Genomic DNA, 115343 nt, shown 5'->3' with positions numbered 1-115343 from the left:
TTGCGTAGCCGCTTTCAAATACCATTCAATCGCTTTTGCCTCATCTTCTTCAACCCCTTCGCCTACATCATATAGGGTGGCAATTTGGTATTGTGCTTGCGCATCTCCACTTTTAGCGTTCAGCATTAATTCATTTAACGGTAGCAAGTCCGCTGAGGTAACACCCAAGAACCTCTGTAATTTTTTGAATAGGCTCGTCATTACGTTACTCAAATAACCCAAAGGTATTTTTACCTGTTTTCACTTCAAGTATGGTGGACGGTTGATAGGATTTGGGTAGATCGTTAGGCTTCATACAATAGAATGGCAAAATATCTTTTGTACCTTCACGCAACGTTTCACACGCAGCATTGCTGGAGATGGTTAAATCTAACTGCCCATTTTCATTTAAAGGAATAAACACCGTTGGTTCATACGGCATTCTCACTTTACCAATCGTATCGCCAATACGGTAAATAACATCATAGCCGACTATAATTTGTTCCAAACTTTTGGTGATGACGCAAGTTCTCGGTTCATGACTGGAAAATGGGGGGAATGATTTACCTTGTAAGGATTGAATCATTAAGATGGTTCTACATTCTCGCTGAGCTGGGTGCCAACGGGATAACGACTCTTGCGTAAATGAACCCAAAATCCCCGTCACTGAACAATTTTCATGTTCAATCATTCGCGTCGCACGAATAGGCTCAGTAGATAATACCGTCGCAATTTTCAGTTCATCACTGCGAACAAAAGAGAAATAACCGACAACAATTAAGCAAACGGCAACAAATGCGGCTAGTAACAACTTAATTTTTAGCTTCATTCTTTGCCCTTTGATTGAAAAGTGAATGTGATAGCTATTGTAGCCTATCTATTATCAACTACATTAATAACATACAATAAATATGGTTTTTTAGATTTGTCTGAATAGAAGACTTACATCTTATTTACTTGCGCGTAATAAGTTTACCGTGAATAAGCGTAAATAATTAACCAAATCAGTTTCAATATATTACATAATTAGGGGGAAATTACCTACCCATTTGTTTTTAATAAATAAAATTAATTTTATCTATGAATGAGTACAGTGACATTATCCTAATTAATAATATGCTGTTTTTTTGTATTAAATCACACTTAACTCAAACTCATTGAGTTAATTAGCGACGTTTATAGTGTGTGTTTAATGGATAGTAATTAAAATATATGTGTCGTTTTTGATAAACCGCAATAACATATTTTAATATATGTTCATTCAGATTAGATAATGCACACAATTATTCACCAATAATCGTGTGCATTCTTATGATGACGGTACTGAAAATAATCAATAATCGCCGATTAATGTAATTTCAGTTTTGGTCGAATAATGCGGTTAATACTACCGACAAGCATCATTAGGCCTGTTTTGATATAGCCATGCAGTGCGATCTGGTGCATACGATACAGTGAAATGTAGACAAAACGCGCAATACGCCCTTCTACCATCATATCGCCACGCATTAAGTTCCCCATCAAGCTACCCACGGTACTGAAACGAGATAATGAAACTAATGAACCGTGGTCTTTATAGATATAATTTTTTAATGGCTTATCTTTCATTAATGCCACGATATTGTCATAGCATAGGCTCGCCATTTGATGAGCAGATTGTGCTCTCGGTGGAACAAATCCGCCTTCCGGTTTTGCACAAGATGCGCAATCACCAATCGCAAAAATGTGCTCATCCAGCGTAGTTTGTAGTGTCGGTTTAACCACTAATTGGTTAATGCGGTTAGTTTCTAACCCAGCAATATCTTTCATAAAGTCTGGCGCTTTGATCCCAGCTGCCCATACCATTAAGTCCGCATAAATTTTGCCATCTTCTTTGGTATTTAAACCATCCGCATCGGCACTGGTTACCATGGTTTTTGTTAATACTTTCACGCCAAGTTTGTTCAGTTCTTGATGGGCTGCACTGGAAATACGTGGAGGCAATGCGGGCAAAATACGCTCCCCTGCTTCTACTAAAGTCACATTCAACGCATCTGTATCTAACCCTTTGAAACCATAGCTGGTGAGTTGCTCTACAGCGTTATATAACTCGGCAGAGAGCTCTACACCTGTTGCCCCGGCGCCTACAATCGCGATATTCACTTTCTCTTCAGCATTATCGCGTACTGAATAACGCAAGAACAGGTTCAACATTTCATCATGGAAACGATGTGCTTGGGTTGGGCTATCAAGGAAAATACAGTTGTCTTTGACGCCCGGCGTACCAAAATCATTGGAGGCACTACCCAACGCCATCACTAAAATATCGTAATCAATTTCACGTAGCGGGACTAATAGTTCTCCGTCTTTATCACGCAATTCACCGAGAACGACTTTTTTATTTTCTCTGTCAATATTCGTGAGAGAACCTAATTGAAAATGAAATGCATTATGTCTTGCATGCGCTAAATAGCTAATAGCATCAACACCATCATCGAGCGAACCCGTTGCGACTTCATGTAGCAGTGGTTTCCATAAATGGCTTGGATTACGGTCAATTAGCGTGATATCCGCACGTTTTTTGCGTCCTAATTTACGCCCCAAACGAGTTGCCAGTTCTAAGCCACCAGCACCACCGCCAACAACAACGATTTTAGGTTGAGTTAAGGTCATATGCCCCTCATATAAAATATATTAATGTTATTTAAGGTTTCTAATAACAAAAAACTTAAATAACGCTAATTCACCCTTTTTTATGTTGCTTAGTCGTGAAGAATATCATGCATGGACATTTGGTCATACCAAATGTTGATGCAAATCAATTTAGTTGATTATTATGACAACGATCACAATCGTCAAATCATTTTTTGAAAAAAAAGAAACGAGTCAGCGGAATGTCGATTTAAAACAAAAAAGCCCGAGAATGGCGTTATTCTCGGGCTTGAAACCTAGTATTTTGTGAGGGTATTTTACTTCAGTTTTTTAATACGCTCGTCCGTTGGTAACTGAACTGGCGAGTTATCTTTGAAGTATTTCATCAATGCTTCGTTGTCTGGCAAGCTATAAATACGATCTTTACCTTGTTTAAAGGCTGAGAAGCGGCTACCGCCTGTGGCTAAAAATTCATTTGCTGCAACACGATAGCTTTTCTTCATATCAATTGGCTTGCTATTTAATTTCATCGAGCCTGCAATCACTTTATCGCCTACCGCACGGCTGTCATCCCATTCGTAATAAAAACCGTGGGAAACCGGCATGACTTGTGGGCGTTCACGCTCCCACTGTTGCTCTAACGCCTGTTTAATTTGCTCACCTGTTAGAGATTGCGTCACCACGACATTTGAGAATGGCTGCACCGTAAAGATATCACCGTAGGTCAGCTCCCCTGCTTTGAGATCAGCACGAATACCACCGCTGTTCATAAAGGCAATTTGGGCGCCGCCCGCATCTGGGGTGGCTGCGACATATAACTGAGCATCCGCGATAATTTTACCCAAAGTGGAATCACCACCAGCGGCTAATTTTTTATCTGCGGGAGCACTTAAGGTGCCCATCACCTGCTCTGCAATCGGTTTTGAGATGCGCTCGTAGTTCTGAATAAAACGGCTTAGTTTCGGGTCTTTACCATAACGGCTGGTTTCAACCGGAATGTTTTTCGCATTAATGCTGACAATGTCTTTGGTTTTTCTATCAATTTCAATATTCAATTGGGACAGCAACGTCCCGTTCGATTGCGCTGAAATGACTTTTTTACCATTGATGTCACAGTTATAGGCTTGGTGTGTATGTCCACTCACGACAAAATCCACATCGGCATCAAGCTGTTTAACAATCTCAACAATTGGCCCTTTGATATTATCGCAACGGTTAATGTCTTTCACTTTGGTATCCACTTGTTGAGTTGCCCCTTCGTGGATCAAGACACCAATACTACGAATACCCTGCGCTTTTAGTAGTTTAACTTGTTGGTTAATGGTCTCAGCTTCATTTTTAAATTCTAAGCCCGCAGTACCACTCGGCGTAACAATGGCTGGTGTTCCTTCCAGCGTTAAGCCAATGAATGCCATTGGCACACCATCAAACTGTTTCACGTAATAAGATGGGAATAATGTTTCACCTGTCTCTTTTACAATCACGTTAGCGGCTAAATAGTTAAAATCAGCCCCCGCAAAGGATTCTTTTCCTACACAGCCCGCCGTAGGATGACATCCACCATTTTGCTTTCTCAGTAATTCAACTTTACCTTTGTCGAATTCGTGGTTACCCACGGCACTGGTCTCAAGACCAATTGCGCTCAAAGCCTCAATGGTTGGTTCATCGTAGAACATGGAAGAAAGTAATGGGCTTGCGCCCACTAAATCGCCAGCACCCACAATAATCGTGTTGTCATTTTCTGCTTTTAACTGCTTCACTAATGTCGCAATCGACTCAATACCGCCAAGTTTGCCATCTCCAGGCGCTTGCAATGCGCCATGGAAATCATTAATACCAATGACTTGAACTTTAACCGTATCAGTCTGTTTCGTGGCACAACCTGCTAACAGGGCACCTGAAACCAGCAATGTCACTAAACTTATTTTATGATTCATTTATTAATTGCCTCTAATTACATTTTGAAGCGATAGGTCGTTGTCATCGAACCCGATAAAGAGTGAGCACGACGTGAGTCACCGTCATACAGTTTTGGTGTCGAGTTATCCGATTCTTGCTGATGGTGCCAGCCCATACCGCCACTTAATGAAACAGACAGATTTTCAGTCGGTTTCCAGTAAGTGAATACGCCCACTTGTCCTTGTTTTAAACGTTCGCCAGAATAAGAGAATTCACTGTAGTTGCTGTTCGCACCGACAGACCAAGTAGGGTTAACTTGATATTCGGCTTTTAATGCCAGCATAGTTTCGCCATCACGCACATAGTCGATATCCGCATAAGCTGGTGAGTTAAAACGACCACGTGTGTTACCGATTGGGTTACGGGCAAACTGACCTACACCATTTGTTTTATGTGCAGTCGTATGTGTGATACCCGTCATCAAAGTCCACGGTGTTTCCGGAACGCGCCATTCAATTTCACCCGCATAGTGCCACGCACGTTTATCAAAGTTTTGTTTACCGCGTTTGGTGTCTGTCGATGTCCGTTTACCATCGCTACCATACTCATGACCATAAATCTGAGAAGATAATGTGATATCCGAGTTTAGCTTATATTTGATTTCTAAGCCTTGTTGACGGAAAACATCATCAGCTTGACCAATGAAGTAAGACGCTTTAAGTGGTTTCGTATTGTAATTAATCCCACCAGTCACGACATGATTGATGTCGTGACTGACGCCATTTCCGTCACGGAAATACATTCTGTCAATATTTGGACTATCTCGACGCATCACTTTGCCATCAAGATACAGTAAATCTAAGTTCCAATCACTAATGGCGGTATTGGTGTAGTAACCATTATAAGTGTTTAATGACAAACGTTGGGAGTTAGTAAAAATACCCTTGTTTTTCAACGTAAACCAACCTGCTTTACCGTTAAAATTAACAGGCTCTAAATCCAATTTAAATTTTGCATAACGCTGACCTATCTTGTTATAGCCTTTAGCCTCACCGTCATCGTTATATAAAATGGCTCGGGATGCGAAGTCTTTACTTGCCGCCAGTTTGATCGCGCCGTAATAGGATGCATCAAAGCCAATAAAGTCGGCAAAATATCCAGATTGGTAATCTAGTTGAATATTTTGCCCCCAAGCTTGAGCCACTTGCTTTCTGTAACGTTTTTCGTTGGCATCGTAACGATTTTCTGATTTTAGATATTTCCACATATTTCGAGTAGAAAGCTCTAATTCAGAGTCTGCAACAAATGAGTTTTCCTTGATGGCATTTTCCCAATCGCCTGCATTAGCCCCAAATGCAACAAAACAAGATGGAAACAATATTAACGCTATTTTTTTGACTTTCATTTGAATTAAACCTAGTCGTGATTATTAGAATATAACTATCCGCATCCAATATTCATTGGATGTTATGACGCCTTACTACTTTCAATACGTAATAATTTATTTAGCTTTAATTACTGCAAGAATTTTTTTAATTATTTAATTTAAGTTTCACCTTCTATTCTTTAAGCAAACTTAATTTTTCGCCATGTAAGAATAAGTTTTAATTATTTTATAAGTCGAAATAATTCATCCAACCACACTTATTTAATTTAAGTTTTCACATGAATTCAAATTTATTTGGACGATATTTAGCCACACCCATCAAAGAGTGTTTGACATTAAATTTCATAATGAAAAGTATGCTAACGTAATTTTGTGTCAATTAATACGATCGATGTCACAACAAACTAGATGCCTTGCAAATCAGGTATCATCTGATGTGATATTAATCACTTTATTGCTTATCCGTAATTAACTAACACGCCATATTTAAACAATTTTTTTGCTAATTTAATCATTCTATATTTAATAGAATCTTCCACAAAAAAGTGAGAAATTCGGCACAGTTAGATCAACAATATTTACCCATTATTAAAACAATTAATTTAAATGCCTACATCGGTCAATCATTCTGTTCTTAAGCAATATACTCGTCTTAACAGCATAAAAATGTTTATCATTCCCTATACTTTAATATAATTTAATGCTTGAAAAACATTATTTCTAGGAAATATTCCTATAGGTAAAGTTATATTACGTGATATTAATGTATAATTTTCGTACATATCCTTAATGCTACTGCAATATTTCTAATCAAATATCGCAACCTATTTTTTTACTTGCTTTATTTTCCCAAAATAAGGTTACCCGTAACTTATTCAGCCTATTTAAGATAAAAAAAAACCGATGAGATAATCCTCTCATCGGTCTATTTTCAGTGTAATTTAATTAGCGATTACGATGCTCTTGCCATTTTTCATGTAAATCGACTAATTGATGATGACTCTGTTTCCAACGCTCCACTGATTGCAGCTCACTTAATGTATATTGGCGACCACTGTGGTAAAGCTTAGATGCTCGGCTGTCATCTTGTTTTGGCAAATTATCCAGTACGCTCACTGCACCTTCACGATTGTTGCAAACCAAGATCATGTCACAACCTGCATTTAATGACGCTTTTGCTCGCTCTGGGTAACTTCCCATAATAGCAGCCCCTTCCATGGATAAGTCATCCGAGAAAATAACCCCGTTGAAACCAAGTTGTTCACGTAACACGGATTTCAACCAGAACGGAGAGCCACTTGCAGGACGGTCATCCGCTTGAGTGTAAATCACATGGGCTGGCATAATAGCGTCCAATAACTCACGTTGAATAAAGTCTTTAAAAATAGACATATCTTTGCCACGAATTTGCTCTAATGAGCGATCATCTCGAGGTGTTTCTTTGTGTGAGTCCGCTTTAACCGCGCCATGTCCCGGGAAATGCTTACCGGTGGTTTTCATGCCTGCGCTGCGCATTCCTCGAATAAAACGCTCTGCCATCGTCATGGCGATTTCAGGATCGGCATGGAATGAACGTTCACCAATGGCAATACTTTCATGCCCTAAATCCAACACAGGGGCAAAGCTAATATCAATATCCATGGCAATCATTTCTGCTGCCATTAACCAACCAGCTTCTTGTGCTAATTTAGCACCATCCATTTGATTATTCAGTGCGGCAAACGCCTGCGCGGACGGTAATGCAGTAAAGCCGTCACGAAAACGCTGTACGCGACCACCTTCTTGATCCACCGCAATCAATAAACGGTGTCTTGATGCATCGCGGATTTGGCGAACTAATTCCCGCAGCTGCGCCGCATCATGGAAGTTACGGGTAAATAAAATTAACCCGCCTACCAGTGGATGAGCTAAAATTTCACGCTCTTCGTTGTCCAGCTCATAACCCTGAACATCCAGCATTATCGGACCCATAACATGCCTCACTTGATTAATTTTTAACAAATTCTTGTGTATTCACTGATGTTTTCTATTGCCCGATTACAGACTAAAATAGTCTCGTAATGGGGCTGAATCATTTAAAAACTGCGCGTGCTGACGCTGACACCACTGCACTTCATACCACATTAGCGTCATGTATTTAACCCATGGCTCCCATTGCTGGCAATGACGAGCCAAATGATGTTTATCTTTATACGCACCAAACGTTTGGCAATAATGCGTCAAGAAATAATCACGTTGCTCTAGCGTCAGACTATTGAATTGAAAATAAGTTTCTAATGATAAGCCAATATCCGTATTCGCCGCATATTCCCAATCCACTAACATCGTCGGCACTTTTTGCTGACAAAGTACGTTCCCTGAATGAATGTCCATATGTGCAGGTGCAAGTTTGATAACGTTTGGCATCGGGGCGTATAGGAAATGATGATGTAATCGTTTCCATCGCGAAGATATTCTTTTTTTATCAATTCGATAGCCGTAATGCGCAATCTCATTACGTAACGGTAATCGGTAGCTTAATAACGTCTGACAATGAAGCTTGGCGACTATCTCTGCCAGTTGGTATTGAAATTTAGAGGAAAGAAATTGTGCTTGGCAAGGATGATCGCCTGCAACCCATTCGAGTAACAACCAATCAGAGTTTCGCCCTATCACATCAGGCGAGTAAGCAAAATGCTTGAGTTGTTTTAAAATACGCGCTTCTTTGCGCCGATTAACAAACAAAGCACTCTGTGCTTGCCCTTCTGCTCGGGCAATTAATTTGATCGTCGAAAACGTTTTCTCGGTTCTAGAAACGGGCTGACTTTCAAGTAAATAACTACCACCGGATAAACCCGCTAATGACGAAACTTCCCAGCATGATGGTAAAATAGCTGGGAAGCATTCACCGAGTAATGCAAACAGAGAGGAACGATTACTCAATACTCTGTTTTCCAGACCAAACAATCTCACCGGTTTGTACTTCCATTAACTGCATTTCAATGCTGCGTTCTTTCGTTGAGCCGGACATCACACTGTAAATCACATATTGTGCTTGAACATAGCGTCCTAACCCAATTGCTTTACTACGCGTCACCAGACTATCATCCTGCGATAATCCTAACGTTTTACGCGCGGCAGCGACAACACCTTGGGGGACGACCTTGAATTTATTGGTTTTCGTTACTTCATTAGTTAATGCCGCTGTCACAGCCTGTGAAGGTAGACTTCCACTGGTATTATTTTTCACGGAATCGACTAACAATACTTTGCCACTTTCAACACCATCATCCGCAACCATTTTATTCACCAATGGTTGTAATGCACTTGCCCAGTCCGTTGTTTGCTGCTTAGGCGGCATAGGTACCGTGTCGGTTGGTGGCGGTGTTAAATCAGGTTGTTTTTCAGGTTGTGTTCCTGGGGTGACGTCCGGTTGTACAGGGACAATAGGCGGTTTAGGTCCTTGCGGGACTGATGGACAACCAGCCAAAATAAATGCTGCCGCTGCGACCAATAAGATCCGTTTCATTGTGACTCTCCAGCCGTTGAAGGTAAGAAAACATAGATACGAGCATTGCGGGCAAGTGGAGATGTTGTCACCTCTTTCAGCATTACTGACGAATTCGCAGGAATCATCTGAGGCTGACTTTTCGTGGAATCCACTCTTAAACCTTGCTCGTCGTACCAAAAAATACGATACAGCACAGTTACCGGTGTTTTTTCAATATTGCTCATATTAATGGTCGTCGTAGCCGTTACGTTTCCCACCTTGATCACCGGTTTTTCTACAATCACTCCTGCCGCTAGCACGGAGGGTTCCATCACCACACGCTGCTGCTCATTAAACGATAACCCTGTTTTTTTGTTCCAAACACAGCCACTTAAAAAAGCGGTAAGTAAGCTGAGTATCGTGGCATATTTTAAGACTAATGCAGCGCGTTTCATGATGAGTTACTTAGCTAATAATGGACCTAATGGACGTCCACCCACTAAGTGCATATGAATATGAAAAACTTCTTGTCCTGAATGTTTATTACAGTTCATGATTAAACGGTAACCATCTTCGGCAATGCCTTCTTCTTTCGCAATTTTTGCGGCAACAGTAAATAAGCGCCCTAATGCTAGCTCGTCATCCACCGTCACATCATTCACTGTTGGGATCAGCTTGTTTGGGATGATTAAAATGTGAGTGGGTGCCTGAGCAGCAATATCACGAAATGCGGTGACGAGTTCGTCTTGATAAACAATCTCAGACGGAATTTCACGTCGAATAATTTTACTGAAAATAGTTTCTTCTGCCATGACTAATTCCTTAATAATTCAATAGTTATCTATTTATTGTCCAACGTGTAAATGAAATAAACGGTTGAAGTTTTGTGTCGTAATTTCCGCCATTTCCTCGACGCTCACTCCTTTGAGCACAGCCATATACTCAACGACATCACGCACATAGGCAGGTTGGTTTTCTTTGCCGCGATGCGGGACTGGTGCTAAATAAGGCGAGTCCGTTTCCACTAAAATTCTATCTAACGGTACAACTCGTGCAGCTTCACGGATCTGTTCCGCATTACGGAACGTAACAATACCGGAGAAAGAGATATACATCCCTAAGTCGAGTAAGTCTATCGCGGTTTGTTGGTCTTCCGTAAAGCAATGCAATACGCCACCACACTCATCCACTTTTTCTTCGCGTAAAATGGTAAGAGTGTCTTCCCGTGCCGAACGAGTATGCACAATAACCGGCTTATTCACTTGGCGACCAATGCGAATATGCTGGCGAAATGACTCTTGCTGCAACGCTGCATTTTCCTGCTGATAATAATAATCTAAACCCGTTTCGCCGAGCGCGACAACTTCTTGACCTGCCGCTAGCTGTGCTAATTTTTCAAAATCATAACCTTCATCCAAATTGAGTGGATGAATGCCACAAGAAAATGCCACATTGTCGCGTTTGCCAATTAGCTGTTTCATGCTTTCAAAGCCCGGTAACGTGGTTGCTACCGCTAACATAAAGCCGACATCTCGTGTGGATGCTTTTGCGATAACATCATCGACGTTAGTATGCAATTTTTCATAATCTAAACAGTCGAGATGGCAGTGTGAATCAACAACAAACATAATCTACTCTTTTTATCTTGAGGGTGAAGCGAATAACGCTTCCCAATGTAATAACTGATTAGCCAGAATCAATTCCTGATTTAATGCAGGTACTGTTAATAATTGGTGACGACAGCCCTGCCACTGGCTATAAACATCTAATAATTGTGAGCTACTCATCGATGTGGCAAGCGCGGTAACACAAGCAATTTTATCTTGGTTAACAAGGAACTGACCTGCTTTTTGTTGCAATTTTATCCCATCCGAAAGCAACCCTAATAACCAACTAATGCATTCTGGTGCATTGTCTGTGTTCAATGCAGGTAAAAGCCTTAAAAAATCCTTGTTCTGCAAGCTGCTCTCTAGCTCACTACACAATAGTTGACGTCGTTGCCATTGCGCCGGCTCAAGTAATTGCAATGCAGCAATCGGTGCGCCTTGGCATAGTCGTAATGCAGTGATTGCATCATCCGCAGATAAACCAGTCAGCTGTTTTTGCAGCCAGTATAACGCGACTTGCTGATCGGGAGAGGCTAAAAAGTGGGTCAAGCAGCGACTTCTTAAGGTCGCTAACATGCTTTCAATTTTTTCACAGCCCAACAGGAAATAGGTTTGACTTGATGGTTCTTCCAACGTCTTTAACAATGCGTTAGCGGCGGCATCTGTTAATGCTTGGGCATTTGGAATAGAAACCACTTTTGCACCACTTTGTTGTGCATGACCGCTTAAGGTTTCAGTGAGTTTACGAACGGCATCAACGCTGATTGTCGCTTTACCTTTTTCTACTTCTAAAACATGGTAGTCAGGATGTGTGCCTGCCAGCATTAAACGGCAACTATGGCATTCGCCACAGCTTTTCAGTCCATCTCTATTTTGACAAATAAGCCAACGACTAATGCCATAACTTAAAGCGTCTGCACCATTTCCTTTCATGGAATGGATTAATAATGCATGGTGCCCACGCCCCGCTTGGTAAGCGCTAATTAATTGACGATAAGCCTCATTCAGCCATGGATACCAATTCATTATCAATGCCTTATTTTGCTAACCATGCAAGTAACGTCTTGCGGATATCCGCTTGCACTTGTTCAATATTTTGACTCGCATCGATGGTTAAGATAGATTCATCTGCCGCCGCCAATTCTAAATAGCGGACCCGTGTGCGTTCAAAAAATGCCAATGATTCTTTCTCAATACGGTCTAACTCACCACGGGAACGTGCTCGTTGTAAGCCTAATTCGGGTGGTAAGTCTAAATAGAGCGTCAATGCAGGTTTAAACCCACCTAACACTAAATCTCTGAGTGACGCCATTAATTGGCGGTCAATTTCCCGCCCGCCACCTTGATAAGCTTGAGAGGATAAATCGTGCCTATCGCCAATAACCCATTTTCCCGCCGCGAGAGCGGGTTTAATAACGGTATCGACCAATTGGACTCGTGCAGCGTACAGCATCAGCAATTCAGCTTTGTCTGTAACTTTATCACCTTCAATACCTTGCTTAATTAGCTCACGCAGTTTTTCAGCGAGTGGTGTACCACCAGGTTCACGCGTGAATACCATATCGTGAACCCCCGCTTGGGTTAATGTTTCAACAACTGTGTTGATTGCTGTTGTCTTTCCAGCCCCTTCTAAACCTTCAATAACAATAAATTGGTTTTTCATTTCGTTTATCAATTCTTTTGCTCAATTTGTCGGTAAACCTTAACGGCACGATTATGGTCATTAAGATTACGACTAAAAGTATGTCCGCCAGTACCGTCGGCGACAAAGTATAAGTAATCTGTTTTCGCTGGGTGTGCAGCCGCTTTAATCGAAGCAAGCCCCGGCATGGCAATGGGTGTTGGTGGTAAACCATCAATTTTATAGGTGTTATACGGAGTATAGTTATCTAAATCGCTGCGATAAATTTTACCACGATAATTCTCACCTAACCCATAGATTACCGTTGGATCAGTCTGTAAGCGCATATTTTTCTTTAAGCGATTGACAAAGACAGAAGCCACTTGCGCTCGTTCATTATCCACCCCTGTCTCTTTTTCAACAATCGATGCCATGATCAACATTTCATAGGCATTCTTATAGGGTAGATCTTTATCACGACCTTTCCACTCGTCTTCAACGGTCGATTTCATACGCTTATAGGCACGCTTTAATATCTCAACATCGCTAGTACCCGCAGTGTATAAATAGGTGTCTGGATAGAGCCATCCTTCAAGGTTGTCTCCCTCTTTAAAATCCAACATAGCGTATAGCTCTGTCGGTGTTGCATCTTGCGTTTTGTGCTCCAGATAAGGCGCATCTCGCAAAATGTTGCTCCAATCAGACAGCTTATTCCCTTCGATAAAACGAATATTAAATTGCGCTTCTTTACCACTTGAGATCAGCGCTAATAATTGCTCTACCGTCATGTTTGGCTGTAGTCGGTAAGTCCCTGCTTTGAACTGCGCCAATTCTGGGCGCGCTTTGAGCAGAAGCTGAAAATGATGACCTTCTTCAATGAATTTTTCTTTGATTAATAACCCTTCTAAAGCAACTCGCCCTGTACCAGCAGGTACTGTAAAAATAGTTTCTTGAACGATGTTGATTGGCTTTTTTGCATAATCAAGGACTTGGCGATATTGCAGGTACACAACAACCGCGCCGATAATCGCAAGGACAAAAACAATCAGTGTTATTTTTTTGGCTAATTTCATTATTGGTCACTTAAATGCATTGTTCGTCGATAAACGATAAGAGTGAAATTGTTATCGGATTTAAATTTGTCGCTGTAATAATAAATATTCAAACAGTTCTCTTGATTGGTATCTCACTGTTTTATTTTCTGAAAGTTGAATACTTTTCACCGGTAATATAGGCATTAACGCATTGCAAATAATGACTTCATCACACTGTGTCAAAATTGCTGGAAACCGTTCAACTTCGGCCAAATGGTACTGGCTATCTTTGAGTTTCGCTATGATCTTTTGTCTCATTAATCCATTCACACCAGACTGCTCTAGAATGGGTGTATAAACATCTCGACCGATGCGCCAAAAGATATTCGCGCTACAGCATTCAACCATCACGCCATGGGTATCTAACACGACCGCTTCATCTAGCTTAGCATCATCTATTTCTTGGCGGATCAATACTTGTTCTAAGCGATTCAAATGTTTCATACCCGCTAAGATTGGATTGCGACTTAATGGAATTCGGCTAAGCATCAAAGCTGCGCCTTGGCACTGTAATGTGGCATAGTGCTTAGGAAAAGGGGAAACCATTACCATAATGGTTGGCTGTTTGAAGCCTTGAGAACTGTAACCGCGGCCGCCAGCGCCACGACTAATCATAACCTTCACCACAAATTCATCATCAGTTTGTTGTTCACAAACCTGCTCAATATGCTGTGTCAATTGCTTCCAATCTACTGAAGGCAATTTGAGTCGCGTTGAATCTTGCTGTAGACGAAGAATATGCTGTTCTAGCATCTTAGCTTGTTGATTCATACCATGGATAGTCGTAAAGCACCCATCACCAAAGGCGATAGAGCGATCGGTAATATCAATTTGCTGACAAGAAATGCCGTTAACCCAATAAGTCATGATTGTTTCTTATAATAAAGGCTGATAAATCAGACAGTAACATAGTGTTAATATCATAAACCAAAGCAAGGAGTACTGCAAAAAGAAGGCAAAAATAAAGCCCCAGTACCAAAGATACTGGAGCTTAGGAACTCAACGAATAATTGATTATTCTGCGTGATAGCGGCGGAAAATCAATGAACCGTTAGTACCACCGAAGCCAAATGAGTTACACAGAGCATATTCCATGTTCTCGACTTTACGTGCTTCGCCCGGTACGAAATCAAGATTACAACCTTCATCAGGATTGTCTAAGTTGATCGTTGGTGGAATGATCTGATCACATAAAGACAGAATAGTGAAGATAGATTCAACCGCGCCTGCAGCACCTAACAGGTGGCCCGTCATCGATTTTGTCGAACTCACTAACACTTTAGTGTCTTCACCAAAGACAGACATAACCGCTTGTGCTTCGGCTAAGTCTCCTGCAGGTGTTGATGTACCATGAGCATTAATATAACCAATATCAGTTGGTTCTATGCCTGCATCGTTTAGCGCATTTTTCATCGCTAATGCAGCGCCTTCACCATTTTCTGGTGGTGACGTCATATGGTAAGCATCGCTGCTCATACCAAAGCCTGCGATTTCCGCGTAAATTTTCGCGCCGCGTGCTTTAGCGTGCTCGTATTCTTCGAGAATAATGATGCCCGCACCATCACCCAGAACAAAACCATCACGGTCTTTATCCCAAGGACGACTTGCAGCTTGTGGGTTATCATTACGCGTTGACAATGCGCGCGCTGCACCAAAACCAGCCACACCTAATGGTGTCGTTGCTTTTTCAGTACCACCCGCTAGCATAACATCCGCATCACCATAGGCTATCATCCGTGCTGCATGTCCAATATTATGAACGCCTGATGTACAAGCTGTCGCAATTGAAATGCTTGGACCACGGAGACCATACATGATGCTTAAGTGACCAGCAGCCATGTTGATGATTGTTGATGGTACGAAGAATGGGCTAACTTTACGAGGACCACCGTGCATCATAGATTCACAGTTATCTTGAATTAATCCCAACCCGCCAATACCAGAACCAATCGCTAAACCGATACGAGTAGCATTGGCTTCTGTTACTTCCAATCCAGAATCTTTGATGGCTTGATAGCCAGCTGCGATACCATACTGAATAAATGGGTCCATCTTCTTCGCATCTTTGCGAGAGATGTCAAAATCTTCGTAATTGAAATCTTTTACTAAGCCTGCAAATTTAGTTGCGTGGTTAGTAGTATCAAAATGATCAATTAGGCTGATACCACTCTGTCCGCCACAAACAGCTTTCCATGATGAATCAACTGTATTGCCGACAGGAGATAACATGCCAAGTCCGGTTACGACTACACGACGCTTAGACACGTATGTCCTCCAAGGAGGGAATTAGTTACATAAGAAACATAGGCGATCGAATGATCGCCTAGATAAGTTTTACTGCTATTACTCAGATGCTTTGACGTAGTCAATTGCAGCCTGTACTGTAGTGATCTTTTCAGCTTCTTCGTCAGGGATTTCGCAATCGAACTCTTCTTCCAGAGCCATAACCAGTTCTACTGTGTCAAGAGAATCAGCGCCCAAGTCATCAACAAATGAAGCTGTATTTACAACTTCTTCCTCTTTAACACCCAGTTGTTCAACGATGATTTTCTTAACGCGTTCTTCGATAGTGCTCATACTATTAAAATTCCTATCAAAACTCGCTTTCGCGATGGTTTTCGTAGTTTATGAAATACAGGAAAAGATACAACCCAATCCCGGCTGTTGAAACCATTATTTTGCATTATTTTGCATTAGATAACACAAAAAAATGCAAATGGTTCCCTCATTTCTTTAGATCATGTACATGCCACCATTGACATGCAATGTTTCACCTGTGATGTAAGCAGCTTCGTCAGAAGCTAAAAATGCTACAGCACTGGCAATTTCTTGTGCATCACCCAGTCTATCCGCAGGAACCTGAGATAAAATGCCTGCACGTTGTTCGTCTGTCAATGCCTTAGTCATATCAGTTTCGATAAAACCAGGCGCTACAACGTTAACAGTGATACCACGAGAAGCGACTTCACGAGCTAATGATTTACTAAAACCGATCAGCCCAGCTTTCGCTGCCGCGTAGTTTGTTTGTCCCGCATTTCCCATCACACCCACAACAGATGCAATAGAAATAATACGCCCACAACGTTTTTTCATCATGGCACGCAAAACGGATTTAGACAAACGGTAAACGGATGAAAGATTAGTGTCAATAATATCTTGCCACTCATCATCTTTCATGCGCATCAATAAGTTATCACGCGTAATACCAGCATTATTAACTAAAATATCGATTTCGCCAAATTCCGTACGGATCTGGGTCAATGTTTCTTCAATTGATGCTGGATCTGTCACATTTAACGCTAAGCCTTTACCTTTACCTTCTAAATAGGCAGTAATCGCTTCCGCGCCTTTTTCGCTGGTTGCAGTACCGATAACAGTCGCGCCGCGTGACGCTAAGGTTAAAGCAATCGCTTTACCGATTCCACGGCTAGCACCAGTGACTAGTGCAATTTTTCCTTCAAAGCTCATTGTCGTCCTCAGATAGTTTCTAAAGCCGAGTCTAATGATACAGGATCATTGACTGCAACGGCAGTTAAATTAGAGACAATTCGCTTGGTTAGACCAGTCAGAACTTTGCCTGGACCCATTTCAACCAATTGCTCAATGCCTTGTTCTGCCATGAATTCGACTGTTTCAGTCCAGCGCACCGGATTATACAATTGGCGCACTAATGCATCACGGATATTTTTTGCAGACGTCTCCATTTTAACATCAACGTTATTAATAACTGGATAGGTCGGCTCACAAAATTCAATTTTTTCTAATGCATCAGCTAATTTATCTGCGGCTGGCTTCATTAATGCACAATGAGAAGGTACGCTAACAGATAATGGTAACGCACGTTTGGCACCCGCTTCTTTACATGCTGCACCCGCACGTTCAACAGCCGCTTTCTCACCCGCAATAACCACTTGTCCAGGAGAGTTAAAGTTGACAGGGGATACAACCTGCCCTTGCGCTGCGTCTTGGCATGCCTTCTCGATAGATTCGTTATCTAAACCGATAATTGCATACATTGCGCCAGTCCCTTCTGGAACAGCTTCTTGCATCAATCGACCACGCAGCTCTACCAATTTGATAGCCTGTTTGAAATCAATCACGCCAGCGCACACTAATGCAGAATATTCGCCGAGGCTATGACCAGCCATTAAAGCGGGCATTTTGCCATTTTTTTCTTGCCAAACACGGAAGATAGCAACAGACGCTGCTAATAATGCAGGCTGAGTCTGCCATGTTTTATTTAATTCTTCTTCTGGTCCATTTTGGACTAATGCCCAGAGATCGTAACCCAATGCTTCAGAGGCTTCAGCAAATGTCTCTTTAACCAGCTGATTTTGTTCAGCTAAGCCAGCTAACATTCCTAAAGACTGGGAACCCTGTCCCGGGAATACCATAGCAAATTGTGTCATGTCTGTTTTCTCAGTAAATTAAAAACGAACGAGTGCAGAGCCCCAAGTAAAACCGCCGCCAAATGCTTCTAATAGCACTAATTGACCACGTTGGATGCGACCATCGCGCACCGCTTCATCTAATGCGGTAGGGACTGATGCTGCAGAAGTATTTCCGTGACGATCCAGCGTAACAACCACTTTATCCATGGTCATATCCAATTTTTTCGCTGTCGCAGAAATAATTCTTAAATTTGCTTGATGTGGCACTAACCAATCAAGTTCTTCTTTTGCAATGTCGTTATTTGCCAATGTTTCATCAACAATGTGGGCTAACTCACGCACTGCAACTTTGAATACTTCGTTACCTGTCATGGACAAGTATGCTTGATCATCTGAACAGCGACTGCGATTTGGTAAAGAGAGCAAATCACCATAACGACCGTCTGCATGTAAATGCGTAGAAATAATACCTGGCTCTTCAGATGCACCAATCACCACAGCACCCGCTGCATCACCAAACAGAATAATCGTCCCGCGATCATTCGGGTCTAAGGTTTTTGATAACGCATCAGCGCCAATCACCAGTGCTTTTTTGGTCATGCCCGTTTTAATAAACTGATCAGCAATACTAATAGCATAGGTGAAACCAGCACACGCTGCTGCAACGTCAAATGCCGCACAGTCATTAATTCCCAACATTTGCTGAATCTGGCAAGCCGCACTTGGAAATGCGTGTGTCGCGGAAGTGGTTGCAACGATAATTAAACCAATTTCACTGCTGTCGACTTGTGCCATTTCCAATGCATTTTTTGCTGCTTGGAAACCCATTGTGGACACATTCTCATCGTCAGCTGAAATTCGTCTCTCTTTAATACCAGTACGCGTTACAATCCATTCATCAGAAGTATCAACCATTTTTTCCAGATCAGCATTGGTACGAACTTGCGATGGCAAATAGCTGCCTGTTCCTAATATTTTACTGTACATAGGTTATTGATCACTCCTGGGTAAAACAATATTAAGTCGAGCTGTTATTCTTTCAGGAACTTGTCGCTCAATAGCCTGCACGGCACGATCAATTGCGGCTTTAAACGCGCTTTCATTCGCTGCACCATGACTTTTGATGACAATGCCTTTTAATCCTAACAGAGTCGCGCCGTTATACTGGTCGGGGTTCATATCCCCAAAACGCTTCATTAGCCGTTTTTTTAACCATTTCTTAGCGAGTTGCATAAACCAACTGCTTTTTTTGTTCTCTTCACCGGCTGATTTCAACAATGAAAGAATGACTCGAATAACACCTTCCATTGTTTTTAGTGAGACATTACCTGCGAAGCCGTCACACACTAATACATCCGTTTTTCCTGTCAGCAATTCATTGCCTTCAACATAACCAATGTAATTAATTGATGCCGTTTCTTTCAACAAAGCGGCGGCTTCGCGGATATTGTCCAGCCCTTTACTCTCTTCTTCGCCAATATTGAGTAAAGCGACTTTAGGTTGACTGATGTTGGCAACTTCTTCTGCCATCACTGAGCCCATTACTGCAAATTGCACAAGCATTTCACTGCTGCAATTTACGTTAGCCCCTAAATCGAGGACAACGGTTTTACCTTTCTTTTGGTTTGGCAGAATAGTCATTAACGCAGGGCGTTCAATGCCTTCAATTGATTTTAACATCAATTTAGCCAATCCCATCAGCGCACCCGTATTACCTGCGCTCACGCAAGCTTGAGCTTGACCTGTCTTGACTAACTCCAACGCCACTCGCATTGACGTCCCTTTACTTTGGCGAATTGCGTGAGATGGCTTAGCATCGCTTGCAATAACGTTTTCAGCTGGGATAATTTCGATACGCGAAAGTTGCTCCGCACTTTGTTGTGCAAGCAAAGGATGAATGGCTTCGGGTTGACCGACAAGCAGTAATTTTAATGCTGGATTAGATGCCAGTGCCTGCAATGCAGCAGGCACCGTGACGCGGGGACCAACATCCCCGCCCATGGCATCTAACGCGATGGTTAGACTAGCCAAAGTATCAACAATTACTTGCTGATAACCTTACGGCCACGGTAGTAACCATCTGCAGTCACATGGTGACGCAGGTGAGTTTCACCGGAAGTTTTATCTACAGAAACTAGGGTAGCAGTCAGTGCATCATGTGAACGACGCATACCGCGTTTTGAACGAGTTGGTTTATTCTGTTGTACGGCCATTGACCTTACTCCTTAAGTACTTTTCTTTAAACTGGCTAATACGGCAAATGGATTTGGTTTCTCTACCTCAGGAGGTAGTTCACCATACACCATGTCCGCTTCGGACACTTCACAGTGTTCAGAATCATGAACCGGAACCACTGGTAGGGATAGAATTATTTCATCTTCTAACATTCCCAGCAAATTTATTTCACCAAATTCATCTACATAAACTGGTTCATACTGTTCCGGTAATGCTTCGGCCTTTTCGTCATTGACGACAGGACTAAAACAATACGATACGTAGACATGATGTTTGAAATTTTTTCCGCAACGTTGGCATTGTAGGGTGACATCCACTTCAGAATGTCCCTCTATGACCGTCAAGCGCTGATTATCAATTTTAAATGATAATTTGCTTTCAACATCACTATCTACACTGACTACTGATTCGGCAATTCGTGCTACTTGCTCAGGTGTATAACTCCCGACATAGTCGAGGTTTTTCTGAGCTGCACGCTGCGCATCGATAGTCAGGGGTAATTTTACCTTTTGCATAAGGCGCGCATATTAACTTTGTAATGAACTATAGTCAAAGAAAAAGGCGGGATAAACTCGCCTTTTCACCAAAAAATCGCCGGTTAAGCGGATATAGTTTAAAATGAGTTAACCCTTTTGGCTACGAGTTTCGAGAAAAATCATGAAATCGATTATTTTGGCATCAACCTCTGAATACCGACAAGCGTTGCTGAAAAAGCTAGGCATCCCTTTTCTAGCGGCGGCGCCCAATATTGATGAAACCCCTATACTACAGGAATCGGCTCAAGCTTTAGTGATACGTTTATCTCACGAAAAAGCCAAGGCGTTGTCTCAACAATACCCTCAACACCTGATTATCGGCTCTGACCAAGTTTGTGTCATTGACGATAAGATCGTCGGAAAACCGCACAATTTTGAGAATGCGTTTAAGCAGCTCAAAGCTGCGTCAGGTCATCGAGTCACTTTTTATACTGGGCTTTGCTTATTAGATAGCACAACGGGTACATTTAATGTTCAGTGTGAGCCCTTCGATGTCTATTTTAGACAGTTAACGGATGAAGAAATCACCCAGTATTTACATAAAGATGAACCGTACCAATGTGCAGGTAGTTTTAAATCGGAAGGGTTGGGTATTAGCCTATTTGATAAGTTATCAGGACGAGATCCAAACACATTAATTGGCTTACCCACAATTTTATTGTTGGAAATGTTACGCCAGCATGATGTGAATCCACTCCTAGACTAGATGACAAGGTTAGCTGACATGTTGATGTCAGCTAACGCTTACACACCATTATTGTGCTTTTTTAGCTCTCAACACTTTGAGGCACTGATTTAAATCATTATGCAGTGGCGCAACAACGCGCATTTCTTCCCCAGATTTTGGGTGAGTAAATTTTAGGGCATACGCATGCAGGAATAGACGTTTTAACCCTGTATCGGCAAGTTGACTATCAAACTGTTTATCACCATAACGATCATCAAAAGCAATTGGATGCCCCGCATGTAACGTATGGACACGAATTTGATGAGTACGACCAGTCACTGGACTCGCTTTTACCAACGTCGCGTTTTCAAAACGCTCTTCAACTTTAAAACGCGTTTCAGAAGGTTTACCTTCACTGCTTACACGAACAATACGCTCACCACTTTGCAAAATATTTTTTAATAATGGTGCTTGAACAACTTTCGTGTGCGACTGCCAGTTACCACGAACTAACGCTAAATAATCTTTCTGCATCTGTTTTAAACGCAGCTGCTCATGAAGTGCGCGTAATGCCGAGCGCTTTTTAGCCACCAATAAAATGCCTGATGTATCTCGGTCTAAGCGATGCACTAACTCCAGAAAACGTGCTTCTGGGCGCAACGCTCGCAATCCTTCAATAACACCAAAGCTTAATCCGCTGCCGCCATGCACTGCGGTTCCGGATGGCTTATTGATCACTAAAATGGATTCGTCTTCATAAAGAATACAATCAGCTAACGCCGCCACTTTATCTAATTTTGCTGAAACTGGTGCTGTTTCACGCTCAGCGACACGCACAGGCGGGACACGAACTTGATCCCCTTCCAGTAATTTGTATTCTGGCTTAATTCGCCCTTTGTTGACACGCACTTCACCTTTACGGATGATGCGATAAATCATGCTCTTAGGAACACCTTTTAACTTGCTCAGCAAGAAATTATCAATGCGCTGCCCTGCTTCGTCATCGCTAATATCAATAAATTGGACTTGGTTTTCTGTTTTCATTCGGGAATGCGTTAACTCTAATTGATGAATAAATAGTCTCACTTACGTGGGTATATCATACCGACTCCACGAATTTTTTTATGTTTTTTTTTAAATTGGTCAATTTCTAGATGATCGGCTCAATTTCTTAATAAAATTTCCATATAACTTACGTTGCGCTTGCTATAATGCACTTGGCAATGGAATAATAAGCGCTGCCAAGATGTTTAAAAACGAAAATTGGCTTTGCTATGTTAGCTTTAGGTGTTTTTGCACTTTCAGCTATAATTATTTTTAGCTAGTAGAATACAAGTTAGACGTAATACTGTAGGAATTTATTATTTGATGGCGTAACGATGCTGCAATGGCGTAAGACATCTAACAAGATCAAGTAAATTAGCGAGCAACGAATTTTAGCTTATTGGGTTGGGAGTCTCCGTTTTCTAAGAAATTTACGGCATCCTGATTAAGAACGCTGAATTTTTAATCTAAAAATCAGGTTCACCGAATACTGCGCGTCTCTATACGAACGACTGCCGAGAGGTAGACGGCTTTGTAAAAATCATGAGGCCATCGGTTTACAGTAGCTCTTTCTTTCGCTGCTCTTTATTATTTAAAAAATAATGAGTAAGTAACAACATGAAAAGAATGCTAATCAACGCAACTCAACAGGAAGAGTTGCGTGTTGCCCTTGTTGACGGGCAACGACTCTACGATTTGGATATTGAAAGCCCAGGTCATGAGCAAAAAAAAGCCAACATTTACAAAGGTAAAATTACCCGTATTGAACCAAGCCTTGAAGCTGCTTTTGTTGATTATGGCGCTGAAAGACACGGTTTCCTGCCTATCAAAGAGATCGCTCGCGAATACTTCCCAAGCAATTATCACTCTCAAGGTCGTCCGAACATCAAAGATGTTCTGAAAGAAGGCCAAGAAGTTATTGTTCAAGTTGATAAAGAAGAACGTGGTAACAAAGGTGCTGCCTTAACCACATTTATCAGCTTAGCGGGAAGTTATTTAGTTCTCATGCCTAATAACCCTCGTGCAGGTGGTATTTCCCGCCGCATCGAAGGTGAAGACCGCACAGAATTAAAAGAAGCACTATCTTGCTTAGAAATCCCAGATGGTATGGGATTAATCGTTCGTACCGCGGGCGTTGGCAAATCAGCAGAATCACTACAACAAGATTTACTGTATCGCTTACGCCATTGGGAAGCGATTCAAAAAGCAGCAGAAAACCGCCCTGCTCCATTCTTAATCCACCAAGAAAGCAACGTTATCGTTCGTGCTTTCCGCGATTACTTACGTCCTGATATCGGTGAAATTCTGATCGACAACCCGAAAGTGGTTGAAATGGCGCGTAACCATATCGAAGCAATTGGTCGTGGCGATTTTGCAAGTAAAATTAAACATTATAGCGGCGATGTTCCACTGTTTAGCCACTATCAAATTGAATCTCAAATCGAGTCAGCGTTCCAACGTGAAGTCCGTTTACCTTCAGGTGGTGCGTTAGTTATCGATACAACGGAAGCCTTAACGGCTATCGATATCAACTCCTCACGTTCAACCCGTGGTGGCGATATCGAAGAAACCGCATTCAATACTAACCTTGAAGCCGCTGATGAGATTGCACGTCAATTACGCTTACGTGACTTAGGTGGTCTAATTGTTATCGACTTTATCGATATGACCCCAGTTCGCCATCAGCGTGAAGTTGAAAACCGTCTACGCGAAGCAGTTCGTCAAGACCGTGCGCGTATTCAAATTGCTCGTATTTCACGTTTTGGTCTGTTAGAGATGTCTCGCCAGCGTCTTAGCCCATCTTTGGGTGAATCTAGCCATCACGTCTGCCCACGCTGTTCGGGTACCGGAACTATCCGTGATAATGAATCGCTGTCGCTGTCTGTACTGCGTTTAATTGAAGAAGAAGCACTGAAAGAAAATACCCATGAAGTGCATGCGATTGTTCCCGTACAAATCGCGTCGTATCTGTTAAACGAAAAACGCCAAGCTGTCACTGAGATTGAACAGCGCCAGCGCAACGTTCGTGTTGTGATAGTCCCTAACGATCAGATGCAAACACCGCATTTCCATGTCATCCGTATTCGTAAAGGTGAAGAAGTTCAGACTCTGAGCTACAACTTAGCGCAATACCATGAAACGGAAACGCTGAATCAAGGCGAAGAGCCAACAAGCGAGCGTAAAGCCCCTGAGCAACCTGCTATTTCAGCATTTGCACTGCAAGAACCTGTTGAAGTGCCTGCACTGAAACAAAAAGAGTCTCCATCTAAAGCGCCAGCCCGTCCAAAAACAGACGAGCAACCTAACGTTGGTTTATTCAGTAAAATCGCAGCTTTCTTTAAAGGTCTATTTGCCGAAGAAGAAAAAGTGGTTGAACAACCAGCGCAAAAAGCGCGCCCAAACAATAATGATCGTCGCCGTAATAATGACCGTCGCCGTAATAACGATCGCCGTAATAACAATCGCCGTGACCGCGATGATAATTACGAAAATCGTGATAACCGCGAAAATCGTGATAACCGAGACAATCGTAATAATCGTAATGCGCAATCTGAAGATGCAGCAAATCGCAATAAGGGTCGTAATAACAAAAATACGAACCAAGTTGATGAGCAAACGACAGACACTGCAAACCGCGATAATCAACAACGCCGTGAGCAACGTGCAGAACGTCGTCGCCGTCAAGATGAGAAACGCCAACAACAAACAGCGAAAACTCAACAAGATAGCCAACAAGCTGCTGTTGACAATACCGTTGTAGAAAAAGATGAAGAAGAGCAGCGTCCAGTAGCGCCTCGTCGTCAACGCCGTCAGTTAACACAAAAAATCCGTGTGACTGATAATGAGCAAACGACAGAGACTGCAATTGTTGCAGAGATGCCAGCTACGCCAATGGCGGCACTTCCTTCAACCGTTAATGTTGAGAAAAAACACGATAATGTCACGTTGAACGAAGATGACAATTTGGCGGTTAACTCAGAGCAACAGGATGATGATGAGAAACAAGACACCATTATCCCACGTCGTTCTCGTCGTTCACCACGCCATCTGCGTGTGAGTGGTCAGCGTCGTCGTCGTTACCGTGATGAGCGTCATCTGAATAAATCACCAATGCCTTTAGCGGCGGCTGTAGCCTCCCCTGAATTAGCGTCTGGTAAAGTATTTATTCGTTACCCTGTTGTTCAGCCTCAACAAGAAAGCATGGCTATCATGACCAATGAAGAAATGCTAGAACAACAAAACACGGTTCAGGCTCCAGCTGCAATTCAAGCGCCGGTGGAACAGGTTGAAGTGAAATCAGAACACATTGAGACCCCAGTCGTTACTGAAACTGTCGTTGAGACACCAAAAGTAGAAACTGAGACTCATGTTGTCGCTGAATCTATTGAGACCATTGCCGTAGAAAGCAATACTGTCCTGGAAAGCGTCATTGCTGACGTTACTGAAACAGAAAAAACTGATGTCGTTCAAACGGTTGTTGATACAATTGTTGAAACACCTGTCGTTGAAGAAATCAAAGAGATTTCTGAACCTGCGGTGGCGGATGTCGTCGTTGAAACGAAGGTTGCTACGGCAACAGTAGTTGAAACAACAGTGGTCGATGCTGTTTCAACATCAAACGCGCTTAGCTTACACAAATGCCATGCATACTCACCAATGACGAAAGCCCCAGCCCCTGTGGTGATGGCTTCCGACTTTGAAATTAAAGAGTATCAACGTGAGCCATCAACCTTTGAATCTAAAGGTGCAGGTGGTCATGTGGCAGCGAATGTTGCCACATCAGAAATGGCAAAACCAGCTAGTGTCTAATGAGTTAGACATATAATAAATAGCCTCGATAGTATATCGGGGCTTTTTTTTGCCTCATATTCTTCAATGCTCGTTATAAGAATAAAAAAATGCCCCGCTGGGTTTAAAACATCACAACGAGGCATCTTAAAACTGAATTTTTTAGGGTTTATTTCACATCAATACGTGGTAAATCACCCATCTCTTTAAGCTTCTTAGATATTTCACGGCGTTCTTTAGAAAGCTCCGCATTTTTAATGATGTAATCGTCTACGCGGTCATCATAGTCGCTACGCATATTGGCAATAATAGCTTGGATATCTTCAATAGACATGCCCGGCTTAATATATTCACTAAGGTTATCTAACAGCAAAACACGTTTTTGGTTATCACGAATTTTTTTTTCATTATCCGTGATTTCGCGACGAATTTTATTTTTACGACGAAACATACGCACAAATTCCAGCACATTTTGGAAAGTTGGTTTGTTAGCGTTTTCCATGTTTAAAATCCTCTATTCAATAATCAAAATGTATTGTCTATTAACACAATACCTTCTTCCATGGTCACCTTACAAGTTACATTCACAATTTTATTAATTTGAATTTAATGATTTGCATTACCAATGCGTCTTTAGCCCTTAATTTGCGAGCACACTCAGGGAAGACTGAATTTTATCATCATGAAGATGCTATTGAAGCGTGAATCGGTATCGCACAGTCATCACGCTGACGACGAGAAACGCGCTATCACACTCTATCCCTTGGGATCCAACGTTAAAAACGTGCCGCAGTATGATTCATGCAATAGGAATATCATTTTCTTCACGAGTAACTTCCACATAAGTTTAGATTTTCTGCCAGATGGTTTACCATAGCCTTCAAACGGTTATACGCTTGCATTACTCACCTAAATCGACGATGGACCTCATTTTGAAAAATAATCATAACCAGCCAACCTTCTTTATTCATGACTATGAAACATTTGGTAAGCATCCGGCTCTCGATCGCCCTGCTCAATTTGCTGGTGTGCGAACAGACTTAGATTTCAACATCATCGGTGAACCTGAAGTATTTTACTGTAAACCTACGGATGATTATCTTCCTCAGCCGGAAGCTGTAATGATAACGGGGATTACCCCGCAAATCGCCATGGCAAATGGTGTAAATGAAGCCGAGTTTGCCAAGCGTATTCATCAGGCATTTAGCGTGCCGAACACCTGCATTATGGGCTACAACAACATTCGCTTTGATGATGAAGTCACTCGAAATATTTTTTACCGTAATTTTTATGACCCGTATGCCTATAGCTGGCAACAAGGTAATTCTCGCTGGGATTTATTGGATGCATTACGTGCGTGTTTCGCATTGCGCCCTGAAGGAATTAACTGGCCAGAAAACGATGATGGGTTACCTAGCTTACGTTTAGAGCATCTCACCAAAGCCAATGGCGTTTCCCATGAAAATGCTCATGATGCGATGTCCGACGTTTTAGCCACCATCAATATGGCAAAATTGTTGAAACAGGCACAGCCACGCATGTTTGACTATTTCTATCAGCTAAGAAATAAAAATAAAGTTAACCAGCTGATTGATATTGTGGATATGACCCCATTAGTGCATGTGTCGGGGATGTTTGGTGCCTTACGTTCATACGTAAGCTTAGTGACTCCACTAGCATGGCATCCTGAGAATAAAAATGCGGTGATTATGTGTGACCTCTCTGGCGATATGTCACCACTGCTAACATTAAGTGCTGATGAACTTCGTGAACGCTTGTACACCCCTAAAGCTGAACTCGGGGATGACCTGCCAGTTCCAATCAAATTAGTGCATATCAATAAGTGCCCAATCCTTGCGCCAATCAACACATTACGTACCGTTGATGCTGAACGTACTGGACTGGATCGGGATCTGTGCATGCGTAATTTAGAATTGCTGCGCAAAAATCCGGATGTCCGAAATAAACTGATTGAACTATTTAGCGTAGGTCAACAATTTGAAGAATCAAATGACGTGGATAGCCAAATCTATAATGGCTTTTTCAGTCCTTCAGATCGCTCCACAATGGATATTATTCGCGAAACAGCACCGCAAAATTTACCTGCGTTAGATCTTAGTTTTGAAGATAAACGTATGAAAGAGTTATTCTTCCGCTATAAAGCACGAAACTACCCGTCCACGTTATCCTATGATGAGCAGCAACGTTGGTTGCAGCATCGCCGTGACTATTTTACCGAAGCGCGTTTAACCGACTATTTACAACAGATTCAATTACTTATGGACGTGCATCATGAAGATGAGAAACGCTGCCAGCAATTAAAAGCATTAGTAAACTATGCCTATGAATTAGCAAGTTAATAATCAGCGATAAAAATAAAAATGGGCAGAAAACCTGCCCATTAAATTGCAATTATTTGATTAGTGGTCGCAACCACAATCCCCTTCCCAATGTTTGCGCTTGGTTGTCTTGCCCAACCCTGGATTCATGGTGTTCGTCGGGTCTGACTCTTTGTAGAACGATTTTAATTGTTCTGGTGCCTTATACAGATGTCCAACATTGTGTTCTGCTGGATACTGAGCGCCACGCGCATCCAGTAATTCCAACATTTTTTGTTTTAACTCTTTTGGATCGACACCTTTTTTCAAGACATAGTCTTGGTGCATTACGTGGCACATAAAGTGTCCGCAATATAGCTTATGCACAATGAGGTTTTCTATCTCTGGCGGTAACTTTTCAAACCAATCACGGTCATTACGTCTCAATGCAATATCTAACGGTAAGACGTCTTCAACATCTTTATTATGTACAGCATGATAGCGTACCGCTGACCCCGCAGCGGCAAATCGATGCAAGAATGCTTTTGCGCCCTCTTCTGGCGTGCATTCAAAATAACCACCATCCGCGGTTGCAAAGAATGATTTCAGCCAAACTTTTACTTCATCAATCCCATCGCCTGCCATTTTAAGCATCAAATGGTGCTCATATTTATCTCGGAATTGTTTCATTCTAGGCGGTAAATGAGAAGGCCAAAGCTTGCTTAACAGCTGCATAGTTCGGTCAATTAAGTTTGATGGGAGCAATGGAACTTTATTCAGCACAGCGTCCATACGTCCTTTAATTGTGAAGAACGTAGGCATTTTATCTGTGCCAAACTTATCTATCATTAAGAACGTATCTTTGCCGTATATTTCCGCAATATCAAAACAACCGCGATGCATGTATTCACCTGCAACAGGTAAATTTTCAAATTCACTGAGAATATGGCGACGGATATCTTCAAGCACATCGGGATTGTTCGAGCCAATATAGAAAACTTGTGTTGCTTTATCCGCAGGGAACGTGTCTAAACGTACGGCAAACACAGCTAATTTACCGGCGCAACCTGACGCTTCAAATAGTCGGCGCTCATCCGCATTAAAACGAGAAGGTGTATCGGCATCCACATCACGTACCCGCGTTGCGTATTCATGGTCAGATGCTAATTTTTCACTGCTTTCCACATCTTCGCTACTGTAGCGACGATTTTGTAAGTTGGTCAGGATCTCTTCTGGTGTATCACCCAATGCGATCCCTAAATGGTTGACCAATTCAACAGTACCATCTTCATTCACTCGCCCGTATAACGCAAGCTCAGTATAGGCGGGTCCTCGGCGTACTAATGAACCGCCTGAACTGTTGCAAATACCACCAACAACAGAGGCGCCAATGCAAGAAGAACCAATTAATGAATGGGGTTCACGACCCAGCGGTTTGAGAATTTTTTCGAGGACATAGAGGGTACTACCTGGCATCGCAACCACTTGGTTAAATTCAGGCAGGACTTGTATTTGGTTCAAACGCAATGTGCTAATAATCACGATATCACGATCATAATCATAACCACTTGGCGTTGAACCTTCAGTTAACCCTGTATTTGCCGCTTGCATAATGACGACTTTATCGGCTTCGACACAGGCTTTAAACACATACCATTGCTCTAATAACGTGGTTGGAAAAACAACAGCAATGGCATCCCCTACACCGGAGCGAAAGCCTTTACGATAACGTTCTGTTTTATGGGGTTCGGTAAGGATATTTTTTTTGCCAACAATGTTCCTGAGTGTGAGTAATAGTCGTTGGTTCTCAGGATTTTTTACATCATTCATCTCATGCCTTCCTGTCAGGGTATTGCCATTAATATCCTTTCACAATATCACATAAGATTAATATGTTAAGAAATTATTAATCCCCTTCAGAAACAAAAACAGCACCCAATGGTGCTGTTTTTATTAGTCTTCAATTTCAGTTCGTAGTTTGCCGTTTGCCGTTTGCCGTTTGCCGTTTACCGTTAAATTATTTTGATACTTACATGCATTCAAAATAATTCGTGTTGTAGCTAGGCGGCAAGCAAGCTAGCCCCTAGGAGCATACATAAGTATGTGACTAGGGCTAGCGCGTGCAGCCAACAACGCTACAGCGCGAAGTATGAAGAATATATCTAAACGTCGCTCATCTGCGGCATAGGCCTACGGAACATCCGAGTCAACACCGCCATATACACCAAACCAACCGCCGTCCAAATCAAACCATAAACCATTGAATCTTCTTCGATATTCAACCACAGCACACAGACTGTGAGGGTACCGATGATCGGTAATATCAAATAGTTCATGATGTTCTTAAAGCCTTTAATACGGCGTTCACGAATAAAGAACTGGCTGATCACTGAGATGTTCACGAAAGTAAATGCAATCAGTGCACCAAAGTTAATTAACGCGGTGGCGAAATCCATCTCAAACCAGATAGCGCCGAGAGCTAAGAAACCAACTAACAGAACGTTATACGCTGGTGTACGCCATGTTGGGCTCACGTAACCAAAGATTTTCTCTGGGAATACGCCATCACGCCCCATAACATACATCAAACGCGCACTCCCCGCATGGGCAGCCATGCCCGATGCTAATACAGTAACGCAGGAGAACACGAGAATAATCGCTTGGAAGAACGATCCTGCGACAAACCGCATGATGTCTGGCTGTGTTTCGTTAATATTCGCAAAACGTGAAACATCTGGGAAAAATTGTTGTAAGAAGAATGAAACGGTAATAAAGATCACACCACCAATCAGCGCTGTTAGGAAAATAGCACGAGGGATGACTTTACCTGCGTTTGGCGTTTCTTCTGACAGTGAACTTAACCCATCAAAGCCTAAGAATGAGAAACAGAGTATCGTCGCCCCTGCAATCAGTGGGATCAATTCCGTTTTTTCATTCGCAAATGGATTAAATGTCCAGATCTCCCCTGAACCTTCACCATTTGAAACGCCGTGGATCACTAAACCAGTAAAGACGGCCATTACCCCTATTTGGATAATCGCAATAACCGTACTTAGGTTTGCAATTACGTTGATACCCCGTAAGTTAGCAGCCGTCATTAAAATAACTAAGCCAATCACAAAGAACGCAGGTTCAACATTCGGGAAAATATCTTGTAAATAGATTTTCGCCAATAAAATGTTAATCATTGGCATGAAAATGTAGGACAGCAAAGATGTCCAACCCACAAGGAAACCAATATGTGGACTCATTGATTTCTGGGCATAAGTATACGCTGAACCAGCGGATGGGAAGCGTTTTACCAGCTTACCGTAGCTCAGTGCAGTAAACAGTATCGCAGCCAGTGCAATAATGTATGAAGTCGGGACGTGACCACCAGTCTTATCTGATACCATTCCGAAAGTATCAAAAATAGTCATTGGCTGAATATACGCAATACCGATCATGACGACTTGCACAAGTGTTAATGTTTTCGCAAGTTGAACTCGGTTATTGGCGCCAGTTTGGTTGTGGCCGATATCTAAAGGTACGGAATTATTTTGCATGATAAAGCCCTCCCATAACTTTCGATTGAGTACTTCGACTCAATCGACAGTTACTGGGAAGACTTTGCATCTGTCTATAAGCAGAGAAGAACGATGAGAAGTGAAAAAGCGTCTGTGCGAAGCCGGTGTTTGCTCCGTAGTCATCAATGCGGCAACGACGACCGCTCGGCCCTGCTGCCAGTGCAAAAAAGTAAGCCATAAAAGCATTCCTCAAAGCTGTAGCATGAAATATTCGCTACACGTAAATATTTATTTATCTATCCGGCCTGATATCCGGCCCCGTTAAAATGAAAGAACCCTAAAAAGCAAAAAAACCGATGCCGGTTTTTATCAGGCATCAGTCATTTTTTAGTCCGCGCATTTTGCACGTCATACCTGTAAATAGCAAGCCAATTTGTTAACAAAGTGCCCTCTTTTCTATGAGAAATTTTGATAATTTTGGACTTTTTGTTCCACTAACTAATATGACAAGTTTTTATGGGGATTATCGCAATTTAAACCTCTCGGTTAGCCCATACAAAATACTAAACCGGTCTATCTAATTTTGCTGCACTCTTTTCCAAAAGCATATCTAAGCTTGAATGCAATAATTTACTTTTTACCGCCTTCGTTTCAGATTGAAGCTCGCTACCCACTTTATTGTCCATAGTATAAACAGTGACTTTGCCTTCTTGATGGTTATAAATCAGTAAACCATCCACGCCATAATCATACTGATCCTTAAAATTACCTAATACAAGCTGCATACTGTTTCTCGCAGCAACATCACCATTTACCGCTTTACGTAACGTTTCAATCGATAGCCCGACAGGAACCGAATAGACATACAACACTTCCACATCAGAATCACCATCATCACTGCCATTACACATAAAACAGGCTTCTCGCTGCACTGATGAGAGTCGTTCCATTTTGCGTAATTCGATTAATAACTTTTGACCATCTTGATACGGTGATTGCGAGATATCGAGGAACACTAATCGGTATGGTCCGGGATCCCCTGCAAGCGCGTAAGAAACGCTACCAATGAATAATAAAACACTCAAACAGCAAGCACTAAAATAGCGGGTAAGTTTGGGCATAATCTGTTCCTACTAGACTCCATAACAGTATGGTAGATTCACTCTATTACGCTCGAATGACTATATCTTTATTTCTGAATTACTTATTTTCTTTTTGAATAATAGTACAAAAAAGCCCTTTGGCGACAAACCAAAGGGCTTATAGGCATAAAAATTAGTGGTCTAATTAGAAGTTGTAGTTGATACCGATATTATAACGACGACCTTCTAATTCAGCACCATATGTCCCTTTATCGACACGACGATCCAATACGTTATAAACACCACCAACTATATTGGCATTTTTACTCAATTTATAACTCGTACCAAGGTCAAACAGGGCATAAGATGGTGTACCTTTACTCATTTGCTGGCCACGACCTTGATAGTCTGAAGTTTCACTACGGAAATTCATACGACCCCACGTTTGTAAATCTTCCGTTGTATCCCAAGTCAAGGTGGTATTTACCATGTGTTTAGGCTGTTTACTCAACGGTTTACCTTTATTCACCCCACTTTTTTGTTCTGTGTGGGTATAGGTATAGTTCGCTGCAAACTCGAGGTTATCAAGAATTCCCCAGTTGAAGGTCACTTCAACACCTTGCATTCTTGCTTTGTCGACGTTGGCTTTATCGCTAACAAAACGGTAAGGTTTGCCTGGAGTATCCCCTTCACCATCCGCTAAAGTACAATCTCTAATCGTGTCAATGCTGTTATCACAACGTCTGATTTCCGTAATCTTATCTTTGAAATCAGTATTATAAATAGTAACTCCAGCAGTTAGGTTATCTTGGTTATTCCAGATAACGCCAATTTCTTCTGTAATACTTTTTTCTGGTTTTAAGTCAGGATTACCATAAATAATCGCATTCCCTTTATTGCCACCAGTTGCTTGTCCCCAATTTGCAGATGATTCACGTAAGCTTGGTGCTTTATAGCCAGTAGAGACACCACCTTTAATTGTCCACTGCTCATCTGCATGCCAAACACCATATAAACGAGGAGTCCAATGCGCACCGTAGTTTTCATCATTATCCATTCGCAGACCACCAGTTAATGCAAAATCATTTGTCATTAACCATTCATCTTCTGCAAATAATGCCCAGCTGTATCTATCTAGCTCACTATTTCCCGGTAGTTTGTTACTCTGATCTTTTAGCTTTTCTTTACGGTACTGGCCACCAATACTGACACTGTGATCACCCAGTAAAAAAACACTTTGATTACGGAAGACTAAATCTTCTGCCGTCATTTTACGACCTGGGTTTTTCGCTTCATCGTACTGAACATACGTGTCCGTCGATGCAATATCATAAGTACCAGTGTGGGTTAAAGCCATATGAGTCATATCATACTTGCTAAATCCGCTACCATCACCACGAGCTGCGGTATAACCTTCACGATAGTCACGATGCTGATTATCTTTTTTAAAGTCTAAATCAAACGCATTTTGCTCATTTGGGGTCAGTGATAATGTACCACCACCACTTGTCATAATTTGGCGACCAAATCCATCGATAATTTTATCTTCACTACGGTGTGAATATTGACCTTGTAACTTTACTCCCAATAAACCATCAACTAATGGTCCAGATGTATAGAAGCTACCTTGCCCGGTATTACCCGAATTTTTGCGCTCTGTAATTGTGGTATCGGCACGTAAACTCGTTGTCCACTCTTGTTGAACACGACGAGTAATAATATTGATAACCCCACCCATAGCATCAGAACCATACAGTGAGGACATAGGACCACGTACGACTTCAATACGCTCAATAGCAGGTAATGGTGGTAACCAGCCTTGTTCGATACCTGCACCATCACTATTTGGTCGAATGCTACGTGTATCCACACGTTTTCCATCGATAAGGATCATGGTGTACTTCGCATCCATCCCGCGGATACTAATATCGGAGCTACTACCCCCTCCTGTGACTAATACACCTGGAACATCTTTCAGCGCATCCGTGACATCGCGGTAAGCTTTAGTCTCTAATTGCTCGCGCGTTACCACTGAAATTGATGCTGGGGCATCTTCAATTTTTTGCTGGTAACCTGATGCAGTCGTTACAAAAATTTTGTCGCTGCTATCATCCGCAAACGCAGGTACTGTAGTCATAGCCGCAATAATGCTAACTGCGATTTTTCTTTTAGTAAAAACAACCATTCCCGACTCTCCAAGAGATTTCTTTTCTTAACAATGAATTTTTATGCTCAGCACTAGGGTTATGCGCCCTATAGGATTATTATTTTTGTCATGATACTTTCTGAGGTTTACCACTTTTGAAGCAAAATCAAATAAGTAATTAGCTCTCATTCGCAGGCGGTAACAATAATGCAAATGGTAATACTTATCAATAGCATCATTAAATAATTAATGAGTTCCAATGACCGATTGTGTGACTTGATTCAAAACTTGAATCTTTTGAAGGGGAATTGGTGGATGTTCAAGCATCTGTAGATAAAAAAAAGGGTAATGCTGTCAGCGAATTAACTGACTCACATTACCCTATGACGATACTGTTCTTTTAATTATCTTTAGCGCAAAAATTACTTCTCTAAGTTTTCTCTATAAGACGGAAAACTCATCTCTTTATAACGCACAATCGACGTTTTTCTCACTATCTTGTACCCAAACCAGATAGCTAAAAACAGTGGAATACCGATATAGGTCGCAGTCACACCTACCCAGTCAATCTTATCTTCTAAGAAAGCTTGGTAGTTCTGTCCTAACGTGATGACTAAGCACAGAATAAAGGCAAAAATCGGTCCTACTGGGAAGAAGCCTGAACGATATGGCAGGTCATTTAAATCTTTACCTTGGGCGATATAGCCTCTTCTGAAACGATAATGGCTAATAGCGATCCCTAACCACGCAATGAAACCTGTCATCCCCGATGTATTTAATAACCACAGATAAACGGTTTGATTACCAAACATTGAGCTTAAGAAACATAAGCCAGCAACAACGGTTGTCGCTAATAATGCATAGCGCGGTACGCCACCTTTAGACAGCTGAGCAAAAATCTTCGGGGCTTTACCTTCGCGGGCTAAGGTATACAGCATACGGGTTGACGCATACATACCCGAGTTACCCGCCGACAGTACTGCGGTTAAAATAACAGCGTTCATCACAGCAGCTGCTGATAATAACCCTGCGTTCTCAAACACTAGGGTAAATGGGCTTACGCTAATATCTTTGACATCATTACGTAATAAGCTTGGGTCAGTGTAAGGAATGATCAGGCTAATAATTAAAATCGCGAAGATATAGAATAAAAGGATACGCCAGAATACCTTGCGTACAGCACGAGGAATATTTTTCGCAGGATCTTTTGATTCACCTGCAGCAATACCAATTAGCTCAGTACCTTGGAACGAGAACCCAACAATCATTGCCACACCAATCATTGCAGAGAAACCACCTGCAAATGGCGCATCACCAATTTCCCAGTTATGCCAACCTGCATTTTCCGCCCCGTTCATGATGCCAAAAATCATCAATACGCCGACGATAATAAAAATAACCACCGTGGTGACTTTAATCAGGGAGAACCAGTATTCTGCTTCACCAAATCCTTTAACGGAGATGTAATTCAGTAAGAAAATGATCGCTAAGAAGATAGCACTCCAGATCCAGCCTGGGGTATCTGGGAACCAGTAAGTCATAACCAGTTGTGCCGCGACAAGGTCGACAGCAATAGTCACTGCCCAGTTGTACCAGTAGTTCCAACCTAATGCGAAACCAAAGCCTTCATCGACATACTTTGCACCGTAGGTTGCAAAAGAGCCGGAGACTGGCATATAAGCTGCCAATTCACCTAAACTGGTCATTAAGAAATACACCATTAATCCAATAATGGCATAAGAGAGGAGAGCTCCACCTGGTCCGGCTTGTGCTACTGTGGCACCGGATGCCACAAATAAACCTGTTCCGATGGAGCCGCCAATTGCGATCATTGCGAGGTGACGGGCTTTTAGCTCACGACGTAATTTTTGTCCGCCGCCCATAGATGTCGTGGTATGTTGTTCTGCCATCTGTTCCCTGTATTTTATTTTCAGTCAATAACGCGGGGATTCTAACAAACTCAAACGGCAGAACTAAGCAACTCTTTGCTGTTATAAGATACCTTCATAATCCAACGATAATTATTAGCAAAACACGTTATGATGGTTTCATTTAGTTACAGTAAGCCAGCAAATTAGTAATCGCATTAGAAAGATGCTTCTGACGGTGATAAATCAGATATAACGTACGCTCAAGTTGCAGTTCTTCAACTTCAAGCTCCACCAGCGTGCCATTTTCTAATTGTTCTGCAATCACTCGTCGAGATAAACAGCTAATCCCCATTCCAAAGCGTACTGCGTGTTTGATCGCTTCTGAATTGCCAAGCTCCATTAAAATCTGGAAACCAGGAAGATGAGCAAATAGCAGTTGATCCAAGACATCTCGCGTACCCGAACCGCGTTCACGTAAAATCCATGGCGCGTCTTTCAGATCTCTCACGGTGACTTTTTTCTTCGCTAATGGGTTACTTGGCGCTGAAAACACCACTAATTCATCTTTTAGCCACGGTTTTGATATTAATTCAGGGCTATGACATACCCCTTCAATCAATCCCACATCGGCTCTAAACTCCATGACGCCTTTAATGACTTCTTCAGTATTACCAATAAATAATTCCAGTGGAATTTCAGGATTATCATGGCGATATCCAGCTAAAATCTCTGGCAACATATAGTTCCCAATGGTAGTACTCGCCGCCAAGCGAACGGCGCCCATCTCTTTTTTAAACAGTTGCTCAACTTCAAACGCCTGTTCTAATAGCGCTAATGCTTTTGGATAAAGAAGACGCCCATGTTCATTCGTAACAAGCCGTTTACCTACTCGGTCAAAAAGTTGTACCCCTAATTGCCCTTCCAAATCAGTGAGTGATGCACTCACTGCGGACTGAGATAACGCCAATAATTGCGATGCTTGCGTCGTGGAGCCACTTTTTAATACTTCCGTGAAAACCTCAAGTTGCCTCAGTGTAATACGCATACAGAAAGCTCCAGCTTGATTATCTAGTTGTAATAATATTGTTAATATTAATCATTTATTAGCAATATACCAGAAGAAACTGTTAACCTGTTTATTAGATAAATAATACAAAAACAATCAATTTAGATTATTACATTTTTTGTTATATGCTTATTCCAACTTAATCTAAGTCGTCATTAAAGAGTGTAGTCATGGATAAAACAGGAACCAAAGCAATAACACAAAATCATTCGTTTCCTATTCTCAAACTTATCCCAGGGATCATTTTAGCGGGAATTTTAACTGCCGTTGCAATCTACCTTGGTGAACAGTCTTGGTTTATGGATATCGGATTAGGTGCACTCACCCTCGCTATCCTTCTTGGTATTTGCGTGGGCAATACCATTTACCCTGCGATCAGCACAAGTAGTGATGCTGGGATCAAATTCGCAAAACACTATTTTCTCCGTGCCGGTATTATCCTGTATGGGTTCCGTTTAACATTTCAGCAAATTACTGATGTAGGTGCCACGGGGCTAATTATTGATGCACTCACCTTAATCACCACTTTTTTATTGGCTTACTGGTTAGGTAAAAAAGTGTTTAAACTTGATGATGAAACAACAATGTTAATTGGTGCTGGTAGCAGCATTTGTGGTGCTGCCGCGGTCATGGCAACAGAACCTGTCGTGAAAGCATCCGCAAGTAAAGTCGCTGTGGCAGTATCAACGGTTGTTATCTTCGGTACCATTGGTATTTTCGTCTATCCGTGGTTATATCAGCTAAATGCTCACTTCGGATGGATCCCTGCGACTCAAGAAAGCTTTGGGATTTATATTGGTTCAACCGTTCATGAAGTCGCACAAGTGGTTGCCGCAGGGCACACAATTGGTCCCGATGCTGAAAATGCGTCAGTGATTGCAAAAATGTTACGTGTCATGATGTTAGCACCATTTTTAATCATTTTGTCTGCATTTATTAGCCGTAAAAGTGCTGCAAATACCCAAGATGGTGCACAAAAAAGTAAAATCACCATTCCTTGGTTTGCTGTGATTTTTATTCTGGTAGCTGCATTTAACTCATTCAATTTACTACCAGAGCAGCTGGTTAAACACATTATTACGTTAGATACCATTTTATTAGCGATGGCAATGGTGGCTTTAGGGTTAACGACCCACGTTAGTGCTATTCGCCAAGCCGGTATCAAACCATTGCTGATGGCCGCTATTTTGTTTGCTTGGTTAATTTTTGGTGGCATTGTGATTAACGTCGCTATTCAGTCTCTATTTTAACCCGCATTTTTTACTGGCTAAGTTTAGCGCCTTTGAGCACCTCCGATTGCCGCTTTTATAAGCGGCTTGAGGTTGCTGACAAAGAGGGATACAACAGGGTTTTTCCCTCTTTGTGTTATCGGGCGAAAATCAATAAATTGATTTTCCTTGTCAATTTTACAACTCAAAAGCACCATTTTCAGGACCCTAGGGTTGAAAATGGTCTATTGCCGCTTTTATAAGCGGCTTTTTTATTGGTTTCATTTCTTTAGTTATTAATGGCATACTCCTGAAAAAAGGAGTCAATCATGAAATATGTTGGAGCACACGTCAGCGCCTCTGGCGGCGTTGACCAAGCAGTTATTCGCGCCCATGAAATTGGTGCCACCGCATTTGCTTTATTTACGAAAAATCAACGTCAATGGAAAGCCGCTCCACTTAGCGACGAAATGATCAAAAGCTTCAAACAAAATTGCGTTAAGTATGGCTATGGTAAACACCAAATTTTGCCCCATGATAGCTACCTCATTAATTTAGGGCACCCAGAATTTGAAGCTTTGGAGAAATCCCGTACCGCTTTCATTGATGAAATGCAGCGCTGTATGCAATTAGGTATCGACTTGCTCAACTTTCACCCGGGTAGTCATCTCAAGCAAATTGAAGTGGATGACTGTTTAGCCCGTATTGCTGAATCTATTAATATCGCCTTAGCCGAAACCGAAGGTGTGATTGCTGTGATTGAAAATACCGCAGGTCAAGGCACTAATCTGGGCTTTGATTTTACGCATTTAGCCAAAATCATTGAATGCGTTAAAGACCAAAGCCGTGTCGGTGTGTGTATTGATACTTGCCATGCTTTTGCTGCAGGCTATGATCTACGTACAGAAGAAGATTGCGAGAAAACCTTCCAGCAATTTTCCGATATCGTCGGCTTTGAGTTTTTGAAAGGTATGCATCTTAATGATGCAAAAAGTGAATTTGCTAGTCGTGTTGACCGCCACCATAGCTTAGGAGAAGGTAATATTGGTTACGCGCCTTTTCGCTATATCATGAAAGATGCACGCTTTGATGGTATTCCCCTGATTTTAGAAACGATTAACCCCGATATTTGGCCACAAGAAATTGCATGGTTAAAATCGCAACAAAATAGTTAACTGAGTGACGCAACAAAAAGGCAGCCTTCTCTGAGCTGCCTTTTTATGGAATACCTGCAATATTAATTCAATAATTACAGTGATTTCATCTCAATTTTCGCCATCATATCCGCCAGTTTATTTCGGTTTTTCAAGCCTACATCAGGCTGCGAAACAGACAATGCAGAAATTGCCGTTGCCATACGTAATGTATGTTCGCTAGTTTCACCATTCAATAAACCATAAGCGAGCCCAGCCACCATCGAGTCTCCAGCGCCAACGGTACTGACCACTTCACATTGAGGCGGTTTTGCTAACCAAGAACCTGATGCATTTACCCAAAGCGCCCCTTCTTCTCCAAGGGAAATCACCACGTGGGAAATGCCTTTATCACGCAGTTCATGAGCCGCCGCAATCACCTCTTTTAAGTCTGGTAATTTACGTCCGACCCATGTTTCTAACTCTTGGCGATTCGGTTTAACTAACCATGGGGATGCTTTAAGCCCTGCTTTTAAAGCTTCACGGCTACTGTCAAAGATAATGCAAGGACATAATTGGCGCAGACGGGTCATCCAACGAGTAAATTCTTCGGGCTCAATCCCGTTAGGTAGGCTGCCGCTTACCACGACCATGTCGAAATGACCTAACCAATTTAGAGATTCCGTTGAAAAACGGTTCCAATCTTCTTTGCTGACATCAAAACCGGAGAAATTGAAGTCTGTAGACTCACCGTTATTCTCTGTAAGTTTAACATTAATGCGCGTTCGACCAGGCACCATACTAAAACGGTTAGCCATGCCATTTTCGCTAAAGAAGTGTTGGAACTCTTCTTGGTTATCTTTACCCATAAAACCACTAACGGTGATATCAATACCAAGGTCACGCAGGACTTTTCCTACGTTGACGCCTTTGCCTCCGGCATTAAGACTAGCGGTCTTAACTAAATTGACTTCACCGACTTCGATTGAAGGGCATAACCCCACAAGGTCATAAGCAGGATTTAATGTAATTGTAGCAACCCGGCGAGTCATAACCACTTATCTCCCTTATCATTATTGTCTTATCACACGATTTTCAGGGCATAGTTATAACATTAATAACGCTTGATTTCAGTGATATTTGTATTTTTTGCTGATTGTAATTTAAACCCAACGTGGCAAAATTCTTTCCCATAAAAAGACAAGAAGAAGGAAAAATAATGTCGAATCCTCAATATGTTGTTGTTGGTGTCGGGGTGCTTATCACTAACAGGCAAGGACAAATCCTAGTCGGTAAACGTAGCAGCAAACATGCGCCTTATTGGTCCATTTTTGGTGGTCATGTTGATCCAGGGGAATCTTTTGAAGCTTGTGCAATCCGCGAAATAAAAGAAGAAATTGGGATCGATATCACATCCCCTACTGTATTTGGTATCAGTAATAACGTTGAAACTTTCCGACAAGAAGGCAAACACACAGTATCTATCTGTATGCATGTGGAATATAACGGAACTGTTGCACCGCAAATTATGGAAACCGATAAATGTGAAAACCTGTTATGGATTTCCCCTACAGACCCCTTACCTGAGCCCCATTTTGAAGCTAGCCGTAATGCAATTGACCTCTGGCTAACTCAACGCTTTTATCACCAACCTGTATAAACCACGCCATATGCACAAATATCACCCCATTTGTGCATATAACAATCACATCAGACTATTTTTTATTTTATTATCTTTTATATGTTTACATTATTTCACACCTAATGTATCGTTCAGCTAGTACAGTGAAACAATCATTCAGGAGTCATCATGGAAGCTGATGTTATAAAACCACCAAAACGCCCCTCTATTTTAGGCGGCTCAATGATCATCGCAGGTACCGCTGTTGGTGCCGGTATGTTTTCTATTCCAATGGTGACTTCAGGTGTGTGGTTTTCCGGCTCAGTCGTGTTATTAATCTACACATTTATCTGTATGTTATTGTCAGGATTAATGATTCTAGAAGCAAATATGAATTATCCGGCAGGTGCCAGTTTTCATACGATGGTCAAAGATCTATTAGGCTCAAGCTGGAATACCATTAACTCTTTATCTATTACCTTTGTTTTGTATATTTTAACGTATGCATACATTTCAGCAGGTAGCTCTATCATTACTGAAAACGTGTCGAAATATGCTCAAGTTCCACAAGCAATTTCAGGTCTCGTTTTTGCCTTAGTGATTGCATTTTTTGTTTGGTTATCAACTCGAGCGGTTGATAGGCTAAGCACCATTCTCATTGGTGGGATGGTTATCACATTTGTGATGTCAATTGGTGGAATGGTGACAACAGCATCACCGATGGTTCTCTTCGATCAATACGATAATAATAACAGTGAATATTTACCATATGCATTAGCGGCTCTCCCTTACTTACTCACCTCTTTTGGTTACCACGGTAACGTACCTGGGTTAGTGAAGTACTATAATAAAGACAGCCGCAGTGTCATGCTGAGTTTGGTATATGGCGCAGGGATCACTGTCACTATCTATATATTATGGCAGTATGCTATCCAAGGTAATATTCCTCGTTCATCCTTTATTGAAATAAGAGAAAACGGTAACAATATTGGTGCACTGCTGAACCAAATGAATATTTCCGCCCAGAGCAGCTTTATTTCACAATTTTTAACACTGTTCTCGTATATGGCGCTAGCAAGTTCATTTTTGGGCGTTTCCCTTGGCTTATTTGATTTTATTGCTGACTTCTTTAAGTTTAATGATAGCCATCAAGGGCGTTTCAAATCCGTTATTATCACCTTTTTACCACCCACAATTTTAGGTTTGGTGTTCCCTAACGGCTTTATTTATGCCATTGGATTTGCGGGTCTCGCAGCAACCATTTGGGCGGTGATTATTCCAGCCTTGATGGCAAGAGCAAGCCGTAAACGTTTTCCAAATAATAGCTATCGAACACCGGGTGGAAGCTTTGTCATTGGATTTGTGATCTTATTTGGTTTGATTAACGCAACCGCACATATTCTCTCTCTGTTAGGGCTTCTCCCCGTCTACTAAGTTACCCGCAAGCTAACATTGATTAAAAAGAGATCCCTAGTGTGAAAACTAGGGATTTTTTTGATGTTAACATCTTGCCTAATCCCTTATCTGCGAGTAATTTTGTCGAACTCTTTTTGACAATAACAAAGAAGGTTATTTATGGCCAAGGCCAACGAAATCAAACGTGGTTTTGCAATAAACTACAATGGGAAATTACTGCTGGTTAAAGACATTGATATCCAATCGCCAAGCGCTCGTGGAGCAAGCACACTCTACAAAATGCGTTTTACCGATGTCAAAACTGGCCAAAAAGTTGAAGAACGCTTTAAAGGCGACGATATTTTAGACACTATCTCATTAACACGTCGTGCGGTAAGTTTTTCTTATATCGATGGTGATGAATATGTGTTCATGGATAATGAAGACTATACGCCTTACATCTTTAAAAAATCAGATATTGAAGAAGAATTGTTATTTATTCCTGAAGAAGGTTTACCAGGAATGCAGGTGTTAACAATGGATGGGCAAGTTCTTGCTCTCGAGTTACCGCAAACTGTTGATATGGTCATTGTTGAAACCACTCCTGCGATTAAGGGGGCTTCTGCAAGCGCACGAACCAAACCAGCAACAATGCCGACTGGATTAACAGTTCAAGTTCCTGAATATTTAACGACAGGCGAAAAAATCCGTATTCATATTCCAGAACGTCGTTATATGGGTCGTTGCGATTAATTATCCTGCACTATTTTCTTGTCTTGAAAATAAGCTTACATTACCTATGGGCACTTCGCCCATAGGCGTCATTATAAATAAACATCACTAATTCATCCTAGAAAAGCATTCCATTTAACATTCAAAATTTAATATAAAAATGACAATTTAGTTATTAATCATAGATAACCGTGTAAACCCCTATTTTATTTTCCTTATTAATCCATTTAAATGTTTGAGTTCCTTTGTGATTTGGAAGCACAGTCCCTTTTTCAGTCAATTTATTAATTTTCATTGATGTTGTTTTTACTTTTCCATCATCATTCCAACATTTTGTATCAATATTCTGCTCAATACTCGTGATAACGCAAGGTGATGCGACAATTGCGCCGACAAAGTGGATAGTACCTGATGCAACGGGTTTTGCTTCGCTATGTGTAGAGGCTTTAGCATGCATACCGAATGTTAATGCCATTAAAGAAAACACTGCTAATGTTATTTTTTTCACTGAGTGATCCACAAGAATTTCTCCGCTTAAAATTAAAATATCGTCAATTATCAAAATTTATTTACATCTATTTGATGAGTTATTTAATAAATTTCGGCAGAGAGCTTAATTTGCGGGGAAAAATAGTTATTTCACTTATAGTCGCTATTTTTTATTTTCATCAATCAAAACATATTTTCTTCTATTAGCACTTGAGATTTAACTTAAAACCAATAACTTCCTTTGGATTTTATTTCATCTATATAACAAATTGCCGCTTATTTTATTCATTTTAGCCATTATGCCTATTGATGAGATTTCATCTTATTCATTAGGCTTGAAGAATCAAGTCAGCCTTTCAAACTCATTTCTCGTGTATTTTTTTAATATCAAACCAATCTACGTAATTCAACTAACGCATATTTAGAGTAATATGAATTGATTTATAATACGTACGGTTATTTCATTACATTCAATTACGCACCAATGTGTAAAAAATATACAATAGAGAGTTCGAGGAATTCTCAACATATTCCACTCAAATACACACTATTTGTTTTTACATACACGTGACAAACAATATAAATTTAAACTTCTTTACAAACCATGTTGAAATTTAAAAAATCACTGCTGTTTTTATAAAGATATTGGATAGTAAATGTGACCATGATCATGTTTTGTATGCAAACGGTCTCAGTAAAAGCGTGAAAACACTGGATTATTCGTATTCTGAAGGCAAGTTAATGATGGATCTCTCGTTTTATATAATGTTTTGTAAATTATGCCCCCATTAACTCGCCATTTCAGCTTTGTTTATGTATATTCTTTATGTTTGGTTAAAGAATCAATATTTATCAGCCAAATATATAAAATAAGTACGATTTTTAGCAGCTTCTGATTATCTATTTATAATCACAGGTGTTAGAGCACATGCGAGCTGCTAATTTAGAGCATATTTTGTTCGATACATAAACACTTTCTGCGAAAAATACACTCAGTCGGCATAATGCGTTTTTCACAGGGATCAGTTTAAGTGTGTTGTGTAGTTTCCGCACAGCAATAAATAAATGGCAAGGGATATTCTATTAATGTTAACTTCTGAAAAATTTAAGCGCTATATCTGGCGCATTGTTCCGGCAGTGGCAATTGCCGTAACACTTTCAGCATGTACGGCACCGAAAACGTCAAAAAATGGTCAAACTACCGCAAGATCCTCTGATGCTCGTATGTTAAATGCAACATCAAATGACTCCCTTGCAATGGCTTCTCAAGATGAATTCGAAGATTTAGTCAGAAGTGTTGATACAAAATCCAAGATTATGGACCAATACGCAAGCTGGAAAGGTGTTAGCTACCGTTTAGGTGGAACCACTAAAAGTGGTATTGATTGTTCTAGCTTCGTGCAACGTACTTTCCTCGAACAGTTCGGCGTTCAACTACCTCGTACTACCTCTGAACAAGAATCTTCAGGTAAAAGTGTAAAACGTAATAATTTAAGAGCGGGTGACTTAGTATTATTCAAAACTGGTCGCACGATGAAACATGTAGGGATTTATATCGGTGACAATAAATTTGTCCACGCCTCTACAAGTAATGGCGTTATTGTTTCTGAAATGACTAACGATTATTGGAGTAAGCGTTATTACGCAAGTCGCCGTGTCGTGAATGGTTCATAAAATCCAGAAACATTAATGCAGTAAGTTATATAGATACCTTGCCAATAAAAAAAGCTTCCAGGCTCTAAACTGGAAGCTTTTTTTATTGGTCACAAATAATATGCCGACCTTAAAATGATATGACTGTTTATTGAATGTTTGTTTGCTGCACGTTCGTCAAAAGAGTCGAGACGTTACCTAACTCAATAACACTCACTCTCTTTATTTCAAACTTTACGTTTTACCACAAACTTCAAAGACCATCGCGGCTATGCATTAATGGTACTACGCACAATAAAAGCCAGATGCCATTTCTGCTATCGCAACACCGGATGCCTTCAAACGACACATTGCCGTTAATTCATCACTTGCTCGAATAAATAAACACATCTCTTTTTGCCATTCCAAAATAGCATTGTCGATTTGCATTTCTGATAGCGACTCGGACAGCTGCTTCATTGCAATACAATCTGTTGCACAGTCATGGCTGAGTAATTTTAGCCCCACCAGCTTATCGCTATTCAGATCATTCATAGGGACTACCTCAACATCGGTACCTACTTTTCCTGATAACCAGCGGTAGCTTTGCGGTAGCCTGTGCACCACCGAAAGACCTAATTTTTCCACAAAAATTTCCTATTAAAACATGTCATCATTTTGCCAAGTAAACCGACTAGCGAGTTTGCTGTTCAATTTACATTTCACGCCATGAATATCGATTCTTTTAGATACTGAAACTCCCCAAGAGACACCGTCCCCTTCCTTGTATCTCTCTCTACATTAGAGAGTGAATAGAGCTACATATGCCTTAAAGAAATCCTCGTTCAAACCGAACTTTTAACACATCAAAAAAGTAACGTGATTGTTAAAAGTAAGAACTTAAATATAACATTAAAAAAGTAGCATGTCGTTAAATTTTTGTGACACACATCATTGCATACGAATTTTTTTGACAAAAAAGTTAATTTTTAAACAAATTTTGAGATGAACACTCAAAATAAAGCGCAATAAACCCATTTATTTTTTACTTCATTGTTTAAATAAATTAACAATTACCGTTTTTTTAAGCTCACGTTCGCCAATAAAGAATAAATAACAGGATCATTCCAGCCAATTCACAAAACAGAAATTTAACAAACATTCCACTTAAGACAATTGATATGGATCATTTTTTGATAAGAACCTTAGTTTCACTCAGAAACAAATCGGTTTTAACGAACTTTATTGCAGGTTAGTCTATAGGTATTATGAATGATATATTCGAGGTATAAATTAGAATGGTATAAATAAAGGAGAGGAACTAATTAGCTAAACAGTTTCATCCTTGAAACTGATATAAAATATGTGATGTTATTTTGCTCTTTTCGCTAATAATACAAATAACATTGAAAGCGCAACACATCCCACCATCGACCCCACCATCGGCCATGCATTTTTTGCAGGGATCATCGACAATACTGTTCCGACCAATGCCCCAATAGAGAAACGAATAGTCCCAGCTAAAGAGGAAACAGTTCCAGCTATATGTGGATAGTTATCTAGGATAACCGCCATGGAATTTGATGTGATCATTGCAATCCCACTGACATAAATCGCAACCCCGATGACTAGCGTCCAGAAATCCATATTCAATGCTGTCGTCGTTAATAACCAAATTCCCATCACGAACTGAACAATGATCCCAAAATACAACATCCGCTCGGCACCGAACTGCCTCACAAACTTGCCATTAATCGTCGTCATAATAAATAAGAAGACAATATTAATGCCAAAATAATAACCAAAATGTTGTGGCGATACACCGTTAAGGTCAATATAAACAAATGAGCCCGCATTCAAGAAAGAGAACATACCGGAAAACGAAAATGAACTGGCCAAAATATAGAACAACACTTGACGCGCTCTAAACAGAGTCGCAAATTGGCGCAATGTAGTGCCAATATGAAATTTTTGGCGTTTCTCAACAGGCAACGTTTCGCGAATAAATAAGCTGACCAGCACCACGGCGATCACCGCAGCGAGAGCAATACTCCAAAAGATGGCATGCCATGAGAACCAACGCATCATTTCGCCGCCCATGATAGGTGCCATCAAAGGCGCAATCGTCATGACTAACACGACGAAAGACATGCTTCTGGAAAACTCGTCTTTCGTAAACATATCTCGCATTAACGCATTGATCACCACACTGGCAGCCGCAGCAGCAAATCCATGTAGGAAGCGCAGCCAAATAAAGGTATCGATAGATTCCGCAACCGCACAAGCCGCGGAGGCTAATGCGAAGACAATCACCCCCCCCAAAATGACAGGTTTGCGCCCTAAACTATCCGCCATTGGACCATAAAATAATTGACCAATTGCAAAACCAAAAATGTAGCTGTTTAGGGTCATTTGAATGCGCCCTTCATCTACATTGAAGTACCCTGTCATTGCAGGGAAACTCGGTAAATACATATCAATCGCTAATGGCATTAGCATTGATAGCAAACCTAAAATTAAAATCAGCCCCAGATAGGATGAACGCTGTTGTTGCACTTATTTACTCCTGTTATGACATCATTTTCGGGGGACAGTGATACTCTTAATCTCTGCTTCAGTCAGTGGACGGTATTCCCCAGGTTCTAACTGTTCATCTAAGTGGATCTCCCCCACTCTCTCACGGTGCAGACCACACACATGATTCCCAACAGCCGCAAACATGCGTTTAACTTGGTGATAACGCCCTTCACTGATGGTCAACAACACTTCTCGCGGAGAAATAATCTCCAATTGAGCAGGTTTTGTTGGTGATTTTTCACCGTTTAACATGACACCTTGCTCAAATTGAATCGTGACATCATCAGCAATATCTTCACTGAGTTGAACACGATACGTTTTTTCACAGTGGTGTTTAGGTGATGTGATTCGATGAGACCATTGACCATCATCAGTTAAGAGAACTAACCCAGTCGTATCAATATCTAAACGACCCGCTGCATGTAAATTTTGTGCTATAGGTTCATCAATAAAATAGAGGATTGTCGGATGCGTTGGATCATCAGTAGAACAGACATAACCTTCCGGTTTATTAAGCATAAAATAGCGCGGTCCCGTAACTTGCACTAATACATTACCGTCATAGGCGACTTCATTATCGAGACCAACTTGCATTGAACCTGATTTCACTACTTCGTCGTCAACCGTGACATTACCGGCACGCAGCTCACGCGCCACCAAACTCCGGCTTATCCCTAGTTGCTGGGACAAAAATTTATCCAGTCGCATAGATTCTCTTAACTTGATGGAATGTCAGCGAGAGGTACAATAGATCACGCTGTCATGGGTAGAAAGATGGATTGCTGTGATTACTATCACATAATTTATTATATCAATAACCCCTTGCAAGTGATAGCACGGCAAAGGTAACTCTTAAATTTAGACCTAGCCACGGAATTAACTTAAATTTAACATTAATAATCTGACTTTTTAGAAAAAACTAACCCATATGCCTGCTGCCTCACCAACATTTACACTGCGTCCTTATCAACAAGAAGCCGTTGACGCTACCATTGCGCACTTTCGTCGCCACACTGAACCGGCAGTCATTGTATTGCCTACAGGTGCGGGAAAAAGCTTAGTTATCGCAGAACTCGCAAGATTGGCAAGAGGACGCGTACTCGTTTTAGCGCACGTAAAAGAGTTAGTCGAACAGAATCATGCTAAGTATCTGACTTATGGATTAGAGGCAGACATTTTTGCAGCCGGATTAAATCGTAAAGAGTCGCACAGTAAAGTCGTTTTTGGGAGTGTTCAGTCAGTCGCTCGTAACCTGAATCACTTTGATGACAAATTTTCGCTCGTGATTATCGATGAGTGTCATCGCATCAGCCTAAACGAAAAAAGTCAGTATCATCAAATTATTCAAAATTTACAGAAGTATAACGCGGCATTACGCATTCTTGGTTTAACTGCCACCCCTTACCGCATAGGGCATGGCTGGATTTACCAATATCACTACCACGGAATGGTGAAAGGTGATGAACACTGTTTCTTCCGAGACTGTATCTATGAACTCCCCTTGCATTACATGATTAAGCACCAGTTTCTGGTTCCTCCTGAACGGTTAGACATGCCTGTTTTACAGTATGACTTTAGCCAAATTTCAGTCAATCAATCGGGGATTTTTAGCGAACAAGAACTGAATTTATCACTGAAAAAACAGCAGCGAATTACGCCTAAAATCGTTAATCAGATCATTGAATACGCATCGCCACTCCAAGGATGCATGATATTTGCTGCCACGGTAGAACATGCCAAAGAAATTTTGAGTTATTTACCTAAAAACACGGCTGCATTAGTCACCGCAGAAACGCCATCCTCTGAGCGACAAGCGATTATTCAACAATTTAAAAGCAAACAATTACATTATCTTGTCAACGTTTCCGTACTCACTACTGGCTTCGATGCCCCCCATGTTGATCTGATTGCAATCTTACGCCCAACAGAGTCCGTCAGTTTATATCAACAAATCGTTGGACGAGGTTTGCGTTTGAGCGAGGGGAAAAAACAGTGCCTAATTTTAGATTATGCGGGTAACCCCCATGACCTTTTCCGTCCAGAAGTCGGCAGCAGCAAACCCAATTCCACCAGCGTTCCTGTCCAAGTCTTCTGTCCGCTATGTCAATTTGCAAATATTTTTTGGGGAAAATGCACCTCTGATGGGCAAATCATCGAGCATTATGGACGTCGTTGCCAAGGCTGGGAAGAAAATGAACAAGGGCATAAACAGCAATGTGAATTCAGATTTCGATTTAAACAGTGCCCCCACTGCGGAGCGGAAAATGACATTGCAGCACGACGATGCCATAAATGCCAAGAAGTACTTACTGATCCTGATGATATGCTCAAGGCAGCCCTACGCCTTAAAGACGCATTAATTTTACGCTGTGGAGGAATGGAACTCACTTCAGGTGCCGATCAAAAAGGCGAGTGGATAAAAATAGCCTATTATGATGAAGATGGTACGTCGGTATCTGAACGTTTTCGGCTGACCACGGCAGCCCAAAAACGCGCTTTTGAATTTCGATTCTTACGAGAACACCACCGCGCACCCGGAGTTCCTTTTCATTGGAAGAATGCCAATGACATCATTTCGCAGAAAATGTTATTACGTTACCCGCAATTTATTGTCGCTCGTAAAAAAGAAAGTTATTGGGAAATCAGAGAGAAAATCTTTGATTATCAGGGACGCTTTCGTCTTGCTGCCCCTTTAGCTTAATATAAAAATAAATGGTTATTGGCGGATAAACCATGCCCAATCAGAAAGATAATGATCTTAATGATTGCCCATCCACCGTTTTTTCGTTAAAATGCTGCCCGCCTTTGTATGTCTCGCGATAGCGAAATGATGTTACGAGGCCAAATCTCGAACCTGCTGCTGGGTCGCCTGTAGCAGGATTTTTATTTTTTCTTTTATAGAGAAATTGTAATGTTAACTATTAATGCAATTGAACGTAAAGAGCAGGGTAAGGGTGCGAGCCGCCGCCTGCGCAGAGCTAACCAACTGCCAGCTATCGTTTACGGTGGCAACCAAGAAGCTATCTCTGTAACTCTGAACCACGATGAAATCATTAACCAAGAAAGCAAAGCAGAATTTTACGAAGTTCTGACTCTGGTTATCGATGGTAAAGAAACTAAAGTAAAAGTTCAGGCTGTTCAACGTCACCCATTTAAGCCAAAAGTGACGCACATTGACTTCCTGCGCGCTTAATTAAGCCCATAGCCGAGCTTTAAAGTTTTTTCGGGACGCCGAGTAAATAACGCCGCAATTGCGGCGTTATTTATATCTAACGTAAAATTTCTAACACACGATTTTTACTGAAATTTAGCGTTCACTATTTATTGCCACGACGTTGCAACTGGTCACGTAAATTTGGTGGAGTACCACGGATAGTTAATGTGTCCGTCACCGGATCCCAAAAAATACGCTCCCCCATTAACATCGCATCGAAACTAATGGTGATTCCACCACCACTTCCTGAAAATTTCGTTAATTGTTTCAACGTCCCGCGATCTGCTGGGAAGCTCTCTTCCAGTTGGTAATCATTTTGGCGCGTAAAATCTTCAAAACTTTGCTCCTCTACCATCGGTAGCTCTTTTGAAAGCGCTTTTAGTTCAATTTCCTCGCCTGATTGTAATTGCTCACTACAATAGCTATGAACTTGCTGACGATAAGCCTGACGTGTGTTTTTATCCATTTGTACATTATCGCAAAAATCGTCTAATGCTTGGACCAACCCTTTATTTTGCACTTTCGCATTCAGACCTTCAGACGCTGCTAAAAAGTCCATAAAGAAATCAGAAACTTTGCGCCCTACTCGCCCTTTCAGGAAAGTCAGGTAACGTTTAGATTCCGGATTAGTTTCCCACTCAGTCAAATCAATGCGCGCCACGATATCTGCATGAGGAATATCTAAGTAATGTGTCGTTCCTAAGTCGAGAGATTCCGTAACAAACATGCTATCGCAACTATTCAGGACCGCAATGAGAAGATATTCCACCGCCAAATAGCGATATTGGCAAAAAAGGACAATACCCCCTTCTGCAAAAGGATACTTTGCAAGCTCATCCTTCAAGCGAACGGTCATCGCACGGCTAAAACCTAAAAACTCTTCTTCACCTTTACGAAGTAATGTCAATGCTTCGGCAAGCTCACTTTCTTCATTAAACTCACCGAATGCCTTACTTTTCGCACTGTATACACGATGTAATTCTGCCATCATGTCTTGCACAACATTGTCTGTCGCTAATAACGAATCACGTAACATGACTTCTAGGGTCTGTTCATCTCGTTTAATCAACTGGTGTAACGCTATCTGGGTAATTTCCAGACTCATTGTTGGCTCCTTTCACTAGCAGAAATAATGTCGCGTATTCAAACACTGTTAGTATTTGTCTGCAACTGAAACTATCGTTTGCCATTTTTTTGTGACTTTTATGGCGAACTATTATCCACTTCGGCGATCTAAATAAACATTATTATCAATTAAACGAAAATTTGTTTAAAGAAAGAAGAAAAGTCACCCACAATGGGCTATCATATGGAGCTTTCATTAATTTAGGATGTCACAATTTATGCCACAATCATCTCGCTATAGTGATGAAAAAGTTGAAGGTTTACTGTCTGACCTTGTTAGTGTGTTAGAAAAAAACCATACTCCAGTTGATTTATCATTAATGGTACTCGGTAATATGGTTACCAATCTGCTCAATACGTCTGTCCCTCCGGCGCAACGTAAAATGATTGCAGAATCCTTTGCCAATGCATTACTTTCTTCTGTAAAAGAAGATAAATCACACTAATTTGGTTGATAAATAAACAGCATGGTCACCCATCAGCGCTACCGTGATAAAGTCTCCAACATGATTGGTTGGGGGCACTGGTTTGCACTTTTTAATATACTACTTTGCCTTTTGCTAAGTAGCAGCTATCTGTTTATTTTTGACTGGCCAGATACCCTAGCTGGTCGCGTTTATGCGTTTGTCAGTTGGTTAGGTCATTTCAGCTTTGTGGTCTTTGCCACCTACTTGCTAATCATCTTTCCGCTGACCTTTATTGTCATGTCTCAGCGATTGCTGAGGGTCATTTGCGTTGCACTCGCGACTGCGGGTCTCACCTTATTACTCTTTGATATACGTGTTTTTAGCCAATTCGGTCTGCACCTTACGCCACAAGTATGGGATTTAGTCATAAACCCTGCGAAGGGAGAAATGACGCGTGAATGGCAATTGATGTTTATCAGTATTCCCATCATATTCCTTGTTGAAATGCTATTTGCAACATGGAGTTGGCAAAAATTACGTAGCCTAAGCCGCCAAACCTTTGGTCGACCACTGGCAGCGGTATTCATTGCGGCTTTCGTGATGACACACCTAATGTATGCATGGGCAGACGCAAACTTTTATCGCCCAATCACCATGCAACGTTACAATTATCCTTTATCTCAGCCACTAACCGCTCGTAAGTTGTTGGATAAATATGGTTTGCTTGATCTCACGGCGCACCAAAATCGCGTGTTCCAGCAAGGCAGCCCAACCGCACTGAAACTTCAATATCCATTGAAACCCCTCAGTTACCAAGACCAAGGTACCGGTTATAATTTACTCTTATTGGTTGTCGATGATTTAGGTGATGTATCTCAGCAAAGCCAAATGAGTTCGTTGAAAGAATTCAAAGACATCAGCACGCAGTTTACCAATCACTATACATCTGGGTTGCGTAATGATACCGCCCTATTTGGGTTGTTCTACGGGATCTCATCCAGTTACATTGATAATATTCTTAATGGGCGCCACCCTTCTGTGCTGGTCGAAGCGTTGCAGCATCAAGGTTACCAATTTGGTCTGTTCTCAACTGATGGATTTAGTTCACCACTTTTCCGCCAAGCTATTTTGTCTGATTATTCATTGCCGACAAAAGCAGCAGACAGTGATAAGCAGACTATAGAGCAATGGCATTTATGGCTGGATAATGTGAAGCACGGTTCTCCTTGGTTCTCTTTCTTGAATATCAAAGGAAGCCCAGGCAGTCGCCAAACAGACAACCAAATTAACCAAGTGATTGAAACGCTGAAGAGCCAAAATAAGCTTAACAATACCATTGTCGTTATCACGGCTAACTACAATAGTCAGGGTGCTCAAGATACTGATTGGATCAATAAAAAACACTTTAACCGCGATAACATGCAGGTGCCGTTATTTATCTACTGGCCAAATACGCCAGCACAACAAATTGATAAACTAACCAGTCATCAAGACGTGATGACCACCATCATGCAACGTGTACTGCATGTCAATAATCAGCCTGATGATTACAGCCAAGGTGAAGACTTATTTAGTGCTCAACGAACCTACCCATGGATTATCACTGGCGATAAAAGCGATGTGGTGATTACCACCAACAATGCAACCATGTATATGGATCATAACGGACAATTTAATATCTATGATCTTCAAGGTCGTGAACAAACAGATGACAAGCCAGATCTTGCTGAACTGCTAAAAATATTTACTGAACTTAAACGCTTCAATGAAAATTAGTGTTTAAATTTCAATCAGTCATCAAGTGTGCCTCTTGATTTCATCTCTGTTTTAGGTAGTATATTTTTGGCATTTTTCCTTACAGTAACAGGAATGCATCAAATATATCGGCACGTAGCGCAGCTTGGTAGCGCACGGTCATGGGGTGTCCGGGGTCGGAGGTTCAAATCCTCTCGTGCCGACCAAATCCTCACAGAAACCAACCTATTATGGTTGGTTTTTTGTTCTATCAACCTCATGTTATTTAACCATTCTCTGATAGCTAAATTGTGTTTTTAACGAAATAATAACTGCCACTCTTTCATCTTTTGCTGAGATACATCATGCCTCTCTCTGTCACCATTGAACTCACTCGTCAAGAATTTATGGCTTATAGCCGCTATTGCTACAAAAATAATTACTTCTTCCCTGCAAGCCGCAACCTAATCACCTACATTCTGCTTTATCTGGTTTTTTTTATCCTCATGGCAGGTGCATTCACTCTACTTCAACAGTGGAATATTAACTTTAACCCCGAGCAGTTTGCTGTCTCTCTCCTAATGGCTATATTGCTTTACGCGATCTTTGCAGTCCGTCTTTTTAAGAAATTGAGCAACGCAACTCCTGACACAGATAGTGCAACTTTCTGTGAGAAAACATTTATGGCTGATGAAAATGGATTACACATAAAAAGCGTTTATGGGGTAGTGCACTTTAATTGGAATTCGATGCGATTTATAAAACAAAATGGTGATGCTCATTATCTATTTATTGATAGAACCAGCGCCTTAATTTTCCCCAAACGCGCTTTTGATTCAAAAGAAAATTATCTGAATTTTATACAATACCTAGAACTGAAAATATAATTTTTAAATTTTTACGAAATAAATTTCAAGAAACAATATTAATTTAGGATAATTATCCATTATGCTTAAATTAAACTCTGAGCGTATTTATATTCAATACACACTTTTTTACACTTTATTTTTAGCTTTAATTAACAGTTTATATTAAAAAATAGAAATAACTCCATAAGCAGCATTTCATCTATATTACCCACCCACACCACTCTCTATATGTGTAGAAATATTAATATATTCCATTTTTCTTAATAATCATCCTTGTTTTCACCTACCAAATATTCATGTCCCCCTACCACCCACAACGATGGAAATATTTAACATCATTGATTTTGAATGTTTTTTTATTATTTCAATAGAAAAAAACAAGTAAAAACACCTACCCAAAAATACAGAAACAAAAAACATCCATTAGAATCCTTGATCTATTACCAATAAGGTATATAAAATAGCGATCTGATTTAAGCCAAATTATCAAAAAACAATATTTTTCATTTACCAATAATTCGAATTTAAAGCGAGTAATACCACTAAAGGACCCCTAAAATGTCAGATAGCTTCCAAAATGAAGTGCCTAAGGCACGGGTTAATATCAAATTAGACTTGCACACGGGTGGTGCACAAAAAAAAGTGGAGTTGCCACTTAAGTTACTAGCCGTTGGTGATTACAGTAATGGACAAGACAACCGCGCATTATCTGAACGTGAAAAAGTGAATATCAATAAAAATAACTTTGATAGCGTCCTCAGTGAATTCACACCGACAATCAACTTAACCGTAAAAAATACCCTTGCTGGCGATGGAAGCGAAGAAAGTGTCAATCTCTCTTTCAAAAATATGAAGGATTTTGAACCTGAGCAAGTCGCCCGCCAAATCCCACAACTGCGCGCAATGTTAGCGATGCGTAATCTGCTGCGCGACCTGAAATCTAATCTCCTCGATAACGCAACGTTCCGCCGTGAATTGGAAAACATCCTTAAGGATCCAGAACTCAGTGATGAACTTCGCGAAGAGCTAGCTCAACTGGCACCGAAGAAAGATTAATTTGGATTACTAAAGGATTATGCTGATGTCTGTAAAAACTGAATCAACCCAAGGTGCAACCACTGTACTTGACGACACCTCTAATCACGGTGTTTATGCTTCATTATTTGAAAAAATCAATTTAACGCCAGTCGCATCAATCAGTGATATTAATGCGTTTCAAGATAACGCTGCGCTAGCGGATGCAACAGCTGATGAGCGTGTCACCGTCGCTGTTCAAGTCTTTTTAGACCGCTTAAAATCATCCGGTCAAAAAGTCGAGCGCTTAGACCGCAACCTGCTTGATCATCATATTGCTGAACTTGATAAGCAAATCAGCCAACAACTTGACGAAGTGATGCACCATCAAGACTTCCAAAAAGTCGAATCCACTTGGCGTGGTTTAAAATTCCTCGTTGATCGCACCGATTTTCGTCAAAACGTCAAAATTGAGTTACTTGATATCGCCAAAGATGATTTGCGACAAGATTTCGAAGATAGTCCTGAAATCATCCAAAGTGGTCTTTACCATCATACCTACATTGCGGAATATGACACCCCAGGCGGTGAACCTATTGCAGCGATGATCTCTAACTATGAATTTGACCGTAGCCCACAAGATATCGCCTTATTACGCAGTATCTCTAAAGTCTCTGCATCAGCTCATATGCCATTTATTGGCTCCGTGGGACCTAAATTCTTCGGCAAAGAAACCATGGAAGAAGTCGCGGCAATCAAAGATATTGGTAACTATTTTGACCGCGCTGAGTACATTAAGTGGAAATCTTTCCGTGACTCTGATGATGCGCGTTATATTGGCTTAACCATGCCTCGTGTGCTTGGTCGTCTGCCATACGGTCCAGATACAATCCCTGTTCGTAGCTTCAATTACGTTGAAGAAGTGAAAGGTCCAGATCACGAAAAATACCTGTGGACGAATGCCACATTTGCCTTTGCTGCCAACATGGTAAAAAGCTTTATCAACAATGGCTGGTGTGTCCAAATTCGCGGACCTCAAGCAGGTGGTGCCGTCAAGGATTTACCAATCCATTTATTCGATTTAGGGACTGGCAGTCAGGTGAAAATCCCATCTGAAGTCATGATCCCAGAAACACGTGAATTTGAATTCGCCAATCTTGGTTTTATCCCACTGTCTTACTACAAAAACCGCGATTATTCCTGTTTCTTCTCCGCTAACTCAGCACAAAAGCCTGCGTTATATGACACAGCAGATGCAACGGCTAACAGCCGTATCAACGCCCGTTTGCCTTACATTTTCTTGCTGTCTCGCATCGCCCATTACTTGAAACTGATTCAACGCGAAAACATTGGTACCACCAAAGACAGACGCTTACTTGAATTAGAACTCAACAACTGGGTTCGTGGCTTAGTGACTGAAATGACCGATCCAGGTGATGATTTACAAGCCTCTCACCCACTTCGCGATGCAAAAGTGGTTGTTGAAGATATCGAAGATAACCCTGGCTTCTTCCGTGTGAAACTGTATGCCGTTCCACACTTCCAAGTCGAAGGTATGGATGTGGATTTATCGTTAGTTTCACAAATGCCTAAAGCCAAAGCCTAACGGTTAGTAAAGGTCATTCAGGATGAAAATCTACCGTCCCCTATGGACAGACGGGGCCTTTTTGGCCCCCCAACAATTTCAACAACAAGCCCGTTGGGATAGTCATGTTGCTGAAGTCGTTGCTCAAATGGGCATTGCCTCAACGTGGGGTGTGATTAGCACTGAGTTTGATGCCAGTGCTTTAACTCTCTCTCGAGTCAGCGCACAAAAAATGATTGTGCGCTTTCACGACGGCACACTTATTGACACGACGCTGGCTGATGCGCTTCCTCCGGTGCTATCCCTTAATGACTACGCAGATCGCCAGTCATTAGACATCGTTTTAGCACTACCTCTCATGTTAGCCAACGGCGGCAACTTGGTTCCTGAAACGGGAACCGATCGTCCACGTCGATTTAGCCAAGAGTGGGTCAAAGTGCAAGACTTACTCGGGCATGAGCAAACGGATATTGCGGTATTACGCCATGCGGCAACGCTACGTTTTGCCCACGATGAGAACGAAGCATTTATGACATGCCCGGTTGCGCGACTGATCCGCAATGCGCAAGGTGCATGGGAATTCGATAGCCGTTTTATTCCCCCTTTGCTCGCCTGTCAAGGAAGTCTGGAATTACGCTCTTTACTATCTGAATTCATGCATCGTTTAGTCGCTAAACGCCGTCGACTAATGGCTCTACGCCGCGAAAGTAATGAAAAAATGGCCGATTTTGTGGTTGCTGATGTTTCATTATTTTGGCTATTAAACTCACTTAATAGCGCGGAGCCTGTATTAAACGAGCTCAGTCAAGCATTGCATCGTCATCCTGAATTACTCTATCGGGAACTTGCTCGTTTAGCAGGGAGCTTATTAACCTTCTCTTTAGAAAGTAAACTGGAAGATATTCCGCTCTACAAACATGAGCTCCCTGAGCAGGTTTTCCCACCACTCTTTGCTTTACTAAATACGTTGCTTGAAGCCAGCTTACCTTCACGTGTTATCAGTATTGAATTAGCCAAAGAGGGTCCTTTCTGGAAAGGTCAGCTTCATGATGGTCGTTTACGTGAAGAAGCGGATTTCTATCTCTCCGTTCGCTCATCTTTGCCAGCACACTTGCTGATTGCTCAATTTCCTCTTCTATGTAAAGCGGGCAGTAGTGATGATGTTGCCGATGTGGTCAATGTGGCACTCAATGGTATTCCATTGAAACCGCTCAGCCATGTTCCAACCGCAGTCCCACTTCGCTTAGAAAATCAATATTTTGCGCTAGATATTGAAACACCTGCGGGTCAAGCCATGCTCTCTTCAGGGCAATGTGCCTTTTACGTCCCGAGTACATTAGGTGATATTCAATTAGAGCTGTTTGCGGTACTTCGCTCATGAACAATACAACGTCACACCACACGATTGACATGATTTTTGCTCAAACTTGGCTGATGGTTTGTCAACTTCATCAAGGTACAGCCATCACCCATGGTGAGAGTTTTTACCGCCGCGTTTGCCAGTTGATCGATGAAACACGCCAAAAACTCCTTGAGCATGGCTATCCAGAAGCCGCCATTGAACACATGCAATATGCCCAATGTGCGTTAATTGATGAAAGCGTCATGAATCGCCAGCATCAAGATGATGGATATAACACATGGATACAGTCACCTCTGCAAGCCCGCTACTTCAATACATTAGAAGCGGGAGATAAACTTTGGGATCGCCTACGCAGTATTTTAAATGAAACCGCTCCGAATCCTGATGTTTTACTCTGTTTCCACCGCGTTCTCACTCTCGGGTTTGTCGGAAAGTTTCGCCAGAAAGACGCGCCTGAACGTGAACGCATTGTGGCTCAGCTCAATGTTCAACTTCCTGATTATCTGATCTCGTCAGACTTACCTCTTGTCGTAAAACCTAAATTGCGTTTTAGCCGCCGTCGACTTTACTGGTTTGGTTGGATTGGTGGCGTTCTTCTATTGGCAGCAATGTGGTGGGGCTTCAGCGCATCATTAGAACACTTACTACAACAGTGGATGACTCAAGGATAGGCATGCAAAATCCAATCAAACAGTGTCTGACACTTTTTGCTACAGGTCTTTTTCTGTGGCTCCTCTGGGGATTTTGGTCTCTAGGGCAGACTGTCACTATCTTTGTATCGGTCTTAGTGTTGACGCTCACTGGTGGGATGCTATTTTGGCAATATAAACAGCGCCGACAAACGCTTTCCACTGAGCATGATTATACGGGCGCATTGCCTGCCGATAACTATCAAGGTCCTGTTATTCTGGTTTGTGGTCAATCCCACGCACTGTTTCTCAATGACCAATTACACCGAGAAACAAATCAAGGTTGGTATATTCGTGTATCCGCGCCCACGGATCTCGTTAAACTGATTGCCGCATTGGTGGAATATGCCCCTTCGCTATCTGGGCACTTATCCTTACTTTACGTTGTCTTGCCCGAGCAACTTACCCAGCAAGAAACCCTGACACAAGCACTACTCAATTGGCGTCGAGCTATTGGGGAAGGCCGTCAAAAAATCGGTGCTAAATTGCCATTTTGGGTAACGGTATACCTTTCTAAACCTCATCATGCTGATACTGCTATGCATGTTGATGATGAACATACCCCTTGGATGACGTTACTCAGCCACCAAACTGAATTTCAGGTAGAGCAAGAAGGCTCCATGTCAGCGCCCTATTCTGCTTGGCTGCCAGCACAGATTGGACAGTCAGAACAGAGCCTGCAATTTTCTCTGTGGCTAGATACCTTACAAAGCTGGCTAAACCAAGTTTTAGTGCCTCAATTCACAATGCCTCAAGCGGGAGCGCCAAAGCAAATCCCTTCAGCATGGGCCATTCAATGGATAGATATCACAAGCCACCCCAACAACTTATGGCAGCAATTTATCCAAGAAAAAACCACATTGCCATCACTCCCATCCATACAAACAGCCGACTTGCTGCCATTGCCGGATGTGATGTTACGTCGTTTACGTCATGATATTAGCTTAAGCCGTACCGAAAAACTCTTCGGCGCTATTGGTCTCATTTTTGGTGTATTCCTGATGGGCGCATTGGTCGGAAGCTACCACCATAATCAGCAACTAATTCGTCATATTGGTGAAGATGTCACCCGCTTCTTGCATCTCTCTGATACCCCGCTTACGCCAAAACTGACGGCATACCAGCAATTGCAAACTGATGCTTCTGAGCTGGCGCGCTGGGAACGAGAAGGCATTCCAACGTCTCATTCCTTAGCGTTATATCAGGGAAACAGAATTTTACCTTACTTGCACACGCTGCTCGGTAGCTGGGCACCACCGCAACCTGACGTCGCACCTGAGGTTCCTGCACTTACTCCCGCAGCCCCTCAGATGGTCACGCTAGACAGCTTATCGCTATTCGACGTAGGTCAATACACACTCAAAACGGGCGCGACCAAAGTATTAGTCGATGCCTTGCTCAACATTAAAGCCAAACCCGGCTGGTTAATTATGGTTTCTGGTTATACCGATAACACCGGAAATCCTGAATTAAATCAAACACTGTCTTTAAAACGCGCAGAGTCTGTCCGTGATTGGATGATCCAAACCAGTGATATCTCGCCAACCTGCTTTGCAGTGCAGGGATACGGGCAAAATAACCCCGTTGCCGACAACCACACCGCTGACGGACGCACTCGAAATCGGCGCGTAGAAATTCGTTTGATACCTCAAGCTGAAGCTTGTCAGGTCTCAGACGTCAACACCGTACCATCGATGGATGGTGGTACACATTCCACACAAAAGGAGAAGTAGTTATGGCTATTCCAGTTTATTTATGGCTGAAAGATGATGGCGGTGCTGAAATTAAAGGTTCTGTCGACGTACAAGACCGTGAAGGCAGCATCGAAGTGGTTGCTCAAGACCATAACCTGTACATCCCAACGGATAACAATACCGGTAAATTAACAGGTACTCGTATCCATACGCCATTCATTTTCGTTAAAGAAATTGATGCTTCAAGCCCTTATCTTTACAAGGCTGTGACCACGGGTCAAACCTTGAAAGAAGCGGAATTCAAATGGTATCGCATTGATGACGCAGGACAAGAAGTCGAATATTTCAACACCAAACTTGAAAACGTCAAAGTCGTGAAAGTGGCTCCAAAAATGCACGACATCAAAGATCCAGGTAAAGAGAAGCACAACCATCTCGAAGAGATTGAGCTGCGCTATGAAAAAATCACTTGGACATATAAAGACGGCAACATTATCCATTCCGATTCTTGGAATGAGCGTGCTACCGCTTAATTAAGATAAGCAGGCGTTTCGGCGTCTGCTTTTTTTCTTGCGTCTCTTGCGCAATCTCACTCACACACAACACATTTTGCCATTAAACAAGCTATACGCGCTTTCAACTGCGCATTCCCATCGCGAATATCACCTTATGAACCTCGGTTAACGGTTAGGGGCGGTAGCGTGCCTAAACACATTGATATCCACCAGATTATCTAGGGAGAGAACATGGAAAATTCTTCAGTTATGTTATTGCGTCGCCTAAACCCTTTCTGTGCTAATGCACTAGAGGCAGCAGCTTCCTTGTGCCAAACACGCGCCCATGCTGAAGTCACCATCGAACATTGGTTACTCAAGCTACTTGAGCTAGGAGAGAGTGATATCACTGTGTTAGCGCGTCGCTATGAATGGGATATTTCTGCACTATGGCAAAGTCTGTTAACAGAAATCGATAACCTGCCCCGCTCTATCCATAGCCGCCCTTCGCTATCAAAATCACTCCTAAACTTAATTCAACACGCATGGGTGATAGCCTCATTGGATGAAGATATCGAGCATATCCGCAGTGTGCATATTCTTGCCGCGATGGTGAAGCAGCCCTCTTTAGTTCCGAACGATGCCCTTTGGCCATTAATGACCTTAAGCCTCACGCAATTACAACGCTTAAGACCGATGCTTGATGCGCAATCCGATGAGCGCCCTGAAGTTCAGCAACTTGCGGCGCATAATCAATCTTTACCGGCGGAAGCGCCGCTTGAGGCTCAATCCTCTAGCGAAACCCCTGCACAGAATGTCATCGGTAACACACTGAATGATGCCTTATTGACCGTGCTGAATAAATTTACGGTGGATGTGACCGAAAAAGCGCGCGAAGGTGCGATTGACCCCGTCTTTGGACGTGATGACGAAATCCGTCAAATGGTAGATATTCTGTCTCGTCGCCGTAAAAATAACCCCATTCTCGTGGGTGAACCGGGTGTCGGGAAAACGGCGTTAGTGGAAGGCTTAGCCCTGCGTATCGTTGAAGGTAACGTTCCTGTCAGTCTGCAAACCACATCATTAAGAACCTTAGATTTGGGGCTACTACAAGCGGGGGCTGGCGTCAAAGGCGAATTTGAGCAGCGCTTAAAAAACGTGATTGAAGCCGTACAACAATCTCCAACCCCTATTCTATTATTTATCGATGAAGCCCATACCATCATCGGCGCAGGCAACCAAGCAGGTGGCGCGGATGCCGCTAACTTACTCAAACCCGCCCTTGCCCGTGGTGAATTACGCACGATTGCCGCAACCACTTGGTCTGAATATAAGCAATATTTCGAGCGTGATGCCGCCTTAGAGCGCCGCTTCCAAGTGGTCAAAGTGGATGAACCGGACGATGAAAAAGCCTGCTTGATGCTACGTGGACTAAAACCGCGCTACGCAAAATATCATGGCGTTCACATTACCGATGATGCGGTCAAAGCCGCCGTCACCTTATCTCGCCGTTACTTAACCGGTCGTCAGCTCCCCGATAAAGCTGTGGATTTGCTCGATACGGCCAGCGCCCGAATTCGCATGAGCCTCGATACGCTCCCTGAAGAACTGACTCGTTTAAAAGCCAAGCGCAATGCATTAGAACTTGAACAGCAAGCGATTCTTGATGACTTGGCGATTGGCAACACCACCAACCAATCCCTGCTGAGCGAATTAGTCACTCAAGATGCGCAATTAGCCCTGCAAATGGCGGAACTGGAACAGCGTTTTGAGCAAGAAAAAAACCTTATCAGCGAGCTCTTAGAACAGCGACGTCAATCCCAAGATGTCAGCAATATCCAATCACAGTTAGAACTCGTTCAACAAAATGAGCCGCTGATCACCCCCGATGTGGATGTCAGAACCGTGGCTACTGTCATCGCCGACTGGACCGGTGTGCCATTATCCAGTCTATTAAAAGATGAACAAACCGAACTACTGGAGTTAGAAGACTCGCTAGGTAAACGCGTAGTCGGTCAAGAAAGCCCATTACTGGGACTTGGACAACGGTTACGTGCTGCACGTACAGGTCTGGCGTCAGAAAACGGTCCTCAAGGGGTATTTTTATTAGTGGGACCAAGCGGAATCGGTAAAACTGAAACCGCTCTCGCCTTGGCTGATGTCCTGTTTGGTGGCGAAAAATCCTTAATCACCATCAACATGTCCGAATATCAAGAAGCCCACACCGTCAGCCAATTAAAAGGCTCCCCTCCAGGTTATGTGGGGTATGGTCAAGGCGGGATTTTGACGGAAGCCGTTCGCAAGCGCCCATACAGCGTCGTGTTACTCGATGAAGTGGAAAAAGCCCACCGCGATGTGCTCAACCTGTTTTATCAAGTTTTCGACCGTGGATTTATGCGCGATGGCGAAGGTCGTGAGATTGATTTTCGCAATACCGTGATCTTAATGACGGCAAACTTGGGCAGTGACTTGCTTATGCAGCAACTCGAGGAGTTCCCTGAGTCTACCGACGGCGAGCTGCAAGAACTGCTGCGTCCAACCTTGCGCGAACACTTCCAACCAGCCTTACTCGCACGTTTCCAAACCCTAATTTATCGCCCATTAGGTCCTGTCGCTCTGCGCCAAATTGTTGAAATGAAACTGGGTAGCGTCATTAAGCGTCTTTACACACACTACAAGCTTGAAGGCATTATAGAAGAAGCGCTGTATGACACCCTTGTGAGCGCCTGTTTATTACCCGACACTGGTGCCCGCAATATAGACAGCCTGCTGAACCAGCAGATTTTACCGGTACTGAGCCAGCAACTACTGATGCGCCAAGCTAACCACCAGCAAGCGCAAAGCCTGGCGTTGGGGTATAGCGAAGAAGACGGGATCACCCTGAGTTTCAGTGATATTGAGGAGATAAATCCATGAGCCTACTCGATACAGCCAAAAATCTCCTTCAAGGTCAAAACCGCTATCGCTTAGAAGTGCAAGGCTGCTCAGATTTACTGGACGTTGAACATTTTACCGGGCGTGAGGCAGCTAGCGATACCTATCGCTACCAAATTACGTTTACCTGTTCCGCCCAAGATCTTTCTGCTCAACAATTATTACGCCGTAATGCCAGCCTGACCTTTTGTGCGCCGATAAGTAACTTAATGGGGCTTGCCACTCAGCCGAGCGTTGCCAAGCGCGTTCATGGCGTAGTGACGGATTTCCGTCGTCTCTCTGGCTCTGCGGATGAAGCTCGCTACCAGCTAGTTATCGAGCCTTTTTTTGCGCTACTCCGCCATCAAATTCGCAGCCACCGTTTCTTTATCAACCAATCCATCCCTGATGTGGTTGAACAAATTCTGCGTGAACATAATTTCAAAGGCTGGGAGTTCGAATTTCATCTCGACAAAGAGTACCCAAAGCGCGAACAAATCAACCAAATTAACGAAAGTGACCGCCAATTTATTGAGCGTTTACTCAGTGAAGTGGGTATTTTTTATCGCTTTGGTTTACAAGATGATACCCAAACCGAGGTACTCCACTTTACAGACAGCCAACGAGGCTATGTGTATGACAAAACGCTGCCACTCAATAGCCCGTCTGGGCTGAGCGATAACCATGTTGACAGTGTTTGGGGATTATCTTTACGTCATCAAGTGGTTGAAAGCACTGTTTTTGCCAAAGACTATAACCACCGACTGGCGGAAGATACGTTGATTTCCGCTGTCGCGGATATGACGCGCGGTGACGGCGAAAAAATCAACTACGGCGATGTTTATCACTATAAAGGTCGCCACCTGACCCGCGGGGATAAAATTCGCCCTGAAACTGAAACCGCAAACTTTTGGGCAAGACTCGACCACGAACGCTTTTTAGCTCGACAAACTTTACTCCGCGGAGAAAGTAGCGCAGCGGACCTGACGCCATTATTAGTATTAAGCATTCAAGATAACCCGCTCAGTTCGACGTTACCCAGCGTATTCAAATCGCCAATTCTAATTACTCGCCTACGCTTTACCGCCAGCCGAGATAAAGCGCTAACCGTCCGCTTTGACGCCGTACCTTACACTGAATCACTGTGCTGGCGCCCGGCTCTAAAACCACGCCCTGTCATTGCAGGAACATTAATGGCACGCGTCACCAGCGCAAAAGACCACGATATTTATGCCCACCAAAATGAACACGGCTTTTATTGGGTCAAATTCGATGCGGATCGTGATGAAAAAACCAAGGGCTATGAAAGTATGCCCGTGCGTTTGGCAAAACCTTACGCCGGCGATACTTATGGGATGCACTTCCCGCTGATTCAAGGGACTGAAGTCGCTATCGCCTTCCATGAGGGTGACCCAGACCGACCTTACATCGCCCACGCACTGCATGATTCCCGCCACCCCGACCACGTGACGGATAAAAATAACACCCGCAATGTGATCCGCACGCCTGCGAATAACAAACTGCGCATGGAGGATAAACGCGGGCAAGAGCATATTAAGCTCAGCACCGAGTATGGCGGAAAAACCCAGTTAAACCTGGGGCATTTAGTCAACGCCGAGCGCGAACAACGCGGTGATGGTTTTGAGTTACGTACTGACAGCTGGGGCGCGATTCGTGCGGGTAAAGGGTTGTTAATAAGTACTCATGAGCAAGAAAAAGCGAACGAGCAACAACTCAATATAGATGAAATCAAACGTCAACTTTCTGATGCATTATCAATGGCGGAATCTCTATCATCAATATTAGAACAAGCGGATATCGAATCACTCGATAATCAAACACAAGAACAATTTTTACAACAAAACATTGAGCAACTGCAAGAACCAGTCGTACTCATCGGTGCTCCAGGCGGTATTGCAACCTCAACCCCTAAACATATTCAATACAGTAGTAACGGCAATCAAATTTATACCGCTGCGGGTAATACAGAAATATCATCACTCAAGCGCCTTGTCTTATTTGCTAAGAAAAAAGTTGTTTTATTTGCGCATGAACTAGGCATGAAACTGGTTAGTGCGGCAGGTAAGGTAGAAATACAAGCTCAAACAGGTGAAGTCGACATCATTGCACAAAAAGGGCTGAATATTACGAGTACTAACGATGAAATTATCATCAGTGCAAAGAAAAAAATTACACTGCAATCTGGTAGCTCGTATATCACCATTGAAGGTTCACAGATAGAGCACGGAACGAGTGGAGACTTCAATGTAAAAAGTTCAAATCTTCAATATATGGATGCTGCAACGTTGAATATGCCGTACCCACAATTTACTGCTTGTGAATCCATGGCTTCAGAAGCTGCTCAACAGGGTTCAGGTATTGTACCTCTACGCTAAGGATACTGTATGACACACTATCTACCCCAACATAAAAATTTCGGTGAGCACCAATTTGCATTAATTGATAAAGCATTTGCTCGTTCATTACTTGATGACTATCCCTCATTAGATATTGTCTCAGCACACTTGGCCCCCCAATCACATTTATACCCAGCACTAATATCACTGCATGAATTACCCACGCCAGATTGGCAAAAGTTCATCACTAAAATAACAAAACAATCTCAAGGGCTTTCAACACCTAACATCAACTTATTACTCAGCAGCCCTTTATCAGCAGAATCATTGCGCAATGAGCTAGCTAGCCTTCTTTTAATTAATGATGAAAAACAACAAAACTATCTTTTTCGCTACTACGATCCCAGAGTTTTAATTCAATTATCTTGGATGCTGACCCCTTGGCAGTTGCAAACTTACTTAAAAACGCAAGCAATTCCATCTTGGACATTTTTTATTGATAAACAATGGTATACGTTAAGTTTTCAAGAAAAAGCACCTTATATCAAAAATGATCCTATTAATTTACCGTTAGAACAAATTAATAGGATTGGTTTAATTAACCAAGTGTTAGAACAATTACCTATTACAAAAAACTTAGACGAAAAAATTAGACTTAGCCGACACATTGATGAGTTGCTATTGATCGCATCCAATTGTGGTTTGGTTATAAATAAAGATATAAATATTTTTGTACAGCAAGGCATCGAGCAACAATGTGCTTTTTGGTTACATCATGATGTTCAAGCTGTATTAAAAGTTTCTGCTCATAATCCTGAATATTACCGTCGTACAACCTCCAATTGGAATGAAAAGCGCTGGCAAGAAATAAAAGCCAATGCTCCCACGTTAATAACGTCTAAAGGAATCTAGATATGAAAGATAAAAATGAGTCGCAAGGTTGCAGTTTTTGCATTCGACGTGGATTTCCCATTTTACTCGCTCGCCCTGCTATTATGTCTCAACATGATATTCTCCCTGTTATGCCTAAAAGTATTCATGTCCCCGTTGAAGCCCAAGGGGAAACTGCATATACCTTGCGGTTATTACGCTCTGGCTACTTAAATATTTGGGATGAATTAGGTCACTCATGGATTAATTATTATATTACTGACGGTGGGTTTTATTACCCAATTCCCGAAAATGGGGATGTCCCTAATGATGTAGCCTCTGGTGAAATTAAACCCTGCATTGACCAGCCAGAAGAATTGGCTAGAGCCTCTTTAATCACCTTACCCATGATGCCCCAAGGTACTAAAAATGGCACCTTCTGGTTTGCTTGGTCAGAAGTGAAATGGACTGATGCCATTCGAAAACAATTTGAAGAAAAAGGCTACCGTGAAAAATATATGCAACCCTTTGATATGGATGCATGGCTGAGTCGTCAGCAAGTGCCACAAGCATTACCTTTGTCACAGTTAGAGCAAACTATTGCTAATTATCATGAGCACGCAATAAAAAGCGAAATATGGAAATGGACACTGCCGTTAGATATGATGTTTAATCCTATTAATGCCGTAACGTCGTTAGTTTATCCGGCATACGCGAAAGTAACACCTATCGCATCTGGGAAATATGTAGAAAATGCAGCTAATCAAGGTTTGCACCCCAAAGGGGCAATATTTGTATTGCCAGATCCTACCGCTAACGTTAAAGATTTATCGTCGTTAATAGAATATGAGTTTAATAAAGAGATATACCAAAAAGATAAGGATACCGAAAGAAAGTCCGCTTTGCTTGCATCAATAACACTAATGAAAGATTCAACGATAACAGATCTCGAACGTGAATATTTAAGCAATGTATATAAAGCGAAAAAGACCAAAGAATCGAATAACGTTCATCCCGATGCTTACGGTATTATTGTCGACGCACCGGAAATACCCGAAGACAACGATATTTGGGAAGAAGTGTTTAAAGGTATGTCAATCAACGTTAAGAGCAGTTGGTCTGAATATGAAAAATATTATGATGCCAATAAAGTCAAAGAATATGCAACAGAGTTAAATGAAGCAGTAAAAGAATATAATAGCCGAGTGATTTCCCCCAGAACAAAAATGTATCTCGATTGGTTTAATGAAGACAGTTTTCTTGATTATTTCCAATGTAATTTTGACCGAAATGATATCATCAGCGGCACCGAATTTACTGCCATTATTAGTTATTGCATACGAGGAATGTCAGATAAGGAAGGAACTAAAAAATTCTTTTCCGAGGCATTAATCAAACCTCAAGATAACCCTAAAAACCTTTTAGCCAGAGCGCTGTTATTAAATCAAGATGCGTTAATAAAAAAAATATCTGAAGCCGTTAATAGCCACCAATCCCTAAGCGAAATGCCTTGGAATAATTTAATTGATGCTTTTGGAACTATCATAGATAAACCCGATTCCCCGGGTGTTTCAGTCATTGCAGTTTACTTGGGTATACTTACGGGTCCACTACTGAAAAATTTAACAAACCTATTAGGTTCAAAATCAATGTATTCTTTTCTTGTATCTATGGGGGTTATCACTAAAAATGCGTTTATCGTGGTTGAAATGGAAGGGACGTTTTCTCATTTGTATAAAGAAACAGCCAAACGCATTATGCAATTATATGGCGATAACCTGAAAATGAGTGAAAAATCTCTATATGATCTTTTAGAAAAAGATCTCAAAGCGAAAGCGTTAAATGGCGAACATATTTATACACAACGAGTACAAAAATTCATTATATGCTTGGAACCCATGGAAGCAGAAAGGATCGCGGCATTACCATCCAATCAACAACTAAAAGCATTAAGAGCCCATATATTTTCGAGCCAAGATGCTTATATTAAAAATTACAGGGCATGGAAAATATCGTTCGAAAATAAAACGCAAAGCTTAAAGTCGGCTACCCCATTTTGTTTAGGTGTACTTTCCGGTTTATTTCAAGTTGCTGCACTGATTAGTTCATCCGATCTTGGCAACAATAAAACATTAACCCGTGATCAACAAGAATCTCGGTATCGCTTTTGTTCTGGGGTTATGGGATTATCCAGCACAATTCTTAGCACCATAGAAACGGGTATCTATAGGTTCGTTACCTTTGAAAATGACGCCGCAAGGAAGGCATTTAAGAATACTCGTGTATCAAAGTATCTATTTGGTTTTGCGGGAAAAACATTAGGGATTGTTAGTGCGACTATCGGTGCTATTTATGATTCTCTTCATGGTGTTGACGAGATGATGAAAGGTAATTTGGGACTCAGTTCATTATATTTTCTATCTGCAGGTGCAGGTTTTGCGATTATTTATGTACTAATTTTTGCACCTTTATGGGGACCGATAACAATGATTATTTCCCTAATTATATTACTGGGAACAGCTATATTCATCGCTTTAGACCTTCCCAATAACCTTCAAAAATGGTTGCAACAATGCCTATGGGGCAAACTTCCAGAAAAAGGGCTTAGTAAGCTTAAAGAGTTTGAAATGCTTAAAGATAGTGATGTGGTAGATATGTTTGAGCTAACAACATACCCGACCATGCAAATAGAACAAGATGAATTTAAAGCTGCGCTGGGGGGATTTTAATATGGATTACTATGGCTTATTTCCAAAATTTAGATTACAGCGCCCACTTAACGAAAGAGAAATCGAACACCAGTTACATCAACATATCCGCAATGATATTCCTGAGGAACAACTGGATTCTGACCGCAAAGTCATTGTAATAAATTCACATTACCTTGAGTTAGTCGATAAATTTTATTATTCAAAAGGCCTTCTCTCATTTGTATCCTCTTTATGTAGTGCAACTTTTGGTTCTGCTCTTCTTTTTATCCTTTATTATTGTATCTTTGTTGCGGACTATTCAACTGAGATGTTATTTTTTCTTTTATTTGTTATACCGTTTTTATCTGGATTTATCTGCTTTGCATTGTATACCTTAAAGAAAGAGTGGTTTGCTTGGACCCATTACCCTATTCGTTTTGACCGTAAAAATCGTCTTGTTTATGCGTATCGAATTGATGGCTCGATTATTACCGCCAAATGGGATGATATCTTTTTCACTTCTGGATTATTTTACAAAAAGTCTATGAAAGATGAATATTATATTAGCGGTCATATTCTTGATAAAAAGAAAAACACCATTATTGACACCTTTTGTTTACCAGCAACCAGTTTTAACCAAACGGAATTACTTGCACATTGGGAATTTGTTCGCCGTTATATGGAAGATGGCCCGCAAGATATTATTCATCATATTGATTTTTGTTTACCGATTGAACATAAAAAAGAGCGTATATGGTTTAGCTTTTTCTATCTGTTGACTAACCTTGGTGGCCGCTCGATATTATTTTTACCGGTTTCATTACCTTTAACCGTGATTTTAGGTATTCCCCGTTGTATAGCGGTCCTAACCAGTCGTCGTCCGGTATGGCCTGAGAATATTCAAAAAAAATCTACGGAAGATACCAAAGATCCTTATTTCTTTGACGTTTCCAAAAACCCGAAACATCTATTAATCTATTGGTTCTGTAATAAAAAATAATTTGGCAGTTTGATGCTATTAGCCCAATAAGCAAATGGCATCAAATTAATTTAAATAAGCATTCAAACTTTGCTTGGCTAGCTATTGATGTTATTACTCGGTCATTCTATGAAGTAGGGTATTTACTGGCTATTCTAATTGGTTCTCTAATAATATTTCCGATGGCACTCTGGATGCTATTCTTATTAAAAAAAGAGTGGTTCGCATGGACTCATTACCCTATTCGGTTTGATCGTAAAAACCAATTGGTACACGCGACACGTATTGATGGCTCTATCTTTACAGCCCCTTGGCAAGATGTGTTTTTTACGACAGGACTAAATCATCGCAAAGAAATCGGCAAGGATTATTATATTAGTGGGCATGTATTGGCAGATGATGGCATCACGATTATCGATACCTTTTGTCTACCTTCATCACATAACAATCTTGAAGAACTGAAAGCCCATTGGGAATTTGTTCGTCATGACCCATATATTCTTAATGCCTCGATGAACCCCAAAAATCTTTGGAAAACATTTTTTTAATTATTATGAATGAAAATTATATTTATTATTCAATTCTCTTCGAACGTGTATTTTCCTTTAAAGCTGTATCTATCAGTTTCCAATAACAAATCGTAAAGGACTTTTATCATGAAAGGTATTATTCGTATTGGTGATAAAAATACAGGTGGTGGCCAAGTATTATCAGGTTCTTCATCAATGGTATTTAACGGCATAGGTGTCGCCCGCTTAGGTGACCCCGTTTCATGCCCTAAAAAAGGACATAATAATGTAGTGATTTCTCAAGGACATCCAACATTTCTAGATAATGGCTTACCTGTTGCATTTGATGGTCATAAATGTAGCTGTGGCTGCACATTGATTTCCTCTCTTCCTAATGCCAAAGCGAGCCTCTAAACTGATGCCTGTTGATTTATTATCACTACCGCCAAAAGCAAAACGTCAAGATTTTCCATCAATTAAACGATGGGGCATTTTTTTTGTTTTACTATCAGTAGTCATTTATATTTCACATCGATTGCTAGTTTCTCAGTCATTAATAGAAAAAATACCAGAGTCAAATTTACTCATTTTTACCCTCATAATTTGGCTAGGTTTATATTCTGTTAGATACATGTTTTTTCTTTTTAATAAATGGGCAGCTGATGGATGGGATACACAAAGACAAATAGATAAAGATAAAAGAATATCGATAGGCCAAAGAAAAGTTACACTTTTAGCACAAGCCATGATTCTTCCTCACATAACAAACTGCAAAGATTTATCAACACAAATAATTACCAGTAAAACATCTCTTTTGCCTCCTAACCTCATCAACGGTAAAGCAAGTTATTGTGCTCAGTTCATTGATAGCAACACTTCAGATGTAGAAAGAGTCATCAATAGAATTAAAGCGTTAATTAGTGAGCCATCAATGCTAACTGCAATCAAATGTCTATCAAACAATGTATCATTAAATATTTTAGTTTCGATTGGAGAAAATATTATTCTAAATAAAAATGATAATAAACAAATTAATCAAGAAGTTTCTCAATTACTCGAAAGACCATTCAGTATTAATTATAAAGAACATATCCCAATTAGCATTGTAGATAACTGGTTAGATAAAATCTATGATTTTGAATACCTACTCACTATAAACCTTCATCTGATTAAACAACCCATTGATAAATATACAGAGGTTAGTGTAGCTCATTTATTATCATCACCTAAAAAAACGCTTAACAAATATATCGCTTTTATTCACCGACCTGAATCTATACCTCAGCATAAGCACAATACGCTGGAGTTAAGTAAATCTATTGATAATGCTCTCCTTTGGGGGAATGTCGGGCTAACCAAAGTAAAGTCTATTTTTCTTAATGCTTTTTCAATCAGTAATCTGGATAACACTAGAACAGAAGTTCTATTTACCGAAAGCGGAAGGAAAATTCCTTTATATAGTATTGATAATATTATTGGCTGTACTCAGCATGCCTCCCCTTGGGTTAACCTTTATATTAGTACTTCATGTTTAATAAAAACCGAAGCAGCCCAACTTGCGATTACACATCAAAATAATGAAATATTTGTTTGGACAGTTACCCCTCCAATCGGAATTTAATGCTTCATTACATTGAAACACATTAATTACTTTATTTTCATCGTATCTGGAGCCACGATATGAAATCTTATTTAATCTCCATACTAAAAAATTTAGAAAAACCATGGGTTATTCTATTAGTGTTATTCAGCATAGCTATAACCCTTGGCTTCATTCTTTATTTCTCACCAGAAATATTAGAAATTCAGCCTAATTCGGAAAAACAATATGATGCTTTGAATACCCTCGTATGGGTAACTGGTTTTATTGGCTTGGCTTCTATTATTGTTTTTACTGTTAGCCGCTGGATTGGTAAACAAGCTTATAGTGGTACAAAAAAAGCCTCAGATAATCTCATTAAAAATCATGATGACATAGAGAATGTTTTATTGTTAGAAGTCCTAAATACCCTAAAATCCCAATACGGCACTTTCTGGCATTCTAAAGTCTCCATTCAGCTCCTCCTCGGCTCCCACTCCGCTGTCGAAAAACTGGCTCCTAGCCTGACTCAAGAAATCTGGCAAGAGTGTGATGGCACACTACTCATCTACGGTGGTGATATCGGGAGTTCCATTGACTCTGAGCGACTAGAAACCCTCAAACAACTGCGCCGACGTCGTCCGCTCGATGGCGTGATTTGGGTGACAGAAAACAGCATTTCCTCCCAGCTTTTAGACAACAGCGTCACGTTCACTAACCTCAATACCGCAACAGCCCACAATGCAGGGCGTGCCATCCAAAACCTCTTCCAAGAATTAGGTTGGCGTGCGCCAGTTTGGGTATGGAGTGTCAGTGACCAACAGTCCCTCAGTGCGGTTGAAACGCCCTCTATTCTCTGCATGACAGAGCAAAATATGCCTGCCGAAGCGCTATCCCCTAGCTTATTAAGCCTGATCCCTGCTCTTGTGGTCAACGGAACCCAAGCGTTACTGCGTGAACAGAAACACACCTATCTACTCGCCTTAGCCCAATTTTTACAAAACGGGGGAAGCCAGCAGCTTGCGACCGCATTAGCGCCACTCAATACCCAATTACGTACGCTGCCTTTTTCCGGCATCGCATTTAGCCCTTCTATCAATCCGTTAAATCAGCAACGCTTGCCCAATAGTTGGCACCCTGATACCCGCTGGACAAGCTGGTTGAATGTACAATCTGAACTGGCATCCGGTTTACAGCCAGCCTCTTTAGGCTTTGACAAAAAACGTCTCGCTCAATATGGCGCTGCCACCGCCATGACCTTGTGGGGCGCAGGGATGATTGTCTCTTACCTTGCCAATCGCCAGCTCATCGAAGAGAGCTACCAAAGCGCGAACGTCGCCGCTAACAGCCAATTACCGGAAACTGAACGCCTCAAAGCCCAGTATGATTTTCAGCAAACCCTAGGCTTACTCAATCATCGCGAACAAAGCTCAGTGCCTTTCTGGCTTCATTTTGGTTTGGACAGTAATGAAGCGCTACTAACACGTTTGTGGCCACTGTACCAACAAACGGTATTACCGCCTTTGCGTGATACCCTCGCTCAACAATTGACTCAACAATTACAAGCCTATGCCCAGTTATCCCCTAACAGTGATGACCGTCGTCAAGCCACCCAAGGGGCGTATCAAAGCCTAAAAACCTACTTAATGATGAGTACCCCTGAGCGCATGGATCCGGCATTTTTTACTAATAGCGTGCTCACGACCCTCCCCGTCCCACAAGGAATGAACGAAGGCGAATGGCAAACCCTCGGCAAAGAATTACTCATGTTCTATGCCCAGCAGCTACCGAAGCACCCTGAATGGCAATTAACTGCGAACAATAACCTGATTAATCAAAGCCGTACCTTACTTATTCGACAAATTGGTCAACGCAGCGAAAGTGCTACGCTATATCAAGAAGTGTTACTACAAGCGCAGCATCAGTTCCCTGATATGACCTTAGATGATATGACGGGCGATACCGATGCCCGCTTTTTATTCACTACCGATGAGTTTGTGTCGGGTATTTTTACCCGCAAAGCGTGGGAAGAAGCGATTGAACCCGCCATTAAGAAAGTGGTGGAATCACGTCGCAATGAAATTGATTGGGTATTGAGTGATAGCCAGCATGAACTTAGCCAAGATATTTCGCCTGATGCACTTAAGCAGCAGCTTACTGAACGTTATTTTGCTGATTTTTCAGATAGCTGGTTAAATTTCTTAAACAGTTTGCAATGGCGTCATACTGAAAGCTTATCCGATACTATCGACCAATTATCTTTAATGAGCGATGTCCGCCAATCGCCTGTAATTGCACTAATGAATACCGTGGCTTATCAAGGGAAAACCGGACGTCAACAAGAAAAGCTCGCCGACTCCTTTATGAACTCCGCGAAAGACCTGCTTAATAAAGAACAGAAACCGGTCATTAGTCAGAAAGCCGATTTTACAGGTCCTCTTGAAGATATCTTTGCGCCTATCCTGAATTTTGTCGATCCACAAACCAACACTCAAGCCAGCGATAACCTCAGCTTGCAAGCCTATTTAACCCGCATTACTCGAGTAAGATTGAAACTTCAGCAAGTGGTCAATGCGCCCGACCCACAAGCCATGTCCCAAGACTTTGCCCAAAGTATTTTAGAAGGCAAAAATGTTGATTTTGCCCAAACAAAAGACATGGGAAGCCTGATTGCCGCAAGCTTTGGGCAAGAGTGGCAAAGCTTTGGTGACTCGCTACTCGTTGAGCCAATGACACAAGCTTGGCAACAATTACTCACGCCAACGGCTCAAGGGATCAATAGTGAGTGGCAAAATGCCATTGTCAATGAGTGGAACAGCGCCTTTGGCGGGCGCTACCCTTTGAAAGAGACTCAAAGTGACATTTCCTTACCGCTGATGGCGCAATATCTTCGCCCTGATAACGGGCGTATTCAACGTTTCTTAGAAACCCGTCTACAAGGCGTGTTACGCAAAGAAGGGAATCACTGGGTACCGAATAGTACGAATGCTCAAGGATTGCGTTTTAATCCTGCGTTTTTAAACGCATTAGATACTCTGACCGAATTAGGTGACGTTGCCTTCGCTAATGGTGAGGCTCGACTTTATTTCGAAATGCGCCCAGGAACCAGTAAACATGTTATGCAGACGATATTGGTGATCGATAAACAAAATCTCACTTACGATAACCAATTCCCTGAATGGCAGCGGTTTGTTTGGCCCGCGGATACGGTCGCGTCAGGGGCATCATTGACTTGGATGACGACATCATCAGGCACGCGACTCTATGCTGACCACCGTGGTGTTTGGGGATTAATCCGCTTACTTGAAGCCGCCCATGTTGCGCCTTATGCCGGAAGTACCAGCAGCTACACCGTCACATGGACTGCACCGGATGGTAATACCCTCAATTATCAGCTTCGTACCGAGATGGGACAAGGTCCGCTAGCATTATTGAAGCTACGCAACTTTGTCCTGCCTGAAAAAATCTTTTTGGATTAGCCATCGATAGGACATCACCTATGCCTTTATTAACTGCTTTGCGTACAGCCTGCTTTACTGGAAATCCGCTTGCCGCTAATCAATTAGTGGAGCAACAAGTCGTGTTATGGGAGCGCTGGTTATTACCCATTACGGCTGAAAACCCAGTTGGCGATGATCCCGGCTACGACGATGACTTCGAACGCATGAAAGAAGAAGTCAACAAGCTCTCAGGCTCAGATACTGAGCTGATCTGCGCTCTTGCCGAAAATTTGTTAACTAACGTATGTAAAGACGTACGTGTCATAACCTACTACATTTGGGCGCGCTTACATCGCGAAGGCGAAACAGGCTTAGCCGATGGGCTAGGGTTACTGGTTGGATTACTTCACCGTTACCACGACGAGCTGTTACCAAATCGTCCAAATAGCCGAAAATCTGTCATTGAATGGTTGGCGGGTCAACGGGTCATCGACAGCTTATCCCTTTATCCTGAAGTCGATAGCAATGAATTTGCACGCATCGTGGCACTACTTAGTGCCATTGTGGATGAATTTAGTGCATGGGATGAGCCAAACCGCCCAAATCTTGCGCCGTTACTGCGTGCATTAGAAAATCGCCTTGCACAATCTGGTGGTGCAGACAGTGTTGTTCCCCAAAATATTAAATCAGCCGAACATACATCCACGAAACAAACGTCATCTGGCATCAGTCCTATCGCACCGATTCAGTCGGGTCGAGAATTGCTTGACCAAGCCAAGGTACTCGCCAATTACTTACGTAATCAACCCAACGGCTGGTTATCGGGTCACAGGCTGATGACCTCCGTACGCTGGGATACGCTGCACCAATCCCCGCCACAAAATCAGCATGGATGCACTCGGTTAGCCCCTCCACGCTCAGATGCCAAAGCCCAACTCAAACGTTTATATCTGCAACAAAATTGGCTCGAACTCACCGAACAAGCGGATAGATTATTTGCAGAAGGCGTTAACCATTTTTGGCTTGATGTACAGTGGTATTTGCACCAAGCATTGAGTAAATCCCCAGCCCCATGGGATGGTTGGGCGGATGTGATTGCTTCTGATTTAAAACAGTTCTTACTCCGCTTACCGGGTTTAGAACATCTTGCTTGGGAAGATGGCACACCTTTCGCTGATGAAGTCACGTTAGCGTGGATTAAACAGCATATTCTGGAAGACAATATTCAGTCCCTCCATCACATGCCCGTTCAAGGTGCTGATGACGATGATAACAGTTCGATATTCGCATTAGAGCAAGAAGCGTTAACCCAAGCTGACACTGAAGGCGTTGAAACAGCATTGGCTTGGTTAATGTCACGACCGAATATCCAAACATCCCGTCAAAAATGGTTGCTGCAATTAGTGATGGCAAGAGTGGCTGAACAATTTTCTCGTCATGATTTGGCACTCAATTTACTTCGCGAATTAGACCGTAGCGCTGAACAGATGCGCCTTGCTGATTGGGAGCCGCATTCCCTATTTGAAGTTAAAGCTCGCCAGCTGCAACTGTTACGCGGCAAAGCACAGCGTAATACCCCTGATAAAGCTGATTTACATCACCAAATGTCTGAGTTACTGGCTCAGCTAACACGATTAGACCCTGTGCGAGCGTTAGTGCTCTATCCCTAAATTAATCAAAGAGAACCACACTAATGGATGATTTAACCCTTCGCTATTATGATGCGGAGATGCGATATCTGCGTGAAGCAGCAAAAGAGTTCGCTCAAGCTCACCCCGAACGTGCGGCATTATTAGATTTAGATAAAGCGGGCATCCCCGACCCTTTTGTTGAACGATTATTTGAAGGTTTTGCCTTCTCTATGGGGCAATTGCGCCAAAAAATTGATGATGATTTACCGGAATTAACGGAAGGTCTCGTTAGCCTCCTTTGGCCTCATTACTTACAAACCATTCCGTCACTGTCTGTGGTTGAGCTCGCACCGGATATTCACGACATGAAACTTTCATCCGTGCTCCCCGCTAATTTTGAAGTGCTTTCGCGTCCGGTTGGTCCTAAAAAAACCGTTTGCCGCTATCGAACAACACGAGATTTAACACTCAATCCCATTTCATTATCCTCGGTTAATTTAGCCACTGAGCCCGATGGGCGTTCCGTGATCCGCTTACGCTTCGATTGTGCGAAGCTCGCTGATTGGAAACAAACCGCGCTAGATACCCTCTCCTTTTATCTGGCTGGCGATGTCCCAACGACCTATGCATTGCACTTAGCACTGACTAAGCAAGTGGCTGCTACCTACATTCGCCTACCATCATCACCAGACCGAATTCGCTTACCTCTGTGGTTTTCTCCTGGTGGATTTGCCGAGGAAGATCAACTGTGGCCCAAAGGCGACAGTACCTTTAGTGGCTACCAGTTACTGCTCGAGTATTTTTCTTTTCGTGAAAAGTTTCTCTTCGTCAATTTACAAGGACTTGGAGAAATCAATTTACCTGAAGGGTTAAGTCATTTTGAACTGGAAATTGTGCTTGATACGCTTTGGGACAGTGACATTCCGTTAAGCGCTGACAATGTAAAGCTGCACAGTGTTCCCGTCATTAATTTATTTAATATTGAGGCGGATCCGCTCACTGTTAACGGGTTAGAAAGTGAGTATCTGCTGCGCCCTCGACGCCTACAAGACGGGCATACCGAAATCTATGCAGTAGACACAGTTCATGGCACACGCCGCGGTGAACATATTCACTATGTCCCCTTTAGCAGTTTTCGCCATCGCGGCGGTATGTTGCGCCGCAGTGCACCAGAACACTACTACCACACTCGCGTTAAGCGTGGTGTCAGCGGGTTGCATGATACGTGGCTAATTTTGGGCGGAGAACGCGAACAGCCGACCGCCACTCTGGAAAGTGAAACCTTATCGTTGCAATTAACCGGCACGAACGGGCAACTTCCGCGCAAAGCGCTACAAAGCACTTTGCTGGACAGAACGGAAGAAACCTTGCAGACACAACTGCGGGTTCGTAATTTATGTAAACCGACTCTGCCTTGCTACCCTCCCGCTGAAGACAGATTTCATTGGCGCGTACTCAGTCATCTTGGCGCCAGCTTCCTCAATATGATGGACAACGTAGAGGTATTGCGCGGCACATTAGCGCTCTATGACTGGCGAGAAGATGATTTAAACAGCCGCAAACTCGATGCCATGATCCACGTTGAACAGCATCTTATCGAACGCTTCGAAAAAGGCTTTTTACAGCGCGGTATTGCCATCGATATCACCCTTGATAGCAGCGGATTTAACGGTGAAGGCGACATCCACTTATTTGGTGAAATGCTCAACCGCTTTTTTGCCCTCTATACCGACGTGCATCTTTTTAACCAATTGACTCTCCATATTTTACCAACAGGAAAAAGCCTCACATGGACAGAGAATCATCCTCAGTAAATCAGCTTTTTGATGCGCTAGGGGAGCGTCTACCACGGGTTAACTTCTATCGGTTTTGCCAACTAATAGAACAGAGTAATAAACAGCGCCCACCCCTTGGCAGCACCCAAGACCCGAAAACAGATGTTATCCGGTTTCGTCCCCATCGAGGGATGGGTTTTCCTGTCACCGAAATTAAAGGCATAGACATTGAAGACCGCTACCGAGATAGCAATACGCCCAGTATTCGAACGACCTTTTTAGGGCTATATGGCGTCACTTCACCACTACCGACAAGCTATCTCGATGATATCGCTCAACGACGTGAAGGCACCGAATCTCTGACGGATTTTTTAGATATTTTTAATCATCGGCTCACGACACAGTTTTACCGTATTTGGCGAAAATACTCCTACCCAGCGACCTTTTCCGCGGGTGGTGAAGATGAAACTTCCCAGTATTTATATGGATTAATTGGCTTAGGGATCCCCGGCACAGCTCAACATGTACAAGCCCCCTTATCCCGATTTTTAGCGTTATTGGGCACGCTACGTTTTCCGACTCGTACCGCCGAAGGCGTTATCTCATTAGTCAAATTACTCGCACCTGATACCCACGTTAAAATCAAACCCCATGATCCAAGGCGCATCGAACAAACGCGCCAAACCGGATTATCCTGCAAAACGCCCATCACCTTAATGAATAAACCCGTTTTAGGTCAGTATGCGACTGATGTTAATAGCCAAATTTTGATTGTCTTACAAACCAATAACCTTGAGGAAGCCCGCAACTGGTTACCGGATGGATTGCTGTATCAAGATTTAATGGCGCTGTTGCATGTTTACCTAGGCTCAAGAGTCAATGCCCGTCTTTGTCTCAAATTACCCAGAAAATTACTCCCTAACGCAACGTTAAGCACGCAATCTCACCAAGGTGTTCAACTGGGGCGTACCGCCGCGATGGGCGCATTAACCCCTAATGCCCCTCACCGAGAACACATTATTACCTTAAATTTAGGGCGCTATCAGCGATTATCGGCAACATCACACTCTATGCCGCCCTCACATTATGCTAATTATCGATTCTAATTCTGGGACTCTCCGATGAAACACATCCCTTTATTGCCATTTTGCGGCAAAACATTGGTGCTTCTGGCAACATTAAACCTCACAGGATGCGGGCTCACTCAAATGGTCAGCGATGGCACTCGCAGTGCAGCAAACGCGATATTTTATAAACAGGTGAAAGTCGTCCACCTTGATTTTGTCGCGCGTGAAGCATTAAACACCGATGATACAGGCGCATCCTTATCCACCATCATTCGCGTCTACCAATTAAAGGACAGTGAAAGCTTTGATGAGAGCGATTACGCTTCTTTATTTGCAAAAGATAGCCAAGTGCTTAAGCCTTCCATCGTGACACAGAAAGATTTACGCATTCGTCCAGGAGAATCTATTTCGCTTGATATGCCTCTTGAAGATGGTGCAGAATTCGTTGCTATCGCTGTAATGTTCCATCATCCCGACCTTATCACTGATGACTGGCGTGTTGTGATCCCCAAAAAACGGTTATTACCGGATGACCCGCGCTTGCTCACTCTCGCAGATAACTCCATGACCTTAAAACCACTTGGAGAAAAATAGCATGTCCCAACCTTCGTTATATGAAATGTTGACGGGGTATTTTGCGGGAGGATTGGATATCGATGCTATCCCTGAACATGACCAAGTGATGGTGTCAGTGATGGACAATATTCGCCGTATTCTTAATGCCAGAGCAGGTAGCATCGAACACCTTCCCGATTATGGACTACCTGATATGAGTAAAATGATCCAAGGGCTTCCTGGCACCGCTCACAATATGATGACCATTTTATCGGCAACATTGCTCAAGTATGAGCCCCGCATCAAATCACTCTCTTTAGTGTTGTTACCGCAAAACAGCTTTGGAGCACTCCATTACGCCCTTGAAGTTGAGTTGCACGAACAAGGTTTGATTCGTTATGGCACAGAGTTTATGCCAGATGGGCGCATTCTCGTACATCATCTAAAAAAACAATTCGATACGATTTAAACCGACGATAGCGTGAGACGACTATGAATCCTGATTTAAATACATTACGCCTTGGTGGCGACCCGAGAACACTCGCTGATTTTGCTGCCTTGAAAGACGAATTAAACAAACGCTTTCACCCCGCCCGCCCTGATGTAGACTGGGCGCGTGCCCATGGGCTTTGTTTGTCTTTATTCAACCAAAATGGGGCAGATTTGCAAACTTGCGCATGGTTTACTCTGATCCGCCAACATCAAAATGGCATCATGGGATTAAACGAAGGCTTGTCTTTGCTCCAACATTTACTGAGCCGCCACTGGCAAGGACTTTGGCCACAACAGACTCACGCTCGCGTCGAAATTCTCGCCACATTGAGCCAACAATTAATGACGGGATTACGTGCTCACGCGCCCGTTTATGCTGACCTTCCAGCACTTTACCAAACTGAAACCACGCTGAGCCAAATTGGTCAACAGTTGCAAACATTAGAACTCAAGCACCTGACACAGCTAGAGCGCTTACAAAATTTACTCGCCTCTCAGGCAAGGCAATTAGAAAGCATAGATGTGCCAGATAGCGGTTTTATCCCACCAACTCCGCTACAACTTCCGAAAACATCACCATCGACGTTTCGGGCGCATACCGCAGCAACCCCAATATCCATAAAAGCCAATGCCACGATCAGTGCACCTCCCTCATCCAAACCGTCTTATCGTAAAGGGCTGTGTGTGGGATTAGCTTGGGGGATTGTTCTCACCGGTGCACTTTGCGCAGGCACCTTATATGTGCTTCATCCACAAATCAATAACCATGTTTTAGCGCAAGCACTGCCACAATTACCTGAATTTACACCCAATATTGCCTCGATTATTGAGCAACAATTACAACCCAATTCCGCCCAACCGAGTAGTTTCTCGCCCGAAAAACTCAATATGATCGATAATTACCTTGTGGAATTGGAATCAGTTTCCCCGATTTGGTCTCAGCAATATGGGCTTAGCATGGTAGGTTACCTCACCAAGCAATATGGTGAACGGCAAGAAGTCAGCGCATTTAACGATAAATGGCAGCAAAATATGCAAATTAACGCGTTATCTAACGATAAATTGCAACAATGGTCTGAAGGAATGGCAGAGTTAAATAATCTCAGTACGCGCTTAGACAGTCTCGATGGTAAACCTCGCAGCTATATCACGGGGTCTGAATTAAAAACCATTATTTTCAATGCCCGCCAGCATTTCCACCAAAGTGTGCCACTAGAAGAAGAATTACGTCGACTCGAACAACTTCAAGCCAAAGGAACGGTGGCTGAATCCGAATATCAGCGCATTGACAACCATTTTAAGCAATTACTTAATCGCTATGCGCTGATAAAGCAAAGTCAAAAATAGAATTAATTATTTTTATTCACTAAATTATGGAGCACCTTATTCGTGCTCCATTTTTTTTCGGTGATATACTCGTTTTTAATTAACGTGATGATTATTTTTCAAGGAATATCCCATGCTTCGCTATGCTGCTCGTATCACCCATCTGCTACGTCATGCATTTCATTCTCGACCGCGCTTTTTGGTCTCGCTTATTGTTGCTTTTATCACCTTCTTTGCCCTATTTAATACACAAAATCTGATTATTAATTTAATTATCAGTTGGAACGCATTTGCATGGTGCTATTTACTGTTCCTGTTCCAGCGGATTATTAGCAATAATGTTAAAGACATTCGTAAGCTCACGAAAATTGAAGATGAAAGCGCTCGTATGGTGATATTTTTCTTGATGTCGGGTTGCTGTGTGAGTTTATTAGCGCTGTTTTTTGCCTTGGGAGGGCATAGTGATATCCCGAAATCCGATAAAATCTACTCTTACATTTTAACGGCTTCCACACTGATATCCTCATGGTTGTTATTACCGACAGGCTTTACCATGCACTATGCTCATTTGTATTACAGCAACAATGAAAATGAAAAACCGTGGTTAATTTTTCCTGATAAGATTACCCAGCCAAGCTATTCAGATTTTATGTATTTTTCATTTACGATTGCCGTCGCTTCGCAAACCGCAGATGTAGAAGTTGCCTCGACACCTATGCGTCGCGCTGTATTATTGCAATCGATCATTTCATTTATCTTTAATATGGCGATTTTAGGGTTATGTATTAATATTTCTGCTAGCTTTTTTTAGGCGGCAGATTCACTGCCTCGAAATAAAAACATTTAGCCGACAGTCAGAATAAAAAAATATTCATGGAGGATATTGACAAGGTCTCCATATAGATCTAAAAATACTGTATATTAATACAGTCTTTAGTAGAGGCTATTATGTTACGCATCGAAGTGTTATTTGATAAAAATTCACCACAAAAACCAAGTGGCTTAGTGCTACAGGCATTAGAATCTGAGATTCTACGCAAGCTACAGTCACAATACCCTGATATGGTTACTCGTGTAGGCTTTAGCTCTCAGCAAGCCATTAATATTTCAGGCACAAAAATTGCGGATGATAAATTACGCATTGAAGAAATTTTAGAAGAAATTTGGATGGATGACGGCTGGCTACCGGAAACAAATACCGATGATTAGCTGAACAGAAAGAAATGGAAGAAGGTCCAGTGATAGCTCTTCCATTTCTCAATTTGTTATTTTTTGATTTAATCTGAATCACTTTCTGTATTGTAAAAAACGATCAAGCCCCCCACTCACACTATTTTCTGTCTACTCTAGAATAGTGCGAAGTACTTGAAATATCCCCATCCCCCATCTACTCACCGGTAAAATCATTAATAGAGTTTTTGTCGAAGATAGGATTTAATCTTGGTGACAGGGTTACGCTTCGCTTTACTTATTTCAAGCACCCGCGCTTCCGCTAAACAGGTCTTAGTCTCAGTGCATAATGAAACTTCATTTAACTTTGTATGGTTAAATGTCATTTTTGGCTTATTAAAATTTTCCCCCATAAACACCATGGCGATAAAAATAATCACGATAAATAGAGGCACTTCAATATAAACTTGTTTCATGGTAAAGGCTCTTGTTATGGTTGTTGATGCTATATTATTCGTTTTACGTTTTCATACCTTAAAATTTGGTTAAACCAACCTTAAGGGATACTTAAGGCGACAAATATCCGAGTTGCTGGGTGGAAGCAGTCTGCTTATACTCCGCACCAGAGGGAGTAAATATGAATGTTTTATTGGTAGAAGATGATCTTCAGTTGGGAAAAGCGTTATGTCGAGGGCTAGAACTAGCGGGTTTTAATCCTTGCTGGGTTAGATTATTGGCTGATGCTAAACAACAATTACAGTCTCGTAATTTTGATGTCATGTTATTAGACCTCGGTTTACCTGATGGAGACGGTCAAGACGAGCTCATTGCATGGCGCCAATCAGGGGAATCAATACCTATTATTATTCTTACTGCTCGCAACAAAATGGATAACTTAGTAACGAGTTTAGATTCAGGTGCTGATGACTTTTTAACAAAACCATTTGAAATGCCAGAGCTAATTTCTCGGGTCAAAGCTATCAGTCGTCGTATGGCTGGCTTTTCATCTGAAATTTGGCAATTAGATAATCTGCAACTAAATCCGTTAAACCACCAAGTCACTTTAGATGGTCAATTATTATTACTTTCCGGTAAAGAATATTTGCTGCTGTATGAATTAATTAAAAATGCGGATAATGTCGTCCGAAAAACAGATTTAGAGCAACGTTTATTTGGTTTAGACGATGTGGAGAGTAATTCCCTTGAAGTCCACATTCATAATTTACGCCGCAAAATTGGTAAAGACCGAATTATTACTATCCGCGGTATTGGTTATTTATTAAAAAAAGAAGCGCAATCTAGTGAAGATTAAATCCTTTCTTGTTTACACATTTGGTATTCAGGTTGGCGCAGTCATCTTTTTATGGCTGCTGTTAGTCGGCTGGTTGCAATTTTTTTACCTGCCTGATTTAGTCAATGATGATGAATTTAACCAACAACAGCAAATTGTCACGCAAGGTATCGCCCGTACATTAGGCACGGTTTCAGACACGCCTGAATATTTCGATAAACTCGCCGTTATTTTGCAAAAAATGTATACCGATGCGATGGAAAACGGCATTGATACCAGCTATAAGCCCTACATGGTCGTCAGAGATCCCAAGGGACATGTGTTATATCGAAATAGTGAAAAAATATCTGACCCTTCATTAAAATCCGTAGAACAACTCACAAATCAATATAAGGATTGGCATTTTACTTCCGCATGGGATGACGACCACTCCCTCGAAGTTGTCATTGCGGAATCCTACCTTGAACGTCGAAAATTAATTGGAAACCCCGCCGAAGAAACCGCAATTCCTCTCGCCTTTATTCTGGGAATAATGCTAATTGCTATCTTAATTACTGCCTATTTTAGTATTCGTCCAATCAAACAAGTCGCCAAAGTTATTTCTTCGCGTCAGCCTGGAAATTTAACGGCGATAGAAATGAAAGACGTACATAAAGAAACACGACCTATTATTTCCGCTATAAACCAATTAATGGCACGAGTCGATGCGGCGAATTTGCGGGAAAAGCGCTTTATGGCAGATGCGGCTCATGAACTGCGCACCCCCATAGCGGCAGTGACTGCACAATTACACCTGTTAATGAATATTGATAACCCCAAAGAGAAAGCTGAAATTATTAATGATATGAAGGAAACACTCACGCGTGCAGCGTCCTTATCTCATCAATTAATTGACCTTGCACGCTTAGAAGCGGAAGATTTTTCAATACGTAAAGAACAGGTTGATTTACCGATGTTGATCAGTAATTTGATTTCATCCCATATCCCGTACGCACTCAATAAACATATTGATGTTGAATTATCGAGCCCAGAATCTTTTTATGTCGACACCGATAAATTAGCGCTCAGTAATGTGTTTACTAATTTACTTGAAAATGCGATTAAATATTCGCCTGAAAAAGCTAAAATAAAAGTAACGCTGAAAGATATCACGCCTTTTGGTGCCACAATTACAATTCAAGATAATGGTCGCGGCATTCCAAAAGAGAGTCATGAACATCTATTTTCTCGTTTTTATCGCGTTCCTGGAACATTAGAAACAGGCAGCGGCTTAGGATTATCTATTGCCTATAATTTAGCATCAAAAATTGGTGCAACATTAAAAGTGACCGAGGGATTAGAAAATAAAGGAATTGGATTTATTATTGATTTACCTTAATTGAATAAATGGGCTTAAATAATATCCTTATTTAAAATAATGTTATTTAGTTAACATCCCTTACTCAGAATAAATATTACAATCCCCTTTTTACGTTAAATTACTTAGCCGCAAAAAGGGGCGATAATGTCACACGCACTCATCATCATTGATCTTATTAACGATATTGTTGGCAAAAATGGATTATCCAACAGTAGTTACCCGCAAGTTACTTCACGAAAAATAGTAGAAAAAGCCAATCAAGTCGCGAGCTACGCGCGCAACCAGCGTATTCCTGTAATTTGGATTAAGGTCGGATTTAGCGATAATTATCAAGATATTCCTTTAGGCTCTCCGTTATTTCAACATGCAAAGCAAGTCGGTGCCTTGAAATTAAGTGGACACGGATGTAGCTGGGTCGATGAATTAGAAGTTCACATGCATGACCGCGTCATGATTAAAAAAGGTGTTTCCGCTTTTGCTGGAAATAAACTGCACCAATGGCTGTATGACAATGGCATTACCCACCTTCATTTTGGCGGCGTCAGTTCCATGATGGCAATTCAAAGTAGCGTGAGACAAGCCCATGACTTAGGGTATTTTTGCCATGTACTGGAAGATTTATGTGCCGCAGCAACGCTGGAATTACACGAACAGAGTATGCAAGCCTTAACAAATTTAGCGACGATTTCATCAAGTAAAACGTTCATGCAAACCAAATAGTCAAACTGATGAACATGGATGTAAACAATAATTTACAATCATCGTATTAAAAATTAGTTTAATATTTAAAATATCTTTTGGTCGATTATTGACTTTGATCAATAAAAAACTAGAATGCTCCTACGTGATCAAGATCACACATTAATATTCGGAGCGAACATGAAAAGCATCAAAGAATTTTTCGTTAACCTGCAAGAAGTTGTTGAATTACTGTCTAAACGTTTTATGTAATTTGCTTTAAACCATAGTCAATCAAACCTTTCATTTACCTCATTCAAGTATTTGCAAATTTTTTGCTAACGGCCTTTTTTAAGGCCGTTTTTTTATTCAAAAACATTTTCAATAATTTCCGCCACTATCGCGGTTTTCATCGCAACAAGCAGCAAATCCTTTCCACTCATCCGCCACTCATAGCCTGAATATTTTGGTAAACAAGCGCTAAATGAGGCTGGTAATGCTTTTTTAGCAATTCCCGGTGGTAATGGCTTACCTCTGCGAATTTGTTTTTCAATCCCAGGCGGAAGCCCTTGATATCCCACCAGCCCATAGTTGATGGCAACGGGACGAACATCGCCAAAATTGATATTAATACTCACCAGCGAGTTATCGTAACGACTGGCGTATTTTGCCGTATCACAGTGATATTTTTTACCTTTGTGTTTATGCTTCTTATGATGCTTATGGTGATGATCATCATGTTCATAATAATAACCGCCTCTGTGATGACCATTCCCTTCGTCCCCTTGATGATTCGAAGCATGAGACAATAACGGTACACACATCAGTGCTGGCAGTAAGAAAAACTGCAAAATAAACGATTTTTTAGCGCTTTTATCAGGATACATTTTATTGTGAATTCCTAACCATGTAGAGTCATCAAACCATATGTCTTCCCTTCTAGCCCAACAATAAGAAATAACTCATTCACAGTAATGTTATGTAAATGTTAGTAATTTCAGCCAAACTTAAGTCCTATTTGCTTATACTGGGGCGTCATTTATGGATAACGCAATAAAGGAGAATTTATGCAGCAGCAACTGCTCGACTGGGCTCGCCAGTTTAATCAAGACTATGCCACTCTCGCCTCTCTCTTAATGGTCCTTGGGTTGATACTGATTGTCGCCCTTATTTTGCACTTGTTTCTCCACAAGATACTGCTGCCTAGCATTGAAAAACGGGGGCGAAAAGCGGGTTCTGGTTGGCAACATCAACTCACGCAATACAATTTATTTAACCGCATTGCCTTTATTATTCAGGGTATTGTGGTCAATATACAATCCACCTTGTGGCTATCTTCTGGTTCCACGCCACAGATGGTGTTAAATGTGGCCTCTCAAGCATGGTGTTTACTCTTTGGCTTGTTAACCATTTATTCCATCTTAGATATCACATTAGGCATATTACAAAGAGCGGCGAAAACAGCGCATCTTCCTCTGCGTGGCATTTTTCAAAGTATCAAACTAATCGCTACCGTCTTAATTTCTATTATGATCATCGCACTACTGATCGGAAAATCTCCGTTGATTATCCTCAGTGGTTTAGGGGCAATGACTGCTGTGATGATGTTGGTGTTTAAAGATCCTATCATGGGGTTAGTTGCAGGTATCCAGCTTTCTGCGAACAACATGGTCAACATTGGTGACTGGCTAGAAATGCCTAAATATGGGGCCGATGGTGCAGTCATTGATATTGGGCTCACTACCGTTAAGGTCCGTAATTGGGATAATACTGTCACAACTATCCCAACGTATGCATTAATTTCAGATTCATTCAAAAACTGGAAAGGGATGACAGAATCTGGAGGGCGAAGAATTAAACGTAGTCTGCGTATCGATGCCAATAGCATTCATTTCTTACAGCCTGAAGAGATAAAAAACCTTGAAAAGGCAAACTTGCTTGAGCCTTATCTCGATCAGAAAGTCTCTGAAATTCAGGTCTATAACTCTGCATTGCCTGAAGATAAAGCGACTCCACTTAACCAACGCCGTCTAACGAATATCGGGACATTCCGAGCTTACGTTGAGGCGTATTTACGTGCGCACCCACAGATTCACAAAAATATGACCATCATGGTTCGTCAACTTGAATCAGACTCAAATGGTATTCCTATTGAAATCTACGCATTCACAAATACCACGGTTTGGTTGGAATATGAGCGTATTCAATCGGATATTTTTGACCATATTTTTTCGATTCTTCCTCAGTTCAATCTACACATACATCAATCACCTACCGGTAATGATGTTCGATTCCTCAGTCATTCAACAATTAAATAACTCATCATAGGTAACTTATAAATACTACTTAATGATTAGTGAACTTAGTCAGCATACCCAGAGGGGGAAACCCCTCTAATTCTAGCCAATCCTACTCTATCATTATATATTTTAGAATATAACGATTGATAATAAAAACAAAACAAAATGGACCTTATCATCAAAAAAATCCCTTATAAATTATATAAATAAAAATATTTACCCTGATTTTTTCAAGGATATTGTTGATGCATATCATGTTAGTAAGTAGAGATTTTTCCTAACATATTGAACATACCTAATACGTTATTTACATATAGGCAATGTCAATGCATAAAAATAAAACAAATACTCAATTCGCAGAACTGAGCAGGAGGGAGTTTCTTCAGACCTCCGCAACCGTAGCGGGTGCAGCCGCTATTGCAGGCTCAATCACTCTGCCTTTTGCTGCTCAAGCAAAAACACCAGCCATCATGCCAGATGAAGTCAGTGAAAAAATCAGCTATAGCGCTTGCTTAGTGAACTGTGGGAGCCGTTGTCCTCTTAAAGTTCATGTTAAAGATGGCGTCATCAGCCGCATATCCAATGAAACCATGTATGACGATTCAACACTGGGAGAACACCAAATTCGCCCTTGTTTACGTGGTCGTTCTGTTCGCTGGAAAACGTATAATCCAGACCGCTTAAAATACCCAATGGTGCGTGTAGGTAAACGTGGCGAAGGTAAATTCAAAAAAATCAGCTGGGATGAGGCGACCACCATCATTGCTGAAAAACTGAAATACACCATCGATAAATACGGTAGCGATGCGATTTACTATCAATATGGTTCCGGTTCAACGGGCGCCAATTTACACGGTCGTGCTGCCTGCAAACGCCTGCTCAGTTTAACTGGCGGGTTTTTAGGCGACTACGGCACTTACTCCTACGCACAATTAATGGAAATTACCCCTTATGTGTACGGTAGTGTCGAAGAGTCTTATTTATCTGAAATTCAAAACTCTGATCTTGTTGTCATGTTTGGCCACAACTTGGCTGAAACCCGTATGTCCGGTGGCGGTCAGTTTTATGAAACCTTGAATGCACTAGATAAGAGTAAAGCGAAAGTCATTATCATCGACCCACGTCGTACCGACAGCGTCACGACACTGGGTGCTGAGTGGATCCCTATTTATCCAGGTACTGATGCCGCATTAGTGGCAGCACTGGGTTATGTGATGATCCAAGAAGGTTTAACTGACGAAGAGTTCCTGAAAAATTATTGTGTGGGCTGGGATGAATCAACCCTACCTGCTTCGGCGCCACGTAATGCTTCGTACAAAGATTATATTTTAGGTCATGGTCCATGATGGCATTGCCAAAACCCCTGAGTGGGCAAGTAAATTAACGGGTATCTCTGTTTCTCGCATTATTCAGTTAGCCCGTGAAATTGGTAACGCTCAACATGCGTGGATTTCTCAAGGTTGGGGTTTACAACGTACTGAAAATGGTGAGCAAGCGTGTCGTTCAATCATGATGCTGCCAATTATGTCTGGTAATATTGGGCGTTCCGGTACTAACACTGGTTTATGGGGAAACAGTTATGCTTACCCTGTCGCTGGATTCGGTTTACCAAATCCAGTAAAAGCCCTGATCCCAACCTACATGTGGTCTGAAGCGATTGTTCGCGGAAAAGAGTTAACGGCGGAAAATGCCGGAATTAAAGGCGTTGATAAACTGAATAATGACATCAAATTTATGTGGTGTTATTCCAGTAACGTCATTGGTAACCAACATGGTGACCTGAATAAAACCCATGAAATTCTGTCCGACGAATCTAAATGTGAGTTTATTCTTGTTTGGGATAACCATGATACCCCATCGGCAAAATATGCTGATTTACTCTTACCTGATGTGACCACTGTCGAAACTAACGATTTAATCAATAACTCCTACGCGAGTGGGGCTTACCACTATCTGGTTCGCCTACAAAATGCCATTGAACCACTGTGGGAAAACCGTCCAAACTACGATGTATTAGTCGAAATCGCCGAGAAAATGGGCGTTAAAGACCAATTCACTGAAGGACGTACTTACGAAGAATGGATTGAGTTTTGCTACAACAAAACTCGCGAAAAAATGCCTCACCTGCCAGAATTTAGTGAAACTGATGGTGCGGGAATTATTGATCGTAAATTCCTTAATAGTGCCGAAAACGTTGCACTGAAAAACTTCCGTGATGACCCAGTGAATAACCCACTGAAAACACCATCTGGAAAAATCGAAATTTACTCCGAAAAACTGGCTGAACGTGTGAAAAACTGGGAATTACCAGAAGGGCAGCGTATTCCAGCAATTCCTGAATATTGTGTGAATAGAGAAGGCGTTGAGGCTCAAGCTGCGCAGAAGAAACACTCATTATTAATGACCGGTTTCCATGACAAAGGGCATGTCCACTCAACCTATTACAATGTGGCTATGCTACGCGAAGCCATTCCACATCAATTCTGGCTCAACCCAATTGATGCACAAGAACGCGGCTTGAAAAACGGCGATTTAGCTGAAATTTTCAATGATCGTGGGCGTATTCAGATTAAAGTCAAAGTGACTGAGCGCGTCTTACCCGGTGTGATTGCGGTTCCTCAAGGTGCATGGCGCACATTGAATACCGAAGGTTTAGATGTTGGTGGTTGTATCAACACCCTAACCTCCCATGTTCCTTCTCCACTGGCGAAAGGCACACCACAACATACTAACCTTGTTGAAGTCAAACGCGCTTAAGGAGTTAATTGATGAAACAGTATGGCTTTTATTTTGACTCCACAAAATGCACTGGCTGTAAAACTTGTCAGGTCAGCTGTAAGGATGAAAAAGATTTAGATTTAGGTCCTAAATTCCGTCGAGTGTACGAATTTGGGGGAGGTAGCTGGCAGAAACAAGATGGTATTTGGCAACAAAACGTCTATAGCTACTATTTGTCTATATCTTGTAATCACTGCTCCAATCCAACCTGTGTAGAGGGCTGCCCAACAGGTGCTATGCACAAACGTGCTGAAGATGGTTTAGTGGTTGTTGACCAATCTATCTGTGTAGGTTGTCGATATTGTGAACTGCGCTGCCCATACGGTGCACCACAGTTTGACGAAAAGAAAAAATTGATGAGCAAATGCGACGGCTGTTATGAGCGTGTCGCCAAAGGAATGAAACCTGTTTGTGTAGAGTCTTGCCCGCAGCGTGCTTTAGACTTCGATGACATTACAGTTTTACGCGAGTTACATGGTAGCGAATGTGGTATTGCACCTATGCCAGATCCAAGCCTGACTAACCCGAATATCGTCATCAAGCCACACAAAGATGCGAAGCCATCTGGTGATAAAAGTGGCGAATTGAAAAACCCTGCGGAGGTCTAATATGCATGAGTTACCACTGGTTTTCTTTACCGTTTTAGGGCAATCCGCAGCAGGTTTATTTCTGTTAGCGTATATTGCGAAAAAAATGGGTTCAATCGATGATAACCAACTGAAAACTGCCAATATTATTGGATTTATCATTGTTATGATTGGTTTGGGTATTGGTGCATTGCACGTTGGTCAACCACTACGTTTCTTCAATATGTTGTTAGGCGTCGGTCGTTCGCCAATGAGCAATGAAGCTTTCTTAAGTGGTGTCTTTGTTGGTTGTGCGGCTGCAACACTATTTTTCACTCACTTTGTCAAACAAGCGGCACTGCGTGAGCTATCAAACATTGCGGCAGTAATTTCTGGTTTAGCCTTCGTGTGGTCAATTCCGCAGGTGTATAACATTGCAACCATTGCCAATTGGGATACCCAATTTACTACACTGCAAATGTGGACCACTCTGTTTGTTGGTGGTGGCGCATTGGCAATGGCGATTGGAGCTCGAGGCTTAGGGCTGACCTCTTTCTTAGTGGGAACCTTTGCTATCTTTGCCAGCCGTGCAAGCTACCAAGCATTTCTAGGGGAAACGGCTCCAGCGTTAAGTGCTGAACAAACGGGTTTTTGGGGCTTCCAAGTCATTGTACTGGCCATTGCATTAGCCGCATTTGTTGGATTTGCGATTAAACAGCGTTCACCGAAAGTGCCATTACTGACCTGTGCTGCTGCCGTCTTACTTGCAGAACTTTCTGGTCGTATTGCCTTTTATAACCTGTGGCAAATCACCATGTAAGGTGCTATAACCCCAGATTATCATTAATAACTTAAGAGCCTGAATTCAGGCTCTTTGTTTTCAATAGAGCATTGTTTACAGGTACACCATGCACACTATCGATACAACCCTTTTTCGTATTTTAGGGGCCATGTTTTACTACTCCCCTGAAACACCTACGTTCCAGACTTTACAGCCTGTATTAAGAGAGATCCCTGCCCTTGATTCATGGGATGAGCCGGAACAACTCACAGCGATTTGTGAAGCATTAAGCACCATTCCAGCCACCTATCTCACCTACGACTTTTCGATTCTTTTTGAAGGTCAAGGCGCGATGCCAGCACCACCTTGGGGATCAGTTTATCTGTCTCATGATAATACCGTTATGGGTGATTCCACCCGTGCCTACCGTCAATTTTTAATGGCTCATGGTTTAGTGACCGATACCGGGCTGCGGGAACCGGAAGATCAATTTGGACTGATGTTAATGGCAATTTCAGCCCTTGCGGAACAAGGGCAAGATGATGCGATAGTGGAATTATTAGAGCAACATTTATTACCTTGGGCGGGGCGCTATTTAACGTTGGTCCAACAAACCCAAACCGAGCATGACTTTTACCCTCAACTGGCAAGAATTGCCGAGGCGTATTTAACTCGCTTACAGATACAGTTGGGCTTACACCCAGCAGCCGCAGAGCTCTTTCGTTAATACACGCAGTATTCGGGCGTCGTCGTCATCAAATGAGTTTGCTTAATTAATAGCAAACTCATTGATAGTAAAGAAAATTAGAATGATGAGTTTGGCTGTTGTAAAAAAGCAATCTCTTCCGCTGTTGAAGGACGACCAAGTATCTCATTACGATGTGGATAACGCCCAAATTTATCGATAATCGCCTTATGCCGCATTTCATAATCCAAGGTATTATCATCACCCAGCATGCGGAATAACTCGACGGCTTGTAGGTGGATAAAGCTCGATTCTGAATGCATAAACGGCATAAGAATAAATTTTCGCTGGGTTAACGTCAGCAGGTGATAATCTGGCTGCTTAATCGCCTCTTGAGCTAATGCAAGCGCCATCGGGTCTTGGGCAAATGTCCTTGGGGTATCACGCCATAAATTACGCGAAAATTGGTCAAGAATAATAATTTCCGCTAAGCGCCCACGAATAGACACGCGCCAATAAGCCAGTTCCCCTTTCGCCGCCTGTTCACTGAGCACAGTAAACCGCTTTGCGATAGTTAAATCGAATTTCTCGTTTTTCTCAAACCACTGTTTTGGGGTCGATTCTTCGAACCAAAATGAAAGCACTTCTTCCATGGCATTCATAAGTTACCTATTTATATTATTCTTGCGATTATTATTACGTTGTCTGGTTCATCGTAGATAAAAATCGTAAAAATTGACAGGATGGAGATCTGAAAACATAAATTTGCAGATAAAAATTTTGTTATTTGCGAGCTAGCCCAAAAATAACCCTCACATCCCGCGCTTTTTTCTCATTTTCCCACGGCTAAGATTAATATTCTTTTTTTGATGGCTTTAAACTTCTCTTCATAATCATTGTTTGTTGTTTAATGTGAATTTAAATTTATCTATCGTATGAATACATACATTTATCTAATCCAATGTTAGAATTTGACTTATATTTTGTAGACAAAACGAACGTTCTTTCATGTAGAACGTGTTGATTTTGCATCTTGGGTGTACTTCATTGTGTGGGAAGGCAAGATAAATGGCAGGACATATGGTACTTATTGGTTGGGCTTTGTGGGTCAGTCCTTGTGGCTCTGATTCATGTGATGCATTACCTGTGACCGAAACCATTTTTACCCAAGAACAATGCATGAGCCGAAAATCTTATTTAGAGGCTAAGCGCCCTAATTTGTTTTTCTTGTGTGGTGAGGTCTACCGCGATAGCGATGAAATTGCGAAAGAAGAAAAAAGCGTGATCCCCGCACCAAATCCACCACTGCGAGGCTTACCGGAACGTAAGCCACGCTGAGGTTAAGGTGGCTTTTGCCACCTACCGTTACTGACTAATTAATCTCCGCAATTTTACTCTCTGCGTTGATAAAATCCCCTTGATTAGCTGCATATTTTAGCTGTCCTGAACGATGAGCGACCACTTGAACTTCCATCTTCATGGCTTCCATCACACCAATCACATCACCTTCTGTCACCTTATTTCCTTGAGGAACTAACCAATTGAACAATACCCCCGAAATAGGTGCATTCACATGGTTTGGGTTGCTTTCAATAGCGTGTAATGTTTGATGGGTAGCGTTTTGATTCACTGCCATTCCTGCAAACAGTTGTGCGGGTAACCCCAATTCACACCGTTTTCCATCAATCTCTATAAATGTTCGAGTTAATTCCTGCTCAGATTGAGGTAGCTGGCGTTTCGCCGGTGGGATAGCTACGCTAAACTCTGTTTCAATCCAACGCGTATGCACGTTAAATTGTTCGCAAAAATCAGCTTGTTCCATAACCGCACGATGGAAAGGCAACACCGAGGCAACGCCTTCTATCTTAAATTCTGCTAATGCACGGCGGGCACGTGAAATAGCCTGTTCACGGGTTTGCCCAACGACGATTAATTTAGCCATTAAAGAGTCAAAAGTACCGGGAATGGTTTTACCTGCGGCAACACCACTGTCAACACGGATACCCGGTCCTGATGGCGCATCAAATCGTAACAGAGTACCCGGGGTCGGTAAGAAACCGTTACCTGCATCTTCTGCGTTGATACGAAACTCAAAAGCATGCCCTCGCGGTTTCGGTGTTTCTTGGATACTCAACGGCAAACCTTCGGCAATACGTAATTGTTCAACCACCAAATCAATGCCAGCGGTCTCTTCCGTAACCGGATGCTCAACTTGTAAACGCGTGTTGACTTCTAAAAATGACAGCATCCCTTCTTGGCTTAATAAGAATTCCACCGTTCCAGCGCCCACATACCCGGCTTTTTGACAAATGTCTGTTGAAGCGCGGATAATTTGTTGTTCGATATCGCGGGATAAAAACGGTGCAGGAGACTCCTCCACCAGCTTTTGGTTCCGACGTTGTAACGAGCAATCTCGAGTTCCCACCACCACTACATTGCCGTGAGTGTCTGCAATAACTTGCGCTTCAATATGACGAGGATTGTGCAAAAATTGCTCAATAAAACATTCACCACGACCAAATGCAGCCGTCGCTTCGCGCACCGCTGAGTGGTATAACTCTTCAACTTCATGCATGTGCCATGCGACTTTTAACCCACGCCCACCACCGCCAAAGGCGGCTTTAATGGCAATCGGTAATCCATGCTGATCCGCAAATTGCACCACTTCTTGGGCGGTCTCAACGGGGTCCGGAGTCCCAACAACTAACGGTGCGCCAACCTGTAAAGCAATATGGCGAGCTTGGACCTTATCCCCCAAAATATCGATACTTTCAGGGCTTGGACCAATCCAAATGAGACCCGCGTTCTGCACTGCGCGGGCAAACTCAGCCCGCTCAGACAGAAAACCATACCCCGGGTGCACCATTGTAGCCCCTGATTTTTTCGCAACCTCAATCAGTTTTTCAATATTTAAGTAGCTCTGAGCGGGTGAATTTCCCCCCAGCCCATAGGCTTCATCGGCCATGCTGACATGCAATGCATCAATGTCGCTATCGGCATACACCGCGACAGATGTAAACCCGTAATCACGGCACGCGCGAATAATACGCACCGCTATCTCGCCACGATTGGCAATCAATACCTTATGTTGGTTTTTTTTATTGTTGGTATTCATAAGCTTCATGACTCCCTTCAAGTTGATAAAATTCACGTAATGGATTAAAGCGGATTTTGCCGTTCACTGGAATTTGCCCAGCTAAATCCAAATGATAGTCACACACTGAGCCAATCACCGGATACCCCCCAGTGAGTGGATGGTCATTTAAAAATAAAACTGGCTGTCCGTTGGCGGGAACTTGGATAGCGCCAATGCAAGTGCCTTCGCTTGGTAACTCTTGCAATTGTTGACGGCTTAATGGCGTTTCCCCCATAAGGCGTAATCCAATGCGATTCGAAGCTGCAGTCACCTGCCAAACTTGTTGACGCAATAATGCCGCTGCCTGCTCCGTAAACCAGTCGGTTCTTGGTCCCATGATAACGTCGAGTACAACCTCATCATCTGCAGTGGGATATTCAAACGCGGGTGTTTCCGTAAGAGATATCGCGCGATGATTATTTTTTTGATGAATCGAGAGAGATTGCCCAACCATGATGGGCGCCGGCCCGACTTGCGCTAACGTATCAAATGAGCAGCTTTCTAAAACTGGTGTAACAGCGAAACCGCCGCGCACTGAAAAATAACTCCGGACACCTTTAGTAGGAGCGCCTAATTGAATTACATCCCCTTTGGCAAGGTGAATAGGACAATACGTTGCTGAGACATAAACGAGTCCTTCTTCGGTTGTCACCGTGATTGGACATTCTGCGCCCGTGATGCCGACAAGCACATCGCTATTCGCTCGCACTTTTAATCCGCCTTGGGTGACCTCAAGCACTGTCGATTGCGTATCGTTTCCAACAAGTCGATTGGCACTGTATAATGCCGACTTATCCATCGCGCCTGATTCCGAAATACCTAACGCTGATTGCCCAATGCGCCCACGATCTTGAAACAATGTCTGTAACCCTGTGGCAAGCACCGTGAGATCATAAGTTTGCGTATTTTCTCTCGGTTTGATTTGAGGCTGCTCAGGTAAGCTATAACTCACTGCATGCTTACTTTGATCGATAAAATTCACTCGATAACCCGCTTGTAAAAGGGCAGGCTCAGAACGATTGATATCCCACACAGCCAAATCTGTTCTACCAATCAGCTGCCAGCCCCCAGGGCTTGCCTGCGGATAAACACTGCTGAATTCCCCCGCCAATGCTACCGACCCCGCGGGAATACGCACACGAGGAGATTGACGACGCGGCACATGCAGTTGTGCTTGCGTCGAAACCATATAACCAAAACCTGGAGCAAAACCGCTGAATGCAACGAGATATTCGCTTTCCGTATGGCGACGGATCACTTCCTCAATGGTGATCCCCAAGTACTCAGCAACTTCTGGTAAATCCTCTCCCGTATAATGCACAGGAATAGTGACCAATTTCCCTGCTTGAGACGCTATACACTCAATATTACGCTGAGAGATTTGCTGAACTATGGCAGTGATATTTTCGCGCGCGGGGTTATAGCGCACTAATACCGTACGTGCTGCAGGGGTAATTTCCTCAATGCCTTTAATTGGCTGACGAGTTAATGAATCGGTCAGTGCCATGGTCTGTTCAAGGCTTTGCAGCTCAACCATAAAGGCGCTTAAATTAACAGGTAGAAAACGCATAAGCACCTCTATACGTGATAAGCATTGTCAGGAATATCCGTGATGAACATATACCCCGGAGCATGACTTAATGCAAAAGGCACCCCTGATTTCATCACTGCGGCTTGGGGAGTCACGCCACACGCCCAAAATACGGGAATTTCCCCCGCCTCAATACGCACCGCATCCCCAAAATCTGGACGCATAATGTCCTTAATACCTAGCAATTCCGGTGCTCCAATATGTACAGGAGCCCCATGTACCGCAGGAAAACGCCCTGAAATGGTCACCGCATCTGCAACGCGATCCGCAGGAATTGGGCGCATTGAAACCACCAGCTCCCCCTGTAAACGCCCTGCGGGTCTGCATAATTGGTTTGTTTTATACATCGGGACATTAGAACCATCCGTAATATGACGAATATCGATACCTGCTTCGATCATCGGTGTTTCAAAGGTAAAGCTGCACCCAATCAAAAAAGTCACTAAGTCAGGATGTTGCTGATAAATTGCCGTTGCATCGGTAATTTCATCCACCAGCTTGCCCTGTTCCCAAACGCGATAACGCGGAATGTCGGTACGTAAATCCGCATCGTCGGCTAATACGGTTTGCCAGCGACCGGATTCACACACATCCAAAACAGGACAACTTTTGGGATTTCGCTGAGCATAGAGTAGAAAATCAAACGCCCAGTCTCGAGGTAGTGCAATCATGTTGGCTTGCGTCATTCCCGGCGCCATGCCCGCCGTCGGTTTATCATATCCCTGACGAATGGACTCTCGAGCGGCTTTTGCCGCTTGAATCGCCTCTTTCGAGGCTTTCATTAATGTTGTCATATTTAGCCCCTCGCCCCAGCAAACCCGCAGATGTTGATGCCTTGTTGCTCAAGTATTTCCCGAACTTTCGCCGCCATCTCGAGCGCCCCTGGACTGTCACCATGCACACAAATGGAACCCGCTTCAATCGGCGTAAATTGTCCATCAATGGCGATAACTCCGCCATCATTGACCAACTGCAACATCCGTTTTGCGACCAATTCAGGATCATGTAGAACGGCGCCAGCAAGCTTTCTTGAAACCAACGTGCCATCACTGTTGTAAGCCCTATCTGCAAACGCTTCAGCCACCACATTGAGGCCTGCTTCCTGCGCCCAGCTGATAAGCGGAGCCCCTGCCAAAGCAACCAAGGTTAAATGGCTATCAATTGCGAGGATCCCTTCAATGACTGCCATAGCTTGGCGCTTATCATGAGCAATCGTGTTATACAGCGCGCCGTGAGGTTTGACATACCGCACCTCAGTGCCCGCCGCTTTGGCGAGCCCCTGTAATGCACCAATTTGATAAATCACATCTGCGGTTAATTCGTTAGATGCAATATCCATATTGCGGCGACCAAATCCGACTAAATCCGGATACCCCACATGAGCGCCCACTGTGACACCGTGTTTTTTCGCGGCAATTAAGGTTTTTAAAATCCCATCTGGAGAACCCGCATGAAATCCACAAGCAATGTTAGCGCTGCTGACAAGACCCAGTATTGCCTCATCATTGCCCATCTGCCATTGACCGAAACTTTCACCAAGGTCGCTATTTAGGTCGATTTTTTTGTTCATTATTGTCCCTCACTCCCTGATAACGTCTTATTTTAAGTAGTTGAAAATGGCAGTTACAGACATCGCACCCATGTACCAAGTGAGAGCACAGGTCACAACACCTGACCACAATAACCAACGTGGGTAGTGATAACCTTCCATTAAATCAGCGCGTTTCCAGCCAATGTAAACAAACAACGTTAAACCAATCGGTAAAATAAGACCGTTAAAGCCACCCGCAAAAACTAACAGTGCTGCTGGCGCAGTTCCCATTAAAAGATAAACAGCGAGTGAAACTGCGATAAATAAGATAGTGGCAATATTGCGTTGTCTTTCTGTAATGGAAGACTTAAACGCTTTTAAGAAACTCATGGAGGTATAGGCTGCACCAATCACACTGGTCAATGCGGCCGCCCATAAGATTAAACCAAAGATACGTAAACCGTAGTTACCCGCTGCCGCTTGGAAAGCTTGTGAGGCTGGGTTAGCTGCTTTTCCAGAAATATCAATCGTCACCCCACTGGCAACGACACCTAAAATGGCTAAAAACAGGATGTAACGCATTAACCCAACCACAATAATCCCTTTGGTTGCCGCACTGGAAACGGCTTTGATGTTCTCAACACCAACTTCGCCTTTATCCAGTAAACGGTGCGCCCCTGCATAACAGATGTAGCCTCCCACGGTACCGCCAACAATAGTGGTGATCATGGCAAAATCCACCGTATCTGGCAGCACGCTCTGGCGTAGAGCTTCACCAATTGGCGGATTAGACGCAATCATGACAAATAACGTCAAGCCAATCATCACCAACCCTAACACAATGATTAATCTATCAATAAATGTGCTGGCTTTACGCGATGAGAAGATATAGATCGCTAATAAGGCACTGAGTAAACCGCCCCATTTCGGATCTAATCCAACAAGTGCATTCAGGCCCAACCCTGCCCCTGCAATATTTCCGATGTTAAATATCAATCCACCAAAAATAACGAGTACCGCCAACAAATAGCCGCTGCCCGGAATGGTGGCATTCGCGATTTCAGACGAATGCATTTTTGTGAGTGTGACGACTCGCCAAATGTTTTGTTGGACAACGAAATCAATCACAATAGAGGCCAAAATACCAAACGCGAATGCGGCCCCTAAGGTGACCGTAAAGGTCGCAGTTTGAGTGATAAATCCGGGACCAATCGCGGATGTTGCCATTAAGAAAATCGCGCCGATAAGCGAGGAACGACGCTTTTTCACATATTCTGCTGTTGAGATATTTTCCTGAGCTGCCATATGCATACCCCTCTGTGATTTTGTTGTTATCTGTATTTTGATGTTATTTGTATTTGTTGATGTTGTGCTGAGTTATAAAGGCAATTTTCGTGCCATTGTTCTATCAATAGGAAGAATTGTTAATTTATTGAACGTGGATTGTTGAACAATTAATACGGAGCGATGAATAATTAAGCAATTAAAATCGTTTCTGAGGAGTCAAAAATCGAATCTTGATCACTTTTTTAACATTTGATTCTTATTTGTAACATTCAAGATGGGATAGGAAACATGCAAAAGCACCAATCTAGTGCTCTTTATATGAAAATGCCCTAATTAAGTGCAGAAAGGAGTCTTGCTGCCCTACAACGAATATGTGAAGATAGCGCTCGAATAGCAATTTCACTGAATTTTTTATCTCATTTTTCTTCAACTAGGCTCGCCTTTTTATGAAAAAACCGTCCGTCGCGCAAACCTTGTCAGTCACCATTGCAGAAACTATTCGCCAAAAAATTACCGTGGGTGAGCTAACGCCAGGGCAGCGCTTATCGGAAGCCGCATTGAGTGAAGAATTGGATATTTCCCGCAATACTCTCAGAGAAGTGTTCCGTGTATTAACCCAAGAAGGTCTGCTCACCTATGCGCCTAACAAAGGCGTTTATGTTTCCGTCCCTGATATGGCTGCAATTATTGATATTTACCAAGTGCGCAGGCTGATTGAATGTAATTCATTGACCCATGCTTACGCGCTCCATCCTGCGGTCCAAAAAATGAAACACGCGGTGGCTGAAGCCCGAGAACACGAAAAAACAGAAAATTGGGTTGGAGTGGGAACCGCTAATATGAAATTCCATACGGCGATTGTGGAACTTTCAGACAGCGAAAGGCTGATTAAGCTGTACCATAATATTGCGGCAGAATTGCGTTTAGCTTTTGGTCATTTGAATGATGCAAAGTTGCTGTATGCACCCTATATTGATAAAAACCAAGCTATTTTAGAGTTATTGGATGCAGGTCGAAATCAAGATGCAGCCTCTACGCTATTAAATTACCTCGATGTCTCTGAGCGCACCTTACTCGCAGCCTATAAACGCAGCCACTCAATATTGTAAATCGTGAATGCGGTGATGAGTGTATTTTTCCTATGGCATTCTCCTATGCCATCCCTCTATTTGTAATCCTATCTCCATTCAAATAATACCGTATAAACATTCGCAGAATTAATCACGCCATAAAAAATCAAACTTACACAAGTTGTATTTAACAATTTTTATAGATTTAGATTATCACTTTTTATTATCGATTTAATTACATTCACGGAAACAATCTGAAACATTGATTAACAAAATAGTTAATTTCAGTAACTTAATTTACATTTTGTTATAGGTAACTATTGTAAATAACTCTACTTTCTCGAATAAACGATTGTGGTTTTTCCGAATATTAGTTATAAAACTGAGCATAATAAAAATACAATGTTAAATATTATTAATATAAACGAGAATTATTTATGACATTAAACAACATCGTTCAAAAAAAACCGTTTAAATTTGGTTTAGGCTGGCAGATTCTAGTCGCCCTCATTTTAGGGGTTATCCTCGGTGCTTTATTGCATGAAAGCGTAGAGTACAAAGATTGGTTGATCCTGAATGTGCTTTCCCCCGCAGGTAAAATTTTCATCCAGTTAATCAAAATGATTGTTGTACCTATCGTCATTTCAACCCTGATTGTCGGGATTGCAGGCGTTGGAAATACAAAGCAATTAGGTACACTCGGCTTCAAAACTATTCTCTATTTTGAGATCATTACCACCATTGCCATCATTGTCGGAATTTCGTTTGCGAATATATTCCAACCCGGTGTGGGCATTGATATGTCTCAACTTACTCAAGTGGATATTTCTCAGTATCAAAAAACGACCCAAGAGGTTGCTAGTCATCCTTCAGGGATCGTGAATACCTTGCTCTCTTTGGTACCGAGCAATATTTTTGCTGCTATGGCTAGCGGCGATATGCTTCCTGTTATTTTCTTTGCTGTGTTATTTGGTTTGGGATTATCTTCCCTTCCTGTAGCCAAAAAACAACCTCTGTTAGATGTTCTGCAAACTTTCTCTGAGACCATGTTCCGTGTGACCAATATGATCATGCTGTATGCGCCAATCGGTGTATTTGCCTTGATTTCTGTCACTGTTGCCAATTTTGGTTTCACCTCACTCGTCCCACTGCTGAAACTCGTTATTTTGGTTCACTGTGCCATTATTTTCTTCGCAGTTGTCGTACTCGGAATTGTTGCACGCTATTGCAAAATTAATATTTTTACTCTGATGAGAATATTAAAGGATGAGCTGCTGCTCGCCTATTCAACAGCCAGTTCAGAAACTGTACTGCCGCGCATTATGGATAAAATGGAGAAATATGGTGCACCAAAATCTGTCACCAGTTTCGTGATCCCAATTGGCTATTCATTTAACTTAGATGGCTCAACTCTTTACCAAAGTATCGCCGCAATTTTCATTGCTCAGTTATATGGAATCGAGCTGTCATTAGGACAAGAATTAATTTTAGTGTTCACTCTCATGATCACATCAAAAGGAATTGCTGGAGTGCCTGGTGTTTCATTCGTGGTGTTGCTAGCAACCTTAGGTTCTGTGGGTATCCCATTAGAAGGCTTAGCCTTTATTGCCGGTGTTGACCGTATTCTTGATATGGCAAGAACCGCGCTAAACGTGGTTGGTAATGCGTTAGCTGCATTAGTCATCGCAAAATGGGAACATAATTATGATGAGAAAAAAGCCCGTGAATATGAGGACAGTTTTTGATTAGGGATAAATGATACAATTCTAAATAGCATAAAAACGCTTTCAAACCATTGAGAGCGTCTTTTATAAATATGTGCTAAGCTGTTCCAGCAATAATTTACAGAGTATACAAATTTTCATATCACTTTAATTTGACTAATGATATAAAATTATCCCTGTTTTATCAAAAAACGATTTATTAAATATTTTTTATTCTACTATTATTCCATTTTATCACTGGCATTTGTACACTACTGGTAACACAATTGGCTCATTCTCAATCGCAACTTATAAGCGATAACTGCAACTCCAAAAACAGAAATCGATGAAAATATGCACAACTTAGTGAAAAATAACTTCTTATTAAAATTTCTTGCGTTATTTTTATTCTTTACCGCTATTCATTATGCGATGGGATACCACTTCAAGATATTCTATGTTATCGCCATCACAGGGTTTATGATTGTCATAAATAACCACTCAAAAGTGTATAAAACGATTATTGCAATATATGCTCTTGTGGGCGTCTTCTATTTACCCGTGGGATTACTCTATGGCTATCCTGATTATAATATCTTTTCATCATTTTATTATACAGATAGTGAAGAAGCTAAAGGCTTTATTAAAAATATTAATTACAAGTACTATCTTTTCTCCATATTGTTACTTTGCTTCAGTTGCTTCATATTAAGATTGAAGTTTCATATTAATAAAAAAAACAAATATGTATTTTCATCCATTTTCTTAATCATTACTGCTATTTCCCCTATTAAAGCCTTATCCGATGGAAGTTGGCGATTATTCTTAACATCAGGATTGCCTGAATATCGTTTCTTTACTGAAAGTTTTTTTTATCTAAATTATTTGCAACAAGAAAAGAAATCTATTGAAGGTGATGACACTTTTGAATCACCAACAGCCGATCCTAAATATCATATTTATGTGGTTATCATTGGAGAAAGTGTTCGACGCGATTTTATGCACAGCTATGGTTTTCCCATAGAGAACACGCCATTTACAGATACAATAAAAGGCTATGTATTTGATAATTACATATCCGCTTCAGGATCAACTAACCTTTCGTTATCAAATACGTTATCTTTGTATCCTAAAATGCAAAATAATATTATTTCTCTCGCGAATAAAGCAGGGTTCAAAACTTTCTGGATTTCTAGACAAGGAACCTATGGAAAACATGACGGTCCTGTAGCTTCAATTGCTAAACGAGCTACTCATGCTTACTTTGTTGGTGGCAATGCATTGCTTGATAATAATGTCATATCTCAAGATGCTCCTGTTATCCCTAAATTTATTGAGTCTCTAGAGCAATCCGGTCAACACAAGCTTATCGTGGTGCACCTAATTGGTAGCCATTCACCATTCTGTGAACGAATTGGTAATACTTATGAACAATTTCATATCAGTGACAAGCTTTCTTGCTATATTCAATCGATTAAAAATACAGATTATCTTTTATCGCAAATACAGCAATTACTGATAAAACAAAATACATCATGGTCTATGCTCTATTTTTCTGACCATGGGCTCTCTTTTATTGATAATCAAACAGATTTGATCCATGGTGATAAAACGAGACAGAATTTTGAAGTTCCATTCTTTATTACATCTTCGGATTCTACTCAACGAGAGATTATTTCAGCACGTCGTAGTGCCATGAGCTTTATGAGCCTCTTTTCACAGTGGACAGGAATATCAGAAAAAAGCATACCCCAATCTTGTACAATGATCTCAAATCAAGAATGTGAAGGACAAAATACTATTATTAATTTTGATAAAGATCCAATGAGCTTTGAACGCCTTGCTCATGATGAAAAAAAATAAATGCACAGTGTGAGCAATAATTTAATTTATTGCTCACACTTGGCTAGTCATTTATACGTAATTTGAAATTCATTTCACCACTTATATAATATTTTTCAGCGAAATTTTATTTCCTTACTACGCTGAATATACGTTTATAACTTAGATTATTTTTATTTGGGCTCGTATCAATGAATCAAGTCAGTCGTTTTCTTTTATTCTTAAAAGTTCTACAGCATCTCATGACGATCTTTGTATTCACCCTGTCATACTTTATGTTTCAAAATTGGATATAACCCCCTACTAGTCATCATTAATCAGCTCGTTAGAGGGATGTAAGCAAGGAATCTAGATTAAATATCCAATGCCGGTTTTATTTTAAAATGCAGCATCCATCAGAATAAATCGAGGCTCTGCTTTTTGATGATGATTAATCATTGGAACTAATCGTTGAAAATGTTCCGATGCACAATGCGCATCTAATGCCGCTTGATTCGGCCACTCTTCAATAAACACAAAATGCCCAGGGTCCTTTTCATCAATATAAAGGTCATAGGCAATACATAAAGGTTCTTTTTTGGTTGCTTCTACAAGTTCTTTATAGAGTGGCAGAACAATTTCTATCGCTTCTGGTTTGATAAAATCTTCAGCAATCACTTTTAACATTACAATACCCCCGACTCAGTTTAATCACTCTCAAAAACTACGGATGCCTCAAAGCACAATACGTTGATATATCCGCATTCAAAAGACTGCTCCTATCTTACCATCTACACTTTTCATTATCTGAGCTAATTGGGTCTTATCTTTCTCATAAAAAGCAACGTAGCACTTATCCACTAAATGATAAATTCGTTATGCTTTCGTCATCGTCGTTCGAACCGCTTTATTGAGGGTATCGTGATTAATATTTAATTAGATTTCAATGCATTAATTGAAAAAACAGACAGAAAGACAAATGAAAGAAAAGAAAAAACCCACTATCTCTTTCGAGATAGTGGGTTCTTATTTGGTGCCGGCTACCGGAGTCGAACTGGTGACCTACTGATTACAAGTCAGTTGCTCTACCAACTGAGCTAAGCCGGCTAATTTGGCGGAGAGATAGAGATTCGAACTCTAGGATGGTTACCCATCGGCGGTTTTCAAGACCGCTGCCTTCGACCGCTCGGCCATCTCTCCATGGGGCGCGATTATGGAGGAATCCCGAGGGCTTGTCTACCCCTGATAGTAAAATAATTGCATTTTTTTGTTCGTTTGACTAATCTTCACTCAATTGTTCTCTATTCCCCTCAAAAAATGCTAATATCTGTGCAAAATCGGTGTCTATAATGAGTCTAGGCGTATGATTTTTAATCTGATTAATCTAATTTGCCAGTGTGGCAGCGTGGGACTGTATGTACAAACAATCATTATTAAAACCGAATATTCTTTCTCGCATTTTTATTGCCTTTATTGTGCTACTCGTCACAATGCTTTCGCTGTCTCTCTATAATTATTACCACGCTTGGATGCTAGCCCATCAAACTGCGATAAATACCCTTGCTAATCGACTTGCTTACCAAATTGAAGATTATCGCTATCAAGCTACTCATATTTATAAGCTAGCCAATGATAAAGCCACGCCAGATTCGATGAGCGATATTTCAGTCACCGAAATGCGCCATGATGTTTATTGGTTAAGTAGCGCCAATCAAACAATTGATTCCGTTGTCTTTGGCCTCAACAAACCCAGTAGTAAAGTGTTGGCAACTAAATTAGCCAATTACATGGAGATCGTGTGGGGTGCACGAAATGAATTTAACTCTATGTACTATCTGAACGGTCAAGATAATACTTTAATACTGGTGACTACCCATTCCATCTTAAAGCCTGAGCTACGCTATAAAGAAAGCTATTTGACGCTGACCGCAGAGGATAAGCGTTCTGATATGATAGCCCAGTCGACCTTATTGGATCGCCGAGAAGTGCTCTCCAATATGCAGAAAAATGCACAAGATAATGTCTACTTCTATACTTACCGCTTAGTTTTTAACTCCCCTGGTCGTCTAAGCAGCGTCATCTCTTTTGATATCTCCATTAATTCAATTCTTCCATTTACCTTGAAGGGAGATGATATTTCCATTTCACAAAGATCAAACAATCAAGATATGAGTCAGTCTGGCAGTGAGTTGACGGGGACTAACCTCATGCTATCGCAACCTATCGAGGGCACGAGTTATCAGATTAACTATAACCTCTCATTAAAAAGTATTATTTTCGGCGTGATCAGTTACAACTTTTGGCTAATCACCTGTATGTTTGCAGTCAGTATTCTGGCGTTGCTCACCACCATGTTTATTCGCAAACGGATTATTTCACCCAATGCATCCATGCTTGATGAGCTCCAATTCAAGGATGCACTGAATAATGACATTCTCAACCATATCGCTTATGGCATCCTAGTCTTCGATTTCAATAGTAATAAAAAACTATTGAGTAACAGCATTTCTAACCAGTTATTGCCATCGATGGATCTTATTCATATCAAAGAGATGGCAACCGATCATAATGATGTCATTCAGGTCTCCATCGAGAATAATGTCTATGAAATCATTTTGGTAAATAGTCAAATTAAAGAAAATACGGTCTTGTTTATCATCATTGATAAAGATAAAGAAGTTCTTACCCAAAAACGTCAAGAAATGGCTACTCGCGAATACCAGCGAAATATTCAGCTTAGAAAAGTGGTCTTCAAAAATATTTGCCAAGAAATTCTGCCCGCTATTGATAAAGTAAACGCTGAGTTTAGCCAATTGGCGATGACGCTCAATGAGCGTAATAACCCATTACTCACTGAAATCCAGAATCACCTATTTTATATCAATAATTGGTTTAAAAATATTGCGTTAATTAGCCAATTAGAAACTCAACAAATTGATTTTAAGACAGAAAAATTTGCAATTAGTCAAGTAATTAGCCAATTCCTTAAATACAATTTATCTCATTTAAATTGCAAAGGACTCTCATTTTATTTCTATAATAATATCAATCCTGATTCATTAATCGAAAATAACCCTGCTTATTTCCAGACTTTATTCCAATTAATTTGGGAATATTCAATAGAAACTACAGCCTTTGGTAAAATTATCATTTCTATTGACTACATTGAAGACAAAAATGAAATATCCATTGATATAAAAGATACAGGCATTGGATTAACGAATATTGAATTAAGTAACTTACAAAACCCATTTACGGGAAAAACTCAAGATTCAAATAAATTTAAGCGTTCTGGCATGACATTTTATCTCTGCAAGTTATTGACTAATAAAATGAAAGGCTCATTTACGATTAAATCTAGTGACGCTATTGGTTGCCACTATCAAATCCGGCTTCCGGCACTCATTCAGCAGCATGAATACCCTGCATTGCTTGAGGATGTTTTTATTCGTTTAAATATTCAGAATATTGATGCTCGTCGAATTGTTAAACAAACTTTATCCCATTATGGTGCTGAATTTCTTGATATAGATGAAAGTTCACCGCATAACCATTGGGATCTTTTGATCGCTGACAATGATGATGTTCCATTTAGTAATATTATTAAAATTAACGGTAATATATCTTCACTAAATTGTATTAAGTCAAATTACATTGAAGTTAACTACAATTTTGCAGATGAACTTATTGATGCTATCTCATTATTGATAGAACAAGCCGATAATGTAGAAGATAATAACGAATCAAGCCAACACTCATCGCAAAATCTCCGCGAAAATAGTCAAAAATCAAATGAATCTACCGATAACATTCTTTCTGAGTATCATTTAATTCTGGCAAATAGCGATTATAAAGATTTGTTTATCTCAACAGTACCGATAGATATTAATAAACTGTATAATAGTGAAAGTGTTGCGAATTTAGCCGAATTAAAAGACACTGCACATCGTTTAAAAGGAGTTTTTGCTATGCTTGAATTCCATTATCTTCATAAACTTTGTGAAGATTTGGAGCATTTCATAGCAGATGAAAACGGATTTGAAATAAAAAATTGCATTAGAGAACTGGATGTCTCAGTGAAAAGACTAATGCCAGAAGGTAACCAATAATATGAATAACCTAAATGTCATTGTTGCCGATGATCATCCTATTGTTCTTTTCGGTATAAGAAAGTCTCTTGAACAGATTGAATGGGTAAACATCGTCGGTGAATTTGAAGATTCTACTTCTTTAATTAATAACTTAGCACGCCTTAATGCAGACGTTCTGGTTACTGATTTGTCTATGCCTGGCGATAAATACGGTGATGGTATTACGTTAATCAAATACATTAAACGTCACTACCCTGACTTATCGATTATTGTCCTAACCATGAACAATAATCCTGCGATCTTAAGTGCTATTCTTGAGCTTGATATTGAAGGTATCGTGCTAAAACAAGGCGCACCAGCAGACTTACCAAAAGCACTCGCCGCTTTACAAAAAGGGAAAAAATTCACCCCTGAAAGCGTCAGTAAATTGCTTGAGAAAGTTAATGCCAGTGGCTATGGTGACAAACGTTTATCACCAAAAGAAAGTGAAGTTCTTCGCTTATTTGCTGAAGGCTTCTTAGTCACTGAGATTGCTAAAAAACTGAATCGCAGCATCAAAACCATCAGTAGCCAGAAAAAATCAGCAATGTTAAAACTGGGTGTTGAAAATGATATTGCCTTACTGAACTATCTTTCATCAGTCAGTATTGATAATACCCCGACAGAGTAATCCTTATTCTGACACCAAAATAAAAGCCCGTTATAGGGCTTTTATTTTTTCTATTCAATGTGTTATTGATTCGCTCGGCTTCACGTATTTTACCAACGATTCACGCAATATGCTGATAGACGTTGGCTTCGATAAGCAATCATTCATGCCAGCATCCAGACAGCGCTGTTTCTCTTCTGCCATCGCATTGGCAGTTAATGCCACAATTGGCTGTCTAAAGCCTTGTTCACGTAATGCTCTCGCTAATTGATAGCCATCCATATTTGGCATATTCACGTCTGAAAGCACAATATCGGCATGACAATGTTCAAGGTGTTTTAGTGCATCTAATCCATCTACAGCCGTGCTTGTCATGAATCCTATGCTTGCTAATTGTTCTGTCAGGAGCATACGGTTAATCGGATGGTCATCAACAATTAAGACTTTAAATTCATTCAGATCTGCATCCGCCCCTTCAAGCTCATTATTTTCTAAGCTTTCTTTTGTCTCTTGAGTCAATTTAACGATAAATTTATCAATCAGCATCGGCAACTTATCGAGCTGATAAGTGTTATACAGCCATTCGTTAGATTGCGTTTCAAATAACTCACCTGAATATAAACTACTGAGTCGAAGTAGATTTTTACCCTGTGCGACAAGGTATTCTGAATTATCCGTAATCATCAAATCATACGTTTCATTCTCACTCGCCTTTACCACATTAAAATCATGGTGTTCCAGCAACCTTGTGATGAAATCAAGCAAAAATGAATTCAATCCGGTCACAGCAATATGATAACTTTTGCGATATTCAGGGATATTGGACTCAATATATTGCTGACCATAAAGTGGAATGCGGATCGTAAATCGACTTCCTAATCCCGCTTGAGAATCCACGGCAATATCACCATCCATTAAGTTAATGAGTTTTTCGCAAATAGCTAATCCAAGTCCTGTCCCTTTATGCCCATTATTTTGATCGTAAACTTGGAAGAATGGGTCAAAGAGTTGCATCACCACCGCCGGTGTCATACCTATTCCTGAATCTTTGACCTCTATTTTTAGGTAGTTTTCATCTTTCCACACATGCAGCATGACAAACCCAGAATCGGTGAATTTAATACTGTTATTCACAATATTAGAGATAACTTGTTGTAAACGTACCGGATCGCTGAGCATTAAATCAGGAATATTAGGCTCAATATACGAATAGAGTGAGACTTGTTTTTTCGTTGCCAACGGCACATAGTTAGCAAGTACATAAGCAAACACATTACGACAATTGAATAATTTATTTTCTATTTTCAGTTGTTTAGATTCAATTTTGGAAAAATCTAAAATATCACTAATGATTTGCAG

General features: G+C 41.7%; 97 protein-coding genes, 3 tRNA genes and 1 pseudogene (2 of these 101 only partly in view). 52 read left to right on the top strand and 49 right to left on the bottom strand.

Annotated elements, in window-relative coordinates:
- From PR766_RS01545 to yceD, 23 genes are all read right to left on the bottom strand, one after another.
- Positions 1-201: the 5' portion of a tetratricopeptide repeat protein gene (locus PR766_RS01545; protein WP_006661441.1), read on the bottom strand. The gene continues 165 nt to the left of window position 1, outside the view; the window shows 201 of its 366 coding nt (coding positions 1-201); the start codon lies at positions 199-201; the stop codon falls past the left edge of the window.
- A gap of 4 nt (positions 202-205) precedes the next feature.
- Entirely contained in the window at positions 206-808 is a 603-nt protein-coding gene (umoD, locus tag PR766_RS01540; RefSeq protein ID WP_006660823.1) for a UmoD family flagellar biogenesis regulator, read from the bottom strand.
- A 518-nt stretch (positions 809-1326) separates the two neighbouring features.
- Positions 1327-2631 carry an NAD(P)/FAD-dependent oxidoreductase gene (locus PR766_RS01535; protein ID WP_154636425.1) on the bottom strand — a complete coding sequence of 435 codons (1305 nt, stop codon included), beginning with the start codon at positions 2629-2631 and terminating at the stop codon, positions 1327-1329.
- A 296-nt stretch (positions 2632-2927) separates the two neighbouring features.
- The gene (locus PR766_RS01530; RefSeq protein WP_154636424.1) at positions 2928-4547 is read right to left on the bottom strand and encodes a bifunctional metallophosphatase/5'-nucleotidase; all 1620 of its coding nucleotides are present in this window, start codon (positions 4545-4547) and stop codon (positions 2928-2930) included.
- 17 nt (positions 4548-4564) lie between these two features.
- Positions 4565-5914 carry an OprD family outer membrane porin gene (locus tag PR766_RS01525; protein ID WP_006661439.1) on the bottom strand — a complete coding sequence of 450 codons (1350 nt, stop codon included), beginning with the start codon at positions 5912-5914 and terminating at the stop codon, positions 4565-4567.
- A 927-nt stretch (positions 5915-6841) separates the two neighbouring features.
- Positions 6842-7879, bottom strand: coding sequence for a beta-N-acetylhexosaminidase (nagZ, locus tag PR766_RS01520; RefSeq protein ID WP_392397801.1), 1038 nt, complete (start codon positions 7877-7879; stop codon positions 6842-6844).
- 54 nt (positions 7880-7933) lie between these two features.
- Positions 7934-8818, bottom strand: coding sequence for a thiamine kinase (locus tag PR766_RS01515; protein ID WP_036966022.1), 885 nt, complete (start codon positions 8816-8818; stop codon positions 7934-7936).
- The gene (lpoB, locus tag PR766_RS01510) at positions 8811-9404 is read right to left on the bottom strand and encodes a penicillin-binding protein activator LpoB (protein ID WP_006660816.1); all 594 of its coding nucleotides are present in this window, start codon (positions 9402-9404) and stop codon (positions 8811-8813) included. Before lpoB ends, PR766_RS01515 begins: the two co-directional genes overlap by 8 nt.
- The gene (locus PR766_RS01505) at positions 9401-9820 is read right to left on the bottom strand and encodes a YcfL family protein (RefSeq protein WP_006661436.1); all 420 of its coding nucleotides are present in this window, start codon (positions 9818-9820) and stop codon (positions 9401-9403) included. The genes lpoB and PR766_RS01505 overlap by 4 nt, the downstream gene beginning before the upstream one ends.
- Positions 9821-9826: 6 nt before the next feature.
- Positions 9827-10177, bottom strand: coding sequence for a purine nucleoside phosphoramidase (hinT, locus tag PR766_RS01500; RefSeq protein ID WP_006660814.1), 351 nt, complete (start codon positions 10175-10177; stop codon positions 9827-9829).
- 33 nt (positions 10178-10210) lie between these two features.
- Positions 10211-10993: a metal-dependent hydrolase gene (locus tag PR766_RS01495; protein ID WP_006660813.1), complete on the bottom strand. Its 783-nt coding sequence runs from the start codon at positions 10991-10993 to the stop codon at positions 10211-10213.
- A gap of 12 nt (positions 10994-11005) precedes the next feature.
- Positions 11006-11998 (bottom strand): DNA polymerase III subunit delta', encoded by a 993-nt coding sequence (gene holB / locus PR766_RS01490; protein ID WP_154636423.1) that lies wholly within the window; start codon positions 11996-11998, stop codon positions 11006-11008.
- Positions 11999-12008: 10 nt separating this feature from the next.
- A complete protein-coding gene (gene tmk / locus PR766_RS01485) occupies positions 12009-12635 on the bottom strand; it encodes a dTMP kinase (protein ID WP_154630994.1) in 627 nt (208 codons plus the stop codon).
- Positions 12636-12643: 8 nt separating this feature from the next.
- The gene (mltG, locus tag PR766_RS01480) at positions 12644-13666 is read right to left on the bottom strand and encodes an endolytic transglycosylase MltG (RefSeq protein WP_006661433.1); all 1023 of its coding nucleotides are present in this window, start codon (positions 13664-13666) and stop codon (positions 12644-12646) included.
- Positions 13667-13726: 60 nt separating this feature from the next.
- Positions 13727-14554 carry an aminodeoxychorismate lyase gene (gene pabC / locus PR766_RS01475; RefSeq protein WP_154636422.1) on the bottom strand — a complete coding sequence of 276 codons (828 nt, stop codon included), beginning with the start codon at positions 14552-14554 and terminating at the stop codon, positions 13727-13729.
- Positions 14555-14701: 147 nt separating this feature from the next.
- Complete coding sequence (fabF, locus tag PR766_RS01470) at positions 14702-15952, bottom strand: beta-ketoacyl-ACP synthase II (protein WP_006661431.1); 1251 nt, start codon at positions 15950-15952, stop codon at positions 14702-14704.
- A 78-nt stretch (positions 15953-16030) separates the two neighbouring features.
- Complete coding sequence (acpP, locus tag PR766_RS01465) at positions 16031-16264, bottom strand: acyl carrier protein (protein WP_006660807.1); 234 nt, start codon at positions 16262-16264, stop codon at positions 16031-16033.
- 156 nt (positions 16265-16420) lie between these two features.
- A complete protein-coding gene (gene fabG, locus PR766_RS01460; RefSeq protein ID WP_036961292.1) occupies positions 16421-17155 on the bottom strand; it encodes a 3-oxoacyl-ACP reductase FabG in 735 nt (244 codons plus the stop codon).
- A gap of 8 nt (positions 17156-17163) precedes the next feature.
- Positions 17164-18096, bottom strand: coding sequence for an ACP S-malonyltransferase (gene fabD / locus PR766_RS01455; protein WP_006661429.1), 933 nt, complete (start codon positions 18094-18096; stop codon positions 17164-17166).
- 18 nt (positions 18097-18114) lie between these two features.
- Positions 18115-19065, bottom strand: coding sequence for a beta-ketoacyl-ACP synthase III (locus PR766_RS01450; RefSeq protein WP_036966030.1), 951 nt, complete (start codon positions 19063-19065; stop codon positions 18115-18117).
- Positions 19066-19068: 3 nt separating this feature from the next.
- Entirely contained in the window at positions 19069-20109 is a 1041-nt protein-coding gene (gene plsX, locus PR766_RS01445; RefSeq protein ID WP_006661428.1) for a phosphate acyltransferase PlsX, read from the bottom strand.
- 11 nt (positions 20110-20120) lie between these two features.
- Complete coding sequence (gene rpmF, locus PR766_RS01440; protein ID WP_006660802.1) at positions 20121-20291, bottom strand: 50S ribosomal protein L32; 171 nt, start codon at positions 20289-20291, stop codon at positions 20121-20123.
- Between the two features lie 12 nt (positions 20292-20303).
- Entirely contained in the window at positions 20304-20828 is a 525-nt protein-coding gene (yceD, locus tag PR766_RS01435) for a 23S rRNA accumulation protein YceD (protein ID WP_006660801.1), read from the bottom strand.
- 142 nt (positions 20829-20970) lie between these two features.
- Between yceD and PR766_RS01430 the strand changes: the two genes are divergently transcribed.
- A complete protein-coding gene (locus PR766_RS01430; protein ID WP_006660800.1) occupies positions 20971-21555 on the top strand; it encodes a Maf family protein in 585 nt (194 codons plus the stop codon).
- 48 nt (positions 21556-21603) lie between these two features.
- Here PR766_RS01430 and rluC read toward each other — a convergent pair whose 3' ends face one another.
- A complete protein-coding gene (gene rluC, locus PR766_RS01425; RefSeq protein ID WP_006660799.1) occupies positions 21604-22560 on the bottom strand; it encodes a 23S rRNA pseudouridine(955/2504/2580) synthase RluC in 957 nt (318 codons plus the stop codon).
- Positions 22561-23178: 618 nt separating this feature from the next.
- Between rluC and rne the strand changes: the two genes are divergently transcribed.
- Positions 23179-26370, top strand: a complete 3192-nt coding sequence (gene rne, locus PR766_RS01420) for a ribonuclease E (protein ID WP_154636421.1) — start codon at positions 23179-23181, stop codon at positions 26368-26370.
- A 148-nt stretch (positions 26371-26518) separates the two neighbouring features.
- Here rne and tmaR read toward each other — a convergent pair whose 3' ends face one another.
- Complete coding sequence (tmaR, locus tag PR766_RS01415; protein WP_006660797.1) at positions 26519-26851, bottom strand: PTS system regulator TmaR; 333 nt, start codon at positions 26849-26851, stop codon at positions 26519-26521.
- Between the two features lie 418 nt (positions 26852-27269).
- On the opposite strand from tmaR, the gene sbcB reads away from it, so the two are divergent.
- On the top strand, positions 27270-28709 hold the full coding sequence (gene sbcB, locus PR766_RS01410; RefSeq protein ID WP_036961285.1) for an exodeoxyribonuclease I: 1440 nt from the start codon (positions 27270-27272) through the stop codon (positions 28707-28709).
- A gap of 60 nt (positions 28710-28769) precedes the next feature.
- Here the strand turns inward: sbcB and dld are convergent, their stop codons facing one another.
- The 6 genes from dld to yieE all read right to left on the bottom strand — a co-directional run bounded on the left by dld (position 28770) and on the right by yieE (position 38317).
- The gene (gene dld / locus PR766_RS01405) at positions 28770-30497 is read right to left on the bottom strand and encodes a D-lactate dehydrogenase (RefSeq protein WP_154636420.1); all 1728 of its coding nucleotides are present in this window, start codon (positions 30495-30497) and stop codon (positions 28770-28772) included.
- Positions 30498-30829: 332 nt separating this feature from the next.
- Entirely contained in the window at positions 30830-32212 is a 1383-nt protein-coding gene (locus PR766_RS01400) for an APC family permease (RefSeq protein ID WP_006660794.1), read from the bottom strand.
- A gap of 524 nt (positions 32213-32736) precedes the next feature.
- Positions 32737-33294 carry a hypothetical protein gene (locus tag PR766_RS01390; RefSeq protein WP_006660792.1) on the bottom strand — a complete coding sequence of 186 codons (558 nt, stop codon included), beginning with the start codon at positions 33292-33294 and terminating at the stop codon, positions 32737-32739.
- Between the two features lie 166 nt (positions 33295-33460).
- Entirely contained in the window at positions 33461-35440 is a 1980-nt protein-coding gene (locus PR766_RS01385) for a ligand-gated channel protein (protein ID WP_006660791.1), read from the bottom strand.
- 383 nt (positions 35441-35823) lie between these two features.
- Positions 35824-37311 (bottom strand): amino acid permease, encoded by a 1488-nt coding sequence (locus tag PR766_RS01380; RefSeq protein ID WP_006660790.1) that lies wholly within the window; start codon positions 37309-37311, stop codon positions 35824-35826.
- Positions 37312-37453: 142 nt separating this feature from the next.
- Positions 37454-38317 carry a DNA-binding transcriptional regulator YeiE gene (gene yieE, locus PR766_RS01375; protein WP_006660789.1) on the bottom strand — a complete coding sequence of 288 codons (864 nt, stop codon included), beginning with the start codon at positions 38315-38317 and terminating at the stop codon, positions 37454-37456.
- 191 nt (positions 38318-38508) lie between these two features.
- Between yieE and PR766_RS01370 the strand changes: the two genes are divergently transcribed.
- Both PR766_RS01370 and nfo read left to right on the top strand, forming a co-directional pair.
- Positions 38509-39588 carry a YeiH family protein gene (locus PR766_RS01370; protein WP_006660788.1) on the top strand — a complete coding sequence of 360 codons (1080 nt, stop codon included), beginning with the start codon at positions 38509-38511 and terminating at the stop codon, positions 39586-39588.
- 287 nt (positions 39589-39875) lie between these two features.
- A complete protein-coding gene (gene nfo, locus PR766_RS01365) occupies positions 39876-40721 on the top strand; it encodes a deoxyribonuclease IV (RefSeq protein WP_036978939.1) in 846 nt (281 codons plus the stop codon).
- Positions 40722-40795: 74 nt separating this feature from the next.
- On the opposite strand, the gene fruK is transcribed toward nfo, so the two are convergent.
- Positions 40796-41731: a 1-phosphofructokinase gene (fruK, locus tag PR766_RS01360; RefSeq protein ID WP_006660785.1), complete on the bottom strand. Its 936-nt coding sequence runs from the start codon at positions 41729-41731 to the stop codon at positions 40796-40798.
- Between the two features lie 167 nt (positions 41732-41898).
- Between fruK and PR766_RS01355 the strand changes: the two genes are divergently transcribed.
- The 3 genes from PR766_RS01355 (at position 41899) to yeiP (ending at position 44448) form a co-directional block, all read left to right on the top strand.
- Positions 41899-42339 (top strand): nucleotide triphosphate diphosphatase NUDT15, encoded by a 441-nt coding sequence (locus PR766_RS01355; protein WP_036966046.1) that lies wholly within the window; start codon positions 41899-41901, stop codon positions 42337-42339.
- A gap of 150 nt (positions 42340-42489) precedes the next feature.
- Positions 42490-43734, top strand: coding sequence for a tryptophan permease (gene mtr, locus PR766_RS01350; protein ID WP_006660783.1), 1245 nt, complete (start codon positions 42490-42492; stop codon positions 43732-43734).
- Between the two features lie 141 nt (positions 43735-43875).
- Positions 43876-44448 carry an elongation factor P-like protein YeiP gene (gene yeiP, locus PR766_RS01345; RefSeq protein WP_006661420.1) on the top strand — a complete coding sequence of 191 codons (573 nt, stop codon included), beginning with the start codon at positions 43876-43878 and terminating at the stop codon, positions 44446-44448.
- Positions 44449-44602: 154 nt separating this feature from the next.
- Here the strand turns inward: yeiP and PR766_RS01340 are convergent, their stop codons facing one another.
- On the bottom strand, positions 44603-44935 hold the full coding sequence (locus PR766_RS01340; RefSeq protein WP_226890312.1) for a hypothetical protein: 333 nt from the start codon (positions 44933-44935) through the stop codon (positions 44603-44605).
- A 1067-nt stretch (positions 44936-46002) separates the two neighbouring features.
- Here PR766_RS01340 and mepS point away from each other — a divergent pair.
- Positions 46003-46590: a bifunctional murein DD-endopeptidase/murein LD-carboxypeptidase gene (gene mepS, locus PR766_RS01335; RefSeq protein WP_006661418.1), complete on the top strand. Its 588-nt coding sequence runs from the start codon at positions 46003-46005 to the stop codon at positions 46588-46590.
- 264 nt (positions 46591-46854) lie between these two features.
- Here mepS and PR766_RS01330 read toward each other — a convergent pair whose 3' ends face one another.
- From PR766_RS01330 to rsuA, 3 genes are all read right to left on the bottom strand, one after another.
- Positions 46855-47196, bottom strand: a complete 342-nt coding sequence (locus tag PR766_RS01330) for a hypothetical protein (protein WP_006660424.1) — start codon at positions 47194-47196, stop codon at positions 46855-46857.
- A 723-nt stretch (positions 47197-47919) separates the two neighbouring features.
- Positions 47920-49104 carry a Bcr/CflA family multidrug efflux MFS transporter gene (locus PR766_RS01325; protein ID WP_036961267.1) on the bottom strand — a complete coding sequence of 395 codons (1185 nt, stop codon included), beginning with the start codon at positions 49102-49104 and terminating at the stop codon, positions 47920-47922.
- Between the two features lie 21 nt (positions 49105-49125).
- A complete protein-coding gene (gene rsuA / locus PR766_RS01320; RefSeq protein WP_006660422.1) occupies positions 49126-49833 on the bottom strand; it encodes a 16S rRNA pseudouridine(516) synthase RsuA in 708 nt (235 codons plus the stop codon).
- A gap of 220 nt (positions 49834-50053) precedes the next feature.
- On the opposite strand from rsuA, the gene PR766_RS01315 reads away from it, so the two are divergent.
- A complete protein-coding gene (locus PR766_RS01315; protein ID WP_154636419.1) occupies positions 50054-51826 on the top strand; it encodes a DEAD/DEAH box helicase in 1773 nt (590 codons plus the stop codon).
- Between the two features lie 210 nt (positions 51827-52036).
- Positions 52037-52318, top strand: coding sequence for a 50S ribosomal protein L25 (rplY, locus tag PR766_RS01310; RefSeq protein ID WP_006660420.1), 282 nt, complete (start codon positions 52037-52039; stop codon positions 52316-52318).
- Between the two features lie 124 nt (positions 52319-52442).
- On the opposite strand, the gene yejK is transcribed toward rplY, so the two are convergent.
- A complete protein-coding gene (gene yejK, locus PR766_RS01305; protein WP_154636418.1) occupies positions 52443-53444 on the bottom strand; it encodes a nucleoid-associated protein YejK in 1002 nt (333 codons plus the stop codon).
- Between the two features lie 238 nt (positions 53445-53682).
- Here yejK and PR766_RS01300 point away from each other — a divergent pair, with 238 nt between their 5' ends.
- The 27 genes from PR766_RS01300 (at position 53683) to PR766_RS01170 (ending at position 86705) form a co-directional block, all read left to right on the top strand.
- Entirely contained in the window at positions 53683-53910 is a 228-nt protein-coding gene (locus PR766_RS01300; RefSeq protein WP_006661415.1) for a YejL family protein, read from the top strand.
- A 21-nt stretch (positions 53911-53931) separates the two neighbouring features.
- The gene (gene yejM / locus PR766_RS01295; protein ID WP_036966059.1) at positions 53932-55647 is read left to right on the top strand and encodes an LPS biosynthesis-modulating metalloenzyme YejM; all 1716 of its coding nucleotides are present in this window, start codon (positions 53932-53934) and stop codon (positions 55645-55647) included.
- A gap of 108 nt (positions 55648-55755) precedes the next feature.
- Positions 55756-55832 (top strand) — tRNA-Pro (locus tag PR766_RS01290).
- A 138-nt stretch (positions 55833-55970) separates the two neighbouring features.
- Positions 55971-56492 (top strand): YcxB family protein, encoded by a 522-nt coding sequence (locus PR766_RS01285; RefSeq protein WP_006660416.1) that lies wholly within the window; start codon positions 55971-55973, stop codon positions 56490-56492.
- 540 nt (positions 56493-57032) lie between these two features.
- On the top strand, positions 57033-57530 hold the full coding sequence (tssB, locus tag PR766_RS01280) for a type VI secretion system contractile sheath small subunit (protein ID WP_006660414.1): 498 nt from the start codon (positions 57033-57035) through the stop codon (positions 57528-57530).
- A 19-nt stretch (positions 57531-57549) separates the two neighbouring features.
- On the top strand, positions 57550-59094 hold the full coding sequence (gene tssC / locus PR766_RS01275; RefSeq protein ID WP_006660413.1) for a type VI secretion system contractile sheath large subunit: 1545 nt from the start codon (positions 57550-57552) through the stop codon (positions 59092-59094).
- A 22-nt stretch (positions 59095-59116) separates the two neighbouring features.
- Positions 59117-60454 (top strand): type VI secretion system baseplate subunit TssK, encoded by a 1338-nt coding sequence (tssK, locus tag PR766_RS01270; RefSeq protein ID WP_036978937.1) that lies wholly within the window; start codon positions 59117-59119, stop codon positions 60452-60454.
- Positions 60451-61107 carry a type VI secretion system protein TssL, short form gene (gene tssL, locus PR766_RS01265; protein ID WP_036961253.1) on the top strand — a complete coding sequence of 219 codons (657 nt, stop codon included), beginning with the start codon at positions 60451-60453 and terminating at the stop codon, positions 61105-61107. Before tssK ends, tssL begins: the two co-directional genes overlap by 4 nt.
- A 2-nt stretch (positions 61108-61109) precedes the next feature.
- The gene (locus PR766_RS01260) at positions 61110-62858 is read left to right on the top strand and encodes an OmpA family protein (protein ID WP_154636417.1); all 1749 of its coding nucleotides are present in this window, start codon (positions 61110-61112) and stop codon (positions 62856-62858) included.
- A 2-nt stretch (positions 62859-62860) separates the two neighbouring features.
- Positions 62861-63352: an Hcp family type VI secretion system effector gene (locus PR766_RS01255; RefSeq protein ID WP_006660409.1), complete on the top strand. Its 492-nt coding sequence runs from the start codon at positions 62861-62863 to the stop codon at positions 63350-63352.
- A gap of 213 nt (positions 63353-63565) precedes the next feature.
- Positions 63566-66229 carry a type VI secretion system ATPase TssH gene (tssH, locus tag PR766_RS01250; RefSeq protein WP_154636416.1) on the top strand — a complete coding sequence of 888 codons (2664 nt, stop codon included), beginning with the start codon at positions 63566-63568 and terminating at the stop codon, positions 66227-66229.
- A complete protein-coding gene (locus PR766_RS01245) occupies positions 66226-68622 on the top strand; it encodes a type VI secretion system Vgr family protein (RefSeq protein WP_154636415.1) in 2397 nt (798 codons plus the stop codon). Before tssH ends, PR766_RS01245 begins: the two co-directional genes overlap by 4 nt.
- Positions 68623-68631: 9 nt before the next feature.
- Positions 68632-69495, top strand: coding sequence for a DUF4123 domain-containing protein (locus PR766_RS01240; protein WP_154636414.1), 864 nt, complete (start codon positions 68632-68634; stop codon positions 69493-69495).
- Positions 69496-69497: 2 nt separating this feature from the next.
- Complete coding sequence (locus PR766_RS01235) at positions 69498-72182, top strand: T6SS effector BTH_I2691 family protein (protein WP_154636413.1); 2685 nt, start codon at positions 69498-69500, stop codon at positions 72180-72182.
- 1 nt (position 72183) lies between these two features.
- Positions 72184-73143 (top strand): DUF6708 domain-containing protein, encoded by a 960-nt coding sequence (locus PR766_RS01230; protein WP_154636412.1) that lies wholly within the window; start codon positions 72184-72186, stop codon positions 73141-73143.
- 173 nt (positions 73144-73316) lie between these two features.
- Positions 73317-73670 carry a DUF6708 domain-containing protein gene (locus PR766_RS01225; protein ID WP_230086840.1) on the top strand — a complete coding sequence of 118 codons (354 nt, stop codon included), beginning with the start codon at positions 73317-73319 and terminating at the stop codon, positions 73668-73670.
- Positions 73671-73778: 108 nt separating this feature from the next.
- Positions 73779-74045: a PAAR domain-containing protein gene (locus PR766_RS01220; RefSeq protein ID WP_154602835.1), complete on the top strand. Its 267-nt coding sequence runs from the start codon at positions 73779-73781 to the stop codon at positions 74043-74045.
- A 4-nt stretch (positions 74046-74049) separates the two neighbouring features.
- Positions 74050-75252 carry a hypothetical protein gene (locus PR766_RS01215; RefSeq protein ID WP_154636411.1) on the top strand — a complete coding sequence of 401 codons (1203 nt, stop codon included), beginning with the start codon at positions 74050-74052 and terminating at the stop codon, positions 75250-75252.
- A gap of 59 nt (positions 75253-75311) precedes the next feature.
- A complete protein-coding gene (locus tag PR766_RS01210) occupies positions 75312-78689 on the top strand; it encodes an ImcF-related family protein (RefSeq protein ID WP_154636410.1) in 3378 nt (1125 codons plus the stop codon).
- 20 nt (positions 78690-78709) lie between these two features.
- On the top strand, positions 78710-80320 hold the full coding sequence (tssA, locus tag PR766_RS01205) for a type VI secretion system protein TssA (protein WP_154636409.1): 1611 nt from the start codon (positions 78710-78712) through the stop codon (positions 80318-80320).
- Between the two features lie 23 nt (positions 80321-80343).
- Positions 80344-82095 (top strand): type VI secretion system baseplate subunit TssF, encoded by a 1752-nt coding sequence (tssF, locus tag PR766_RS01200; protein ID WP_154636408.1) that lies wholly within the window; start codon positions 80344-80346, stop codon positions 82093-82095.
- A complete protein-coding gene (tssG, locus tag PR766_RS01195) occupies positions 82071-83162 on the top strand; it encodes a type VI secretion system baseplate subunit TssG (RefSeq protein ID WP_006661400.1) in 1092 nt (363 codons plus the stop codon). Before tssF ends, tssG begins: the two co-directional genes overlap by 25 nt.
- Before the next feature lie 15 nt (positions 83163-83177).
- Positions 83178-83717, top strand: a complete 540-nt coding sequence (gene tssJ, locus PR766_RS01190; protein WP_036966092.1) for a type VI secretion system lipoprotein TssJ — start codon at positions 83178-83180, stop codon at positions 83715-83717.
- Position 83718: 1 nt separating this feature from the next.
- A complete protein-coding gene (tssE, locus tag PR766_RS01185) occupies positions 83719-84147 on the top strand; it encodes a type VI secretion system baseplate subunit TssE (RefSeq protein ID WP_004912512.1) in 429 nt (142 codons plus the stop codon).
- Positions 84148-84170: 23 nt separating this feature from the next.
- Entirely contained in the window at positions 84171-85517 is a 1347-nt protein-coding gene (locus PR766_RS01180; protein ID WP_036966095.1) for a VasL domain-containing protein, read from the top strand.
- Between the two features lie 112 nt (positions 85518-85629).
- Positions 85630-86307: a DUF1345 domain-containing protein gene (locus tag PR766_RS01175; protein ID WP_006660395.1), complete on the top strand. Its 678-nt coding sequence runs from the start codon at positions 85630-85632 to the stop codon at positions 86305-86307.
- A gap of 137 nt (positions 86308-86444) precedes the next feature.
- Positions 86445-86705, top strand: a complete 261-nt coding sequence (locus tag PR766_RS01170) for a DinI-like family protein (RefSeq protein WP_006660394.1) — start codon at positions 86445-86447, stop codon at positions 86703-86705.
- A gap of 197 nt (positions 86706-86902) precedes the next feature.
- Here PR766_RS01170 and PR766_RS01165 read toward each other — a convergent pair whose 3' ends face one another.
- Positions 86903-87142: a hypothetical protein gene (locus PR766_RS01165; RefSeq protein ID WP_036966099.1), complete on the bottom strand. Its 240-nt coding sequence runs from the start codon at positions 87140-87142 to the stop codon at positions 86903-86905.
- 161 nt (positions 87143-87303) lie between these two features.
- Here PR766_RS01165 and PR766_RS01160 point away from each other — a divergent pair, with 161 nt between their 5' ends.
- The 3 genes from PR766_RS01160 to PR766_RS01150 all read left to right on the top strand — a co-directional run bounded on the left by PR766_RS01160 (position 87304) and on the right by PR766_RS01150 (position 90037).
- Positions 87304-87978 (top strand): response regulator, encoded by a 675-nt coding sequence (locus PR766_RS01160; protein WP_006660392.1) that lies wholly within the window; start codon positions 87304-87306, stop codon positions 87976-87978.
- Positions 87968-89335, top strand: a complete 1368-nt coding sequence (locus PR766_RS01155; RefSeq protein ID WP_006660391.1) for a sensor histidine kinase — start codon at positions 87968-87970, stop codon at positions 89333-89335. The genes PR766_RS01160 and PR766_RS01155 overlap by 11 nt, the downstream gene beginning before the upstream one ends.
- Positions 89336-89461: 126 nt before the next feature.
- Positions 89462-90037 (top strand): cysteine hydrolase family protein, encoded by a 576-nt coding sequence (locus PR766_RS01150; RefSeq protein WP_006660390.1) that lies wholly within the window; start codon positions 89462-89464, stop codon positions 90035-90037.
- Positions 90038-90360: 323 nt separating this feature from the next.
- Here PR766_RS01150 and PR766_RS01145 read toward each other — a convergent pair whose 3' ends face one another.
- Positions 90361-90882, bottom strand: a complete 522-nt coding sequence (locus PR766_RS01145) for an anti-virulence regulator CigR family protein (RefSeq protein WP_006660389.1) — start codon at positions 90880-90882, stop codon at positions 90361-90363.
- 180 nt (positions 90883-91062) lie between these two features.
- On the opposite strand from PR766_RS01145, the gene PR766_RS01140 reads away from it, so the two are divergent.
- The 5 genes and pseudogenes from PR766_RS01140 (at position 91063) to PR766_RS01120 (ending at position 97147) form a co-directional block, all read left to right on the top strand.
- Positions 91063-92313 (top strand): mechanosensitive ion channel family protein, encoded by a 1251-nt coding sequence (locus PR766_RS01140; protein WP_154636407.1) that lies wholly within the window; start codon positions 91063-91065, stop codon positions 92311-92313.
- A 308-nt stretch (positions 92314-92621) separates the two neighbouring features.
- A pseudogene (locus tag PR766_RS01135) lies at positions 92622-95052 on the top strand (DMSO/selenate family reductase complex A subunit).
- An 11-nt stretch (positions 95053-95063) separates the two neighbouring features.
- Positions 95064-95681, top strand: coding sequence for a DMSO/selenate family reductase complex B subunit (locus PR766_RS01130; protein WP_006660386.1), 618 nt, complete (start codon positions 95064-95066; stop codon positions 95679-95681).
- 1 nt (position 95682) lies between these two features.
- Positions 95683-96459, top strand: coding sequence for a dimethyl sulfoxide reductase anchor subunit family protein (locus tag PR766_RS01125; RefSeq protein ID WP_006661395.1), 777 nt, complete (start codon positions 95683-95685; stop codon positions 96457-96459).
- 88 nt (positions 96460-96547) lie between these two features.
- Positions 96548-97147, top strand: coding sequence for a TorD/DmsD family molecular chaperone (locus tag PR766_RS01120; protein WP_006660384.1), 600 nt, complete (start codon positions 96548-96550; stop codon positions 97145-97147).
- 77 nt (positions 97148-97224) lie between these two features.
- Here the strand turns inward: PR766_RS01120 and PR766_RS01115 are convergent, their stop codons facing one another.
- Positions 97225-97767, bottom strand: a complete 543-nt coding sequence (locus PR766_RS01115; protein WP_154636406.1) for a DUF924 family protein — start codon at positions 97765-97767, stop codon at positions 97225-97227.
- 406 nt (positions 97768-98173) lie between these two features.
- Here PR766_RS01115 and PR766_RS01110 point away from each other — a divergent pair, with 406 nt between their 5' ends.
- On the top strand, positions 98174-98443 hold the full coding sequence (locus PR766_RS01110; protein WP_006660382.1) for a hypothetical protein: 270 nt from the start codon (positions 98174-98176) through the stop codon (positions 98441-98443).
- Positions 98444-98477: 34 nt separating this feature from the next.
- On the opposite strand, the gene PR766_RS01105 is transcribed toward PR766_RS01110, so the two are convergent.
- Genes PR766_RS01105 through PR766_RS01085 form a run of 5 tightly spaced genes read right to left on the bottom strand, consistent with a single transcriptional unit; the run spans position 98478 to position 104668 of the window.
- Positions 98478-100220, bottom strand: coding sequence for an acetyl/propionyl/methylcrotonyl-CoA carboxylase subunit alpha (locus PR766_RS01105; RefSeq protein WP_154636454.1), 1743 nt, complete (start codon positions 100218-100220; stop codon positions 98478-98480).
- Complete coding sequence (gene pxpB, locus PR766_RS01100; protein ID WP_154636405.1) at positions 100204-101811, bottom strand: 5-oxoprolinase subunit PxpB; 1608 nt, start codon at positions 101809-101811, stop codon at positions 100204-100206. The genes PR766_RS01105 and pxpB overlap by 17 nt, the downstream gene beginning before the upstream one ends.
- Before the next feature lie 8 nt (positions 101812-101819).
- Entirely contained in the window at positions 101820-102626 is an 807-nt protein-coding gene (locus PR766_RS01095; RefSeq protein WP_006661390.1) for a putative hydro-lyase, read from the bottom strand.
- Positions 102627-102628: 2 nt separating this feature from the next.
- Positions 102629-103402 (bottom strand): LamB/YcsF family protein, encoded by a 774-nt coding sequence (locus tag PR766_RS01090; protein WP_154636404.1) that lies wholly within the window; start codon positions 103400-103402, stop codon positions 102629-102631.
- Positions 103403-103429: 27 nt separating this feature from the next.
- Positions 103430-104668, bottom strand: coding sequence for an NRAMP family divalent metal transporter (locus PR766_RS01085; protein WP_036966115.1), 1239 nt, complete (start codon positions 104666-104668; stop codon positions 103430-103432).
- 428 nt (positions 104669-105096) lie between these two features.
- Between PR766_RS01085 and PR766_RS01080 the strand changes: the two genes are divergently transcribed.
- The 3 genes from PR766_RS01080 (at position 105097) to PR766_RS01070 (ending at position 109286) form a co-directional block, all read left to right on the top strand.
- Complete coding sequence (locus tag PR766_RS01080) at positions 105097-105759, top strand: GntR family transcriptional regulator (RefSeq protein WP_006661387.1); 663 nt, start codon at positions 105097-105099, stop codon at positions 105757-105759.
- 398 nt (positions 105760-106157) lie between these two features.
- Complete coding sequence (gltP, locus tag PR766_RS01075) at positions 106158-107465, top strand: glutamate/aspartate:proton symporter GltP (RefSeq protein WP_006661386.1); 1308 nt, start codon at positions 106158-106160, stop codon at positions 107463-107465.
- A gap of 312 nt (positions 107466-107777) precedes the next feature.
- Positions 107778-109286 carry a phosphoethanolamine transferase gene (locus tag PR766_RS01070; protein ID WP_154636403.1) on the top strand — a complete coding sequence of 503 codons (1509 nt, stop codon included), beginning with the start codon at positions 107778-107780 and terminating at the stop codon, positions 109284-109286.
- A gap of 357 nt (positions 109287-109643) precedes the next feature.
- Here the strand turns inward: PR766_RS01070 and PR766_RS01065 are convergent, their stop codons facing one another.
- The 3 genes from PR766_RS01065 to PR766_RS01055 form a co-directional block, all read right to left on the bottom strand.
- Positions 109644-109931 (bottom strand): putative quinol monooxygenase, encoded by a 288-nt coding sequence (locus PR766_RS01065; RefSeq protein WP_154636402.1) that lies wholly within the window; start codon positions 109929-109931, stop codon positions 109644-109646.
- A gap of 344 nt (positions 109932-110275) precedes the next feature.
- Positions 110276-110351, bottom strand: a tRNA-Thr gene (locus tag PR766_RS01060).
- Between the two features lie 5 nt (positions 110352-110356).
- Positions 110357-110444 (bottom strand) — tRNA-Ser (locus PR766_RS01055).
- A gap of 215 nt (positions 110445-110659) precedes the next feature.
- Between PR766_RS01055 and rcsD the strand changes: the two genes are divergently transcribed.
- Together rcsD and rcsB are read left to right on the top strand one after the other, a co-directional pair.
- Positions 110660-113353, top strand: a complete 2694-nt coding sequence (gene rcsD, locus PR766_RS01050) for a phosphotransferase RcsD (protein WP_154636401.1) — start codon at positions 110660-110662, stop codon at positions 113351-113353.
- A gap of 1 nt (position 113354) precedes the next feature.
- The gene (gene rcsB / locus PR766_RS01045; RefSeq protein WP_006660314.1) at positions 113355-114005 is read left to right on the top strand and encodes a response regulator transcription factor RcsB; all 651 of its coding nucleotides are present in this window, start codon (positions 113355-113357) and stop codon (positions 114003-114005) included.
- 54 nt (positions 114006-114059) lie between these two features.
- Here rcsB and rcsC read toward each other — a convergent pair whose 3' ends face one another.
- On the bottom strand, positions 114060-115343 hold the 3' end of the coding sequence (rcsC, locus tag PR766_RS01040) for a two-component system sensor histidine kinase RcsC (RefSeq protein ID WP_154636400.1). The gene runs 1572 nt beyond the window's last position; only the last 1284 of its 2856 coding nucleotides appear in the window; its start codon lies off the right edge, out of view; the stop codon is at positions 114060-114062.

Origin of the sequence: Providencia sp. PROV208, from assembly GCF_028479465.1 — a bacterium.
GTDB classification, from domain to species: domain Bacteria; phylum Pseudomonadota; class Gammaproteobacteria; order Enterobacterales; family Enterobacteriaceae; genus Providencia; species Providencia alcalifaciens.
Note: the sequence above shows the minus strand (reverse complement) of the source record. Positions and strands in the feature narration are given on the sequence as shown.

Bases quoted from the DNA above. Each gene is read 5' to 3' on its own strand.
- umoD (WP_006660823.1), bottom strand. From the start codon at position 808: ATGAAGCTAAAAATTAAGTTGTTACTAGCCGCATTTGTTGCCGTTTGC.
- PR766_RS01535 (WP_154636425.1), bottom strand. From the start codon at position 2,631: ATGACCTTAACTCAACCTAAAATCGTTGTTGTTGGCGGTGGTGCTGGT.
- PR766_RS01530 (WP_154636424.1), bottom strand. From the start codon at position 4,547: ATGAATCATAAAATAAGTTTAGTGACATTGCTGGTTTCAGGTGCCCTG.
- PR766_RS01525 (WP_006661439.1), bottom strand. From the start codon at position 5,914: ATGAAAGTCAAAAAAATAGCGTTAATATTGTTTCCATCTTGTTTTGTT.
- lpoB (WP_006660816.1), bottom strand. From the start codon at position 9,404: ATGAAACGGATCTTATTGGTCGCAGCGGCAGCATTTATTTTGGCTGGT.
- PR766_RS01505 (WP_006661436.1), bottom strand. From the start codon at position 9,820: ATGAAACGCGCTGCATTAGTCTTAAAATATGCCACGATACTCAGCTTA.
- hinT (WP_006660814.1), bottom strand. From the start codon at position 10,177: ATGGCAGAAGAAACTATTTTCAGTAAAATTATTCGACGTGAAATTCCG.
- PR766_RS01495 (WP_006660813.1), bottom strand. From the start codon at position 10,993: ATGTTTGTTGTTGATTCACACTGCCATCTCGACTGTTTAGATTATGAA.
- holB (WP_154636423.1), bottom strand. From the start codon at position 11,998: ATGAATTGGTATCCATGGCTGAATGAGGCTTATCGTCAATTAATTAGC.
- tmk (WP_154630994.1), bottom strand. From the start codon at position 12,635: ATGAAAAACCAATTTATTGTTATTGAAGGTTTAGAAGGGGCTGGAAAG.
- mltG (WP_006661433.1), bottom strand. From the start codon at position 13,666: ATGAAATTAGCCAAAAAAATAACACTGATTGTTTTTGTCCTTGCGATT.
- pabC (WP_154636422.1), bottom strand. From the start codon at position 14,554: ATGACTTATTGGGTTAACGGCATTTCTTGTCAGCAAATTGATATTACC.
- acpP (WP_006660807.1), bottom strand. From the start codon at position 16,264: ATGAGCACTATCGAAGAACGCGTTAAGAAAATCATCGTTGAACAACTG.
- fabG (WP_036961292.1), bottom strand. From the start codon at position 17,155: ATGAGCTTTGAAGGAAAAATTGCACTAGTCACTGGTGCTAGCCGTGGA.
- fabD (WP_006661429.1), bottom strand. From the start codon at position 18,096: ATGACACAATTTGCTATGGTATTCCCGGGACAGGGTTCCCAGTCTTTA.
- PR766_RS01450 (WP_036966030.1), bottom strand. From the start codon at position 19,065: ATGTACAGTAAAATATTAGGAACAGGCAGCTATTTGCCATCGCAAGTT.
- rpmF (WP_006660802.1), bottom strand. From the start codon at position 20,291: ATGGCCGTACAACAGAATAAACCAACTCGTTCAAAACGCGGTATGCGT.
- yceD (WP_006660801.1), bottom strand. From the start codon at position 20,828: ATGCAAAAGGTAAAATTACCCCTGACTATCGATGCGCAGCGTGCAGCT.
- PR766_RS01430 (WP_006660800.1), top strand. From the start codon at position 20,971: ATGAAATCGATTATTTTGGCATCAACCTCTGAATACCGACAAGCGTTG.
- rluC (WP_006660799.1), bottom strand. From the start codon at position 22,560: ATGAAAACAGAAAACCAAGTCCAATTTATTGATATTAGCGATGACGAA.
- rne (WP_154636421.1), top strand. From the start codon at position 23,179: ATGAAAAGAATGCTAATCAACGCAACTCAACAGGAAGAGTTGCGTGTT.
- tmaR (WP_006660797.1), bottom strand. From the start codon at position 26,851: ATGGAAAACGCTAACAAACCAACTTTCCAAAATGTGCTGGAATTTGTG.
- sbcB (WP_036961285.1), top strand. From the start codon at position 27,270: ATGGACCTCATTTTGAAAAATAATCATAACCAGCCAACCTTCTTTATT.
- dld (WP_154636420.1), bottom strand. From the start codon at position 30,497: ATGAATGATGTAAAAAATCCTGAGAACCAACGACTATTACTCACACTC.
- PR766_RS01400 (WP_006660794.1), bottom strand. From the start codon at position 32,212: ATGCAAAATAATTCCGTACCTTTAGATATCGGCCACAACCAAACTGGC.
- PR766_RS01390 (WP_006660792.1), bottom strand. From the start codon at position 33,294: ATGCCCAAACTTACCCGCTATTTTAGTGCTTGCTGTTTGAGTGTTTTA.
- PR766_RS01385 (WP_006660791.1), bottom strand. From the start codon at position 35,440: ATGGTTGTTTTTACTAAAAGAAAAATCGCAGTTAGCATTATTGCGGCT.
- PR766_RS01380 (WP_006660790.1), bottom strand. From the start codon at position 37,311: ATGGCAGAACAACATACCACGACATCTATGGGCGGCGGACAAAAATTA.
- yieE (WP_006660789.1), bottom strand. From the start codon at position 38,317: ATGCGTATTACACTGAGGCAACTTGAGGTTTTCACGGAAGTATTAAAA.
- PR766_RS01370 (WP_006660788.1), top strand. From the start codon at position 38,509: ATGGATAAAACAGGAACCAAAGCAATAACACAAAATCATTCGTTTCCT.
- nfo (WP_036978939.1), top strand. From the start codon at position 39,876: ATGAAATATGTTGGAGCACACGTCAGCGCCTCTGGCGGCGTTGACCAA.
- fruK (WP_006660785.1), bottom strand. From the start codon at position 41,731: ATGACTCGCCGGGTTGCTACAATTACATTAAATCCTGCTTATGACCTT.
- PR766_RS01355 (WP_036966046.1), top strand. From the start codon at position 41,899: ATGTCGAATCCTCAATATGTTGTTGTTGGTGTCGGGGTGCTTATCACT.
- mtr (WP_006660783.1), top strand. From the start codon at position 42,490: ATGGAAGCTGATGTTATAAAACCACCAAAACGCCCCTCTATTTTAGGC.
- yeiP (WP_006661420.1), top strand. From the start codon at position 43,876: ATGGCCAAGGCCAACGAAATCAAACGTGGTTTTGCAATAAACTACAAT.
- mepS (WP_006661418.1), top strand. From the start codon at position 46,003: ATGTTAACTTCTGAAAAATTTAAGCGCTATATCTGGCGCATTGTTCCG.
- rsuA (WP_006660422.1), bottom strand. From the start codon at position 49,833: ATGCGACTGGATAAATTTTTGTCCCAGCAACTAGGGATAAGCCGGAGT.
- PR766_RS01315 (WP_154636419.1), top strand. From the start codon at position 50,054: ATGCCTGCTGCCTCACCAACATTTACACTGCGTCCTTATCAACAAGAA.
- rplY (WP_006660420.1), top strand. From the start codon at position 52,037: ATGTTAACTATTAATGCAATTGAACGTAAAGAGCAGGGTAAGGGTGCG.
- yejK (WP_154636418.1), bottom strand. From the start codon at position 53,444: ATGAGTCTGGAAATTACCCAGATAGCGTTACACCAGTTGATTAAACGA.
- PR766_RS01300 (WP_006661415.1), top strand. From the start codon at position 53,683: ATGCCACAATCATCTCGCTATAGTGATGAAAAAGTTGAAGGTTTACTG.
- yejM (WP_036966059.1), top strand. From the start codon at position 53,932: ATGGTCACCCATCAGCGCTACCGTGATAAAGTCTCCAACATGATTGGT.
- PR766_RS01285 (WP_006660416.1), top strand. From the start codon at position 55,971: ATGCCTCTCTCTGTCACCATTGAACTCACTCGTCAAGAATTTATGGCT.
- tssB (WP_006660414.1), top strand. From the start codon at position 57,033: ATGTCAGATAGCTTCCAAAATGAAGTGCCTAAGGCACGGGTTAATATC.
- tssC (WP_006660413.1), top strand. From the start codon at position 57,550: ATGCTGATGTCTGTAAAAACTGAATCAACCCAAGGTGCAACCACTGTA.
- tssK (WP_036978937.1), top strand. From the start codon at position 59,117: ATGAAAATCTACCGTCCCCTATGGACAGACGGGGCCTTTTTGGCCCCC.
- tssL (WP_036961253.1), top strand. From the start codon at position 60,451: ATGAACAATACAACGTCACACCACACGATTGACATGATTTTTGCTCAA.
- PR766_RS01260 (WP_154636417.1), top strand. From the start codon at position 61,110: ATGCAAAATCCAATCAAACAGTGTCTGACACTTTTTGCTACAGGTCTT.
- PR766_RS01255 (WP_006660409.1), top strand. From the start codon at position 62,861: ATGGCTATTCCAGTTTATTTATGGCTGAAAGATGATGGCGGTGCTGAA.
- tssH (WP_154636416.1), top strand. From the start codon at position 63,566: ATGGAAAATTCTTCAGTTATGTTATTGCGTCGCCTAAACCCTTTCTGT.
- PR766_RS01245 (WP_154636415.1), top strand. From the start codon at position 66,226: ATGAGCCTACTCGATACAGCCAAAAATCTCCTTCAAGGTCAAAACCGC.
- PR766_RS01240 (WP_154636414.1), top strand. From the start codon at position 68,632: ATGACACACTATCTACCCCAACATAAAAATTTCGGTGAGCACCAATTT.
- PR766_RS01235 (WP_154636413.1), top strand. From the start codon at position 69,498: ATGAAAGATAAAAATGAGTCGCAAGGTTGCAGTTTTTGCATTCGACGT.
- PR766_RS01230 (WP_154636412.1), top strand. From the start codon at position 72,184: ATGGATTACTATGGCTTATTTCCAAAATTTAGATTACAGCGCCCACTT.
- PR766_RS01225 (WP_230086840.1), top strand. From the start codon at position 73,317: ATGCTATTCTTATTAAAAAAAGAGTGGTTCGCATGGACTCATTACCCT.
- PR766_RS01220 (WP_154602835.1), top strand. From the start codon at position 73,779: ATGAAAGGTATTATTCGTATTGGTGATAAAAATACAGGTGGTGGCCAA.
- PR766_RS01215 (WP_154636411.1), top strand. From the start codon at position 74,050: ATGCCTGTTGATTTATTATCACTACCGCCAAAAGCAAAACGTCAAGAT.
- PR766_RS01210 (WP_154636410.1), top strand. From the start codon at position 75,312: ATGAAATCTTATTTAATCTCCATACTAAAAAATTTAGAAAAACCATGG.
- tssA (WP_154636409.1), top strand. From the start codon at position 78,710: ATGCCTTTATTAACTGCTTTGCGTACAGCCTGCTTTACTGGAAATCCG.
- tssF (WP_154636408.1), top strand. From the start codon at position 80,344: ATGGATGATTTAACCCTTCGCTATTATGATGCGGAGATGCGATATCTG.
- tssG (WP_006661400.1), top strand. From the start codon at position 82,071: ATGGACAGAGAATCATCCTCAGTAAATCAGCTTTTTGATGCGCTAGGG.
- tssJ (WP_036966092.1), top strand. From the start codon at position 83,178: ATGAAACACATCCCTTTATTGCCATTTTGCGGCAAAACATTGGTGCTT.
- tssE (WP_004912512.1), top strand. From the start codon at position 83,719: ATGTCCCAACCTTCGTTATATGAAATGTTGACGGGGTATTTTGCGGGA.
- PR766_RS01180 (WP_036966095.1), top strand. From the start codon at position 84,171: ATGAATCCTGATTTAAATACATTACGCCTTGGTGGCGACCCGAGAACA.
- PR766_RS01175 (WP_006660395.1), top strand. From the start codon at position 85,630: ATGCTTCGCTATGCTGCTCGTATCACCCATCTGCTACGTCATGCATTT.
- PR766_RS01170 (WP_006660394.1), top strand. From the start codon at position 86,445: ATGTTACGCATCGAAGTGTTATTTGATAAAAATTCACCACAAAAACCA.
- PR766_RS01165 (WP_036966099.1), bottom strand. From the start codon at position 87,142: ATGAAACAAGTTTATATTGAAGTGCCTCTATTTATCGTGATTATTTTT.
- PR766_RS01160 (WP_006660392.1), top strand. From the start codon at position 87,304: ATGAATGTTTTATTGGTAGAAGATGATCTTCAGTTGGGAAAAGCGTTA.
- PR766_RS01150 (WP_006660390.1), top strand. From the start codon at position 89,462: ATGTCACACGCACTCATCATCATTGATCTTATTAACGATATTGTTGGC.
- PR766_RS01145 (WP_006660389.1), bottom strand. From the start codon at position 90,882: ATGTATCCTGATAAAAGCGCTAAAAAATCGTTTATTTTGCAGTTTTTC.
- PR766_RS01140 (WP_154636407.1), top strand. From the start codon at position 91,063: ATGCAGCAGCAACTGCTCGACTGGGCTCGCCAGTTTAATCAAGACTAT.
- PR766_RS01130 (WP_006660386.1), top strand. From the start codon at position 95,064: ATGAAACAGTATGGCTTTTATTTTGACTCCACAAAATGCACTGGCTGT.
- PR766_RS01125 (WP_006661395.1), top strand. From the start codon at position 95,683: ATGCATGAGTTACCACTGGTTTTCTTTACCGTTTTAGGGCAATCCGCA.
- PR766_RS01120 (WP_006660384.1), top strand. From the start codon at position 96,548: ATGCACACTATCGATACAACCCTTTTTCGTATTTTAGGGGCCATGTTT.
- PR766_RS01115 (WP_154636406.1), bottom strand. From the start codon at position 97,767: ATGAATGCCATGGAAGAAGTGCTTTCATTTTGGTTCGAAGAATCGACC.
- PR766_RS01110 (WP_006660382.1), top strand. From the start codon at position 98,174: ATGGCAGGACATATGGTACTTATTGGTTGGGCTTTGTGGGTCAGTCCT.
- PR766_RS01105 (WP_154636454.1), bottom strand. From the start codon at position 100,220: ATGAATACCAACAATAAAAAAAACCAACATAAGGTATTGATTGCCAAT.
- pxpB (WP_154636405.1), bottom strand. From the start codon at position 101,811: ATGCGTTTTCTACCTGTTAATTTAAGCGCCTTTATGGTTGAGCTGCAA.
- PR766_RS01095 (WP_006661390.1), bottom strand. From the start codon at position 102,626: ATGACAACATTAATGAAAGCCTCGAAAGAGGCGATTCAAGCGGCAAAA.
- PR766_RS01090 (WP_154636404.1), bottom strand. From the start codon at position 103,402: ATGAACAAAAAAATCGACCTAAATAGCGACCTTGGTGAAAGTTTCGGT.
- PR766_RS01085 (WP_036966115.1), bottom strand. From the start codon at position 104,668: ATGGCAGCTCAGGAAAATATCTCAACAGCAGAATATGTGAAAAAGCGT.
- PR766_RS01080 (WP_006661387.1), top strand. From the start codon at position 105,097: ATGAAAAAACCGTCCGTCGCGCAAACCTTGTCAGTCACCATTGCAGAA.
- gltP (WP_006661386.1), top strand. From the start codon at position 106,158: ATGACATTAAACAACATCGTTCAAAAAAAACCGTTTAAATTTGGTTTA.
- PR766_RS01070 (WP_154636403.1), top strand. From the start codon at position 107,778: ATGCACAACTTAGTGAAAAATAACTTCTTATTAAAATTTCTTGCGTTA.
- PR766_RS01065 (WP_154636402.1), bottom strand. From the start codon at position 109,931: ATGTTAAAAGTGATTGCTGAAGATTTTATCAAACCAGAAGCGATAGAA.
- rcsD (WP_154636401.1), top strand. From the start codon at position 110,660: ATGTACAAACAATCATTATTAAAACCGAATATTCTTTCTCGCATTTTT.
- rcsB (WP_006660314.1), top strand. From the start codon at position 113,355: ATGAATAACCTAAATGTCATTGTTGCCGATGATCATCCTATTGTTCTT.